Here is a 112,177-nt window from a genome sequence, read left to right on the forward strand (position 1 = left end):
TCGTGAAGTTCTTCGGCTGCCTGTTCTACCTGCTGACGCTCGGCCTGATCGGGCTCGTGGTGAACGCGCTGCTGTTCATGCTCACCGGGTGGCTGGCCGAGCAGTTCGACCTGCCGTTCCGCGTCGACGGCTTCTGGCCCGCGTTCTGGGGCGCGATCATCGTCGCCCTGACCGGCTGGGTGCTGAACGTGGTCTACGACAAGATCACCGACAACGACTAGGCACACCAACGAAAAGGCCCTCGGTCCACAACGGACCGAGGGCCTTTCTCGTGTGACGGTCAGACCTTCGACTTGTCCTCGTCCGGCAGCGGCGTGCCGGTGGGGACCTCGTCGGTCGGGGTGTCCTTCTTCTCGGTGCCGCGGCGCACCGACTCCAGCAGCATCTGCGCCACGTCCACGACCTCGACGTGCGCACCGGCCTGGCCGTCGGACTGCCGCGCGGTCACGCCGTCGGTCAGCATCACGCGGCAGAACGGGCAGCCCGTCGCGATCTTCGACGGCGCGGTGCCGAGCGCCTCGTCCACGCGGTCGAGGTTGATGCGCTTGCCGATCCGCTCCTCCATCCACATGCGCGCGCCACCGGCACCGCAGCACATGGACCGCTCCTCGTGGCGCGGCATCTCGCGCAGCTTCGCGCCCGACGCCCCGATGAGCTCACGCGGTGCCTCGTAGACCTTGTTGTGGCGGCCCAGGTAGCACGGGTCGTGGTAGGTGACGTCCTCGGTGACCGGCGCGACCGGCACCAGACGGCGTTCGCGCACCAGCTTGTTCAGCAGCTGCGTGTGGTGCACGACCTCGTACGTGCCGCCGACCGACGGGTACTCGTTGGCCAGCGTGTTGAAGCAGTGCGCGCAGGTCACGACGATCTTGCGCTGACCGGCGGGCCGGTCCTCGAACACCGAGTTGAGCACCTCGACGTTCTGCTGCGCGAGCATCTGGAACAGGAACTCGTTGCCGGCACGGCGGGCCGGGTCACCGGTGCAGGTCTCCTCCGGGCCGAGCACCGTGTACTTCACGTCCGCGGTGTGCAGCAGTTCGGCGACGGCGCGCGTGGTCTTCTTCGCGCGGTCCTCGAACGCACCGGCGCAGCCGACCCAGAACAGGTACTCGGCGTCGCCGAGTTCGCCGTCGAAGACCGGCACCTCGAACTCGAGACCCTCGGTCCACGCCAGGCGGTCCTTGGCGTTCTGGCCCCACGGGTTGCCCTTGTTCTCCAGGTTCTTGAACATCCCGCCGAGCTCGGTCGGGAAGTTCGACTCGATCAGCACCTGGTAGCGGCGCATGTCGACGATGTGGTCGACGTGCTCGATGTCCACCGGGCACTGCTCGACGCACGCGCCGCAGGTCGTGCACGACCACAGCACCTCGGGGTCGATGACGCCGAGCTCGTCCGGGCCGCCGATCAGCGGGCGCTCGGCCTCGGCCATCGCCAGCACGTCGATGGACTCGAGGCGCTTCTTGTAGTCCTCGTACTTGTCCTCGGTCAGACCGACCTCGTCACCGGCCATGTCCTTCGAGCCGCCGGCCAGCAGGTACGGCGCCTTGGCGTACGCGTGGTCGCGCAGCTGCGTGATGACCAGCTTGGGGGACAACGGCTTGCCGGTGTTCCAGGCCGGGCACTGCGACTGGCAGCGTCCGCACTCGGTGCAGGTGGAGAAGTCGAGCCAGCCCTTCCAGCTGAAGTCCTCGACCTTGCCGACGCCGAACACGTCCTTGTCGGGGTCGGCCTCCTCGAGGTCCAGGACCTTGCCGCCGGACATCATCGGCTTCAGCGCACCCAGGGCGACGCCGCCGTCGTCCTCGCGCTTGAAGTAGATGTTGAAGAACGCCGAGAACCGGTGCCAGGCGACGCCCATCGTGAGGTTGCGCCCGACGACGACCAGCCAGATCATGCCGCTCAGCAGCTTGACCAGTGCCATCACCGACACCCAGATGGGCGCGGCGGGCAGGATCTGCGCGAGCGGCTGCGTCACGAACGACGTCCACAGCGGGGCGGACTCGAGGCCGCTCGACTGCTTGAACGCCTTGACCATGAGGATGCCGATGCCCTCGATGATCACGACCGCCTCGACGAAGTAGGCGGACTTGAAGTCGGAACCCTGGAAGCGGGAGACCCGGTCGGCGCGGCGCGGGTGGTTGCGCTGGCGGATGACCGCGAGGGCCACGCCACCGACGACGGTGCCGAGACCCAGCAGTTCGATCAGCAGCAGCCAGACCGACCACGTGCCGATGATCGGCCAGTGGAAGTGCGGGTCGAACACCTCGCCGTACGCCTCGAACAGCACCGCGGAGCCGATGAGGAAGCCCCACATCACCATCCAGTGCCACGGGGCGACCGAGCGGAACTTCGCCATTCTGGTGTGCGCGACGAACTCGACGATCATCGTCTTCATGCGCGGCACGAACGGCCCGAACCGGGTGCCGTCCGGCTGACCGAGTCGGATGATCTTGATCTGCTTCAGCACCCCGGCGACGAACACGCCCCAGGCGACGACGCTCACCGCCACGGCGACGAGTCCGAGAACCAGCTGGAGGGTCATGGCGGGAGTCTAGGCCAGGTTACTGCTGAGTAACCACTTGGACGTGGCCGGTGTCTCCTCACGTACCGGTCAAGTACCCATAAGTTGATCAAAAACTTATGGAACACTTGTTCAGGTAGTTGTTCTGGGCAGCCTGGAGGTCGCCGTGCTGTACCTGCTCCTCCTCGCGGCGATCGCGGCGGAGATCGTCGCCACCGTCTCGTTGAAGCTCTCCGAGGGCTTCAGCAGGCTGTGGCCGTCCGTGGTCGTCGTCATCGGTTACGCCATCGCCTTCACCGCACTTTCGCGCGCGTTGAAGTTGGGTATGCCCGTGGGCGTCGCCTACGCCGTATGGTCCGCAGTCGGCGTTGCCGCCGTGGCGATCATCGGCTGGAAGTTCCTCGGCGAAACCCTCAACCCCACGATGGTCGTCGGACTGGCGTTGATCATCGGAGGCGTGGTGACGCTCGAACTCGGGAGGACGCACTGACCGCCGTGGTGGAGGCGCAGAAGGTGGACGGACGCAAGGCGCGCGGCGAGAAGAAGCGGCGTGCCATCGTCGAGGCCACCCTGCGCGTGATCGAACGAGAGGGCGTCGCGGGCGTGACGCACCGCAGCGTCGCCCGCGAGGCCGGCGTGCCGACGACGGCACCCACCTACTACTTCGCGACGCTCGACGACCTGCTGATCGCCACGCTGCTGTGGTCGGCGGACGAGATCTGCGACGACATGCTCAAGATCGTCGCGTCCGGCGGCACCGCCGGGGAGATCGCGCGGAGCCTCGCCCAGGCCGTGAACGAGAACCGCGGCCGCACGCTCGCCGAGTACGAGCTCTACCTGCTCGCGGGCCGGCGTCCGGAGCTGAAGCCCGCCGCCCGCCGGTGGCTCGACCTGGCCGTGGAGCTCGCGCGCCCGGCCGACCCGGTCGCGTTCCGGGCGTTCCTCGCGGCGATCGACGGCCTGCTGATCCAGGGCCTGATCGCCGACGTTGCTCCGAACGAGGACGAGCTGGAGCCAATCGTGTCCTTCTTGATCCGCGGCCGCGACGATTCCACCGCCGTCCCGCGGGAAGAATAGGAACCATGACGTTCGCGCGAGAGGTGTCCGGCATCAGCCACGGGGTCAGCCTCGGGCTGCTCGCCGCGCTCTACGTCCGCGACTCGCTGGCGCTGTCGGTCGACGTCGAGCCGCACGTGCCGGGCCTGGAACCGTCCTTGCCGGTGCAGGTGCCGATCGGGACCGACCGCGCGGCCGTGACCGCCGAGTGGCCCGGCTGGTGGGCCGACGCGCTGGACGCGTGCACCCGCGGCGCCGAGTCCCCGGCCCCGGAGGACGCGCCCGCCCTGCTGACCCGTCCGGCCAGCCGTGCCGCCGTGCTGGCCCTGAAGCCCGGCATCGAGCAGCTGCACCGCGGGCAGAGCCCCGCCGCGTTGCCGATCGGGGACGTGCTGCGCGGGGTCGAGTCGCGCATCGGCCGCTGGGCGCACAGCGTGGAGCTGCACATCGCCGAGGTGCCGGTCGAGGGCTTCCTCTGGGAACGCATCGCACCCGCGCACGTGCTGGCGTCCAGCCGGTTCCTCAACGACCCGGCCCGCACCGCGCCCGCGTTGCGCGCCGTCCTCGAGGACCTGGCCTGACCGCCCGGTAGGGGTAGCCCCACCCCGCCTCCGGGGGCTTGCAGCCGTGTTCCTGAGCGCCGCCGCCTCTAGTTTTGTCGTCATGATGAGGACGGCGCTGGTGGCGTTGGTTGTGGGGGCGGTGCTCGCGGTCGCGACCGGCTGCGGTGGCATCCGCATCGTGAAGTACGAGTTCTCCGACGACACCGTCGTCGCGGAGGAGGTCACCGAGGTCCGGGTGGAGAACGGGTCCGGCGACGTGTCGATCCGGTACCAGAGCGGGCTGAGCGAGACCAAGGTCCACCGCAGGGTCCTGCACAGGAAGAACCAGAAGCCCGAGGGGGCGACGCACCGCGTCGAGGGCGGCAGCACGCTGGTGCTCGCCGAGTGCGGCAGCGGCTGCGACGTCGACTACGACGTGCTGGTCCCGGACGACAAGATCGTCGTCAAGGGCAAGGCGGGCTCCGGCGACACCACCGTGGAGGGCCTGGCCTCGGTCGACCTCGTGGTCTCCTCGGGAGGGCTGACCGTCCGGGACATCAAGGGAGACGTCAAGGCCAAGGTGAACTCGGGCGAGCTGAGGGCCACCAGGGTCGGCGGCAGCCTCGTCGCGGACGCCGACTCCGGCGAGATCATGCTCGACACGATCAAGGGGAAGATGATGGTCGTCGCCCATTCCGGCGACATCGTCGGCACCGGGCTCGACAACGAGATCACGGCGGTCGCGGACTCCGGCAACGTGTCGCTGACGCTGGCCTCGGAGCAGTCGGTGCGCGCCGACGTCTCGTCCGGCGACATCACGGTGCGGGTCCCGGGTGGTCCGTACAAGCTCCTCGGGCATTCCGAGAACGGCGACCGCACCATCGCCGTGCCGACCGATCCGGCGGGGAAGAGCGAGCTCAAGTTGACGACCGCGTCGGGGGACGTGCGGGTCACGGGCATCTGAGAGGCGGACTGTGTCGAGGGCCACTCCACAAGGGGTGGCCCTCGACGCGTTCTGAGGGAACAACCAGACTTTCCCAGCCGTTGTGCCAGTCAGAAAGCTTGAGTCGGGTAGGCTCAGGTTTGAGCGGGTGGCAAACTTGAGCCACCAACGCTCAACAAGTACTAGCGGAAGGAACTCCAATGGCGCGTGCAGTCGGCATCGACTTGGGGACGACCAACTCCGTCGTCGCTGTTCTCGAGGGCGGTGAGCCGACGGTCATCGCCAACTCGGAGGGCTCGAGGACGACCCCGTCCATCGTCGCGTTCGCCAAGAACGGCGAGGTCCTCGTGGGTCAGCCCGCGAAGAACCAGGCCGTCACCAACGTCGACCGCACCATCCGGTCGGTCAAGCGCCACGTCGGCACCACGTGGCAGACCGACGAGATCGACGGCAAGAAGTACACCTCGCAGGAGATCTCCGCGCGCGTGCTGATGAAGCTCAAGCGCGACGCCGAGGCGTACCTCGGTGAGGAGATCACCGACGCGGTCATCACCGTCCCCGCGTACTTCGAGGACGCGCAGCGCCAGGCCACCAAGGAGGCCGGCCAGATCGCGGGCCTCAACGTGCTCCGCATCGTCAACGAGCCGACCTCCGCCGCTCTGGCGTACGGCCTCGACAAGGGCGAGAAGGAGCAGACCATCCTGGTCTTCGACCTCGGTGGCGGCACGTTCGACGTCTCGCTGCTCGAGCTCGGCGACGGCGTGGTCGAGGTCCGCGCGACCTCCGGTGACAACCACCTCGGTGGCGACGACTGGGACCAGCGCGTCGTCGACTGGCTGGTCGAGCGCTTCAAGCAGGCCAACGGCATCGACCTGACCAAGGACAAGATGGCCCTGCAGCGGATCCGCGAGGCCGCTGAGAAGGCCAAGATCGAGCTGTCCAGCTCGTCGCAGGCGTCCATCAACCTGCCGTACATCACGGTGGACGCGGACAAGAACCCGCTGTTCCTCGACGAGACGCTGTCGCGCGCCGAGTTCCAGCGCATCACCAACGACCTGCTCGAGCGCACCCGCGCGCCGTTCAACAACGTGATCAAGGACGCCGGTGTCTCCGTCGGCGACATCGACCACGTCGTGCTCGTCGGTGGCTCGACCCGCATGCCCGCCGTCGCGGAGCTCGTCAAGGAGCTGACCGGCGGCCGCGAGCCCAACAAGGGCGTGAACCCGGACGAGGTCGTCGCCGTCGGCGCCGCCCTGCAGGCCGGTGTCCTCAAGGGCGAGGTCAAGGACGTCCTGCTGCTCGACGTCACCCCGCTGTCCCTCGGCATCGAGACCAAGGGCGGCATCATGACCAAGCTGATCGAGCGCAACACCACGATCCCGACGAAGCGTTCCGAGACCTTCACGACGGCCGACGACAACCAGCCGTCCGTGCAGATCCAGGTCTTCCAGGGCGAGCGCGAGATCGCGGCCCACAACAAGAAGCTCGGCATGTTCGAGCTGACCGGCCTGCCGCCCGCCCCCCGTGGCGTGCCGCAGATCGAGGTCACCTTCGACATCGACGCGAACGGCATCGTCCACGTGTCGGCGAAGGACCTCGGCACCGGCAAGGAGCAGTCGATGACGATCACCGGTGGCTCCGCGCTGCCGAAGGACGACATCGACCGCATGGTGAAGGACGCCGAGGCCCACGCGGAGGAGGACAAGCGCCGCCGCGAGGAGGCCGAGGTCCGCAACCAGGCCGAGACGCTCGTCTACCAGACGGAGAAGGTCGTCAAGGAGAACGACGACAAGCTCCCGGCCGAGATCAAGGACAAGGTCAACGCCGCGATCGCCGAGGCGAACGAGGCGCTCAAGGGCACCGACATCGCGGCCATCAAGTCCGCGGTGGAGAAGCTCGCCACCGAGTCGCAGGCCATCGGCCAGGCGATCTACGCCAACGCCCCCGGCGCCGCTGGTGCCGAGGCCCCCGGTGCGGACGCGCCGGGTGCCGCGGGTGCCGGCGCCGGTGCCAAGAAGGACGACGACGTCGTCGACGCCGAGATCGTGGACGAGGACGAGAAGAAGTGACCGAGCCGAGGCACGCCGCCCCCGACGAGGAGCAGCCTCAGGTCGTCGTGAACGACCGGCGCCGGATCGACCCCGAAACGGGCGAGGTCCGGCCGCCGGCCCACGCGGCCCCCGAGGAAGGCGCTGCTCCGGTTTCCGAAGAGCCCCTGGTCGCCGAGGTCGTGGACGAGGTGGCCGCCGAGCTGAAGACCCAGCTCGACGAGCGCACCGCCGACCTGCAGCGGCTCACCGCCGAGTACGCGAACTACCGCAAGCGGGTGGAACGCGACCGCGAAGCGGTGATCACCAACGCGAAGGCGTCCGTCGCCTCCGAGCTGCTGTCGGTGCTGGACGACATCGAGCGGGCCGCCGCGCACGGCGACCTCACCGGTGCGTTCAAGGCCGTGGCGGACAAGCTCGTGTCCACGTTGCAGAAGAGCGGCCTCGAGCCGTTCGCGCACGAGGGCGAGGCGTTCGACCCGTCGGTGCACGAGGCCGTGCAGCACAGCACGTCCCCGGACGTCGAGGGTCCGACGGTCACCGCGGTGCTGCGCCGCGGCTACACCTTCGGCGAGAAGCTGGTCCGCCCCGCGCTGGTCGCGGTGACCGATCACGAGCCCGGTGCCGCGCCGGCTCCGGCCGAAGAAGCGTAGGGAGGAGGAGACGTCCGGTGAGTGCTAGGGACTGGATCGAGAAGGACTTCTACCGCGAGCTGGGCGTCTCCTCCGACGCGTCGGCCGACGAGATCAAGAAGTCGTACCGCAAGCTCGCCCGCGAGCTGCACCCGGACGCGAACCCCGGTGACGCCAAAGCCGAAGCCCGCTTCAAGGCGGTCTCCGAGGCCTACGGCGTGCTGTCGGACGCGGCCAAGCGCAAGCAGTACGACGAGGCCCGCCGCCTGTTCGCGGGCGGTGGCGGCTTCCCCGGCTCCGGTGGCTTCGGCTCCGGCGGGTTCGACGTCAACGACCTGTTCGGCCGGGCCGCGCAGAACGCCGGTGGCGGCGGCCTGGGTGACCTGCTCGGCGGCCTGTTCAACCGGCGCGGAGGTGGCGCGGCCGCCGGTGCGGGCACCCGCCCGCGCCGCGGCGAGGACGTCGAGACCGACGTCCGCATCGACTTCACCGAGGCGGTGAAGGGTGCGACGGTGCCGTTGCGCCTGTCGTCCCCCGCCGCCTGCACGACGTGCAACGGTTCCGGCGCCAAGCCGGGCACCACACCGCACACCTGCGCCACGTGTTCGGGCTCCGGCCTGGTCACGCGCTCGCAGGGCGCGTTCGCGTTCAGCGAGCCGTGCCGCGACTGCCGCGGCACGGGCCGGATCATCGACGACCCGTGCCCCGAATGCGGCGGCGACGGCGTCAGCACCCGGACGCGCACGCTGACCGTGCGCATCCCGTCGGGCGTGGACGACGGACAGCGCATCCGCCTTGCGGGACAAGGCGAACCGGGCCGCAACGGCGGTCCGTCCGGCGACCTGTTCGTGCGCGTGCACGTCAACCCGCACAGCGTCTTCGGCCGTCAGGGCAACGACCTGACGCTCAAGGCGGCGATGACGTTCGACGAGCTCGCGCTCGGAACGACGTTGACCGTGCCGACGCTGGACGGCAAGGTGACCTTGAAGGTGCCGGCGGGTACCGCCTCCGGGCGAGTGCTGCGGGCGCGGGGCAAGGGGATCGCGAAGCGGGACGGAACCGCCGGCGACCTCCTGATCACCCTGGAGGTCGCGGTGCCGAACAACCTGTCGTCCGAGGCCCGCAAGGCCCTGGAGGCGTACGCCGAAGTGACGCGGGACCACGACCCCCGCGGTGAGCTGAACGCACTTCTTGAAGGGCGGTGAGTTCGGTGGGTTTTCCGTTCCCTCCCGGGACCGATGAGGACACGCCGTTCTTCGTGATCTCGGTGGCAGCGCAGCTGTCCGGCCTGCACGCCCAGACCCTCCGGTCCTACGACCGGATGGGCCTGGTCTCCCCGGGCCGGACCTCCGGCGGCGGCCGCCGCTACTCGATGCGCGACATCGTGCTGCTGCGCGAAGTCCAGCGCCTCTCGCAGGACGAGGGCGTGAACCTCGCCGGCATCAAGCGCATCATCGATCTCGAGAACCAGGTCGACGCGTTGCGGTCACGGGTCGTAGAACTCCAGCAGGAACTCGCCCAGGCGTTGGCAGCGGCCGATTCCACCGCCGCCGCCGTGCACGCCTCCTACCGCCGCGACCTGGTGCCGATCCGGCAGGAGACCGCCCTGGTCGTCTGGAAGCCGAAGCCCCGCAAGTGATCGACCGTCTCCACGAGGTCTTCGCGATGCCGCGTCCGCGCGTGGTCGAGTTCTGCGACCACTGCGTGGACGCGGCATCAATCGCACCGTTCACCACGCTTCCGTTGCGGGAGCTGACTTCCGGACAGATCGAGAAGTTCTGGCTCAAGTCGGGAACGATCGGCGACGAGCACTTCGTGCGGTACCTGCTCCCGCGCGTGCTGGAGCTGATCGCGCTGGGCGAGCTCGACGCGGACTTCTACTGGCTGCGCCTCACGTCCGAGGTCTACGCGAAGGCCGATCCGCGCGAGCGGGCGGCCATCCACGACTACTTCCTCGGTACTCCTGTCGCTCTGGCAGGCCTGGTGCTCGAAGGCCCGGACACCGGCCCGCTGGCCGAGTGGCTGCGCTCACCGGAAACCCTTGCGGTGCTGGAAACCGCCGCGCTGACAGGACCGGACCCGAGCGGGGCCCTGTCCGAGGCCCACCTCAGGCTCGAAGCTCAGCTCTCCTCGAAGTAGAACCCGCTCTCCAGGTCCTCCAGCAGACCGGGCTCCTTCGGCTCCCACCCCAGCAACGCCTTCGTGCGCTCAGCGGACGTCGGTGCGTCGCGCGACACCATGAACGCCAACGGACCGAAGTGCTCCTGCGCGCGTTCGGCCGGGATGCTCTCGACCGGCACGCCCAGCTTCCGCCCGATCACCTCGGCGATCTCGCGCATCGTGATCGCCTCCTCGGCGACCGCGTGCAGCACCGACCCCGCCGGCGCATTCTCCGCCGCCAGCCGGTAGAGCCGGGCCGCGTCCCGCGTGTGGCCCGCGGACCAGCGGTTGGTGCCGTCGCCCGGGTAGCCGGAAATACCGGTGGCGCGGGCGGTCCTGACCAGGATCGGGATGAAGCCGGCCACGTCGAGTTCACTGTGGACGGTCGGCGGCAGCACGACGACCGAGCCGCGGACGCCGGTCGCGTCGACGATCGCGTTGCGGGCGGCGCCGCGCGGGCCCTCGCTGGACGGACGCTCCTCCTCGGTGGCCGTGCGGCCGAGGCCTGAGTACGCGAGCGTGCCGCCGGTGCCGACGAGCGCCTTGCCGGTGCCGGACAGTTCGTCGAGGAACGCGTGCACCACGGCGAGGTCGGCGTCCGAGGCGCCCTGGTAGTCGCCCGCGTACATCTCCTCGTGCTTGAACGCCAGGTGGATCACGGCGTCCGCCTCGGCCGCGCCCTTGCGCAGTCCGTCGAGGTCGTCCAGATCGCCGCGCCGCACGGCGGCTCCCCGGGCTTCGAGCTTGGCCGCCGAGGCGTCCGAGCGGGCCAGGCCGACGACCTGGTGGCCCGCGTCCAGCAGTTCGGGGACCAGGGCCGAGCCGACGTGACCGCTGGCACCCGTGACGAAGACCTTCATGACGACATCCTCCGGAAGTGATGGGACTTGGTCTCATCAACCGTAGCAGAGTGATGGGACCAAGTCGCATCACTTAGGATGTGGCCCATGGGTCGATGGGAGCCGGACGCACGGGAGCGGTTGGTGCGCGCCGCACTCGACCTGTTCAGCGAGCAGGGGTACGAGAACACCGCGGTCGCGCAGATCGCCGAGCGCGCGGGCCTCACGAAGAGCACGTTCTTCCGGCACTTCCGCGACAAGCGCGAGGTGTTGTTCGGCGGCCAGGACGTGCTGGCGGAGTTGATGACCGGCGCGATCGCCGGCGCGCCGGAGGACGCCACGCCGCTCGACGCCGTCGAGGCCGCGCTGGTGGCGACCGCGGAGACGTTCACCGAGGAACGGCGCGCACACGGGCCGCAGCGGCTGGCGGTGATCGCGGGCAACGACGAACTGCGCGAGCGGTCCGCGTTGAAGATGGTCGGGTTCGCCGTCGCCATGACGGACGCGCTGAAGCGGCGCGGGGTGCCGGAGCTGGAGGCCGCGGTGGCCGCCGAACTCGGCGTGCTGGCGTTCAACCACGGCTACGAGCGCTGGCTGCCGACCGGCGGGGACTTCGCGGAAGTCGCCCGCCGGACGTTCAGCGAGGTGCGGGAAGCCGTCGGGAAGCTAGTGTCCTGCGTCGGAAATCCGCCAGGTAAGTCTAGTGTGGGGTGATGGCGCGGATTGGACGTCCTCCTGCTGAGGTGACGTTGACCGAGCAGGAGCGGGAGACGCTGCAGCGGTGGGCGCGGCGGGCGAAGTCGTCGCAGGTGCTGGCGCAGCGGTGCCGGATCGTGCTGGCGTGCGCAGAGGGTGTGCCGGGCAAGCAGATCGCCGAGGACCTGCGGGTGCACGAGGCGACGGTGACCAAGTGGCGCAGGCGGTTTCTGCGGGATCGGCTGGACGGCCTGGTCGATGAGCAACGGCCGGGCCGGCCGCCGTCGATCACGGTCGATCAGGTCGAGGAGGTGATCGTGGCGACGCTGGAGGAGACCCCGCGTAACGCCACGCACTGGTCTCGGACGTCGATGGCGGAGCGGACCGGGTTGAGCAAGTCGACCATCGGCCGGATCTGGCGCGATTTCGGTCTCAAGCCCCATCGGGCGGAGACGTTCAAGCTCTCCACTGATCCGCTGTTCGTGGAGAAGGTCGTGGATGTTGTTGGCCTGTATCACAATCCGCCCGAGCGGGCGGTCGTGCTCTGCGTGGACGAGAAGTCTCAGATCCAGGCGCTGGACCGGTCTCAGCCTGTGCTGCCGATGATGCCGGGCATGCCCGAGCGACGCACGCATGACTACGTCCGCAACGGCATCACCAGCCTGTTCGCTGCGTTCAACGTCGCCGACGGCACGGTGATCGGCGAGTTGCACCGCCAGCACCGGGCCGCGGAGTTCCGCAAGTTCCTGATCACGATCGACAAGACCGTGCCGGCCGGGTTGGACGTGCATCTGGTCTGTGACAACTACGGCACGCACAAGACCCCGTCGATCAAGGCCTGGCTGGCCCGCCATCCGCGGTTCCACATGCACTTCACCCCGACCGGATCCAGCTGGATCAACCAGGTTGAACGCTGGTTCGGATTCCTCACCGACCAGCAGATCACCCGCGGCACACACCGCAGCGTCCAGGCGCTGGAGAAGGACATCCGCACCTGGATCGCCGACTGGAACACCCACCCACGGCCGTTCATCTGGACCAAGACCGCCGAAGAGATCCTCGAATCACTCACCCGATTTTGCAGGCGGATTTCCGGCGCAGGACACTAGTGGTGTGACTCGGAACGTTGGCGAGGTAATCGGCATTCAGCAGGGCGCCTCGCGGCACCGCCCGCGACGCACCCGTCTGACCGCGAATTCCCCCGGCAACGTTCCGAGCCACACCACTAGAGCGCGGCGAGTAGCTCGCCGACCTCCGCGGCGATGCGGTCGAGCGCCTGCTCGTCGTCGTGCGCGGCGATCGCGCGGTCCATCCAGTCCGCGATCAGCGGCATCTGCTCGGGCCGCAGGCCGCGTGTCGTGATCCCCGGCGTGCCGAGCCGGATGCCGGACGGGTCGAACGGCTTGCGGGTGTCGAACGGGACCGCGTTGTAGTTCAGCTCGATGCCCGCGCGGTCCAGCGCCTGCGCGGCCGGCTTGCCCGCGATCAGCTTGGACGTCAGGTCGATCAGCACCAGGTGGTTGTCGGTGCCGCCGGAGACCAGGTCGAACCCGCGCTCCAGCAACGCCTCCGCGAGCGCCTGGGCGTTCCGGACGATCAGCTGCGCGTACTCGCGGAACGCCGGTTGCGCGGCCTCCCGCAGAGCGACGGCGATGGCGGCCGTGGTGTGGTTGTGCGGACCGCCCTGCAGGCCGGGGAAGACCGCGCGGTCGATCGCCTTCGCGTGCGCGGCGTCGGTGAGGATCATCGCGCCGCGCGGGCCGCGCAACGTCTTGTGCGTGGTCGTGGTGATCACCGGCGCGTGCCCGACCGGCGACGGGTGCGCACCGCCCGCGACCAGGCCCGCGATGTGCGCGATGTCGGCGACCAGCAGCGCACCCACTTCCCGGGCGATCTCGGCGAACGCCGCGAAGTCGATCGTGCGCGGGATCGCCGTGCCACCGCAGAAGATCACCTTCGGGCGTTCGACCTGCGCCAGCGTGCGGACCTCGTCCATGTCGACGCGACCGGTGTCCTTGCGGACCTCGTACTGGACGCTGCGGAACCACTTCCCCGTGGCCGAAACGCTCCAGCCGTGCGTGAGGTGACCGCCCATCGGCAGGGACATGCCCATCACGGTGTCGCCGGGGTTCAGGAACGCGAGGTAGACGGCGAGGTTCGCGGGCGAGCCGGAGTACGGCTGCACGTTCGCGTGGTCGACGCCGAAGAGGGCCTTCGCCCGTTCCTGCGCCAGCAGTTCGACCTGGTCGATGACCTGCTGGCCCTCGTAGTACCGCTTGCCGGGGTAGCCCTCGGAGTACTTGTTCGTCAGGACCGAGCCTGTTGCCTCAAGCACGGCCTGCGACACGTCGTTCTCCGACGCGATCATGCGCAGCTTGCTGGCCTGACGTCGTTCCTCGGCCTGGATCAGGGCGGCGATCTCTGGATCGGCTTCGCGCAGCACGGCATCACTCCGTGCCGGGCACCCAGGCGTTCGGTGCGCTCGGCCGTCGCTTCCCGGTGGTCAGTTCCACCCTCGGCACGCCAGTCGCTTGTCGACGTGCCGAGCTTAGTCCAGCGTGAACGGGTCGTACTTGATCCGGTCGAGCGGAGTTCCGGCGACCAGCATGCGGGACACCGTGGACCTGATCATGGCCGGGCTGCCGCAGACCAGGACGTCCCGGTCCTCCCACGCGCCGTAGCGGGTGACCACGTCGGCGAGGCTGCCCTGCTCGACCCCCCGGACACCGGGGTCCGACTCCAGCACCGGCACGACCGTGAGCCACGGGTTCGTGGTCGCGATGCGCTGCAGGTTGTCGAGGTCGTACAGGTCCTCGCGGGTGCGGCCGCCGTAGAACAGGTGCACGCGCGGGTTCTCGCCGTACTGCGCCATCTCGTCGATGATCGCGTGCATCGGCGCGATACCCGTGCCACCGGCGACCATGAGGATGTCCGTGCCGGCCGTGCGGTCGACCGACAGACGTCCCATGGGCGGCCCGATGCGCCACGTGTCACCGGCCTGCGTGTGGCCGACCACCGAGCGGGACACCCAGCCGCCGTCGACGGACCGGATGTGGAACTCGATGACGCCGTCCTCGCGCGGTGCGTTCGCCGGCGAGTAGTACCGCCACAAGCGCTTGCGCTGCGGCGTCTCCACGCTGACGTACTGACCGGCCTTGTAGCTCACCGGGTGGTCCGGCTGCAGGCGCACGACCGCGAGGTCCCACGAGACGCGCTGGTGCTCCAGCACCGTCGCGTGCCAGTAGGCGGGCCCGTTGTCGGCGTCCGCGGCCTCCTGCATGGCCCTGGCCATGAGGGTGTAGGCCTCGGCCCACGCCATCTCGACCTTGGGCGTCCAGGCGGCGCCGGAGAACTTCTTCACCGCGGACAGCAGCGCCGTCCCGACCGCCTCGTAGTGGACGTTGATGACACCGAACTTGCGGTGGTCACGCCCCAGCTGACGCAGGAAGGGGATGAGGTCGTCCGGGCGGTCGACCATCTGCACGACGTGCACGAGGGCACGCAGCAGACGGCTGCGTTGCACCTCCATGTTCGCGGGGAACATCTCGCGTGTGGCAGGCGAGAGCGAGAAGAGCATCCCGTAGAAGAACTTCGCCACTTCTTCGGAATGCGGCTCCACCACCGCGAAGCTCTCCCGGATCATGCGCACCATCGCGGTGACGCCAGGCGGGGGTTCCCGGTGGGGCGGGGTAGGGATGGGGCTCAGCACAGCGTTCGCAGTCATGGTCCGCGCGCAGTCTCCACGTTCTCATTGGGTGTTTCTGAGTAGCGCCGGCTGGGGCGCTGTCGTTACTCGTCAAGCATCCGTCCCCCGACAGGGTGGACAGTAACCCCTGATCGGGCCTCCTGACTCCTTGATGCCACCTTCGAGCGAAGCATGGTTACTCTAGGTGAGTAGTTGTTACCGCAACAGTGTGAATGTGAGGGTCCGTCTGTACCGGGTTGCGTGCTTGCGTGCTTGGGTTGGGCGCGTGTCCCTGCCAGAGTTGACTGAAACCACCTCACCCGACCGTGTCGACCTTCCCGGCTCACGAGGTGAGCACTTCCTCCAATGTGCCCTGGAGACGACGGATCGCGCTACGCGCTTCTACTCGGACCAGGTGCTGGACCACCTCAACCCGCTGATGGAGTCGTTCGTCGCCCGGATGGAGATGGCGTTCATCTCGACCGCCGATGCGGACGGGGAGTGCGACTCCTCGCTGCGGGCGGGGCCGGCGGGGTTCCTGCACGTGGTCGACTCGCGGACGGTCGTGTACCCCGAGTACCGGGGGAACGGGGTCATGGCCTCGCTGGGGAACATCATGGAGAACCCGCACGTCGGGATGCTGATGGTCGACTTCACCGAGGACCTGATCGGCCTGCACGTGAACGGCAGGGCGAGGATCGCGCCCTTCGAGGAGTTCGCCGAGCTGGCCGGGGAGAACCGGAAGATCGAGCGGTGGGTGGTGGTGTCCGTGCAGGAGGCCTACATCCACTGCCGCAAGCACATCCCCCGGATGGTGCCGGTGGACCGGATCCGGGACTGGGGGACGGACGACGTCCGTCGCAAGGGAGGCGACTTCTTCGAGGTCAAGGCCGGCCGGAAGGACGCGGCCGAGTCCTGACGCGGTGACCGCTCGCCCAGGGCCCGCCTTCGACGTCGAGGGCGGGCCCTGAGCGTCCGCCGACCTCCGCTCGAGCGGCCGGCGCGACCCTGGGTGTGACCCATCAGCCACCCGAATTCGTTGTCCTGGCTAACTATCTCCAGATATAGTTGTATGACATCAACTAACTACTGGAGGTGTGCCGGTTTGAGTCGGCCCTCGTCGCATCGGGAGATCCTCGAAGCGCTGTCCGGAATCTGGGTGGCGTTGCTCGTCGCGATCCTCAGCTCCACCATCGTCTCGAACGCCCTCCCGACGATCCTGGCCGAGCTCAAAGGCACGCAGACCCAGTACACGTGGGTCATCACCTCGATGCTCCTCGCGTCCACCGCCAGCACGCCCCTGTGGGGCAAGCTCGCGGACCTCTTCGACAAGAAGCGGCTGTTGCAGTCCGCGATCGTGCTGTTCGTGATCGGCTCGGTGTTGTCCGGGTTCAGCCAGAACATGGAGCAGTTGATCGGGTTCCGGGTCGTGCAGGGGCTCGGGATGGGTGGTGTGCAGGCGCTGGGGCAGGTCGTCGTCGGCGCGCTGCTCAGCCCTCGTGAGCGGGGCCGGTACAGCGGGTACACCGGCATGGTGATCTCGGCCGGGACGGTCGGCGGGCCGTTGGTCGGCGGGTTCCTCGTCGACTGGCCCGGCTGGCGGTGGTGCTTCTTCGTCTGCGTGCCGTTGGCGCTGGTGGCGCTGGCCGTGCTGCACAAGACGCTGCACCTGCCGGTGCGCAAGCAGCACGTGAAGATCGACTATCTCGGTGCCACGCTGATCACGGGTGGCGTGAGCCTGGTGCTCATGTGGGTGTCGTTCGCGGGCAAGGACTTCGCCTGGATCAGCCGCGAGAGCGCGCTGTTCGTCGGTGGCGCGCTGATCGCGATCATCGGCGCCTACTTCGTCGAACGCAGGGCGTCCGCGCCGGTCATCCCGTTGCACCTGTTCAAGAACCGGACCGTGGTGCTGGCGATGCTCGGCGGTGTCGCGGTGGGGACCGCGATGTTCGGGGCCTCGGTGTTCATGGGGCAGTACTTCCAGATCGCGCGTGGGTTCTCGCCCACCAAGGCCGGGTTGCTGACGGTGCCGCTGGTGCTCGGGTTGAGCATCTCGTCGACGGTCAGCGGGCAGTTGATCGCCAAGAGCGGGCGGTGGAAGAGCTTCCTGGTCTGGGGTGCGTTCTCGCTGGTCGCGGGGCTGGCGTTGCTCGGGACGATCGACCACCGGACGAACCTGGTGCTGATGGGGGCCTACCTCGCGCTGGTGGGGGTCGGCGTCGGGCTGACCATGCAGAACCTGGTGCTGGCCGTGCAGAACGGCGTGGGGATGGCCGACCTCGGTGCGGCCAGTTCCACGGCCACGTTCCTGCGGTCGCTGGGCGGGACGGCCGGCGTCTCGGTGCTCGGGGCCGTGCTGGCCGCCCAGGTGAGCACCAAGACGCTCGACCGCGGGTCGCTCTCCCCGGTCGTGCGCGACTCCTACGGGGACGCCATGGGCGAGTTGTTCCTCATCGCCGCTGGTCTGGCCGTGTTCACGGTCATCGCGGTGTTGCTGATCAAGGAGCAGCCGCTGCGCGACTCGGTGGAGGATGTCACCCCATCGGGTTCTGGTGCACAGACGGTCGCCACTGAACTTGATTCACCTGTGGATACTGAACAGCGGATTGTGGATAACTCCACACCTGCTGTGGACAAGCTGTTGGTGCTTTCGAGTGACGCTGGTCAGGACGTCGCGGCTCGTTCGGCTGCGCTGCGTTCCACGCAGAACTCGTTGCCCTCGGGATCGCGCATCGTGACCCAGCCGGTGCCGTCCGGCCTGCGCTGATCGTCGAAGACCGTCGCGCCGATGCCGACGAGGCGTTCCACCTCCTCGTCGCGGGTGCCGCTCACCGGCTGCAGATCGATGTGCAGCCGGTTCTTGAGCTCTTTGCCCTCCGGGACGTTGATGAACAGGTAGCGGATGCCGCTCGGCAGGTGGATCAGGCACTCCGGGTCGCCGGGGTTGTCCTCCGGGTCGAGCGGCAGGCCCAGCACCTGGCCCCACCACGAGGCGATCTCGTAGGAGTCGCGGGCGTCGACGGTGATGTTGTGGATGATGGACGTCATGGGCTGATCTTCGCCTAGTCGGCGTGTGATCTGGGCCGATTTAAAGGTTGAGCGGAACAGACTCAACTTTTCTGACGTTGTGCGGGATGATGGTCCATGCTGGAGGCTGACCACGAGGTGGAGGAATGGACGCTTTCAACCCGACGACCAAGACGCAGCAGGCCGTGTCCGCGGCGGTGCAGGCCGCCACGCTGAACGGGAACCCCGACGTGGGTTCCGTGCACCTGCTCAGCGCACTGCTGGCGCAGACGGACGGGTTGACCGCGCCGTTGCTGTCGGCCGTGGGCGCCGACCCCGGGCAGGTGCGCAAGGAGCTGGAGCAGCTCTCCCGCGGACTGCCGAGCGCTTCCGGTTCCACCGTGTCCGCCCCGCAGTTCTCGCGCGACGCCGTGCGGGTGATCAACCGGGCGCAGGAGCTCGCCACCGAGATGGGCGACGAGTACGTGTCCACCGAGCACCTGCTCGTCGGGCTCGCCCAGTACGGCGGGCTGGTGGCCGACCTGCTGCGGCGCAACGGCGCCACGCCCGACGCGCTGACCGAGGCGTTCACGAAGGTGCGCGGTTCGGCGCGGGTGACGTCGGCCGACCCCGAGGGCACTTACAAGGCGCTGGAGAAGTTCGGCGTCGACCTGACCGAACGTGCGCGCAAGGGCGAGCTCGACCCGGTGATCGGCCGTGACGCCGAGATCCGCCGCGTCGTGCAGGTCCTGTCCCGGCGCACCAAGAACAACCCCGTGCTGATCGGCGAGCCCGGTGTCGGCAAGACGGCGATCGTCGAGGGCCTGGCGCAGCGCGTCGTGGCCGGCGACGTGCCGGAGTCGTTGCGCGGCAAGCGGGTCGTGTCCCTGGACCTCGGCTCGATGGTCGCGGGCGCCAAGTACCGCGGTGAGTTCGAGGAGCGGCTCAAGGCCGTGCTGAAGGAGATCACCGACTCGGCCGGGCAGGTCATCACGTTCATCGACGAGCTGCACACGATCGTCGGTGCGGGCGCGACCGGTGAGTCGGCGATGGACGCCGGCAACATGATCAAGCCGATGCTGGCCCGCGGCGAACTCCGGATGGTCGGTGCCACGACCCTCGACGAGTACCGCGAGCACATCGAGAAGGACGCCGCCCTGGAACGCCGCTTCCAGCAGGTGCTGGTCGGCGAACCCTCGGTGGAGGACACGGTCGGCATCCTGCGCGGCCTCAAGGAGCGCTACGAGGTGCACCACGGCGTGCGCATCACCGACGCCGCACTCGTCGCCGCCTCAACGCTGTCCGACCGCTACATCACCGCGCGCTTCCTGCCGGACAAGGCCATCGACCTGGTGGACGAGGCCGCGTCCCGGCTGCGCATGGAGATCGACTCGCGGCCCGTCGAGATCGACACCGTCGAACGTGCCGTGCGGCGCCTCGAGATCGAGGAGATGGCGCTGTCGAAGGAGTCCGACGCGGCGTCGGTCGAACGCCTGCACGCGTTGCGCGCCGAACTGGCCGAGAAGCGCGAGGAACTCTCCGCGCTGACCGCCCGCTGGCAGAACGAGAAGGGCTCCATCGACCGCGTGCGCGCGTTGAAGGAGCAGCTCGAGTCGTTGCGCGGTGAGTCGGAACGGGCCGAGCGCGACGGTGACCTCGGCCGTGCCGCGGAACTCCGCTACGGCCGGATCCCCCAGCTGGAGAAGGAACTCGCGGTCGCGGCGGAGTCCACACAGGACGCTGCCATGCTCAAGGAGGAGGTCGGCCCGGACGACGTCGCGGACGTGGTGTCGGCGTGGACCGGCATCCCCGCGGGCAGGCTGCTGGAGGGCGAGACCGCCAAGCTGCTGCGGATGGAGGACGAACTCGGCCGCCGCGTCGTCGGCCAGGCCGAGGCCGTGCGCGTCGTGTCGGACGCGGTGCGCAGGACGCGCGCCGGAGTCGCCGACCCGGACCGCCCGACGGGGTCGTTCCTGTTCCTCGGCCCCACCGGTGTCGGCAAGACGGAGCTCGCGAAGGCGCTGGCGGCGTTCCTGTTCGACGACGAGCGGGCGATGATCCGCATCGACATGAGCGAGTACTCCGAGAAGCACTCGGTGGCCCGCCTGGTCGGCGCGCCTCCCGGCTACGTCGGCTACGACCAGGGCGGCCAGCTCACCGAGTCGGTCCGCCGCCGCCCGTACTCGGTCGTGCTGCTGGACGAGGTCGAGAAGGCGCACCCGGACGTGTTCGACGTGCTGCTGCAGGTGCTCGACGACGGCCGCCTCACCGACGGCCAGGGCCGCACGGTCGACTTCCGCAACACGATCCTCGTGCTCACCTCGAACCTGGGTTCGCAGACCATCGTGAACCCGACGCTCACCGAGGTGGAGCGCAAGGACGCCGTGATGGCGGTGGTGCAACGCCACTTCAAGCCGGAGTTCCTGAACCGGCTGGACGACGTCGTGGTCTTCCACGCGCTCGCCACCGAGGAACTGACGTCCATCGTGGACATCCAGATCGCCCGCCTCGCCGACCGCCTGGCCGCGCGCAGGCTGACGCTCGACGTCACGACGGCCGCGCGCGACTGGCTGGCGCTCAACGGCTTCGACGCGATCTACGGGGCGCGGCCGTTGCGGCGGCTGGTGCAGTCGGCGATCGGTGACCAGCTGGCCAAGGAACTGCTGGCCGGCGAGGTGCGGGACGGCGACACGGTGCGGGTCGACGTGGTGGACGACCAGAGCGGCCTGATCGTGGGCCGCACCGCCTGAACCACGGGAGAAGCACGCGGGACGGGGATCCGGACGGGTCCCCGTCCCGTTTCGTCTTCAGCGGCTCTCGACCGTCAACCCCGGGTTCCCGGTGAGCTGCGCCGGGCAGATCGCACTCGGCTTCGAGCCCCCGGGCCGCTGCGGAACCCCGGCCAGCCGACCGCGGCGAGCCGGGCCGCCGTCGGGCTGCTGAACCGGGGAAAGGCACGCCGAGGTCACGACGCGCGGAAGTGATCTTCGTTCCTCGCCTCCGACCCACTACGCTGGCCTCGTGGGCATACCGGCGTGGGTCTGGTTCACCGTCGCCGCGGTGGCGGGTGTGGCGGGGTTCGCCCTGCTCGCGACCGACCGGGCGCAACGAACCGCGCGTAATCGTGAACGGCGCCGTTGGGCTGCCCTGCGTGGCTGGCAGTTCGAGGAGACAGACCACGTGCTGCCGACCCGGTGGGAAGCCGGGGCCATCGCGTACTACGGCACGGGCCTCGCCCGCGACGTCGTGGCGGGCTCCACCTTCACCGCCGACGGCCGCAGGCAGGTCTACGTGCTCGACCACGAGACCGGCGGCAAGGTCAACTCCGTGCTGGTCGGCGTGCGCTGCCGGCGGGCGTTGTCGGTGGTGATCGAACTCTGGCTGTCGACCGTGCCGTTCCAGCGCGACGACGACAAGAAGCCGATGCCCGACATGCTCGGGCCGGTCGGGTCGCGGTACGCGTTCGTCACGGACGTGCCCGCCGCCCGCAAGATCATCACGCCGGACCTGATCGACGCCGCCGAGGAGATCGGGGGCGACGTCACCGTCGTCTGGATGGAGAACGACTGGGTGCTGGCCGCCGCGCCGCCCAACTCGTCGCCCGCGCGCCTGGAACGGCTGCTGCGCGACGTCGGTGAGCTCGCGGACGTCATCGACCCGTTCGACCCGGACCCGTCCGAGCGCGAGGAGCCGGTGGCCGAGGACGACGAGGGCGGCGAGGTCTACCGGCCGTCGTTCGGACGCAAGCAGAACTGACGGTGGGTGACCGGCAGGCGTATGTAGCGCCTGTCGTACCGCCCCGGCCAGCGGCATTCCAGACCGCGACTAAAGTGCTGTGATTCACGTCACATAGCGCTCCGTGTAAAACATCGGCGCCTGATTCAGATACTCCGTTCAGTTGAACCGTCGTGTCCCCGAACCCCCCGAAGGGAAGCACGATGTACGGAGGAAAGATTGTCCCGCCCGTGGCCGTGGCCGGTACGGCGTCCGTCGTGACGCTGGCCAACACGGGTGCCTCGGTCGGATGGATGCTGTTCGGCGGGGTCGCGCTGGTCGTTTCCGGCCTCGCACTGCGCCTGTTCGTGCTGCGCCGCCCGGCGAAGCACGAAGCGTGATCATCGGCGGCCTTCGACCCCGGCGCCCGACCGACTACCGTGCGGACGTATGCCAACCGCACTGGTGACCGGATCGACCGTCGGGATCGGGGCCGCCTTCGCCCGCAGGCTCGCGGCCGAGGGGTACGACCTCGTGCTGGTCGCGCGCACCGCGCCCGCACTCGAGGAACTCGCGAAGCAGCTGCACGACAGGCACGGCGTGCACGTCGACGTGCTGCCGGCCGACCTCAGCGACCACGACGACCGGCTCAAGGTCGAGCAACGGCTCGCCGAGCAGGCCGTCGACCTGCTGGTGAACAACGCGGGCTTCGCGAACAGCGGCGAGCTCTTCGCCACGGACGTCGAGAAGCTGCAGAGCCAGCTCGACGTCAACGTCACCACCGTGCTGCGCCTGTGCCGGGCCGCGATCCCGGCCATGATCGCGCGCGGCAGGGGCGACGTCATCAACGTGTCGAGCGTCGCGAGCTTCCTGCCCGGCCGCGGCACGAGCTACAGCGCCGACAAGGCGTGGGTGACGGCGTTCTCCGAAGGCACGGCTCTCGCCGCCGCGGGCACCGGTGTGCGGATCATGGCGCTCGCCCCCGGTTTCGTGCGGACCGAGTTCCACAAGCGCGCGCGGATCGACATGACCAAGACGCCGAACTGGCTCTACGTGCCCGTCGAGAAGCTGGTGCACGAGGCCCTGCGCGACCTGCGCCGCGGCAAGGCGCTGTCGGTTCCCGGCCTGCAGTACAAGGCGATCGTCACCATCGCCACGCGGCTGCCGCGGGGGCTCGTGCGCAGGATGGCCTCGCGGTTCGCCGGCGGCCGCGGTCGCACCTGACCGGAACCGTTCGGCCGAACGGCGCGTCGGAGGGCACGTGAGCGAACAGTTCCACGTCGAACCGAACGAGTTGCGGGGCTACAGCGAACTGCTGGACCGCAACGCCGGGCACTTCCTGACCATCAAGGACCACGCGATCTCCAAGGGCGGTGACACCAGCGGCTTCACCGGCCTGCTGACGTTGCTGCACCCCGTCGTGACCGGTGTCGCGAGCCTGTACGGGGAGACGTTGGACTTCGCGAACAAGATGATGACCAAGGACGCCGACGCGCTGCGCAAGACGGCCGACTCCTACGAGAAGGTCGACCTCCACGGCGTGCAGCTGATGAAGCAGGCGGGTGGGGGCCGATGACCACGGCGTACGCGGACGTCCAGGACCCGGCGGTCGCGCTCAACGCGGCCGCCGAGAACCGCCCGGGCAGGCAGACCACCAAGGAGCTCATCGAAGCCGCCGGGTGGAAGCTGCAGGGCGTCAACTGGATCTACGAGAAGGTCACCGGCGAGAACCTGATCGAGTCGCTGATCAGCCCGCTGGTCGGTGACTTCGAGAAGATCGACGCCAACGCCAACGCGTGGGACCAGGTCGCGAAGGCGCTGGACTCCGTGCGGCACAACGTCGGTGACGGTGTCGGTCAGCTCAACCCGCACTGGAACGGTGGCGCCGCGCAGGCGTTCGAACGCCGCATGGACACCATGTGGGTCATCGCGATCGAGGCGGACTCCCAGGTCGCCCGGATCATCGGCAACAAGTTCCAGTCGATGGCCTCGGCCTGCCGGTCGGCCACGAAGGTCGCGCTGTTCCTGCTCGACAAGCTCTGCACCATGCTGCTCGAAGCGGCCATGACCGCGGTGATCCCGGTCGTCGGCTGGGGCCGCGCGGTGTGGATGGTCTACGACGCGATCCAGATCGTCGACGCCATCCGCAAGATCATCCAGTCGATCATGACGCTGATCGAGGGCGTCAAGGGCATGGTCGACGGCATCGTCGCGATGGGCACGGCGCTGATGAAGCTCAAGGACGTCCGGGACGTCAACGACGCGCTCGACGTCGTCGACGGCGTGCAGGACGGCAAGCAGAAGTTCGACAACGGCGTGGCGGCGGCGAAGTCCGGCGCGATCGGGGTCGGCCTCGGCGCCTACAGCCTCGGCAAGGCGGGCTCGGCCGCGTCCGGCAGGTACAGCACGCCGAGCACGGGCAGCGGCGGCGGAGCCGGTGGTGGCGCACCCGCACCCGCCCCGGCGCCGAGCGGTGGTGGTCAGCAGTGACGTTCCCCTACGACCAGGCACGCCTGCAGGCGCTCTTCGCCGAGGTCGACTCCAGGGTCGACGACCTCGGCAAGGTCGCGACGGCCGCCTCCCAGGTGCAACGCCGTTCGCGCGGACTGTCCGAACAGGACCTCGCCGAGATCGAGCGGTTCGCGAAGTCGCCGAAGGCACCGCAGGAGCTCAAGGACCTGCAACGGCGGGTCGACGCCGGCGAGATGTCGTGGGCCGACGTCGCCGCCGGACGGGCCATCCACGATCCCGGCGTGCAGCAGGCACTCGCCGTCGGCGTCCCCGACCTCCAGCGCGCCTACCAGGCGCTCGAAGAAGGTCAGGACCCCGAGGACGTCATCGCCTCCGGCACACCCGCCCCGCCGCCTCCCCGCGACGACGACGAGGACGACGGTCCGAGCCACTTCCGCAAGGACGCCTGGTAGGTCAGACGGGCCAGTCCACGCCGCCGCTGCTGGTGTGGCTGGTCCCGGTACCCCGCACGACGTCGAAGGCGACCGCGCACGCGGTCGCCAGCGACCGCACCGGTTCGGTCACCGCGGGGTTGATCCGCACGACGTCCCGGCGCACCCGCGAGCCGTTCCGCTTGGCCCGTGCGCCGGTCTGGATCCGCGCGACGTCACCGAAGAAGCAGAGCTGCTGCCCGGTCGCGTCGTGCAGTGACTGCTGCCACGCGCCGTGCGTCTTGATGGTCCCGATGAGCTGGCCCTGCGGCGTGGTCACGCGCACGTGCGGACGGCGGCCGAAGCCCTTCTCGATGCCCATGATCGGCTGGCCGTTCGGCGCGACCACGTCGAGGTCGAACGTCGTCCAGCCGGAGAACCCGGTGTGCCGCAACGGTCGCTGGACGCCGGGGCCGCTGCGCTCGCGCACCACCATGACCGGCACGTCCCGTTCGTCGAACACCTCGACCCGGTAGTGCGGCCGGGCCAGCAGGCTCAGGAACGTCCACGGCTGTTCCACGTACAGGGTGCTCACGGTGATGCAGCGTACGAGGCGTCGCCCGCTCATATGTGCGAAGCTGACGACCCGTGCGAACTGAAGTGGTCTTGGACGCGAACGCGAAGTCGGAACTCGCTCGTCTGGTGAGCGAATTGGCCGTGGTGCACGGCAAGGTGACCCTCTCCAGCGGCAAGGAAGCCGACTACTACGTCGACCTGCGGCGGGCGACGCTGCACCACGCGGCGGCTCCCCTGATCGGCAAGCTGCTGCGGCAGCTCACATCGGACTGGGACTTCGTCGCGGTCGGCGGTCTGACCCTCGGCGCGGATCCCGTCGCCTACGCGATGATGCACTCCGCCTCGGCGGACGGTGACGTGCTCGACGCGTTCGTCGTGCGCAAGGCGAACAAGGCCCACGGCATGCAGCGGCAGATCGAGGGCATCGACGTGCGCGGCCAGCGGGTGCTCGCGGTCGAGGACACCTCCACCACGGGCGGTTCGGTGCTCACGGCCGTCACGGCGTTGCGCGAGCACGGGGCCGAGGTCATCGGCGTCGCCACGGTCGTCGACCGCGGCACGGGCGCCAAGGAGGCCATCGAGGCCGAGGGTCTGCAATACCGCTACCTGCTCGACCTGAACGACCTCGGTCTCGCCTGAGGTTTTGTCGAGAGCGGTTCGAGCCATCCCGTCCTAGTCTGGAACAGGGACGGGGTGGTGCGAATGGCCAGATCTCTTGCCGAAGCGGTCATGCTCCTGCACTTCGCGGTGCTGGCGTTCCTGCTCGTGGGCGGATACCTCGCCTGGCGGTGGCGCTGGGTGATCTACCCGCACCTGGCCCTGGGCGCGTGGGCGGTCCTGAGCATCCTCACGCCGACGGTCTGTCCCCTCACGACCTGGGAGAACGACCTCAGGGCGATGGCGGGCCTGCCCGTGCTGGAAACCGGGTTCATCGACCACTACATCGACGGCGTCTGGTACCCGGAGAGCGCGTCGACGCTGGTCCAGCTGGTGCTGGGGTCGATCGTGATCGTCTCCTGGATCGGCTTCTATGCTGGTCACCGTGCTGCTCGAAGGCTTTCACGCTGTTAAGCACGCGCTGCGCTTCGGCGGGCACGTGGACCCGTTGATCACGACGGACCTCGCCGCCGCGGTCGCCCTCGCCGAGACGCACGCCCCCGACCTGCGCGAGCGGTTCGCCGCCGCCACCGAGGTCGACCAGAGCCACTTCAAGCTGCGGGTGGGCCGCACGCACCCGACGGGCGTGGCCGGGTTCGCCGAACGGCCCGAGCTGGCGTTCGACCGCCAGGCCCCGGTCGTGCTGCTGGACAACCCCCGCAACCTCGGCAACTTCGGCGCGGCCATCCGGGTGGCGGCCGGGCTCGACGCGGGTGGCGTGATCTCCACCGGTGACGTCGACCCGTGGCACCCGAACGTCCTGCGCGGCTCGGCGGGGCTGCACTTCGCGCTGCCGGTGGCGAAGGTCACGAGCCTCGACTTCGCGGGCGAGCTGATCGCGTTCGACGCGGACGGTGACCTGCTGAAAGGCCCGATCCCGGACGACGCCGTGCTGGCGTTCGGCTCGGAACGCCACGGCATCTCCGACGAGGTGCGCGCACGGGCGTCCCGGATCGTCCGGCTGCCCATGCGCGAGAAGGTCAGCAGTTACAACCTGACAACTTCTGTGGCGATGGGCCTGTACCACTGGGCGATTCACCGAGCTTCTTGATCGGTCAAGCGCGCACCATGATCGGGTGGCGATCGCGAAACTGCTGGCAGCGCGTGCGGGTGTCGCGGAGCGCGCGGTGTACTCCAGGCACCTGCGCAGGGTCTGGGGTGTGCCGGGCACGCTCCTCGGGGCGCGGGCGTGGCCCCCGCTCTTCCGGGACAAGATCCACACCAGCTTCAACTACTGGTGGCAGGCGCACCTGCTGGACTGCATGATCGACGGTTACCTGCGTTCGCCCAACGAGCTGCGCAAGACCGCGATCACCAAGGTCGTGCGCGGCATCCGGGTCCGCAACATCCTGGGCTGGACCAACGACTTCTACGACGACGTCGCGTGGCTGGGCCTGGCCCTGCAACGCGCCGAGCGCGAGGTCGGCATCGCGAAGCCCAAGGCGGTGAACGCGATCGCCGAGCAGCTGCGCGACGGCTGGACCGACCACGCCGGCGGCGGCATCTGGTGGAAGCGCGACGACGACTTCAAGAACGTCCCCGCGAACGGCCCGGCGGCGATCTTCCTGGCCCGCCAGAACGAACGCACCGACCTCGCCCGCGCCCGGTCCACTGTGGACTGGATCGAGGAGCACCTGGTCGACCCCGGCAACGGCCTCGCGTGGGACGGCCTGCACGTCCACCCCGACGGCGAGATCCGCGAGTACGAGAAGAACATCTTCACGTACTGCCAAGGAGTTCTCATCGGCGCGTGCGTCGAGCTGGCCCAGCACGGCCAAGCCGAGAAGTGGCTCGACAAGGCCGCGCGCACGATCACGGCCGTGCACGACGACCTCGCCACCAACGGCGTGATCCGCGGTCAGGGCGGCGGCGACGGAGGCCTGTTCGCGGGCATCCTCACCCGCTACCTCGCCCAGGCCGCGCTGATCATCCCGGACCTCGACCCCGACCGGCACGAGACCGCCGACCTGGCCCGCGAACTCGTGGTGCAGTCGGCGGAAGCCGCGTGGACCAACCGCGTGATGGCGGTCAGCGGTCCGCTGTTCGGCCCGGAGTGGACTGTTCCGGCCGATGAGGTGGAGGGCCGCGACCTGTCCGTCCAGCTCGGCGGCTGGATGTGCCTGGAAGCGGCCGCCCTGCTCGAACGGCGCGGGCTGGACGTCGCTACGGCTTGATCCAGCTCAGCAACGCCTTGGCGTCCTCGCGGAACTGCTCGGGTGAGTCGTCCAGCACGAACTCCAGCAGCGCGTTGCGCTCGACGCCGTCCTTCGCGAGCTCCGAGAGCACCGGCTTCCACAGGTCGCGGCGCTCGGCGAGCGGGAACCGTTCGGTGAAGCCACCGGGACCCCACGAGAAGACGTGCGCCGTCACGGGTTCGAGCGTCCGCACCTCGTGCACGGCCGAGAACACGTCCTGACCGCCGCGCGGCTGCCAGTACGACACCACGCCGTCGACCTCGTCCAGCAGCTGCACCGTCGAGTCGAGCGTGTCCGTCAGCGTGTTCCGGTGGTACTCCAGCGCGATCTTGGTGCCCATCGCCTCGGCGTGTTCGACGGCGTGGTGCAGCGCGTCGACCACCGGCCCGCGGTCGGGTGTCTCCTCGGAGCCGGACGTGCCCGCCCAGACCCGCACGAACGGCGCGTCCAGCTCGGCCGCGGTCTCGAGGACCGGCGCCAGGTCGGCGCGGTCGGAGACCCCGGCGCGGTAGTACGACCCGTACGCCGCCACCTTCAGGCCGGTGTCGAGGGCCTTGCGCGCCGCCGCGAAGTCACCGGGCGGCACGTGCACGTCGCCGCCCCACTCCACGGCCTGCAGGCCGCACTCCGTCGCGAGCTCACCGATCTCGGAGACCGTGAGCTGCCGGAACGTCACCGAGACGAGGCCGGGGATCAACATCCGCACGACTGCCGGTGCATGAGGGAGGGCGCGAGCCGGATGGTCTCCGGTGGCCTCTCGGGGTCGGCGATGCGGGAGAGCAGCAGTTTCACCGCGGTCCGTCCGATCTCCTCGACCGGCTGGGCCAGTGTGGTGAGCGGCGGTTCGATCAAGGTGGCCCACTCGACCTCGTCGTAGGCCACCACGGCCAGGTCCGTGCCGAGCTTGAGACCGCGGGCGCGCATCTCGTGCAGCATGCCGACCGTGACGAGGTGGTCGGCGGCGACGACGGCGGTGGCCGGGTCGTCCTGGTCGAGCAGCGGCGCGAGCCAGCCGCTCTGCGAGACCAGGGCCTCGTCCCACTTGAGGCCGGCGCGGCCGAGGCCGAGGCGGTAGCCCAGGATGCGTTCCTCGGTCGTCGCCACGCCCGCCTTGCCGCAGACGATGCCGATCCGCCGGTGCCCGAGTTCCGCGAGGTGCCTGACCAGGCCGGAGGTGGCCTGGACGTTCTCCGGCCCGACCTGGTCGATGTCCTTGGCGACGGTCAGCCGGTCCACCAGCACGGTCGGGATGCTGAGTCTCTTGAGTTCCGGCAGCACGAGACTCCCGCCGCCGGCCGAGGGTGTGAGCAGCAGCCCGTCGACTCTGCGCGAGCGCAGCATTCGGACCGCGGCCTGCTCGGACTCGGGGGTGTCCCGCGTGTCGATCAGCACGAGCGAGTAGCCGTTGCGAGTCGCTTCCGACTCGATGGCGGCGATCAGCTCGGCGAAGTACGGGTGGGAGACCAGTGACACGGCGAGGCCCAGCGACTTCGTGCCGCCCATGACCAGCGAACGCGCGATGGCGTCCCCCGTGTACCCGGTCTCGTCGATCGCCTTCTGGACGCGCTCACGCGTGTCCCCGGCGACCGGCCGCGTCTCGTTGATCACGTGTGACACCGTGGTGATGGAGACCCCCGCGAGAGCCGCGACATCCCGCATGGTGACCATGACCTGGGACCATACCCGTTTGGAGGAAGCCCAGATGGCAGCCGTGCTGTGTGTCGGGCTCACAACTCTCGACGTGACCCAACGGGTGGACGAGTTCCCGGATCCCGGGCAGAAGATCCGCTCGCTCGGCGTGGCGCTGACCCCCGGTGGTCCGGCGGCCAACGCGGCACGGGCCGTCGCGGCGCTCGGAGGACGGGCGTCGCTGCTCACCGCGTTGGGCGCCGACGCACTGGGTGAATTCGTCCAGGCCGCCTTGGAGCCCGTCCAAGTCACCGCGGTCGAGGGAACGACGCCGGTGAGCATGGTCGTCGTCCGGGACTCCGACGGCGAACGCACGGTCGTGTCCCGGAACGCATCGGTGCAGGTGGTCGCGCCCGATCTGGCCGAACTGCTGGCCGCGGCGGACGTGGTGCTGGTGGACGGGCACCACGACGGGCTGGTGATCCCCGTCGCTCGTCAGGCGAAAGCTCTCGGATTGCCTGTGGTGCTCGACGCCGGGAGCTGGAAACCTGTCCTGGATCACCTGTTGCCGCTGGTGGACGTGGCCGCCTGCTCTTCCGGGTTCGAGCGGTCCGAGGCCGAGGTGCACTCCTTCGGGGTGCCGCTGGTCATTCGCACGCAGGGTGCGAAGCCGGTCACCTGGTCGCGGAACGGCTCGCGCGGAGAGCTGCCCGTGCCCGTGGTGGAGGTGAAGGACACGAACGGTGCCGGAGACGTCTGGCACGGCGCGTACGCCTTGGCGCTCGCGTCGGGGGCGGACCCGGTGGAGGCCATCGGCTTCGCGTCGGAGGCGGCCGCCGTTCGCGTCGGTGCGGTCGGGGACTGGGTTGAGAGGCTGGCGCGGTGGCAGGACAGCAGGTCAGGTTCGACGAGCTGCTAGAACGGGCTCGGGCGCTCGCGGACATGGGTGAGCGCAAGATTCTCGGCATCGGCGGCGCACCCGGTTCCGGCAAGACGACACTCGCGCGGCGGCTCGTCGAGGCCCTCGACGGCCAGGCCGCGCTGGTCGAGATGGACGGCTTCCACCTCGCGCAGAGCGTGCTCGAACGGCTGCGGCTGGTCGAACGCAAGGGCGCGCCCGACACGTTCGACATCCCCGGCTACGTGGACCTGCTCGGCCGGATCAAGGCGTGCGGGCCGGACCTGATCTACGCGCCGGAGTTCCGCCGCGAGATCGAGGAACCGGTCGCCTGCGCCGTGCCGGTGCACCCGGACGTCCCGCTCGTCGTCACCGAGGGCAACTACCTGCTGCTCAACTACGACAAGTGGAAGCGCGTCCGGATCATCCTGGACGAGGCGTGGTTCCTGTTCATCGACGAGGACGTGCGCGTGCAGCGCCTGATCGACCGGCACCTGCGGTACGGGCGGACCCTGTCGGAGGCGGAGGAGAGGGTGCTGCACGGCACCGACCACGTCAACGCGTTGATGGTGAACTCGTCGAAGGGATCAGCGGACCTGCTGATCACCGAGGTGCTCTAGGAACAGGTCAGGCCGGAGCAGCCGAGGGCGTCGTTGCTCGAGGAGTTCCCGCCGCCGTCGGTCACGGCACCCTCGGGCGCCCACATTCCGTACTGGCCGTTGTTCTCGCTGGTGTTCCTGCGCACGGTGATGTCGAGTGGAATCGGGACGTCGATTCGCAGGCCGTCGCGCCGGTTGTCGGCGAACGTGTTGCGCTCGATCAGCAACGGGCCGTTGAGCGTCGTCTGGGCGCGCACGGCCAGGCCTGCCTGCTGCATCTTCTCGAACCTGTTCCCGCGGATGATGCCGCTGACCGGCCGGTGGACGCCGAGCCAGTTGCCGGTGCTGAACGTGTTGTTCAGCAGTTCGACCCGGCCGCTCGCGATCACCTCGGCGCCTTTGAGGTCGCTGCCCCGGATGGTCAGCCGTTCGAGCCCGCCGATGGTGAGGGAGTGCAGCGTGGTGTTCACGACGTCGGCCTTGATGGCCCCGACGAAGTTGATGCCGTGCCAGCCGCCGCCTCGCAGGACCAGGTGGTCGGAGTAGATCTGGTTCAGGCTGGACGTGCTGTCGACCAGTTCGCAGCGCGTCCCGCAGAACAACCGCCACATGGTGATCCTGCTGCGCACGAACGTCACCGTCGAGCCGGTCCAGTCGCCACCCGAGGCCGAGCTCGGCTGCCCCATGGTCAGGTCGACGAACCGGGTGCCGGTCGCGTTGACCGCCTCGACGTTGCTGGGGATGGTGCCGTTCCGGACCGTCGTGCCGTCGACGTCGACCATCCTGATGGCGGGGGTGCCACTCAGGGTGTGTCCGTTCAGGTTTATTTTCAACCCATTCGCACCGACGATGAGCGCGGGCGCGTTTCCGCAGCTCCAATCGCCCGTCAGCGTGAAGTTCTGCGTGATGACCTGACCGCATTGCGGCATCGGTTGTGCCTGCGCCGGTGTTACTGGGCCGAACAGGGCAATTAATGCGATGAATGCGCCGATGAATCGCATGAAAGGCCTCCCCGCCTTTTCTCGTGGAAAGGACAGGTAAGCACTGTTCGAACGATTTGTCGCTAGTTCGTTCCGACTTCGGCCGTTTCGTCGATCGGCTTGGCCATCTCCTGGCGGTAACGCCAGATCCCCCAGCCGGTGCCGCCCAGGAAGAACGCGATGCTGACGATGATGGCGGCCGTTTCGAGCCACGGCACCGACTCGATGATGCCCGCGCCGTAGTAGCCGGCCAGCACCAGCGTCGGCACCCACGCGACGGCGCCGAAGGTCGTGGCCACGGTGAACTTGCGGAGATCCATCCGCGCGGCGCCCGCGATCATCGGGGCGAGCGTGCGGATCCACGGGATCCAGCGGGCGAGCACCACCGCCCAGAACCCGCGGCGGTCGAGGAAGTCGCCGGCGCGTTTCAGGTTGTGCCGGTTCAGCACCTTGCCGCCCTTGCGGGCGAGCACGCGCGTACCGGTGCCGCGGCCGATGTAGTACCCGACGAGGTTGCCGACGACGGCGATGACCAGTGCGGCGAGGGACAGCAGCCACGCGGACAGCTCGCTGTTGTGCGTCGCCAGCACCACGCCCGCCGCGAACAGCAGCGAGTCACCGGGCAGGAACAGCCCGAAGATGAATGCGCACTCGACGAAGATGAAACTGAGCACGATGACCCAGACGGCCACCGGACCAGCGGACTCCAGCGAGGCGAAAGCGTGCGCCACGGTGAACCAGCCTACGTCGTGCCGTGCGGGTGGCATGGCGACATCGGTCTGACGGGTTGTCCAAATCTGGGTTGAGCACACCGGATCACCACGTGAACTCCCCTCCGCCGAGATCGCCGTCGAGTGGAACGGCCGGTTCGGGCTAGCGTGGCTCCATGGAGACCTTGCTCGCGGAACTCCGCGCCGCCGTGGGTGATTCCGGCGTGTTGACCGACACCGACGTCACCGCGAGCTACCGGCGCGACATGATGCCGCTGGCCCCGCACGGCAGTCCGCTGGCGGTGGTGTTCCCCCAGAACACGGGGCAGGTCCAGGCGGTCGTGCGGGCCTGCGCCGCCCACGGGGTCCCGATCGTGCCTCGTGGTGCCGGCAGCGGCCTCTCCGGTGCCGCGAACGCGATCGAGGGCTGCGTCGTCCTCGTCCTGACCAAGATGAACGCGATCGTCGAGGTCGACCCCGACAACCGCCTCGCCGTCGTCGAGCCGGGCGTGGTCAACCTCGACCTGCGCGGCCGCGTCGAGAAGGACGGCCTGTTCTACCCGCCGGACCCGAGCAGCTACGACTGGTGCACGATCGGCGGCAACCTCTCCACCAACGCCGGTGGCCTGTGCTGCGTGAAGTACGGCGTGACCACCGACTCGGTGCTCGGCCTCGAGGTCGTGCTGGCCGACGGGGAAGTGCTGCGAACCGGCCGCCGCACCGTCAAGGGTGTCGCGGGCTACGACCTCACCAAGCTCTTCATCGGCTCCGAGGGCACGCTCGGCGTGATCACCCAGGCCACCCTGGCCCTGCGCCCGTTGCCGCAGGCCCCGGCCACGCTCGTGGCCGCGTTCAGCACCACGGCCGCCGCGGGCAGGGCCGTCAGCAAGATCGTCCGCGAGGGCCTGGTGCCGTCGTTGATGGAGATCATGGACCGCACGTCGATCGAGGCGGCCGAGACGTACCTGAAGACCGAGCTCGGCGCCGGACCCGGCTGCGCGGCGTTGCTGATCTGCCAGTCCGACGCGGGCGGCGAGCAGGCGCGGCACGAGCTGGCCCAGATCGAGGAGATCTGTCTGGAGGCCGACCTCGTCTACGCGACCGAGGACGTCAACGAGGGCCGCGACCTGCTGACCGCCCGCCGCGCCGTGCTGACCGCGCTGGAGATCTACGGCTCGTGGCTGACCGACGACGTGTGCGTGCCGCGCACCCGCATCGCCGAGCTGATCCAGGGCTGCGAGGACATCTCCGCCGAGGTCGGCCTCAAGATCGCCGTCGTCGGTCACGCCGGTGACGGCAACATGCACCCGACGATCGTCTACGACCCGGCCGATCCCGATCAGTTCGCGCGGGCGCAGAAGGCGTTCGACGACATCCTGGCCGTCGGTCTTTCCCTGGGTGGCACGGTCACCGGGGAGCACGGAATCGGCAAGATCAAGCGCGAGTGGCTCGCGAAGGAGATCGGGCCGGTCGGGTTGCGGGTCCACCGCGAGATCAAGCGCGCGCTGGACCCCGGCAACCTGTTCAACCCGGGCTCGATGTTCTAGTGGTGTGGCTCGGAACGTTGCCGGGGGAATTCGCGTTCAGACGGGTGCATCGTGGTGCCGCCCCCACGTCCTCGTACTGGTGGTACGGGGGCGTGGGGGCGGTGACGGGAGGCGCCCTGCTGGGCGTGGATTACCTCGCCAACGTTCCGAGACGCGCCACTAGCAGCAGGTCCGTGCCGCCGGCGGGAACGGTTCGGCGGCGGCCTTCTCGACTTCCGCGAGCATCTTCCGCCGTTCCTGCGGCCCGAGGACTCTCCCTCGGGTCAGGACGGTGTGGATGCGTGTGGTGTTGCGGATGTCCGCGAGCGGGTCGGCGTCGAGCACGACGAGGCTGGCTTCGGCGCCGGGCCTGATCTTCGTGTTCCTGGTGGCGGCGTCGAGGACGGCCTTGGGCGAGAGGCCCGCCTCGGTCAGGAGCTCCAGTTCGTCGTGCACGGAGAAGCCCGGGAACGCGTACGGGTTGCCCGCGTCCGTGCCGACCAGGACCTCCACGCCGTGGTCGTGCATCTCGGCGGTCTGGTCCATGCGGCGCTTGAGGAAGTCGGCCTGCTGCCGGATCTCCTCGTCCGTCGTGGGCGCCCAGTTCTTCAGGCTGTCGCGCCAGAAGTCCCGGTAGGAGGCCGGCAGGTACTTCGTGTTGGGGCTGTTCGCGAACCGGTCCGCCGGGCTGGAGAGCACGCGCATCGTGACCATCGTCGGGCAGAGCGCGGAGTTGTTGCGGCGCAGGCGGTGCGCGAGCCTCGCGGCCTTGCTCCGGCTGTGCGACAGGGCCGCCTGCCGTTCGAACTCCAGCACCTGCCTGAACCAGGCGAACGGGGCGGCCGGGTCGAGCGGCAGGGTCGCGATCGCTTGGCGCAGCTGGGTTTCGTTGCTGCTGGTGGCGAGCGGGAGGCCGTACATGTGCTCGAACGTGCGCTGCCCGAGGTCGCTCGCGTCACCCATCGCGACGTGGGCCGAGCAGTGCCCGGCGAAGGTGATGCGCTGTCTCGCGCACTCGTCGGCGATGGCGGCGAGCGTCGGCCGGTCCAGGTACGAGTAGACCTTCACGAAGTCCGCGCCGGTGGCGTTCCGGACGGCCTGGCGGCCTTCTTCGGGCGTGCTGACGATCGTCGCGCCGGGCAACGTGGAGTGCGGCCCGTCGATGATCGCGCTGGCCACCACGAGCCTCGGGCCCAGCACCTCGCCGCGTTCGATGCGGTCGCGCAGGTCGTGGAGCTGCGGGAAGCCCCACATCTCCCGGATGCCCGTGACGCCGTTGACCAGGCACAACGGCAGGGTGATCCGGTCCAGGTACGCGCCGTGCACGTGCATGTCCCACAGCCCGGGGATGACGAACTTGCCGTGCAGGTCGAGCGTCGTGGTGTTCGGCGGCAGGTTTGTGGGGTTCGTCGCGAGAACCCTGTCGTCCGCCAGCACGATGGTGGTGTTCGGGCGGACGCCGGACGAGTCGATCACCGTCACCCCGCGCACGGCGGTGACGTTCGTCGTGGCCCCGGCCCGGCCCGGCAGCGCCACCGCCGCGCCGAGCCCGGCCAGCCATCCCAGCACTTCACGTCGTGTGGTCATGCCGTTCAACCAACACCTTGACGTAACGGGAGACTCAAATCCTTTCGAGCACTTCCCTGGTCTCGGACGCCCACAACGGGCTGGCGCTGAGCTCGACGAGGTCAGGAACCAGCCGTCGTCTCAGCTCCGGCTCCAACGTGTCCCCGACGTACTTCAGGGCGGCCGCCACCTGCCACGCGTCCGGACTCCGCAAAGCCTGGCGCAGCAACGCGATCCGGTCCTCCTGCCGCTGCACTAGCGGGACATGGCTTTCAACAACGAGTGCTGCGCGTCGTCATGCCCCAACGCCCACATGAACGTGCCGAGCAGGCCGCGTGCTTTCGCGTAGTCCGCACGGAGCTTGATGGACCGCGGGTTCTCGAACGACACGAACTTCTTCTCCGCCGCGTTGTACAACCACGGCGACTGCGCCACGGGGTGCCAGTACTCCTTCCACCCCGGTGCGTTCCTGAGGTTCCGGACCTCGTCGTACCCGTCCACCCAGAACGCGCTGTCGTACGGCTGGTAGAGGCCGTGCTGCCGGCCCTCTGCCTTGACGTTGAAGCCGCGGCCGTAGAAGGGCACGCCCAGCACCATCTTGTTGCTGGGGACGCCGTGGCGCTCGTAGTAGTTGATGGCGCCCACGACGTTGTTCCACCTGCGGTCCTCGCGCGGCATCGGGTCGTTGGCGACCTCTCTGAAGCCGGCGTTGAAGGTGGCCACGGGCGAGAAGCCGGTGCCCAGGTCGTAGGTCATGACGTTGATGAAATCCATGACCTCGGCCAGTTCCCGGAGTTCGAAGCTCTTCGCCGGGTCGTAGGGGCCGTCGGTCTGCAGACGGCCTGCCGGGAGGGCTGCGGTGACCAGCTTCTTGTTGCCCAGGGCCGTGCGGAAGTCCTTGGTCAGCAAGGTCATGTTGCGCTTGTCCGCCGGGCGGTCGGTGATCTCCGTCGGGCCGCCGTAGACCGGGAACTCCCAGTCGATGTCGATGCCGTCGAAGGTGCCGTCGGTGAAGAACAGCTCCTTGCAGGAGTTGATCAGGGTGTGGCGGGTGGCTTGGGTGAGAGCCGCGTCCGAGAAGCCGCCTGCGCCCCAGCCTCCCAGGGAGATCAGGGCTTTGAGGCTCGGCTTGCGTTGCTTCAGGGCTCTGATGTCGGCGAAGTCCTTTTGGGCGGTGGTCGCCGGCATCGTGCACTTGCCGTTCTCGATGGTGGAGAAGGCGTAGAAGAGGTGGGTGATGGGGGTGTCGGTGGGGATCTGGGAGATGGGCTTGGAGCCGCTGAACCAGTTGCCGTAGTAGGCGCCGACGATCTTGGTGCGGTGTGTGTTGGGCGCTGCTTCGGTTGGTGCCGTTGTGGCTGTTGAGACGGCCAGGGCGGTCAGGGTGACCGCCAAGCTTGTGCGGAACAGCGACATCTTTGCGGTCCCCTCCCCGGTGGTCCAGACCACTTCGAACCTAGGGGCGGTGTCCGGTTCGCCGCAAGGTCGCGGGTGGAAACCGGTCCGATCGGCCCCGTCTTGACTGCGTCCCCGGGATTCCGTCACCTTGCGAGGGTGGTCCGGTTGGGGCGGGACGAAAGAGAGTTGGGGTGCGGTGCCGGCTGTCTGGTTAAGCGCGCGCCTGGCTTGAGTGGGTGGTCGGCTTGCGTTGACGACTGCGGTCGGCAGTGCAGGTTCGCGGCCCCAGCCTCCTCGCCCGCTCCCTCCCCTCTTCCCTTCCCCCGCAACGCAAAAGGCCCACCTGCTCCGAGAGCGGGTGGGCCTTCTTGGCTTGCGGTGTGCGGTCAGCGCTCCACGCGCGGGATGACCTGCGTCGCGTCGTCGTGGTGCACCTGCGCCTGCATCACCTGGGTGATGTCGTCGGCCTCGGCCTCCACCAGCGTCTTCTTCTCCTTGCGTGCCTTGATGACCTCGATGATGATCGGCACGATCGACAGGAAGACGATCGCCAGCAGGGTGATCTCGAGGTTGTTCTTGATGACCGAGACCTGGCCGAGGAAGTAGCCGAGGATCGTCAGGCCTGCCGCCCAGGCGACGCCGCCGATGGCCGAGTACGTGAAGTACTTCTTCGGGTCCATCTTGCCCACGCCCGCCATCGCGGTGATGAAGGTGCGGACGATGGGGACGAAGCGGGCCAGGACGATGGCGCGGGCGCCGTACTTGTCGAAGAACTCCTGCGTCTTGTCGACGTACTCCTTCTTGAAGATCTTCGACTCCGGCTTGCTGAAGAGCGCCGGGCCTGCCTTCTGGCCGATGTAGTAGCCGACGACGTTGCCCACGAAGGCGCAGATCGTCAGCAGTACGCAGACCAGCCACAGCGGGGTGTCGATGGTGCCGGCGGCGACGAAGAGGCCCGCTGTGAACAGCAGGGAGTCGCCCGGCAGGAAGAAGCCGACGAGGAGCCCGCACTCCGCGAAGATGATGAGGCACAACCCGATGAGCATGTACGGGCCGAGCCCGTTCAGCAGCACGGTGGGGTCCAGCCAGTCAGGGCCCAATGCAATCGTCACGCGCCCAACGGTACAGGTCAGCCGAGCGTGATCACCGCCGCCACCGTGCCCGCGGCCAGGCCGAGGAGCAGTGCGAGGCCCAGCACCCACCACGCTGACATGGGTGCCGGGGGCTCGTCGTCAAAACGGACAGGTACGGCAAATCCGGCATTTGTGCTGGTGGCCTGGGCTCTCAGAGCGTCGGTCACCAGTCGTTCCGGATCGTCTGCCATGCACCTAGTCCTTCACCCACTCGCCCTTGACCATCACGTCCCGGGGCTTCAATTCTGCATCCAGGACTACCAGGTCCGCGGCCAGGCCGGCGGCGAGCCTGCCCGTGTCGAGGCCGAGGAGTTCGGCGCCGCGGGTCGAAGTGGCGTGTGCGGCCTCGACGAGAGAGAGGCCGCACGAGTTGACGGCGTTGCGGAACGCCACGTCCATCGTGAGGGTGCTGCCGGCGAGGGCGGCGCCTCCTGCCAACGTTGGAACGCCGTCGACGACTCGGACTTCGAGGCCGCCCACGTCGTACACGCCGTCGCCCACGCCTGCCGCGGCGATGGCGTCGGTGATGAGGATCGTGCGGTTCAGGCCCGCGTGCCGGGCCGCCAGGCGGACGGCCGTGGGGTGCAGGTGCACCAGGTCGCAGATCAGTTCGACGGTCACGCGTTCGTCGTCGAGCAGCGCGCCGATCGGGCCCGGCTCGCGGTGGTGCAGCGGGCGCATGCCGTTGAAGAGGTGCGTCGCGACGGACGCGCCGGCGTCGACGGCCGGTCGGACCTGCGCCTCCGTCGCGTCGGTGTGGCCGATGGCCGCGATGACGTTCGAGTCCACGAGCTGGCGGACGGCCTGGACGGCGCCTTCCAGTTCGGGCGCGATGGTGATCATGCGGACGGTGCCCTTGCCCGCGTCCAGGAGCTTGGTGACGGCGGTGTGCTCCGGCGGGCAGAGGATCGCCGGGTCGTGCGCGCCGCAGCGGGCCGCCGAGAGGAACGGGCCCTCCAGGTGCACGCCCGCGACGACGCCCTCCTGGACCAGTTCGGCGAGTGCCGAGACCTGGTCGGCGAGTTCCGGGACCGGGCGGGAGACCAGCGACGCGAGCAACGTCGTGGTGCCGTGCCTGCGGTGGGCCGCGGCCGCCTTGCGGATCTTCACCGGGTCGCTGCTGGTGAACGCGTCGCCGCCACCGCCGTGACAGTGGATGTCCACGAAGCCGGGCACGATCGTGCCGCCCGCGACGTCCATCGTCTGTCCGTCCGGTGCGGTGCCCTCGCCCACGGCGGCGATGCGGCCGCCCGAGATGCTCACCCACCCGTTCTCGAGCACCCCCTCCGGCGTGACGACCCGACCACCGGTCAGGGTCACGTCGACTGGTCCACCCCACGTGCTCATCACGCCTCCAGCGTGTCGATGGCCAGCAGCGCCGCGCCGAGGAAGCCCGCCTCGTCGCCGAGCGCCGCGAGCCGAAGCTCCGGTCGGCGCTGGAAGGCGATCAGCCCGTCCAGCCTTTCCCTCAGGGGCTCCACCAGCAGGTCTCCTGCGAGTGCGAGCCCACCGCCGAGCACGACGGCCTCCGGACCGAGCAGCGTCGCCAGCACCAGGATCCCCCTGGCGAGCGCGTCCACGGCCTCGTGCCACACGGCGACGGCGTCCTGCTCCCCGTCACGGACCCTGCGCGCGACTTCAGCGGCGCCGTTGACGGGGGTGCCGGTACGTGCGGCGTACCGGCGGGCGATCGCCGCGGAGGACGCCACTGTCTCCACGCAGCCGATCTGGCCACAGGCGCAGGGCACGCCGTGGCCGACGTTCACATGGCCGATCTCGCCCGCGTAGCCCTCGCCGGCGAAGATCTTCCCGTCCAGCAGCAACGCCCCGGCGATGCCCGTGCCGATGGGCATGATCACCGCGTTGCGCAGGTCCCTGGCGGCACCCATGCGGCACTCGGCCAGGCCCGCGGCCCGCACGTCGTGACCGAACGCGGTGGGCACGCCCAGCCGTTCGGACAGGACGGTGGCGAACGGGAACCCGCTCCACGGGAGGTTGGCCGTGTACACGCCGACGCCCCTGGCCTCGTCCACGATGCCCGGCGCCACGACTCCCACGGCGTCGATCTCGTGCTCGGAGGCGTTGCTGAGCTCCTCGACGAGCTCGGCGATGACGTCGAGCAGGGGCTCCAGCTCACCGGGAGTCGCCCGGCGGGCGTGCTTCACCGCCGCCACCGCGTCCGAGGTGCCGGTGACGAGCGCCGCCTTGGTTTCGGTGCCACCGATGTCGACGGCGACCACGTGTCTGCGTGCCACGGGGACTGATCCTGCGGCATGGGGGGCCTATTGGTCTATACCAAGTACCGATTTGGGCGCGTGGTCTTACGAGCTGAAACCGCCCGCAACGGGCAAAACGGCCTCAACTGGGGAAACGGTCAAGTTGCCTTACTGTCGGCTCAGCCCGCCATGATCTTCTGCAGGGCGTCGAGCGCACGGGACGCCGTCGACTTCACGGTGCCCTTCGAGATGCCGGTGGCCTCGGCGATCTCGGCCTCGGACAGGTCGCCGTAGTAGCGCAGCACGAGCACCTCGCGCTGGCGCGGCGGGAGCTGCTGCAACGCCTTGACCACGGCCTGGTGCTCCGCCGTCAGCATCGCGAGCGACTCGGCCGAGCGCGCGTTCGCGACGTGCGGGGGCGTGTAGTCGCGGGCCGTCTTGCGGCGGCGCAACACGCTGCGGGAACCGTTGACCACGGCCGTGCGGAGGTACCCGACCGCGGCCTGGGAGTCGCGCAGACCCTTCCAGTTGCGGTGCAGGCCGGTGAAAGCCTCCTGGACCACGTCCTCGGCGGTCGACGGCTCGTCGACGAGCAGCAGCGCGAGCCTGACCAGGCGCATGCGGTGCTGCTTGTACAGGTCTTCGAGCGTGAGGGGCCCTGTGGGAGGTCCTGCGACGCCGTCCTTGATTCGCAGGTTGGTCAGGGTGTCCTGCACGGTGCGCGGGGTTTCTTCGCCAACCACAAGGTAGGACGGTACCGGTCAGCTTCACTACGGTGGTGGCATGGCCCGCTTTGCTGTCGAATTGGTGTTCGCCCCGGATCGCGACAACCTGCTCGCGACCCGCCCCTCGCACCGCGAGTACATCGCCTCTCTCGTCGAGAAGGGCGTGGTCCTGGCCGGTGGCCCGTTCGCGGACGACGCCGGCGCGATGATCGTTTACGAGATCGCCGACGAGGCGGCGCTCAAGGAGGTCATCGCGGCCGACCCGTACACGGCGGCGTCCGTCGTCGCGGAGTGGAAGATCCGCGAGTGGAACGTCGTCACCGGCCTCTGGCTCACCGACTAGCAGCCTGCCCGCCGGGCCCGACCAGGCCTGATGTGTCGCTCGCGGCCATCTGCCGGTCGGCGTCCGCGATCTCCGCGACCGCCTGGCGGTCCACGACCACCGGTGTGAACGCGCGGAAGTACTTGAGAGCGCCGACCCAGCCGGGGACGTGGACCGCCTTCGACCGCTTCTCGATGCCCCTGACCACGGCCCTGCCGACGTTGCGGACGGGGTACTTCTTGCTGGCGAGCCCCGGCATGCCCTGGCGCAGCTTGCCGAACACCGGGTGCTCGTCGGCGCTGTTGACCATGTCCGTGGAGATCCACGAGAAGTACGCGGTGCCGACGCCGACGCCCAGGTGCCTGACCTCGGCGCGCAGGCTGTCCGCAAACGCTTCGCAGCCCGCCTTGGCGGCCGAGTAGGCCGCGTTGCCGGGGATGTGGACGATCGCCGCGAGCGACGACACGACCAGGCAGTAGCCGCGGCTCTCGATCAGGTGCGGCAACGCCGTGCGGACCGTCCGCCACACGCCGAGCAGGTTGACCTCGATGACCCGTTCGAACGCCTTGGGGTCCATCGAGCGCACGAACCCGGTGGCCGCGATGCCCGCGTTCGCCACCACCACGTCGATGCCGCCGAAGTGGGCCGCGACCTCGTTCATCACGCGGTCGAGCACGTCCCAGTCCGTGACGTCGGCTTCCCACGCCTTGCCGCCGGTCTGCCTCGCCACCTCTTCGAGCTGGGCTTTCTCCAGCCCGACGAGCGCGAGACGAGCCCCGCGCGCGGCCAGTTGCCTCGCCACCTCGGCGCCGATGCCCCTGGCCGCGCCGGTGATCAGTACCACCTTGCCCGTGACGTCCATGCCCGCCACGGTAACCCAACCTACTCCCAGTAAGCTACTGGCAAGTTAAATTGCACTCAGGCGGTCCACCTCGGCCTGGGTGAGCTCCAGCGTGAGCACCGGCGTGAGGTCGCTGAGCTGCTCCAACGTCCGTGCGGACGCGATCGGCGCGGCGATGGTCGGCTGCTGTGCGAGCCACGCCAGGGCGACCGCGGCGACGGTCGTCGAGTGCGTCTCGGCCAGCTCGTCGAGCACCTCCAGCACCTGCAGGCCGTGCTCGTCGAGGTACTGCGACGCGGCGCCGGCCCGAGCGCTCTCGACCTCGACGCCCGGCCGGTACTTGCCGGTCAGGAAGCCGCGCGCCAGGCCCCAGTACGGCAGCGTCGCGAGCCCGTGCCCGGCCACGACCTGCTGCAGGTCACCTTCGAACTTCGAGCGGCTGACCAGGTTGTACTCGGGCTGCAACGCCACGAACTTCGCGTAGCCCTCGCGCTCCTGGATCTGCAACGCCCGCGCGAGGCGTTCGGCGGAGAAGTTGGACGCGGCCACGTGGCGGACCTTGCCGTCGCGGACGAGCTGGTCGTACGCGGCGAGCGTCTCCTCCAGCGGCGTGTTCAGGTCGTCGCGGTGGTTGTAGTAGAGGTCGATGTGGTCGACGCCGAGCCGCTTCAACGAGCGTTCGGCGCTGGTCAGCACGGTCTCGCGCTTCTGGTTGTCGAACCCGGCGAGCATGCCGACCTTCGTGGCGACCACGACGTCGTCGCGGTTGCCGCGGGAGGCCAGCCACCGGCCGATGATCGTCTCCGACTCACCACCGGAGTTGCCCTCGCCCCAGGCCGAGTACACGTCGGCGGTGTCGACGAAGTTCCCGCCCGCCGCGACGAAGGCGTCGAGCACGGCGAACGACTGGTCCTCGTCGGCGGTCCAGCCGAAGACGTTGCCACCCAAACAGAGGCGTGAGACTTCCAGGTCTGTGGTGCTCAAGATCGGCATACTGCGCAAGGTAGTCCGCCACGACGAATGGGGTTCGAATGCTGGGAACGTTCGGTGTCTGGGGCTCGCACTACGAGTGGGCGGGCAAGATCGACCGGATCGCGGAGCTGGAGGCCCTCGGTTTCGGCGCGTTCTGGATCGGCGCGTCGCCCGACATCGCCCTCGTCGAGCAGGCGCTGGACGCCACGACCTCGATGACCGTCGCCACCGGCATCACCAACGTCTGGCAGACCGAACCGGAGGCGATCGCCGCCGAGTTCCACCGCCTCGCGAGCGACAGGTTCCTGCTCGGCGTCGGCGTCGGCCACCGCCAGCTCGACCAGGCCTACGAGAAGCCGTACGGCAAGCTCGTCTCGTACCTGGACCGGCTCGACGTGCCCGCCGACCGGCTGGTGCTCGCCGCGCTCGGCCCGAAGGTGCTGAAGCTCGCGGCCGACCGGACCGCGGGCGCCCACCCGTACCTGGTGCCGGTCGAGCACACGGCCGAAGCCCGCGAGGCGCTGGGCGACAAGCTCCTCGCGCCCGAGGTGACCGTGGTCGTGGAGGAGGACCCGGAAGCCGCGCGGGCCATCGCCCGTGAGCAGCTGGCGCTCTACTTCACGCTCACGAACTACGTGGAGAACTGGCGGCGCTACGGGTTCTCCGAGGAGGACGTGCAGGGGTCCGACCGGCTCATCGACGCGTTGGTCGCGCACGGCACGCCGGACCAGGTCGCCGCGAAGCTGCAGGCGCACGTCGACGCGGGTGCCGACCACGTGGCCGTCCAGTCGCTGAACGGCCACTACGCGGACATCGCCGGAGCCCTGGGGCTCAAGCGCTGATCTCGACGCCCTTCCAGAACGCCACGTGGCCCTTGATCTCCTTCGCCGCGTCCTTCGGCTCGGCGTAGTACCAGGCCGCGTTGGTGTTCTCGGCGCCGTCCACCACCAGCGAGTAGTAGTTGGCGTTGCCCTTCCACGGGCAGTGCGAGGTGTGGTCCGTCGGCTTGAGCACGGCCGGGTCGACGGACTCCAGCGGGAAGTAGTGGTTGCCTTCGACGACGACGGTGTCGTCGCTCGAAGCGATGATCTTGCCGTTCCACTGCGCGGTTGCCATGCCTTCCACTATGCCCCTACTCACGGGTAGTGCAGACCGGCTGGTCAGCTGGTACTTGATCGATCCCTCTGTGAGGGCGGCCACTGTTACGGCCCCGTGACAGCGGCTCGTAGGATGCGGGCTGACACCCGTTCAGGGCGCCTGAGGAGGACCACCGATGCCCATCGCAACTCCCGAGGTCTACGCGGAGATGCTGGACCGGGCCAAGGCGAACGAGTTCGCCTACCCCGCCATCAACGTCACGTCGTCGGAGACGCTCAACGCGGCTCTGCGCGGCTTCGCCGAGGCTGAGAGCGACGGCATCATCCAGGTCTCGACCGGCGGTGCCGAGTTCGCCTCGGGCACCAAGGTCAAGGACATGGTGACCGGTGCCGTCGCGCTGGCCGAGTACGCGCACGTCGTCGCCGCGAAGTACCCGGTGAACATCGCGCTGCACACCGACCACTGCCCGAAGGACAAGCTCGACGGGTACGTGCGTCCGCTGATCGCCATCAGCCAGGAGCGCGTCGACAAGGGCGGCAACCCGCTCTTCCAGTCGCACATGTGGGACGGCTCCGCCGTGCCGCTGGAGGAGAACCTCCAGATCGCCTCGGAGCTGCTCGACCTCTCCGCCAAGGCCAAGCTGGTCCTCGAGATCGAGGTCGGCGTCGTCGGTGGCGAGGAGGACGGCGTCGACAACGAGATCAACGACAAGCTCTACACGACGCCCGAGGACTACCTGAAGACCGTCGAGGCCCTCGGCGCCGGCGAGAAGGGTCGCTACCTGCTCGCCGCGACCTTCGGCAACGTGCACGGCGTCTACAAGCCGGGCAACGTGAAGCTGCGTCCCGAGATCCTCAAGCAGGGCCAGGACGTCGTGGCGGAGAAGCTCGGCCTCCCGGCCGGCTCGAAGCCGTTCGACCTGGTCTTCCACGGCGGCTCCGGCTCGCTGCTCGAGGAGATCCACGAGGCCGTGTCGTACGGCGTCATCAAGATGAACATCGACACGGACACGCAGTACGCGTTCACCCGTCCGATCGCCGCGCACATGTTCGCGAACTACGACGGTGTGCTGAAGATCGACGGCGAGGTCGGCAACAAGAAGACCTACGACCCGCGCAGCTACCTCAAGGCCGCCGAGACGGCCATGGGCGCCCGCATCGCGCAGGCGTGCGAGCACCTCAAGTCGTCGGGCCGCATGATCGCGGGCTGATCTTCTTCGGCTTGGCTTGGTGAAAGGCCCCCGGCTTCGTGCCGGGGGCCTTTTCGTGTCAGCGGAACGCTTCGACGTGGCGTGCGGTCCAGTCGGCGAACGTGCGCGGAGCGCGGCCGAGGACCCTCTCGACGTCCGGGCTCACCGCCACCTCGTCCGCGGTGGGCGCCCCCAGGATGTCCAGGGTGTCGTCGGCCAGTTCGCCCGGCATCAGCTGTTCCAGGCCCGCCTTCGCCTCGGCGCGGGTGAGCTCGTGGAACCGCACGGGCTCGCCCAGCGCGTCCGCGATCACCTCCGCCTGCTGTCGCGGTGTGATCACCTCCGGCCCGGTGAGCTCCAGGACGCCGTTGCGGTCGCTGAGCAGGGCGGTGGCCGCGACCTCGGCGATGTCCGAAGGGTCGATGATCGGTAGGCCGACGTCCCCGAACGGCGCCGCGACGGTCCGGTGCGTGCGCACGGATTCGGCCCACCACAGCGCGTTGGACGCGAACCCGCCCGGCCGCAGGACCGCCCAGTCGAGGCCGGACTCGCGCAGCACGTCCTCGAGCCCGCGCAGTTCGATCCGCGTCGTGCCGAACGGCCTGGTCCGCACGCCCAGCGACGACAGCAGCACCACCCGGCGCACGCCGTGCGCGGCGGCCCGTTCGACCAGAGCCGCGGGGCCGGCGCCGACGGCGTGCGCGTCGCCGGACAGCAACAGGAACAACGCCTTTGCGCCCTCGAGGTCGAGGCTCTCCGGATCGGCGAGGTCCGCCACCCGGTGCCGCACCCCGGCCGGCACCTCCGCCGCGTGCCGCGACACGGCCACCACCTGCTCGCCCGCCTCGGCCAGTGCCTTCGTGAGGGGTCGTCCGATGTTCCCGGTCGCCCCGGTCACCACGATCATGTCCAGCTCCTTCGTCGTCTGTGGTGGCGACGTTAGGAACCGGGCTTACCTTTCGTAAGGACTTACCTGGAGGTAAGCTCCGGACGTGGAGGTCGGAAAACAGTTCACGCCGGCCGGTCCGACGGGGCGGTATGAGGTGTTTCACACCACCTGCCCCGCGCGCGAGATGGTCGACCACGTCACCAGCCGCTGGGGCATCTGGGTGCTGATCTCGTTGCAGACCAACGACCTCAGGTTCTTCGAACTGCGCGAGAGCATCGTCGGCATCAGCGAGAAGATGCTGTCCCAGACGTTGCGCGGGCTCGTCGCCGACGGCCTGGTCTGGCGCAGGGTGGAGCCGACGACCCCGCCCCAGGTCACCTACGGGTTGACCGAGTTCGGGCGGGACGTCGGCGAGCCGCTGGCCGACCTGTTCGGCCGGATCACGACGAGGCTGTCAGCCCAGCTCGAGGCGTGAGAGCCGCCGGCCTGCGGATCAGCAGGTCCCCGGCCGTCCACAGCACCGCCAGCAGCACGGCCGTGACCGCCGCCGACGAGAACGAGATCGGCGGCCCCCACAGGTACTCCTGCTGGAACCAGATCCCGACGTACCCGACCGTGGTGACGGCGGCGGACCCGAGCACCGCCTTCGCGGGCGTCGGCATCTCGAGCGCGTGCGCCGCGTCGATCACGAGCCCGACGAGGACGAGGAACAGGGGCACCGCCGACTTCGGGAAGTCGATCCCGGCGAGCAGCGGCCAGATCAGGCACCGGTACGCGACGTACCCGGCCGCGACCGCCGTGGCGGCCCAGCGCCGATCGATCGTCCGGCGCGCGACCACCAGCACGAGCGCGGCCGCGACGAGCCCCCACACCGGGTAGACCCAGTCCGCGATGGGCAGCGCGAAGTGCACCACCGCCTCGCGCCCCACCGGAACCCCGAGCTGGTCGGCGGCGAACTGCAGCAGGATCGGCTCCGCCTCGGCCCTGCCGCTGTCGTAGGCCTGCAACGCGCGCACGCCGTACTCCTGGTGCTGGTTGGGGAACCAGACGTTCTCCAGGAAGAAGAACCACAGCGCGGCCAGCCCGAGGACGTGCGCGCGGCCCTGCGGATAGTGCTTCATCCACCCGCGGATCGCCCCGGCGAGCATCACCGCGGTGCCGAGGTACAGCAGCGCGTGCGACCCGCTCCAGCTCGTGATGTCGAGCCCGTTGATCCGGTGGTTGATGACGTCGATCGGCAGCGCGATGAGGAAGATCCCCGACCCCACCTGCATCAACCGGATCGTCAGCCGGTCCCCGCCGTACCCGGTGAACGTGTGGAACAGCGTGAGCCCCACCACGATGACCGTGCCGACCGTGTTGATCAGGTGCGGCGGCGCGAGGTCGTCGCGCAACCACTTGAAGTGCCAGCTGACGTCCCACGACGACCCGATCAGCTTGAGCAGCAGACCGACCAGCCACCACCGGTACAGCAGACGCGTGAGCTCGGCGGGTGTCTCCCTGCCCAGGACCCCACGTGCCCAGTACTTCGCCCTGAAGTCCCTCGCCCCCTGGATCATCCGCACATCATGAGCGCAGCTCAGGTGTTCAGACAGGGCGAATGCCCCTGGTTTTACCCTGATGTTTCCAATTCGTGTGCACGATGGAGTGAACGAGGTTGAAGTTCTGTGCTCCGGCTCGGCAAGGTGCACGGCCATGAGCTCATCTGACATCGACGACCGTTACAAGGCGACCACGAAGCAGCGGATCATCGCCGGCGTGCTCGTCGCCGCGCTGATGCTGGCGGTCGTGGCCGCCGTCGTGCAGATGTTCGGCTAGCCCGGACGTTCGTCCAGCCCGGTTCGCCGCATGCGGCACGATGGGTCGCATGGTTGAGAACCTCCTCGGGCCCGAGCCGACCCGCCTTCCCGACCGTCCGGAGGCGCAGGCCGCCGCAGACGGTGGCACCGACCCCGCCAAGATCGTTCGCGCGTACCCGGACTTCTCCGAGGCCTGGGCGTTGCTGGCCGAGCGCGCCCTGCACGCCGGTGACCCCGTCGCCGCCTACGCGTACGCCCGCACCGGCTACCACCGCGGCCTCGACCAGTTGCGCCGCTCCGGCTGGAAGGGCTTCGGCCCGGTGCCGTGGGACCACCGGCCGAACCAGGGCTTCCTGCGGGCGCTCGCCGCGCTGGCGCTGGCGGCCAGGGAGATCGGGGAGGACGAGGAGTGGGACCGCTGCTCGAAGTTCCTCGCCGACAGCGACCCGAAGGCACCGGCGGCGCTGGGTCTCGCCTGACGTGAACCGCGGGAGGGTCGCCACGACGACCCTCCCGCGGCAGTTGTGACCTTGGCCCCGCCGGTTGTGACCGCTCGCCGTTGCCTCAAGACTGGCGGCGGCACAGTCGAGCGGAACGCAGGGGTGACGTGGTGGGCGCGGTCAGGGAAGCGGTCGGCCGGGGGTTCGGCCGGTGGCGTGCGGCCGCGTTGCCGATCGTCCAGTGCGGACTGTCGGCGGGCATCGCCTGGCTGGTGGCGACGATGGTCATCGGGCACGCGCACCCGTTCTTCGCTCCGATCGCCGCCGTCGTGTGCCTCGGTGTGTCGTTGGGACAACGGCTCCGTCGCGTCGGTGAGCTGGTCGTCGGTGTCTCGGTCGGTGTCGGCGTGGGGGACGCGCTGATCGGCTGGATCGGCAGTGGTCCGTGGCAGATCGCGCTGGTGGTGGTGCTCGCGATGTCCGCGGCCGTGCTGCTGGACGGCGGCACGGTGATCGCCCTGCAGGCGGGCAGCAGCGCGGTGCTGGTGGCGACGCTCCTGCCGCCCAGCGCCGGCGGCGGGTTCGACCGCATGATCGACGCGTTGACCGGCGGGCTGGTCGGCCTGGCGGTGGCGGCGTTGATCCCGGCGAACCCGGTGACGGTGGCGCAACGGCAGCTCAAGACGTTGACGGCCACGCTCAGCGGCGCGCTCAGGAACATCGCCCAGGCGCTCGAGGAGAAGGACGCCGTGAAGGCGGCGGGCGTGCTGGCCGAGCTCCGGACCAGCCAGAGCACCATCGACGACTACAAGTCCGCGCTGCAGACCGGCAGTGAGATCGCGAAGATCGCGCCCATCCGGTGGCGGTCCAAGGACGAGCTGAGCCGGTACCAGACGGCGGCCGGGCCGGTGGACTACGCGATCCGGAACACCAGGGTGCTGGCGCGCCGGACGATGGCCGCGCTCAAGGCCGACGAACGGATTCCGGACGGCGTGCCCGAGGTGCTCGTCGAGTACGCGAAGGCCGTCGACTGCCTGAAGGGCGAGCTGGAGAAGGGCAAGGAGCCCAGGGCGACGCGGGAGGCCGTGCGGGACGCCGCGCGGAACCTCACCGCGCGGCGCCTCGGCGGGGACGGGTTCTCGTCCAAGGTCGTGCTGGCCCAGATCCGCAGTGTCGCGGTGGACCTGTTGCAGGCGACCGGGTTGAGCAGGAGCGAGGCGATGGAGGCGTTGCCGCCCCTCATCCCTCCGGCCGGTGCAGGAGACCGTGCAGAAGGGAATGCACCTGCTCGTGATCACGAGGGTCGGCCAGAACGCACGAACCGCCCGTGATCGCGTACCACTCCTCCGCGCCCTCGTAGCGGACCAGCGCGCGGAGCTTTCCGTCCTCGGAGAGTTCCGTGCACAGTTCGAGGTCTCCGGTGACGACGCCGACCTCGTCGGTCATCACGCCACCGGGGCCCGCTACGAAAAGCGTGGAGTGGGACGCCATCAGCACCTTCCGAGCATGCCCGTCAGTTCGGTCTTCTCCGCCGAGTTCACGCTGAGGTTCCAGCGGTACTTGGTGTGTACCCACATCTTGGCGTAGGTGCACCAGTAGGACGTCAGCGGAGGCTTCCAGGTCGCGGGCGTCTGGTCGCCCTTGGCCTGGTTGACGTTGTCGGTGACGGCGATCAGCTGTGGGCCTGACATGTCGTTCGCGAACGCCTGGCGCTGGGCGGTGGTCCACGACGACGCGCCCGAACGCCAGGCGGCGGCCAGCGGGACGATGTGGTCGATGTCCACGTCGGAGGCCGCTGACCAGGTCGCACCGTCGTACGGCGAGAACCAGCGGCCCGAGGTGGCGGCGCACGACGAGTCCGTCACGACGTTCGTGCCGTCGCGCTTCAACACGGCCTCGCGCGTGTTGCAAGAACCCGACTGGGTGATCCAGTGCGGGAACTTGTCGCGTGAATAGCCGGTCATCGCACCATCGGTGCGGACGGTGAGCCCGGCTAATTCCGACTTCGCCGTGGCGGCGCTGGGGATGTTCGGTGGTGTCGCCAGTGCAGGGGTAACAAAACCAAAGGTCAGTGCCAGTGCGGCAACGGAAACACCAATGATTCGGTTAACTTTTGACATCGTCCCGACCTTCCTTGTTGGAAAGTGATCGGGACCTACCCTCAGTCACATTATGAAATTGCGCAATGCCTTCGAGTGACCCTCAAGTGAATGAACGGCGGATTGCTAGAGCCCTCGCACGAGCCTCAAGTCCTCGGTGTGGCGGTACCAGGTCCACTTGTCCATCGGTCGCGGGTGCTTCACGCCGTCCTGGACCACCGTCGTGGGCAGGCAGCCGAGCTGGAACGCCCGGGGCTTGCTCACCCGCACCTTCGACCCGAACAACCGCTTGTTGACGATCCGGATCTCCAGGCCGAGGCCGCCGTCCGGGTCGGGCGTGCACTCCACCCGGGACGCCTGCCCGCGCAGCACGTTGTCCGCGTCGCTGTAACCAACGCCACGCACCGGCGACAACACGCCGAGACCCACCAGCACGCCGCCGACGTCGTCACGGACGAGCGGAACGGGATCGACGTCACCGTTCAGGGCGACGTCCAACGCCCGCGCCGGGTCGGTCGAAAGCCCCCAGAGCGCGGCGACGGACGAATCGGCGACCGGCACGTACCCGAGCGCCACCGAGCCGAGCTTCTCCTTGCGCAGCAACCGCAACGCGACGGCGGCGAGGTCCGCGTCCGTGCCCGCGACGACGAGCCGCGGGGCGTCCAGGTGGTGATCCACGTGGTCCTTGCCGGGGCGGGCCGGGACGGCCACCACGTCGTCACGTTGAGCGATCATTGGCAACTGCGTGTTTCCGCAGGCCAACACGATTCCGCGCACGGTCATCTCCTGGTCTACCCTCACTTACCGGCATTCGCTCGAACCAGTCCAAGTGCTTGGAGTTTCACATGCCGGCCGTCGTGCTGATCGGTGCCCAGTGGGGCGATGAGGGCAAGGGCAAGGCCACCGACATCCTCGGTGAGCGTGTCCAGTGGATCGTTCGCTACCAGGGCGGCAACAACGCGGGTCACACCGTCGTCCTCCCGGACGGTCAGAAGTTCGCCCTGCACCTCATCCCGTCCGGCATCCTCACGCCCGGCGTGAAGAACGTGATCGGCAACGGTGTCGTGGTCGACCCCGGCGTGCTGCTCACGGAGCTCGCGGGCCTGGAGGAGAAGGGCGTCGACACCAGCGGTCTGCTGATCTCGTCGGACGCGCACTTGATCATGCCGTACCACGTGGCCATCGACAAGGTGACCGAGCGCTACCTGGGCAAGGCGAAGATCGGCACGACCGGCCGCGGCATCGGCCCGGCCTACCAGGACAAGCTCGCCCGCGTCGGCGTCCGCGTGCAGGACCTGCTGGACGAGAAGATCCTGCGGCAGAAGGTCGAGGCCGCCCTGGACTTCAAGAACCAGGTGCTGGTCAAGGTCTACAACCGCAAGGCGCTCGACCCCGAGCAGGTCGTCGACCAGGTGCTGGAGCACGGGCAGCACTTCGTGCACCGCATCGCCGACACCCGCCTGCTGCTGAACCAGGCGCTCGATCGCGACGAGATCGTCGTGCTGGAGGGCTCGCAGGGCACCCTGCTCGACGTCGACCACGGCACCTACCCGTTCGTCACGTCGTCGAACCCGACCTCGGGTGGCGCGACCGTCGGCTCCGGTGTCGGCCCGACCCGCATCAGCACCGTGATCGGCATCCTGAAGGCGTACACGACCCGCGTCGGCTCCGGTCCGTTCCCGACCGAGCTCAACGACGACCAGGGCGAGTACCTGCGCAAGCAGGGCGGCGAGTTCGGTGTGACGACCGGCCGCAGCCGCCGCACCGGCTGGTTCGACGCCGTGATCGCCCGCTACGCGAGCCGCGTCAACGGCATCACCGACTACTTCCTCACCAAGCTCGACGTGCTGTCCGGCCTCGAGAAGGTGCCGGTCTGCGTCGCGTACGAAGTGGACGGTCGCCGCGTCGACGAGATGCCGATGACGCAGACCGACGTGCACCACGCCGTCCCGGTCTACGAGGAGCTGCCCGGCTGGTTCGAGGACATCTCGCACTGCCGCACGTTCGACGAGCTGCCCGCGAACGCCAAGGCGTACGTCGAGTACCTCGAGAGCATCATCGGCGCGCGCGTCTCGGCGATCGGCGTCGGCCCCGGCCGCGACCAGACGATCGTCCGCCACGACGTGCTCAGCTGAGAGCCCGCTTCTGCGCCTCGGTCAGCCCGGTCTGCACCTTGCCGAGCTGACCGAGGCCGCTGCTGAACGCGGTCCAGGTCGAGCCGTCGTCGGTCCTGCCGTCCCGGTACACCGCGACGCACGACCTGGCGGCGGTCTCCAGATCCGCCAGCGCGGTGCGCCACTGCTCCGCGATCACGGCGGACGGCGGTTCCGGGAACTCCTCGCGCAGCGCGGGGATCAGGTTCTCGCAGCCCCTCAGGATGGCGGCCGGGTCGCTGGCCCTGACGCCGACGAACACCTGGTCGTTGGCGCGCACCACCGTCATCATGCGGTCCCAGCCGCCGCCGTAGATCCACGTGTTCACCGCGTCGTCGGTGTTCAGCTCGGTGCTCGTGGGTGCCGGCGGCTGCATCGAGGCCGACGCGGACGTCGCGCCGGGCTGCCACGCCACCATTGCGACGCCCAGAACGGCCGCTGCGACCGCGAACCACGGCCGGGAGGGGTGACGGGGCCGGGAGACGTGCGCGAACCCGCCCAGGAGCGCTGCGAGGGTGCCCAGGACGGGCAGGACCTGGAGCGGGCGCGACGCCAGCACGCTGTCGACCTCGGTGCCGTCCAGGTGGGTCAGCCAGATCGCCGCCGTCGCCACGAGACCCGTCAGCCAGGTGGCGAGCAGGGCGCCGACGCGGTCGAGGTGCCGTGCCGCCGTCAGCACCAGCAGGACTTCGACGCCGACCACCGCCACGATCTGCCACGCGGTGGCGACCAATGGCGGATCGATGTTCCCCAGCAGCACGACCGCGACCGCGGCGAGCACCCCGCCGGCGGCTCCGGCGATGACGGCCTCGCGCGGGAACTCACGGCGCAGGACCAGTGGCACCAGCCACACCAGGGCGAGAGCAACGACCGTGAGCACCCGGTTGAAGTTGAGCAGGAACGGGAGCGAGACGGCCTGGAGCGCGACCGCGTCCACAGTGGATGACGCGTAACCGGCCAGCAGATCGAACACGGGCACGATGTTGTTGCGCCACACCGCCTCCACCGCCCGTACCTCGGGGAACCAGCTCAGCAGCGAGTAGACCACCAGCGGGATCGACAGGCCGAGCAACCACGCCTGCCCGCGGTTGCGCACGAGCGTGGCGCAGTGCCCGGCCCAGACGGTCACGAGCACCGCGGTGCCGGTCAGAGCGGCCGAGGCGAGCACGCCCTGGACCGAGAACTCGTTGCGGCTGTAGGCGTCCAGCTGGTCGCCGAGCACGAGTCCGGTGCCGATCGCGAGCCCTGGTACCAGGAACGTGCCGCGGCGCACTTCGCCCGCCGCACCGCGCCAGGCGACCAGGCCGATCAACGCGGCCGCCGGGACCACCCAGACGATCCTCATGACCAGGAACGACTCGTTGCCCTCGTGGTACCAGCCCAGGTTGCGCAGGCCCGTGGTCGAGTGCCACCAGGCGATCTGCACGGCGAGCGCACAGGTCAGCACCTCCCAGAAACCCGGCCGCAGCAACGAGTCCGGGTCGCGCATGGCCGTCGACCGCGCGGCAGGCGCCGGGTGGTGACCGAACCAGCGGCGGTACCAGCTCCTCGCGGGCAGCAGCCGGTACGGGTCCTGGTCGCCCGTCCAGCGCACCACCAGCACGTCCGCGTACTTCTCCCTGGCGCGCAGCACCGCGACCCTGGCGAGGAACACCAGCAGCACCATCACCGCCAGCCGCGAGCCGAGGCTCAACGTGAAGTAGCCCGGGGTCAGGACGACGGGCACCTTCCACGGGGTGCGGGACAACAGCCAAGGGTTGATCAGGGTGAGCACGTACGGCGACAACACCACGACGACGAACGCCCGCCAGACCGCGAGCGTCGCGTACGTGACCGTGACGTCCGCCCGGACGTGGGCGAGCTCGTGCAGCACGATCGCCCTGAACGTCTCGGGCTTGTCGCGGTGGACGCTGAGCATTCCCGCGTTCAGCGAGACGTACTTGCGCCGGTGGTTGCCGAACGCCGTTCCGCCCTCGCGCAGCGCGGTCGGTTCGAGGAGGAAGACCGGCGCCTTGGCGAGACCCGCCTCTGCCACCAGTGCGGCAAGGGTTTCGTGGAGCTCCTCGGGGGCGGGCACGAGTCCGCGCCGGAAGATCCGCCACCTCGGGCGCAGGAAGTAGATCAGCAGAGCGACAGCGGCGAGCAGCGCCAGCCCGCCCAGGATCCAGAACCCCCGCGGTACCAGGAACGGCGCCATGCACGCCCGATAAGCGGCCCACTTGGACTCATCGGGATCCACCGCGTACGTGGTGGTCAGGTAGAGGCCGGACCGCACCTGGCACCGGGCCTCGTCGAACGAGGTGGTCACCGGCCACGTCGCCGCGTAGTGCCCGAAGATCTGCAACGTCGTCGCGACCGCCAGCAGCACCAGCGACGCGAACCTCAGCGTGGTGCCCGAAGGCACCCTCGGTCTGTCCCCCTCCGAAACCATGCCTGCATGTTGATCGTCAAGGACCGCACTTGTCACTCGGCCGTTGGCGGGAAAATGTCCGTGCGGGGATCATCTCGTGTTGCGATGTATTTTCACGATTTGGGCGTCGTTGACTCGTCTCGTGGGCTCGCCTGTACTTCGGCCCATGACCTTGTCCATTGCAGGAGTGGCCGCGCGGCCGAAATCCGCGCCGCCTGTTCAGGCGCGGAAGTTCAAGCTGCCACTGCGGTGGATCAGCCCGGTGGCGCTGGTTCTGCTGTGGCAACTGGCCAGCTCAACGGGTGTGCTGTCACCCGACAAACTCGCTTCTCCGGTCACCGTCGCGCAGTCCGCCGGTGAGCTGATCGCAGACGGCCAATTGGGCGAAGCGTTCGCGGTGTCCATCACGCGCGTTCTATTCGGGTTTCTCATCGGCGGTGTGATCGGCGTGGTTCTCGGGCTCGCTTCCGGCCTTTCCCGCTGGGGTGAGACATTGCTCGACCCGCCGGTGCAGATGCTGCGGACGTTGCCGCACCTCGGGCTGATCCCGTTGTTCATCCTGTGGTTCGGCATCGGCGAGGAGCCCAAGCTCGCGCTGGTCGCGGCCGGTGTCGCGTTCCCGCTCTACCTCAACCTGCACGCGGGCATCCGGCAGACCGATCCCGGCCTGGTCGAGGCCGCGCGGGTGCTCGGCTACAGCCGCGTCGAACGGGTCGTGCACGTCGTGCTGCCCTCCGCCGTGCCGCAAACCCTGGTGGGACTGCGGATCGCGCTCGGCACGGCCTGGCTGTCGCTGATCGTCGGCGAGCAGATCAACGCCGACGCGGGCCTCGGCTTCCTGATCAACAACGCCCGTGAGTTCCTCCGCACCGACGTCGTGGTCGTCGGCCTCGTGGTCTACGCGCTGCTCGGCCTGACGACCGACGCCCTGGTGCGGCTGCTGGAGAGGAGGGTCCTGCGATGGCAAAAGCGGTGAGCGTGCGCGGCCTGCACAAGGCTTTCGGCGCACGGACGGTGCTCGACGGCATCGACCTGGAGGTCGAGCCCGGCGAGTTCGTGGCGTTGCTCGGCCGCAGCGGCTGCGGCAAGTCGACGCTGCTGCGGATCCTCGCGGGCCTCGACCGGGACGTCGAGGGCACGGCCCAGGTCCCCGGCACGGTGTCGATCGCGTTCCAGCAGCCCCGGTTGCTGCCGTGGCGCAAGGTCTGGAAGAACATCTCGCTCGGCCTGCACAGGCCGGACGGCCGGGCGGTCGCCCTGAAGGCGCTGGAAGAGGTGCGGCTCACCGATCACGCCGACGCGTGGCCGCTCACGTTGTCCGGCGGTGAGGCGCAACGGGTCTCGCTCGCCCGCGCACTGGTCCGCGAGCCGGACGTGCTGCTGCTGGACGAACCGTTCGGCGCGCTCGACGCGTTGACCAGGCTCGCCATGCACCACCTGGTGGAAGACCTGTGGGCGCGGCACAAGCCCGCCGTCCTGCTCGTCACGCACGACGTCGACGAGGCGTTGCTGCTGGCCGACCGGATCCTCGTGCTCGACGAGGGCCGGATCGTCGCCACGCACCACGTCGACCAGCCCCGCCCGCGCCGCCGGGCCTCCGTTGTGGAGCAACGCGTCCGCGTGCTCGCCGACCTGGGAGTCGAAGTTGAAGAAGCCGCATAACAGGAGCTGGCTCGGCCTGCTGGCCGCGATCCTCTTCACGACCGGGTGCTCGACGGCCACGCAGTCGCAGGACACCCCGCCCGGTGACGTCGTGCTCAAGGTCGGCGACCAGAAGGGCGGCGCGAAGGCGGTGCTCACCGCCGCCGGGCTCCTGAACGACTTCCCGTACAAGATCGAGTGGGCGACGTTCACCTCCGGCCCGCCCCTGCTGGAGGCCGCGTCCGCGGGGGCGATCGACCTCGGCGGGGTCGGTAACACACCGCCGATCTTCGCCGCCGCAGCGAACGCCAGGATCGCCGCGGTCGGTGCCTCCAAGGGACAGGTCGAGGCCGACGCGATCCTCGTGCCGGAGAACTCGCCACTGCGGGCGGTCACCGACCTGAAGGGCAAGAACATCGCGGTGGCCAAGGGGAGTTCGGCGCACGGCCAGGTCCTGCTGACGTTGCGTGAGGCCGGCCTCACGACCAAGGACGTCACGCTGAACTTCCTCCAGCCGGCCGACGCTTACGGCGCGTTCACCCAGGGCAAGGTCGACGCCTGGGCCGTCTGGGACCCGTACACCGCGCAGGCGCAGCAGGAGGCCAAGGCCCGCGTGCTGACCACCGGCGAGGGCAAGTCCAACGGTTACGGCTTCCAGGTCGCGGGCCGCAAGGCGTTGGACGACAAGGGGAAGAACCCGGCGATCAAGGAGTACCTGATCCGGTACTACAAGGCGCAGAAGTGGGCCGACACGCACCGCGAGGAGTGGGCGAAGGCGTGGGCGGCGGAGACGGGACTCAAGTACGAGGTCGCGCTCGCCGCGGTGAACCGCAACGGCGACCAGAACGTGAAGATCGACGACACCCTGCTGAAGTCGCAGCAGGAGCTCGCGGACGCGTTCACCGAGGACAAGACGTTGCCCGGCAAGGTCGACTTCGCGAAGTTCGTCGACACGCGGTTCCAGGGAGATCTCTCATGAGCATCACGCTGCACTGGTTCCTGCCGACCTCCGGTGACGGCCGCACGGTCGTGGAGCACTTCCACGCCAACCGCGCGCCCGCGGCCGGAGCCCGCCGTGAGCCGGACATCGACTACCTGGCGCAGATCGCGCGCACGGCCGAGCAGGTCGGGTTCACCGGCGTGCTCACGCCGACCGGCACGTGGTGCGAGGACGCCTGGCTGACCACGGCTGCGTTGATCGCGCAGACGAAGACGCTGAAGTTCCTGGTGGCGTTCCGGCCCGGCGTGCTCTCGCCGACGCTGGCCGCCCAGATGGCCTCGACCTACCAGCGGATCTCCCGCGGGCGGTTGTTGCTCAACGTCGTGACCGGTGGCGATTCCGTTGAGCAGCAACGGTTCGGCGACTGGCTCGACAAGGACCAGAGGTACGCGCGCACCGACGAGTTCCTCCAGGTCGTGCGCGGCATCTGGACCGGCAAGCCGTTCACCTTCCACGGCGACCACTACCAGGTGCGGGACGCGGCCGTGCTGGCCGCGCCGGACCCGGTGCCGCCGATCTACTTCGGCGGGTCGTCGGACGCCGCGCTGCCGGTGGCGGCCGCGCGCGCCGACGTCTACCTGACCTGGGGCGAACCCCCGGCGGACGTGGCGGAGAAGATCGCGCGGGTGCGGGCGTTGACGGACCGGCCGATCCGGTTCGGCATCCGGCTGCACACGATCAGCCGGGACACCTCCGAGGAGGCGTGGGCGGCGGCCGCGAAGCTGCTGGACGCCCTGGACCCGGCGGCGGTGGCGCAGGCGCAGGCCCAGCTCGGCGCGTCGGAATCCGTCGGCCAGCAACGGATGCTGGCGTTGCACGGCGGTGACCTCAGCCGGGGCGTGCGCGGCCTGGAGATCCACCCGAACCTGTGGGCGGGCGTCGGCCTCGTCCGCGGTGGCGCGGGAACGGCGCTGGTCGGGTCTCACGAGGAGGTCGCGGACCTGATCGAGGAGTACCACTCCGTCGGCATCGAGGAGTTCGTGCTGTCCGGCTACCCGCACCTCGAAGAGGCGTACTGGTTCGGTGAGGGCGTGCGGCCCCTGCTCGAGCAACGCGGGTTGCTCTCCGGGGACCGCACGCTCGCACTCGCTAGCGCTTGACCTTGGCCTCGACGGCCGTGTCGGGGTTGTCCGCGAACACGCCGTCGATGCCCTGCCTGAAGAACAGGTCGTACTCCTCGAAGGCCCGGCCGTACGCGGCCGGGTCGGTCGAGGACCGGAAGTCCGCCGGCAGGAACGAGTTCTCGTTGCGGAACGTCCAGGAGTGCACGGTCAGGCCGACCCCGTGGGCGTCCTTCACGACGGTGGTCGGCGCCTTCAGGAACCCGTTGGCATCCCGCGGGATGATGATGTCCTTGGTGAGGCCGACACCGTCCGCGTACGACCGCACCTCGCGCAGCCCGGCCGGGGTGACCAGGTCGGCGTAGGTGCGCTTGTCCCCGGCGACCACGAAGTCGTAGGGCTGGCCCGAGCCGTTGACGAGCTGGACGATCGGCACCCGCAGCGAGCGGTTGAGCTCCTTGAGGTTCGCGACCTCGAACGACTGCACGAAGACCTTGGCGCTGCCGCGGTTCAGCCCGTTGCGGTTCAGCGTGTCGACGAGCTTCGGCTCCAGCGCGAGACCGATCGACTTGAAGTACGTCGGGTGCTTGGTCTCGGGGTAGATGCCGATCTCGCGGTGCAGTTCGCGGGACAGGCGCCGGGAGAGGTCGATGACCTCCTGCAGCGTCGGGATCTCGAACCGGCCGTCGTAGAGGGTGTTGCGCGGGCGGATCGCGGGGATGCGTTCCTTGGCGCGCAACGTCTTCAGCTCGGCCAGCGTGAAGTCCTCGGTGAACCAGCCGGTGACCGCGACACCGTCGATCGTCTTGGTCTTCCTGCGGTCCGCGAACTGCGTCTTCTCGGCGACGTTCGTGGTGCCGCCGATCTCGTTCTCGTGCCGGGCGACCAGCTTGCCGTCCCTGGTGGACACCAGGTCGGGCTCGATGAAGTCGGCGCCCATGCGCGCGGCGAGTTCGTACGCGGCGAGCGTGTGCTCCGGCCGGTACGCCGACGCGCCGCGGTGCCCGATGACGATCGGGCCCTTGTCGTCGTGTGCCGAGGCGGAAGGCAGCGACGCCACCACCGCACCGGCGAACACGAGCACTACGGCGGCAAGACCTCTCCGGTACATCGATCGACCTCCCATTTCGTGGTGAGAGCGCACCCAAGCATCGCAACACGAAATGCAGGTGAACGGTTACTCACGGGAGAGTGCGGCTTCCTCCAGGTCCAGTTCCCGCATCACCCGGAACAGCACCTCGTCGTCGATCTCACCGGCGTCGCGGGCCTTGACGAACTCGTCACGTTCGGCGCTCAGCATCACCCGCCGCAGCCTGCGGTACGCGGCCGCCGGGTTCTCCTCCTCCTGGCGCCCCAGGCGTTCCCACGCGGCGTTGCCCCGGTGCTCGGCGAGCGCGCGCAACTGGTCGCGCACGTGGTCGGGAACGTCCTCGACCTCCTCGTCCAGCCGCGTCACCGCCGCCTGCGCCGCCCGGTGCTGCACCTGCGCCTCCGCCAGCGCGTCCTGGCGCGCGTCGTCGCCCGCGAAGCCGATCTTGTTGATCAGCCACGGCAACGTCATGCCCTGCAGCAGCAGCGTCGCGACCGTGACCACGAAGGCGCAGAACAGGATGATGCTCCTGCCCGGCACGTCCTGCGGGATCGCGGCGGCCGCGGCGAGCGTCACCACGCCGCGCATGCCGGTCCAGGCGATCACCGTCACCTGGCCGAGGTGCGGTTCGCGTTCTTTCTCCTGGATGCGTTTCGACAGGTACCAGGGGATGTACGTGGCCGGGTACATCCACACGAACCGCGCGAGGATCGCGGCGAGCAGCACGGCACCGGCTCCGAGCAGCAGCGCGGCGTCCAGGTCGACGTCGGCGATGATCGCCGACACCTGGAGCCCGATGAGCGCGAAGACGAACGCCTCCAGCAGCACGTCCAGCGCCTTCCAGAGGGCCGCGTCCTGCAACCGCGTCGAGTACCGGCCGCGCGGTGAGTGGTGCCCGACGTACAGGCCCGCCACGACGACCGCGAGCACGCCGGAGACGTGCGCGACCTCTTCCGCGAGCAGGTAGGCGCCGAACGGCACGAGCAGTCCCAGCGCGCTCTCCAGGACGCCCTCGCAGAGCCGCTTGCGCAGGAACCTGACCACCACGCCCACGAGCAGACCGACCGCGATGCCACCAGCGGTGACCAGCAGGAACAGCCCGACGCCCTGCCAGGGGGCCATCGCGGCACCCGCCGCGGCCGCCACCGCGACCTTGAACGCCGTGAGCGCGGTGGCGTCGTTGATCAGGCTCTCGCCGACCAGCAACGTCATCGCCCGCCGTTGCAGGCCGAGCTTGCGTCCGATCGCGACGGCCGCGACGGCGTCCGGCGGTGCCACGACCGCGCCCAGCACGAGCGCGGCGGCGAACGGCAGGTCCGGGAACACCAGCTTGGCCACGACGCCGACGACCACGGTCGTGAACAGCACGAGCCCGACCGCGAGCAGGCCGATCGGCCGCAGGTTCGCCCGGATGTTGAGGTAGGAGCTGTCCAGCGCGGCGCTGTAGAGCAGCGGCGGCAGCACCACCAGCAGGATCAGGTGCGGGTCGAGCTCGAACTCGGGCACGCCCGGTATGAACGAGACCACGAGACCGACGGCGACCAGCACCAGCGGTGCCGACCAGTTGAGCCGGCGCGCGATCGCCGTGACGATCAACGCCCCGAGGAGCAGCAGCAGAAGTTCAGGCCCGTGCATGCTGCTCATTCTGCGTGTTCCGGCAGGCCGCGCAGTCTTTGCAGTCCCTTTGGATTGATCCTCTGGGGCTGTGATCGGCCCCACAGTACGGTCGGTCCGTGGCCAACCCGGACCTCGCCCGCATCGTCGCGGAGCACGACGAGGAGATGCCGTCGCGATCGCTCTCCCCCCGGTGGGAGCGAGCGCTGTGGATCGCCGGCCTGCTGATCGCACTGCTGGTGCTCAAGCAGGTCTTCTTCCCGTTCGCCAAGGGCAGCCAGTACTACCTGATCATCTTCCTGGCGGTGACGCTGCCGCTGGTGTTCCTCGCCTACGGCCGCGGGCACACGCCGCCGTGGTGGGACTGGGTGCTGGCTTTCGTGTCGTTCGTGGTGGGCGCCTACCCGCTGTTCGGCGGCTACGACGAGTTCCTGAACCGGCAGGGCCAGCTCACGACGCTGGACGTGCTGGCGGGGTCGCTGCTGCTGGTCCTGATCCTGGAGGCGTGCCGGCGCACGACCGGCTGGGTGCTCCCGGTGGTGTGCCTGGCGTTCATCGCCTACGCCTACTACGGTGGGTTCCTGCCGCCTTCGTGGTCGATCTCGCACTCCGGCGTCGACTTCCCGCAGATCATCAACGGCTTCTTCAACGACTCCAGCGGGTTCTACGGCACGCCGCTGGACGTGGCCGCGACCTACATCGTGCTGTTCACGATCTACGGCTCGGTGCTGAACGCCTCCGGTGCCGGGAAGTTCTTCGTGGACATCAGCTTCGCGGCGTTCCGCAAGTCGCGGACGGCTCCCGGACGCACCGCCGCCACGGCCGGATTCCTGCTGGGCACGGTCTCGGGTTCCGGTACGGCCACCACCGTCTCGCTGGGTGCCGTGACGTGGCCGATGCTGCAGAAGGCCGGTTACCCCAAGGAGAACGCGGGCGGGCTGCTCGCGGCGTCCGGCATCGGCGCGATCCTGTCGCCGCCCACGCTGGGCGCGGCGGCGTTCATCATCGCCGAGTACCTCGAGGTCTCGTACCTGTCGGTGCTGGGCTGGGCGATCATCCCGACCCTGCTGTACTACCTGGGCATCGCGCTGGCCGTCGAGGCCGACGCGCGGCGCTTCGGTGCCCGTCCGGTCGACGTGGACGCGCCGCGGTTCTGGGACGTGCTGAAGCTCGGCTGGTACCACTTCCTGTCGCTCGGGATCATCATCGTGTTCCTGGCGATGGACATCCCCGTCTACAAGGCCGTCGTGTACGCGACCGGGGTGGCCGCGCTGTTCGCGTTGATCAACCACCGGCGCGAGTGGCCGCGGCTGATCGCGGACGCGCTGTCGGTGGGCGTGCGGTCGGCGTTCCCGGTGATCGCGGTGTGCGCGGCGGCCGGTGTGGTGACGTCGACCATCACCAAGACCGGGCTGGGGCAAGCGCTTGCGGGGTCGTTGGTGGACCTCGCGTCCGTGATCAGCTCGGAACCCGTCGTGGTGCTGATGCTGACGGCCGTGCTCGCGGCCGTGGCGGTGTCGGTGCTCGGGCTGGCCGTACCGGTGACGGCGTCGTTCATCATCTCGTGGGTCGTGATCGGGCCGGCGTTGATCACGCTGGGCGTCGAGCCGGCCGAGACGGCGATGTTCATCTTCTACTACGCGGTGTTGTCCGAGGTGACACCGCCGACTGCCCTCGCGGCCGTCGCCGCCGCCGCGCTGACCGGCGGCGACGTGATGAAGACCATGTGGCAGACGTGGAAGTACACGCTGCCCGCGTTCCTCGTGCCGCTGGCGTTCGTGCTCACCGACGCCGGTTCGGCGCTGTTGCTGCGCGGGCCGTTGCTCGACTCGGTGTGGGCGTTCGGAGCGTCCGCGCTGGGGGTCGCGGCCCTGGCCGTGCTGACCGGCGGCTGGCTGTTCGGTCCCGCGCGCTGGCCGGAACGCGTGCTGTGCGCGCCGGCCGCCTTGTTCCTGCTGTACCTGCAACCGCTGACGATCGCCGTCGGGGCCGCGTTCCTCGTGGCGGCCGTGGTGGTCCACCTGGTGACCCGTGGGAGGGTTCGTGATGCTGCGTAAGTACGCGATCGGCGCGATCGCTTTGGCGCTCGTGGTTTCCGGGTGTGGCGGCAAACGCACGCCCACCACGCCGGACGCCTCCTCGGGCGGCGCGTCGTGCGAGGCGTCGGACGGGCGGATCACGATCGCGACCGGCAACTCCGGTGGCGTGTACTTCGTGGTCGGCGGCGGCCTGGCGAAGCTGATCTCCGACAACTCGAAGCTGAAGGCGTCGGCGGCCGAGACCGGTGCGTCCGTGCAGAACATCCAGCAACTCGTGTCCGGCACGTACGACATCGCCTTCTCGCTGGCGGACACCGCCGCGGACGCCGTCAACGGCACCGGGGCGTTCAACGGGCAGAAGCAGAAGGTCGCGGCCCTGTCGCGGATCTACCCGAACTACACGCAGGTCGTGGTGCGGGCGGACTCCGGCATCAACTCGATCGCGGACATGAAGGGCAAGCGGATCTCGACCGGCTCGCCCAAGTCCGGCACGGAGGTCATCGCGGGCCGCCTGCTGAAGTCGGCCGGTCTCAACATCGATTCCGACGTGCAGGCGCAGCGGCTCGACCTGACGAAGACCGCGGACGGCATGAAGGACGGCAGCATCGACGGTCTCATCTGGTCCGGCGGCCTGCCCACGCCGCAGATCACGGACATCACCACGTCCATGAAGGACCGGGTGAAGTTCATCGACATCACGCCGTTGCTGCCGGAGATGAAGAAGCTCTCCCCGGTCTACGACACGGCGCCGATCCCCGCGGCGACCTACGGGCTGGCCGAGGTTCCCACGATCGTGGTGCCGAACCTGCTCCTCGTGCGGGAGGACTTCGCGGCCAACAACGCCTGCGCCGTCACCAAGTTGATCTTCGACAAGAAGGCTGACCTGGAGAAGGTGCACCCGGCCGTGAAGGACATCGTCAAGGACAAGGCCTCGGCCTCCGAGCCCGTCCCGCTGCACCCTGGGGCGAAGCAGGCGCTGGGCTGAACTACGCTGGGTCATCGTGCGCGTCCTGGTCATCGGGTCTGGAGCCCGTGAGCATGCCCTTGTCCTCGCGTTGTCGCGCGACCCGCAACTGACTGCTTTGGCGTGCGCGCCGGGCAACGCAGGCATAGCCGGTCACGCCGAGATCTACGGCGTGGAGGTGTCCGACGCCGCGGCCGTGGCCGGCCTGGCGAAGGAGTGGAAGGCCGACCTCGTCGTCATCGGCCCCGAACAGCCACTGGTGGTCGGGGCCGCGGACGCGGTCCGCGCCCTCGGCATCCCGTGCTTCGGCCCGTCGAAGGCCGCCGCCTGCATCGAGGGGTCCAAGGCGTTCGCCAAGGACGTCATGAACGCGGCGGGCGTGCCCACGGCGCACAGCGAGGTCGTGGACAACCCGGCCCGCCTGGACGCCGCCCTCGGGCGCTTCGGACCGACCTGGGTCGTCAAGGACGACGGACTCGCCGCCGGCAAGGGCGTGGTCGTCACGTCCGACCTGGCCGCGGCCCGCGCGCACGCGATGACGTTGCTCGACGGCGGCCACCCGGTGCTGCTCGAGTCGTTCCTCGACGGCCCCGAGGTGTCGCTGTTCTGCGTCACCGACGGCGTGTCGGTGGTGCCGCTGATCCCGGCGCAGGACTTCAAGCGCGTGGGCGACGGCGACGCAGGCCCGAACACCGGCGGCATGGGTGCCTACGCGCCCCTGCCGTGGGCCCCTGAGGGCCTGGTGTCCGAGATCGTGACGCGGTGCGTGCAGCCCGTGGTCGACGAGCTGCGCGCCCGCGACACCCCGTTCGTCGGTCTGCTGTACGCCGGTCTGGCGCTGACGTCGTCCGGCGTGCAGGTGATCGAGTTCAACTGCCGCTTCGGCGACCCGGAGACCCAGTCGGTCCTCGCCCTGCTGAAGTCGCCGATCTCCGCTCTGTTCCTGGCCGCTGCCAACGGGTCGCTCGGTTCGTTGCCGGCTCTGGAATGGGAGAACGGCTACGCCGTGACGGTCGTGGTCGCGGCCGAGGGCTACCCGAACCGCCCGCGCACCGGCGACGTGATCACCGGCGCCGAGTCCGAGGGCGTCCTGCACGCGGGCACCCGCCGCCGCGAGGACGGCGCCGTGGTCTCCAACGGAGGCCGCGTCCTGTCCGTCGTGGGCACCGGCAAGTCGCTGGCGAAGGCCCGCGAGCGCGCCTACAAGCGCGTCGCGGACATCCACCTCACCGGCTCGCACCACCGTTCGGACATCGCCCTGAAGGCAGTGGAAGGAAAGATCACCCTGCCGTGAGCCTCCTGGGTTGCGTGCTCGGTGGAGCCGCGGGAGACGGCCTCGGTGCGCCGATCGAGTTCACGTCGATCGACAACATCCGCCGCTCCCACGGCCCCGCCGGCGTGGTCGACCTCCCTTCGCTGGAGATCACCGACGACACCCAGATGGTGCTGTTCACCCTCGAAGGCCTGCTGCTGGCCCGTCAGCACGGCATCGACCCCCGTCTGACCGTGCGGGCGGCCTACGCGCGCTGGCTGCACACGCAGGGCGGCCCGCCGGTCGCTGATGACGGCTGGCTGATGGCGGACCGGCGCCTGCACTCCCGCCGCGCCCCGGGCCACACCTGCATCACGGCCTTGAAGCACAACGAGAAGAACAACTCCAAGGGCTGCGGCGGCGTCATGCGCGCCGCCCCGGTCGCCGTCTGGTCCTCAGACGTCCGCGAGGTCTTCTCGCTGGCCGTCGACACCGCCCGGATGACCCACCACCACCCCAGCGGCTACCTGTCAGCCGGCACGCTGGCCGTGATCGTCCAGGCGCTCCTGGCCGGCGCGGACCTGCCGTCCGCGGTAGGCGTGGCGCGCGCCGAACTGGTCCGCTGGGACGGCCACGAGGAGCAGTCCTCGTTGCTGGACAAGGTGATGACGCTCGGCCCGCTGACCCCGGAGGAGATCGAGTCCTCCCTGGGTGGCGGCTGGGTGGGCGAAGAGGCCCTGGCCATCGGCCTGCACGCCGCCCTCGTCGGTACCGACTTCGCCTCCGCCGTGCGCATCGCCGTCAACCACTCGGGCGACAGCGACTCGACGGGTTCGATCTGCGGCAACATCCTCGGAGCCCGCGACGGCGTGGACGCGATCCCGGCGCCCTGGCTGTCCGTCCTGGAACTGCGCGACGTGATGGAACGCCTGGTGCTCAGCTGGTGACGGGAATCCACAACTCGGCTTTGGCCTGGTCCCCGTCGATCTGCGTGCGCAACATCTGCGGCCCCTCCGCGCTCTCGTAACTGTTGGACGGGAACCACTGCGTGTAGATGTCCCGCCACATGTACTGAATGGTCTCCGGATAGGGCCCCTCAGCGGTGAAGACCGCCCACGTGCCTTTCGCGACTTCGAGGGTCTCCATGTCCTCGGGCGCTGCCTGGCTCGTCACCACACCCTGGAAGTAGTCGAGCATCGAGCCCTCCTCGACACCTTCCTGGTTGAACGTGAGCGCCAGCATCCCCGCCGGTTCCCCGTCGCTGAGCGCCTTCATCCGTTCCAGCGTCGGCATCCCGATGCCCTTGACGAACTCCACGATCGCCGGGTTCATCCCCACGTGCACCAACGGCACCCGCGTCCCCCGCCCGACAACCCGGAACGCGTCCTTCTCGACAACCCGGTACTCCATGCTCGTGCTCCCCTCGATGGTCAACCTGAACGTGAGGATCTGCTGCGACCGCAACGCCTTCTTGTCCTGACGAGCCTCCTGGGGCCCAACCCCGTGCATGGCCCTGAAGGCCCGCGCAAAAGCCTCGTTGGACCCGTAACCCCACCTGACGGCGATGTCCAACAACGACCCCTGTCCACTGAGGACCTCGCTGGCCGCCTTGGTGAGCTTCCGCCGCCGCACGTACTCGCTGATCGGAATCCCGGCCAGCGCACTGAACATGCGCCGGAAGTGGTACTCGCTGGTGCCCGCGATCCGCGCGAGCACCCGGACGTCGACCTCGCCTTCGAGGTCGTCCTCGATGCGGGCCATGGCCTCGTTGAGTCGCTCCAACACGTGGTCAACGCTATGGGCTCAGGTCGCCGCACACCCGACAACCTGTGCCCTATCCGATCGCCTTCCGCACCTCGTCCGCGAGGCGGAGTTCGGGTCGCAGTCGGGTTCGTTGATCGGGGGCATCGTGGCGTACCGGCGGATGGGCAGGTCCGTCTTGAGGCCGTTCCCGCGACCGCGGCGGTGCGACTCGGGCGTCGACCGCCTGGCACACCGTGATGGCTTCCTTCACCCTTCACCCTTCACCACGGCCTACGGCGCAGGCTCGAGCGTGCAAGCATCGATCAAGGCCACATCCGCGATGATCAATCAAACCCGCCGTTTCTCAGGGCGCCTGAAATAGCGGCACGGTATGCGGCGGGAACGGATGAGGCTGCTGATGCCAATGGTGCGGCCGACAGGGCTGTTGCGGGCCGTTCACGTGTTCCCCCAGGCAGTCGAGCGCGTTCGTCCTCTCCCGGCTGCCGAACGTGCCGGAATCGGCGCGGTGCGCCACCAGGAACGACACTGAGCGTGAGGTGGAACCGACGGCGGGTGGTCTTCGTCCAACCACAGGTACGTCTTACGCAGGCGTTGGTAACCTGCGAAGCGGGACCGAACCGTTACCGACCGTACGGGGGTATGACGTCGTGACACAGGAGAACGCGGGGGCGGGTGCCGTTCTCGGTGCCGCTTCGGCAGTGACGGGCGGCATGGCGGGTGTGGCGTTCGGCGCCCTGAAGGCCGCCGACGCGGTCATGGACCGCGTCACGCAGGGCTTCGGGGGTGGCGGGGGGACCCAGAAGTTCCACGTCGAGAAGGACACCGTCCTCCAAGCGGGCAAAGTCGTCCACGAACAGTGGATACTCCTCAGCAAGGCGTACGACCGCTGCGCCGGCAAATTGCGCATCGTCACGACTGACGGAAAGGTGACGTCCGACGTCGTCACCGCTTGGAACGATCGGCTGGTGTTCAACCCCGATTCCTATGCCAAGCGAATCCGGGCCTACATGACCGTTCTTGAGAGCCTTTCCGACCAGTTGAAGGCGTCGGCCGAGCAGTACGGGCTCAGCGAGGACGACATCAAGGCGACGTTCAAGCCGAAAGCGTGAAGATGCAGATTTCCAAGCTCGCTGCCGTCGCGGTTTTCGTGGCGGCTCTGTCGGCCTGCAGCACCGGCGGGGAAAAGGGAAACCCCACTCCCGCGCCGCAGACCGGCAGTTCCACCGGCAACGACTCGGGGGGCAAGTTGCCCGAGCGTCCGGGCAGCCTCCCGGTGAGTTCGGTCGACCCCTGCAAGCTGCTGACCGCCGATCAGATGAAACAGATCGACACGCTCGACAGCAGGCCGGAGAACCTGAAGCTCGTGGAAGGCGCTGATTCGCCCGTCTGCCACTACTCCAACGCCGGTCGGTTCACCTACACCATCGGCGCCGTGGCGCACAAAGGCGTCGATTACTGGCTTTCGGGTGGTGGAAACGTTACGACTACCGCCACCAAGGTCGGTGACTACGGTGCGGTGAAGATCGAGCTCACTGGTGGTAGCGGATTCGACTGCTCTTACGCGGTCGACGTCGCTGATGGTCAGCAGCTGATGGTCAGTTACATCCCCAAGACGACTGACGAAAACGATCAGGCGGTGCTGTGCGGCAAAGCTGAGAAGGCCGCTGGTCTGGCGCTCGCGACGCTCAAGACATTGAAGTGAGGGGGAGCCATGTCGGGATATCGGCAGCTCACTGACTGGAACTTCGACGGTTGGTCCAACGAGGATCTCGCGAACGAGGTCCAGAAGCTCTCGGGCACCACGGCGGCCACCCAGTTCGGCGAAGCCTCCGCCGCGCTGCGCGACCTCGCGAACACCCTGGAGTCAGTCGACCAGACGATCCGGGACCAGCTCAAGGTCCTCAAGATCGACTGGGGTGGCGCCACCGCAGAGAAGAGCCACACCAAGACGGACGTGGTCGCCGCGGGGTTGGACGACAGCAGCCAGGCGTCCAACGAGAGCTCCAAGGCGATGACGCAGCAGGGCGAGAGCACCAGCCAGGCCCGCTACAGCACGCCTCCGTCCCAAGACCTGCGCGGTGACACGGAGCAGAACTTCGGCGACAAGGTCGGCGGTTTCTTCGGCATCGAGACCGACCACGCCAAGGAGGTCGCGGCCACCAACGCGGCCCGCCAGCAGGCCATCGACAGCCTCAACGGCTACGTGAACGGCAGCCAGAACTCGCTCAACGGGTTCCGCGCGCCGAACACCCCGCCGGACATCGTCGTCGCCAGCGGCGCCGTCTCCACCTCGGTCGGCCCCGCCGTCACCCCCGGCACCGGCGCCACACCCGGCATCACCGGCGGCCCCGGCTACACGGGCAGCCCCGGTGGCACGCCCGGCTTCACCGGCACGCCGGGCACCTCGATCCCGAACATCCCCGGCAACTCCACCGGCGTCATGCCCGGCACAGGCCCCGGCACCCCCATCGCGGCGGGCCCTGGCCTGCCCAAGCCGATCGGCACCCCGCCCATCGGTCTCGCCGCCGCTGCCACCGGCGCGGCCGCACTCGCCGGTGGAGCGACGGGGGCGCGCGGCGCCCAGGTCGTCGGCGGTGGACGTGGTCCGAGCCAGGCGCCCAAGACGCCCATCGCGCCCACCGGTCCGAAGGGGGCGCCCAGCACCATCGGCGCGGGTGCCAAGGGTGGGCCCGGCGGTGGAGGTGCCGGTGGCGCGGGCGGTACCGGTGTCGCGGGCAAGGGGCCCGGTGGCGCGATGACCCCTGGCGGTGCCAGTGGTGTCGGGCCCGAGGCGAACCGTGCCGGTGCTGCTGCGGCCGGCAAGGGTGGCGTCGGTGGCAAGGGCGCCGGATCGCTCATGTCGCCCGCTGCCAGCGCGGCCAAGGGTGAGGGCGAGGAGGATGGCGAGCACGTGCGCAAGTACGGCGTCGACTCCGACGAGATGTTCGGTGATGACCGCATGGTGGTTCAGTCCGTCATCGGCGAAGACCCGAAGGACAAGTAGATCCCTTTGAGCTCACCAGGTTCTGTGGTTCTGTCCACAGTGGAGTTCGCCGTGGTCTGGGAGGCGCAACGCCTCCCGGCCGCGCACGTCGCGCTGGACACGCGGATCCCCTCCATCACCCACACCGAGAAGGCCGAGGTGGTGAAGCGGGCCTGGGAGTCACTCGAGGCGCGCGGCCTCGCCCGCAACGGGCGGGTCGTGCCGGAGCTCGCGGACGGGTTCGCCCTGCTGGCCAACCACCAGGTGGCCATCGACCTGTGGATCTGGGCCGACCGGCAGATCAGCGGACTCGCCGCGGCGATCGGCGACGAGGCGATCCTCGCCGTGCAGGACCGCGACGAGATGTGGTTGATCGAGGCACGCGGCACGGCACTCGCCGAGGCCGCGGTGTCGGTCGCCGGTGAGATGCCCGCCGGGTTCGGGCGGTCGATCAGCATGCCGTACGACGAGCTGGTCTCCGCTGCCAAGAACGTCGGGCTGGACGCACAACGCATGATCACCTCGTTGGAGCGGCAGGGAATGCGGCTCGGCGACGCTCAGGAGCTCGCCGGCATGCTCGACGGCATCTCGACGCGCGGGCAGTTCGGCGTGCAGCGCAACGGACACCGCGCCGCACGCGTCGTTTCGTTCCACGACACGCACAACGGGCGGTACCTGCGCCAGCTCAAGCCGAGCAGCGACGGCCGTCAGTGGTGCACGATCACGCCCGTCGACAACCACCGGCTCGCCGGGTCGATCTGGGAACTCCTGCAAGAAGTCTGATCACGGAACCCCCGTTGATGCCCGCCCGTCGAACTCGACGGGCGGGCATCGTCGTTCGAAAGAGCGAATCGCCGCACCGCCCGGCGCAATTCGTTCTAAGGTCAGCGAGCAGACGTTGAGGGGGTAGGCGCGCGTGGCTGCGACGAAGTTCAACACGGAAGCCATGGAACAGTGCCGAACGACCGTGAGCAGTCAGGCCGGGCAATTCGGCGCGATCGGTGACGGCTTTTCCGGCCAGTACGGCAATCCGGACATTTTCGGGAAACTCGGCTCTTCCGGTGCGATCTCGGGCGCGGTGTCCGCATTGGACCAAGCGGGCGCCCAGGAGTTCGAAGCGGCCGAGAAGGTGCTGCGCAAGGTGGAAAGCGCACTCGACGCGATCCAGACCAACGTGGACGACGTCGAGGAAGTCAACAAGAACTCCATGAGGGCGGTGTAGCCGTGAGTGCGATGGACGAAGTCGCGGCGCTGCCTGGCGGCGCGGAACTGGCCGCGCTCGCCGACAAGGTCGAGACCGCCCAGCCCCAGGCCGTCCGCGACATCGCGACCCGCTGGAAGCAGGCCGCCGGCAAGTGCGGCGACCAGACAGGCGTCCTGCAACGCTCCGTCGCGCAGCTCGACGGGGGCTGGGAAGGCAAGTCCGCCGACGGCTTCGTCGCCTACATGGGCAACGTCACCAAGTGCGGCACCTCGATGGCCGAAGCGCTCACCAACGCCGCGACCGACCTGGAGGCGGCCGCGAGCGCACTGGAAACCGCCAAGACGTCGATGAGCCGCATCTGCGAGAACCTCCTGAGCCGAGCCCGCCAGACCCGTCGGCAACTCCGCGGCCAGCCCCAGGAGGACGTCGACAGCGTCATCCGCAGCTACGTCGCCGAGGCCCTCAGCGACGCCAACCCGGTCATCTCCCAGGCGGAAACCGCCGTCAACGCCGCAGCCGGCACCCTGAAGGGCCGCCCCGCAGCCCTGACCCCGAAGTTCTCGACCCTGGCGGACCCGAACACCCAGTCGTTCGTCCCGGCCCCCGGCAAGCCCGTCGACTGGGCCCCGACCGCCCCGCCCGACGACTCGACCAAGGCGTCCTCCACCGCCACCTCGACCCCGCCGGCGCCCGCGCCTTCGGGCAACGGCGGCGGTGGAGGTGGTGGCGCTTCCGGTGGTGGTGGAGGCGGCGGTGGTGGAGGCGGCGAGGGCGGTGGCATGGGCGGCCTCGGCGCCAGCGGCGGCCCGCCCTCGGGCAGCCCGCCTCCGGGCAACGTGGAGGAGTGGATCCGCGAGGCCATCAAAATCCTCCAGGCCAATGGCATCCCGGTCACCGAAGAGAACATCGACGAGATCTGGAAGATCATCGAGAAGGAGTCGAGCGGCAACCCGCACGCCATCAACCTCTGGGATTCCAACGCCCAGGCGGGCACACCTTCCAAGGGCCTGATGCAGTGCATCGACTCGACCTTCAACGCCCACAAGCTGCCCGGCCACGACGACATCTGGAATCCGGTCGACAACATCATCGCCGGCGTCCGCTACACCTTCTCGCGCTACGGAGGCTTCGAAGGCCACCCAGGCCTGAAGGCAATGGCCCAGGGCGGCGGCTACCAAGGGTATTAACGCCCACGATCGGGTGAGCTTTGTCCTGAACCCGGCCCTTCTCCGTCAGATATGTCGTGACGGAAAAGGGCCGGGTTTTGGTTGTCCACACCCACATGGGTAGTGAATGTCCCAAAACACTGTTCTCGTTCCTCCCGCTATACGGAAGCGCGGGGGGCGGACCGGAGGGTGCCGGGCGGACGGAGGGGCGACGGGCGGACGGAGAGGGCAACGGCAGGGGACCGGGTGAGAGCGACGGCAGGGGCCGGGTGAGGCTGGTGAGGGAGGCGCTGGCGGTCGGCAGGCCGGCAGGTGGTGGGTGGCAAGGGGTAGGACGGTTCGCGTGGGCTGGGCCTGCGTGGTGGGTGGGGAGTTAGCCTGGCGGCATGCTGACCGTGGCTGCCCGCGCCGACGTCCCGCCCTTCCACGTCATGGACGTGCTGTCCGCCGCCGCCCAGCGGCAGCGCACGCACGGGGACGTGATCTCGTTGGCCGCCGGACAGCCGTCGAGTCCTGCGCCGCGGCCCGTGCGGGACGCTGCGGCGCGTGCCCTCGAGCAGCACTCGCTCGGGTACACCGAGCAGCTGGGGATTCTCGAGCTGCGGCAGGCGATTGCCGGGCATTACCGCCGGCAGTACGGGCTTGAGGTGGCCGCGGACGACGTGGTGGTGACCACCGGGTCGTCGGGGGCGTTCACGTTGGCGTTTCTGGCCGCCTTCGACGCCGGGGACCGGGTGGCGTTGGCGCGGCCCGGGTATCCGGCTTACCGGAACATCCTCAAGGCGTTGGGGTGTGAGGTCGTCGAGCTGCCCTGTGGGCCGGAGACCCGGTTCCAGCCCACGGTGGAGATGCTCGATCCCGGGCTCAAGGGCGTGATCGTCGCCAGCCCTGCCAATCCCACCGGGACGGTCGCCGACGTCGAGCCGATCGCGAAGTGGTGTGCCGGCAACGGGGTTCAGCTGATCAGTGACGAGATCTACCACGGGATCAGCTACGGGGAGCCGTTGCGGTGTGCCTGGGAGACGAGTCGGGACGCGATCGTCGTCAACTCGTTCTCGAAGGCCTTTGCGATGACCGGGTGGCGGCTGGGGTGGATGTTGTTGCCGGAGAGGCTGCGGAGGGCCGTGGATTGCCTGACGGGCAACTTCACGTTGTGTCCGCCGGCGTTGGCGCAGTACGCGGCGGTTGAGGCGTTTCACGCCGATTCGTACGCGGAGACGGCCGGCCACCTCCAGCGGTACAAGGTCAACCGGGATCTGCTGCTCGAGGGCCTGACGGACCTGGGGATCGGGAAGTTGGCGCCCGCTGACGGGGCCTTCTACGTGTACGCGGACGTGCGGCACCTGACGGACGACTCGATGGGGTTCTGCCGGAAGTTGTTGGCGGACACCGGGGTCGCGATCGTGCCCGGCATCGACTTCGACCCCGTGGACGGGCACCAGTTCGTGCGGATGTCGTTCGCCGGCGCCACGCAGGACGTCGAGGAGGCTCTTCGGCGGTTGAAGGCCTGGCTCTGAAGCAAGACGCGTGCAACAAAAACGCGGGGCCGGACGTTCACGGAACGGAGCAGGGAGGTTCCTATGTGGGCGATCATCGGGTGGCTGGTGGCGATCTGGATCGTGCTGGCCGTGGTGGGGGCTGTCGTGAAAGGCCTTTTCTGGCTCGCTGTGATTGGAGGACTACTCCTCGCAGGCACCGCGGCTTACGGTGCGATCAAATCCAGGCGATGACCCTGGATAAATGACGGCGCACCGCTCACCATGGGGCGGTGTTGCTGGCGAACGAGGCCCGCCTCGAGCGGTGGGAACGAAAGGTCGAGTGGCCGTTGACGGCACTCGCCGTGGTCTTTCTCGCCGCCTACGCGTGGCAGGTTCTGGACGACCACGGGGCCATGCACTTCACCCTCGAAGTGGTGTTGTGGCTGGTCTGGGCGGTGTTCGCGGCCGACTTCGCGACCAGGATGATGTTGGCGCAGAACAAGTTGAAATTCCTCAGGACGCACCTTTTCGATCTTGCCGCGGTCATCCTGCCGATGGTTCGGCAGCTGAGAGTGCTCAGGCTGATCACGGTCATCACGTTGCTGAACAAGAAGTTCCAGGACAAGATCCGGCAGCGGGTGAGCATTTACGTCGCGGGCGTGACGGCAATAGTCGCGTTTTGTGCGAGCCTCGCCGTGCTGGACGCGGAAAGGCACGCGGAAAACGCCAGCATCACCACGTTCGGCGACGCGCTGTGGTGGACGCTGACCACCATGTCGACGGTCGGGTACGGCGACCGCTACCCCGTCACGGGTGAGGGGCGGCTGGTCGCGGGGCTGCTCATGGTCGGCGGGATCGCGTTGCTCGGTGTCATCACCGGAACGATCGCGAGCTGGCTCGTCGAGAAGCTGCGCGGCGTCGAGAACGCCGAGCTCGAAGCGGCCGAGGAGCTCAGGAACCTACGCGCGGAGATCGCCGAACTCCGCAAGGAGCTCAATGCGCGCAGCAGCGGCTGAGGTCCACAACCGCGCGTCCCAACCGGCCGCCAGTGCACCATCTACATTGGACTGCCGGTCGTCGAAGAAGATGACGTCCTTCGAGCCGATCAGCGACGACGTGTGCTCCCAGATCGCCGCGTCCGGCTTGGCCAGCAGCAGATCACCGGAGAACACCAGGTGCCGGAAGTGCCCGGCCCACGAGGATTCCGAGGCCAGCCGTGCGAACGTCACGGGCGCGTTCGACAGCAACGCCAGGGGAACACCCAGGGCAGCCAGGTCCTCGATCAACGCGACGGTCTCGGGCACCGGATCGTCCAGCCACCCGCCGTTGTCGAGCGCGGTCATCTCCCGCACCTCGTCCGCCGAGAACGACCGCCCCAGCACCGACCCGATCAACGCCCAGTAGTCGGCGTCCGAGGAACCGCGGTCGTAGGCGTCCCGGTTCCAGTAGGCGGCCTCGAACGCGTCCAGCGACACCCCGAGCCGGGCCGCCATCGCGGGCAGGGCGGGGTTGCGGCGGCTGATGACCTCGCCGAAGTCGAACACGATCCAGCGCATCAGACGCTCTCCCGCACCCGGCGCAGCACCTCGGCGATGTCGGACGAGTCCACGTCGCCGTGCGTCACGAACCGGACCTTGCCCGACATCGGACTGGCGAGCACCCCGGCCTCGCGCAACGACAGCAACGTCTTGTCCAGTTCGGGAACGGACGCCAGCACGATGTTCGTCGCGGGCTCCTCCACGTCCCACCCGAGCGAACGAAGCCCGGCAGCCAGATCGGCGGCACAAGCGTGATCAGCGGCCAACGACGAGATCCGGTCCAGGGCGACGAGCCCGGCCGCGGCCAGCACACCGCCCTGCCGCACCCCGCCGCCCAGCATCTTCCGCACCCGCCGAGCCTCGACGACGAAGGCGGACGACCCGGCCACCACGGACCCGACCGGCGCCCCGAGCCCCTTCGACAGGCACACCTGCACGGTGTCGACACCAGAGACCAAAGAAGAAGGCGGCACACCGAGCGCCACGGCCGCGTTCCACAACCGGGCCCCGTCCAGGTGCACGGCCAGCCCGCGGGACCGAGCAGCGGCGACCAACTCGCCGTGAGCGGAAGCCGAGGTGACCGTGCCGCCGGCAGCGTTGTGCGTGTTCTCCAAGCACAACAACGTCGTCCGCAGCCCGTAGTAAGGCGACTCGCCACCAGCGGCCGCGACGACGGCGGCAGGCGTCACGTCGACCAGCGCGTGCGGCATCCCGCCGGCCAGCCAGGCCGCGGTCCCCAGTTCGGCGTCCAGCACGTGCGCCCCGAGCGGCGCGAGGAACCGGTCCCCCCGCGACAGGTGCAGGTACAAAGCGATGAGGTTGCCCATCGAACCGGAGGGAACCCACAGAGCGGCCTCGACGCCGAGGAGCGCGGCCACCCGCTCCTCCAGGGCGGCCATCGTCGGGTCGTGGTCGAGGACGTCGTCGCCGACCTCGGCCGCCGCCATGGCCCGGCGCATCGCGTCGTCGGGCTGGGTGACGGTGTCCGAGCGCAGGTCAATGGGCTTCACAACCCCGATCACATCACATCAGGTGAACGACCGAGGGGGTGATGTAGCTCTCGCCGGAGGTTCGTGCAACCGTTGGTGGCCCAGGTTCCGTCCAGTCAGTGCAACTCGATGAACGAGCGGAGAGCAGTCCGCGTGGATCAGCGCGACGAGCAGGAGTTCGCGGAGTACTTCGTGGCTCGCCGTGAGGCTGTGCGCCGAACGGCATACCTGCTGTGCGGCGACTGGCACCGCGCTGACGACTTCGCGCAGACGGCGTTCGTGGCACTGCACAGGAGGTGGCGGAAGATCCGGGACAAGCAGGCTCTGGACGCTTACGTCCGCCGCAGCGTCGTGCGCGCGGTGATCGACGAGTCCCGCCGGCCGTGGCGGCGCGAGAAGTTCACCGACGACATGCCCGAGTCACCGACGACGGACACCGAGATCGGCGAGACGGTCGCGACGCGCGAGGCGTTGATGAAGGGCCTGCGCAGAGTCCCGCCGAGGCAACGGGCGGTGCTCGTGCTGAGGTTCCTGGAGGGCCTCGACGTCACGGCCACGGCCGAGGCGCTGAAGTGCTCGGAGGGAACTGTGAAGAGTCAGACCGCGCGCGGGCTGGCCGCTCTCAGGGAAGCTCTGGGAGACACCATCGACGACCTGCGACCGGCGTCGTGACCAGCGAGAGGAGGACGTAGATGGACGAGCAGAAGCTCGCGGACCTGTTCCGCGACGCCGCACACGACGCGCCACCGGCGTCCTTCGACGTCGGTGACATCCGCACGGGCTCGCGCAGGGCCACGCAGCGCAGGCGCAACTCGATCGCCGCCGGCACCGCCTTCGTCGTGGTGCTCGGCTTCGGTGGCGTCTTCGCCGTGAACAGCGGGACGAGCCAGGACACGAGCGCCATGAACAGCGCCGGTTCTGGGCAAGACCGGAACGAGGCGGCAGAATCGCCGATGTCGCCGCAGAAGGCGAACCCGCCCACGAACTTCGCCGGCAAGGAAACGTCCACGCAGGGGGACGGGTCCACGCTGGGAAGCACCGGCCTCGGTGCCGGTGACAGCACAGTGCAGGGCTGTGCAGGTGTGAACCGAGAGCTCGCCGACGCCCTCGCCGTCGAGCTTTCGGTTCCACCGGACACCGCGCAGACGCCCACGTTGAGCTGCTCCCCCGACAGCCGCTCGGCCGCGTTCAAAATCGACGGCCTCACCGTCACCGCGATCGTCACGCCGCAGCAGTTCGAGGCACCGCAGGGCACGGAGAAGCGCGAGACCGCGAAGGGCCAGGACCTCTACGTGTACACGGAGGGCGAAGGGCAGCTGAAAGTGCAGGTCCGCAGGGTTGCGGACGCACTGGCGCCCAAGTTCTGACCGAACGCCCAGTACCCTGGCTCGACTATGACGGCAGCAACTCCCAAGGGCGAGCGCAGGCGGCAGGCGCTCGTGGAGGCCGCGTCCGGCCTGTTCGCGGAGGGCGGTTTCGACGCGATCAGGCACCGCGCGGTCGCCGAACGCGCTGGTCTGCCGCTCGCGTCGACCACGTACTACTTCGACTCCCTCGACGAGCTGATCACCGCGGCCGTCGAGCACCACGGCCGCAGCGAGCTCGCGAGCTTCCGCGAGCGGCTCTCGTCGATCTCCGAGCAGATGACCGACGACGTGCTCGTCGAGTTCATGCTCGACCTGCTCGTCGGCGAGGACGCGACCGACGTCGAGGCCGTGCTGCTGCGCTACGAACGCCTGGTCGCGACCGGCCGCCGCCCGTACCTGCGGCCGTTGATGCGGGTGCTGTCGACCGAACTGCGCGGGCTCATCGCGGACGTGTTCACGCGCTCGGGCCGGGACGTCGGCCCGGAACGGATCGAGGAGCTGATTGCGCTGGTCGACGGCTCGGTGGTCAACTCGTTCATCGAGCTCAAGTCCGATCCGCGCGGCGTCGCGGGCAGGATGCTCCGTTCGGCCCTTTCGCGTCACGGGTGATGCAACCCCACGTTCCTCCGCTGCGTTCCCCTGGTTGAGGACGCGAGAGGGGATCGCATGCGCAAGGCCGATGAACAGGGCTTTCGTGAATTCGCGGCAGCCAATGCCGCGTCTTTGCGACGTACTGCGTACCTCTTTTGTGGCGACTGGCACACAGCGGAAGACCTGATGCAGTCGAGCCTCATGAAGATGTACCTCGCCTGGAAGCGGATCAAGGACCTCGACAACCTGATCGCCTACGCCCGCAAGGTGCTGCTGCGCACCTGGCTGGACGAGAAGCGCAGGCCGTGGCGCAGAGCCGAGCAGCGCGACGGAGAGCTGCCCGACGCCGCCGACGCCACCGTGGACCCGGACACGACCAGTGCGAAGTTGTGGGCGCGTGAGTTGGTGCACACCGCGTTGCTCCAGGTCCCGCCGCGCCAACGGGCGGTGCTCGTGCTGAGGTACTTCGAGGACCTGTCGGTCGCCGAGGTGGCGGTGGCCATGGGGTGCACCGAGGGCACGGTCAAGAGCCAGACAGCGCGCGGTCTCGCCACGCTGCGCACCATCGTGGAGAAGCTCGACAGCAGTTCGGGGAGGGTCGCGTCGTGAGTGAGCAGGAGATCCGCGAGGGAATGCTGCTGGCCGTCTGGGACGAGCCGCCGCTCGACTTCGACCCCGACACCCTGATCAGGCGGGTGGAGCAGAAAAAAAGTCGACGACGAGCCCTGGTCGCTGTGGGCGTGGCTACGGCGATGATCGCCGTCGTGTCGCTTTCGCTGCCCGGCCTGCTGCCGCGCGAGGACAACGCCCAACTCGCCACCGAGTCGCCGTCCAGCGCGTCGGCCGCGCCGACCGAGTCGCCGGAGCGGCGGGCCCAGCGCCTCGGCGACGGCCTGGTCGCCGGGCTCCGGGCCCGGATGCCGAGCACCAAGGACTCCTACGCGTCGTTCGGCCCCGGCCGCAGCGGGATGTCCCTGCCGTATGAGACGAAACCCCCGCGGTGGAAGGAAGGCGACACCGAGTTCTCCGGCTTCGTCTACTTCTCCGACGAGATCGGGCCGACCGCGCTGAGGGTGTCGGTGCGCAAGGAGAGCTTCTCCAGCGAGCTCTTCTGCTCCGGCGCGGACACGTGCCAGCAGCTGTGGAAGAACAACGGGTCGTTCGTGTACGGGGCCGAGTTCCGCTACAACGACCCGCAGGTCCAGCAGGTGGGAGTGCTGCGCTCGTTCGACAGCGGGCTCGTCGTGGAGATCACGGCCTACGCGCACAACCCCTCGAACGGCAACGGGCAGCGGCAGACCGTGCCGGTGGGCGTGGCTGTGCTCACACAGCTGGTCACGGACCCCGGCGTCGTCTGGGAGACGGGCTGAGGTGCACTAACCTCAGTGACGTGACGAAGCCCCGCATCGCCAACGTCCTCGCAGGTCGGTACGCCTCCACGTCGCTCGCGACGCTGTGGTCCGCCGAGCACAAGATCGTGCTGGAGCGCCAGCTCTGGCTCGCCGTGCTCAAGGCGCAGGCGGCCGCGGGCATCGAGGTCCCGGCCACGGCGGTCGCGGACTACGAGCGCGTGCTGGAGCAGGTCGACCTCGAGTCGATCGCGGCGCGCGAGCGGGTCACCCGGCACGACGTGAAGGCGCGCATCGAGGAGTTCAACGCGCTCGCGGGCCACGAGCAGGTCCACAAGGGGATGACCTCGCGCGACCTGACCGAGAACGTCGAGCAGCTGCAGGTGCTGCGGTCGCTCGAGCTGATCCGCTCCAAGGTCGCCGCCGTGCTCGGCCGCCTCGCGCGCCTCGCCGCCGAGCACGCCGACCTGGTGATGGCCGGCCGTTCGCACAACGTCGCCGCGCAGGCCACGACGCTCGGCAAGCGGTTCGCGACGGGCGCCGACGAGCTGCTGGTCGCGTTCTCCCGCCTCGACGAACTGATCGCGCGCTACCCGTTGCGCGGCATCAAGGGCCCGGTCGGCACCGCCCAGGACATGCTCGACCTGCTCGGCACGCCGGAGAAGCTCGCGGAGCTGGAGCGCACGGTCGCGGGCCACCTCGGCTTCGAGCGCGTGCTCACGTCCGTCGGCCAGGTCTACCCGCGCTCGCTCGACTTCGACGTCGTCTCGACGCTGGTGCAGCTCGCCGCCGCGCCGTCGTCGGTCGCGAAGACCATCCGGCTGATGGCGGGCCACGAGCTCGTCACCGAGGGCTTCAAGCCCGGCCAGGTCGGCTCCAGCGCCATGCCGCACAAGATGAACACCCGCTCGTGCGAGCGCGTGAACGGCTTCGCGGTGATCCTGCGCGGCTACCTGTCGATGGTCGGCGAGCTCGCGGGCGACCAGTGGAACGAGGGCGACGTGTCGTGCTCGGTCGTCCGCCGGGTCGCGCTGCCCGACGCGTTCTTCGCGTTCGACGGCCTGCTGGAGACGTTCCTGACCGTGCTCGACGAGTTCGGTGCGTACCCGGCCGTCGTCGCCCGTGAACTGGACCGCTACCTGCCGTTCCTCGGCACGACGAAGGTGCTGATGGCGGCCGTGCGCGCGGGCGTCGGCCGGGAGACCGCGCACGAGGCCATCAAGGAGAACGCGGTGGCCGTCGCGCTGGCGATGCGCGAGCAGGGCCTCGCGGAGAACGACCTGCTGGACCGCCTCGGCGCCGACGACCGCCTGCCGCTCGACAAGGCCGCCCTGGAGGCGTTGCTGGCCGACCGCCTGTCGTTCACCGGCGTGGCGTCGGCGCAGGTCGCGGCCATCGTCGAGCAGGTCGCGGCGGTCGTCGACAAGTACCCGGCCTACGAGCCGGAACCGATCCTGTGATCGTTTCCTCGCTGGTCGTCCACCCGGTCAAGGGATGTGGCGGGTACCCCGTCACGTCCCGCGCCGTGGAGCCCACCGGGCTGCGCGGCGACCGGATGATGATGCTGGTCGACGAGGACGGCGTGTTCCTGTCGCAGCGCAAGGTGCCGGAGATGGCGGCGATCCGTCCCCGGCTGACGGACGACGCGCTGCTGCACGGCGGATCGGTGTTCCCGATCATCACCGACGGGCCGCGTGTGCCGGTCGTCGTGCACACCTGGCACGGGTTCGGCGTGGACCAGGGCGACGAGGCCGCGGAGTCGTTCTCCCAGGCACTGAAGCGATCCGTGCGGCTCGTGCGCACGCCACCGGACATCCACCGCGAGACCACGGGTGAGACCACCGGCGTCGTCGGGTACGCGGACGGCAACGCGCTGCTGGTGCTCTCGCTGTCCTCATTGGACGGGTTGAACGAGCGCATCCTGGAACGCGGCGGCGAACCGGTGCCGATGGACCGCTTCCGCCCCAACGTGGTCGTGTCCGGCTGGCCGGAACCGCACACGGAGGACCGGGTGCGGCGCGCCGCGATCGGGGACGTGGAACTGGCCTACGCCAAGGACTGCGTGCGGTGCGCGGTGCCGATGGTGGACCAGGGAACAGGGCTGAAGTCCGGGCCGGAGCCGATTCGCACGCTGGCGACCTACCGGCGCGACCCCGACGGCGGGGTCACGTTCGGGATGAAGGCGCAGGTGGTGCGCACCGGCACCATCTCGGTGGGCGACAAGGTCGACGTGCTGGAGTGGCGCGCCTAGGCCGTCTGCCCGCTAGGCCTTCTGCCAGCGCAACCGGTCGCCGCGCTGAGGATCTTTGCGGCACACCAGGTTCTCGCCGAGCAGGCCGATGCCCTTGGCGCCCTCGGGGTCGCAGCGCGCGCCCTCGTTGACCAGCAACCCCTGCTGCGGGGGCGGCTCCGAGGTCGTCGTCTGCTGCACGGGCGCGGGGGGCTGGACCGGCGGCGGCTTCTGCGAGGTCTTGGGCGTGGTCGTCGTCGGGGAGGGTGATGACGACGATGTCTTGACCGTGATGTCGGCGACGTCGGGGGTCGGCACGATGCTCACGGCCTGGGGCACGCTGGAGTTCAGCGAGCCACCAGGAGCAGGAGACGAAATGGGGCTGGAGTCGAAGCTCCACCCGGCCACACCCAGCACGATCAGCAGAGCAGCACTGGCCAAAGCTGGGATCCACAAGGCCTTTCTTGTGAGCACGGGTGCACCTTAAGCTTCTTTTCCTCCGATCTGTAGTGGTGAGGGCCTGTTCGTGCTTCCTGGAACCTGGCCCGTAGGCTCAGGTCGTGCCCACGCTCGCTGACTACCAGCACGTCGCCCGCGGCAAGGTCCGCGATCTGTACGACGTGGACGACGAGCTGCTGCTGTTCGTCGCGTCCGACCGCATCTCCGCGTACGACCACATCCTCAGCACGGAGATCCCCGACAAGGGGCGCGTGCTGACCGCGATGAGCGTGTTCTGGTTCGAGCGGCTCGCCCCGAACCACCTGGTGGCGTTCGACGACCCGCGCATCCCCGCCGAGGTCCGCGGCCGGGCGCTGCTGGTGCGCAAGCTGCGGATGGTCGACGTCGAGTGCGTGGCGCGCGGGTACCTGACGGGCTCCGGCATGGCCGACTACACGGCGACCGGCGCGGTGTGCGGGATCGAGCTGCCGGCCGGGCTGGTCGAGGCGTCCGAGCTGGACCCCCCGATCTTCACGCCCGCCTCCAAGGCCGAGATCGGCGCGCACGACGAGAACGTGTCGTTCGACGTCATCGCCGCGAAGCACGGTGTCGAGCTCGCGTCGAAGCTGCGTGACCGCACGATCGAGCTGTACAGCGAGGCGCGCGCGTACGCGTTGACGCGGGGCCTGATCCTGGCCGACACGAAGTTCGAGTTCGGCCTGGACGCCTCGGGTGAGCTGATCCTCGCGGACGAGGTCTTCACGCCGGACTCGTCGCGCTACTGGCCGGCCGAGGGCTACGAGCCCGGCCGCGTGCAGCCGTCGTTCGACAAGCAGTTCGTGCGCGACTGGCTGACGTCCGCCGAGTCGGGCTGGGACCGCAAGTCGGACGTGCCGCCGCCCCCGCTGCCCGCGGACGTCGTCGAAGCGACCCGTGCGCGCTACATCGAGGCCTACGAGCGCCTCACCGGCCGGTCCTTCGCAGACTGGCTCGCCTGAGTTCTCGCCGGTTTCACGCGGATGTCACCACGGCGTGGCGCACTCATCAGGTGCACTCACAGCTCGTGGTCTCCCTGTCCGGCATCGGTCCGCAGACACTCGACCGATGCGCTGATCTCGCCGCGGCCCTGACGCCGCGGCGCGTGCCGTTGTCGCTGCTCGTGGTCCCCCGCGAGCTCGACAGGGCGCAGGAATGGGTGCGGCAGCGGGCCGCACTGGGTGATGCGGTCGTGCTGCACGGCCTCGGCCAACGGCGGTTGCCCGCCTACGAGGCCGGGCTGCTGCTGACGGGGGCCCGCCTGCAGTTGGACGCCCTCGGGCTCGTCGCCGACACGTTCGCGCCCCGGCGGTGCGTGGCGTCGCCCGGGACGTTGCTCGCGCTGGCCAAGCACAGGTTCTCCCGCTGCGCCGACGCCCACGCCGTGCGCGAGGTGGGCAGCGGGCTCGCGACGCTGGGCCGCCTGCACGCGCTGACCGAACGCAGCAGCTTCGGCGAGCTGAGGTCGTTGGCGCTGGTGTACGCGACGGCCCGGTCCGCGCGCCGCGGTGGGCTGACCCGGGTCACCGTCGACGCCCGTGACCTGCACCGGCCGGGCGCGCGCCAGGCCGTGCTCGACGCCGTGGACATCGCTCTCGCCCACGACGCCGTGCCGACGACCTACGTCAGACTTCCGTCACCTCGCCAGGCGTCAGCGGCCTGACCTCGGTGCCCTCCGGCTTGAGGTTCGTGATCATGCCGTAGACGAACTCGGGCATGGCCAGCAGCTTCTCGTGGATCGGCACGGCCACCCGTGGCTTGACGGCGCGCAGGAAGTCCACGGTCTCGGCGAGGCGCATCCACGGCGCCATCGTCGGCAGGCCGAGCACGTCGACGTCCTCGTCGGGCACGAACAGCGCGTCGCCGGGGTGGTAGAACGCGCCGTCGTTGATCACGTAACCCGCGTTCGCGATGACCGGGACGTCCTCGTGGATCACCGCGTGCGTGCCGTTGACGACCTTGACGCTGATGTCGCCGACCTTGAAGGTGTCACCCGGCCGGGCGACGGTCGTGTTCTCGACCTTGGGTGCGCTGCCCTCGTCGACGATGAGCTGCGCCCGCGGGTTGGCCTCGAGCAGCGCGGGCAGCCGGTTCTCGTCGAGGTGGTCGAGGTGCTGGTGCGTGACCAGCACGGCGTCCAGGTCGGTGACGTCCTCGAACCCCGCGGAGAACGCGCCGGGATCGATCAGCACGCGGGTGGTTCCCGAGTCGAGAAGCACGCAGGAATGACCGAAATGGACAACTTGCATCGAATCCTCCATTACCGACGTTCGGCGGGCTGACACGGCCAGGTGACGTCGGAAGTATCAAAAGGCATGAGGAAAACCCTGCAACTCCTCACGGCACTGGCACTCGCCCTGCCGATGACGTCCATCGTCCCTGCTACCACCACCTCTACTCCTGCTCAGGCCTCTTCGCCGCAGACGCAGGAAATCGGAACTGAGGAAAACGTCTCAGTCCGCGTGGGTGGCGCGAATCGTTCGACGGTGATCGAACGACCGGGCTCCGGCTACGTGAAGCTGCATTTCACGGACCTGCGGATCCTGCCAGGTGACGTGCTCACGGTGTCGAACCCCGACGGCACCGAGAAGTACACGTACACGAGAGATCTCAAGGCCTCGCTCACGGCCACGGTCGACGCGTCCGGCTTCTGGGCCATGTCGATCACCGGGGACCGTGCTCTCGTCTCGGTGACGAACCCGCTGTCGCGCGTCCGGATCGACAAGCTGACGCGCGGCTACACCGAGGCCGAGATGTCGTCCCAGCCGTCCGTGCAGAGCATCTGCGGCACGAACGACTACAAGGACGCCGTCTGCTACCAGTCCAGCAACCCGACCGAGTGGGGCAAGACCGCGTCCGTGGCGAAGCTGCTGCGCAACGGCAGTTCGCTGTGCACGGCGTGGCGCGTCGGCCCCAACAACCGCATGCTCACCAACGAACACTGCTTCACGAGCACCAGCGGCATCGAGGTGTGGTTCAACTACCAGTGCCCGACCTGCGGCGGCACGAACTCGGCCACCGTCACCAAGGTGCTGGCGGCGTCGGTGCTGAAGTACAGCGCCGCGCTCGACTACACCCTCTTCACCGTGAACAACTTCGCGGCCATCAGCTCGTTCGGCTACCTCGAACTGGACGCGCGCGTCCCGGCCGTGGGCGAAGAGATGTACATCGTCGGCCACCCGGCCGGGAAGCTGAAGAAGCTGTCGTTGCGTGACAACAACAACGGCGGCGGCTACTGCGTCGTGCGTGCCGTACGCGTCAACGGCAGCTCGTCGCAGTCCGACATCAGCTACATGTGCGACACCGAAGGCGGCTCGTCCGGCTCACCCGTGCTGTCGAGGCGCACGCACAAGGTGATCGGGCTGCACCACTTCGGCGGCTGCCCGAACCAGGGCGTGCGCATCGACCTCGTCGCCGCGCAGGTCAACTCACTGCTGTAAGGATCTCCTGCTCTTCCTCGGCCGTCAGCCCGGCCTTCCGGGCCCGGTCCAGCCCGAGGCCGCGCTCGTACTCCAGCGAGTCGAGCGCGGTCTCGGCCAGCGGCCTGGTGCGCAACCCGTTGGCGAGCGCGTTGCTCACGTCCCGGCCGACCATCTTCGCCCACTCCTGCGGCAACCACAGGGGCAGCGACCGCGGCCCGGCCCACGGGTTGACCTGCAACTCCTTCAGCACGCTCTCCTTGACCGGCACGAACTGCGTCCCGGGCGGCGCCGTGGCCCCGGCGATCTCCCCGATGGCCATCTGGAACGGCATGACCGGCCCGGTCGAGTCGTACGTCCCGGTGACCCGCTCCTCGGCCGCGAACACGATCCACTGAGCCAGGTCCCGCGCGTCGATGTGCTGAAAACCCAGGTCGGGACTGTCCGGCACGACGACCTTGCCGCCGCGCGCCATCCGCGCGGGCCAGTACCCGAACCGGTCGCTCGGGTCGCCCGGCCCGGTGATGAGCCCCGCCCGCACGATGAACTCGCGGCCGGCCATCGCCTCCCGCACCGCGTTCTCGCTGGCCACCTTGATGCCGCCGTACCGCTCGGACGTGAACTCCTCGTTCGGGTCGTCCTCCAGCGCAGGGAGGAGTTCGTCGCTGCCCGTCCCGTGATCGGCGTAGACGGAGATGCTCGACACGAACGTCCAGTGCGGCGTCGTCCCGCCGAACGCGGCGATCGCGTCCCTGACCCAGTTCACCGAGTACTTGGACACGTCGACGACGGCGTCGAACTGCTCGCCGGCCAACCGGTCGAACGCGCCGGGCCGGTCCCGGTCGACCTGGACCAGCGTGGCGCCCTCCGGCACGCCGCCGGAGGCGCCGCGGGCAGCGCAGAACACTTCGTGGCCGCGGCGGACGGCCTCCGCCGTGATGGCCTTGCTGAGGAACACGGTTCCGCCGAGCACGAGGATCTTCATGATCCCCAGCATCCGTCCGATCGGGCGGGGCTGCCACTGGTCTCGCTTTCGGCGAAATAGCTCGTTGGAATAGGTCCAACGTGCAGTCGTTCGGTCCCGATCGGTTGGAGTTCTTGAACTGGTGTTCGGGGGTGTCGCGGGCGTGCCGATGGACGTTCCGTGAGTCTGCACGCCTTCGTCGACGAGTCGCGGCGAAACAACACGTACCTGCTGGCTGCTGTCCTCGTCGATCCCGGTGACCTGACGCGCACGCGCAAGGCGCTGCGCAGGTTGCTGTTCCCCGGTCAGCGAGAGCTCCACTTCAAGAAGGAGAAGACCGATCGACGCAAGCTGATCGTGTCCAGGCTGGTGTCCATCGGAGCCACCGTGCACGTCTACACCGGCAACTGTTCCGCCGGAGAGGAGGTCGCTCGCCAGGAGTGCCTCATCGCCCTCGTCAACGACCTGGTCGACCTGGACACGAGGAGGCTCGTGCTCGACAGCCGCGAGGAGCGCAACCTCCACGACGCCCAGACGATCCGTGCGACGCTGGGCAAGCGCCCGAGTCACTCGAAGATCATCTACGAGCACCTCGAGAGCACTCACGACGAATTGCTGTGGATCCCGGACATCGTGGCCTGGTGTCACGGTGCGGGCGGTGACTGGGCTCGGCGCGTGCGCTCGCTCGTCGTGAAGGAGACCGCCGTCGACAAGTGGTCCAGATAGCGCAAAGCACAGCGGCCGACCGTCCGGACGGGCACTGTGCTCACTTCCTCGGCCTACGGGGCCTTGGCAAGACCGACTCTACCAAAAGGCCTCGCCGCGGCAAGCTCGTTCACCCGAAGGTGGAGCGGTGACGATGTGCCCCCGAACACGTGTCGGGAGGACGAACTCCCAGGTCAGGTAGGCTCCCGAGGTACCGCCAGCCCCTCTCCGAACACCCAGGAGCAGTCTGTCGTGGCCCGAGTCGTCGTCGACGTCATGCCGAAGCCCGAAATCCTCGACCCCCAAGGCCAGGCGGTGGCGAACGCGCTGCCTCGTCTCGGCTTCGACGGTGTCACCGCCGTCCGCCAGGGCAAGCACTTCGAGCTGGAGGTCGCCGACGACGTCGACGACGCCACGCTCGCCAAGATCGCCGAGACCTTCCTCGCCAACCCCGTGATCGAGGACTGGACCGTGCGCAGGGTCGAGGCATGAGGGTCGGTGTCATCACCTTCCCCGGCACGCTCGACGACGTGGACGCCCAGCGGGCGGTGAGGTACGCCGACGGGGAGGCCGTTCCCCTCTGGCACGCGGACCGCGATCTGCAGAACGTCGACGCCGTGATCGTGCCCGGCGGGTTCTCCTACGGCGACTACCTGAGGGCCGGGGCCATCGCGCGGTTCGCGCCCGTCATGCAGGAAGTGGTCGAGGCGGCGCACAAGGGGATGCCGGTCCTGGGCATCTGCAACGGTTTCCAGGTCCTCGCCGAGGCTCACCTGCTGCCCGGCGCGCTGACCCGCAACCACGAGCTGCACTTCGTGTGCCGCGACCAGTGGCTCCGGGTCGAGAACAACACGACGGCCTGGACCACCAGGTACGACCGCGACGCCGAGATCCTCGTGCCGCTGAAGTCCGGCGAGGGCAGCTACCAGGCCGACGCCGACACGCTCAAGCAGCTCGAGGACGAGAACAGGATCGTCTTCCGGTACGTGGGCGAGAACCCCAACGGCAGCCTGAACGACATCGCGGGCATCTCGAACGCCAGGGGCAACGTCGTCGGCCTCATGCCGCACCCCGAGCACGCCATCGACGCGCTGACGGGACCGACGGACGACGGCCTGGGCATGTTCCTGTCCCTGCTGGACCTGGTGGTGAACGCGTGATCGACACCGTCAAGAACGCCGAGGCGACGCCCGACCAGGAGCAGCCCTACAAGGAGCTGGGCCTCAAGGACGACGAGTACGCACGCATCAAGGAAATCCTCCAGCGCAGGCCCACCGACGCCGAGCTGGCCATGTACTCGGTCATGTGGAGCGAGCACTGCTCGTACAAGTCCTCCAAGGTGCACCTGAAGTACTTCGGTGAGACCACCACGGACGAGATGCGGAGCAAGATGCTGGCGGGCATCGGCGAGAACGCCGGCGTGGTCGACGTCGGCGACGGCTGGGCCGTCACGTTCAAGGTCGAGAGCCACAACCACCCGTCGTACGTCGAGCCCTACCAGGGCGCCGCGACGGGCGTGGGCGGCATCGTCCGGGACATCCTCGCGATGGGCGCGCGGCCGTTGGCGGTCATGGACCCGCTGCGGTTCGGCAAGCCCGACGCGGAGGACACCAGGCGCGTGCTGCCCGGCATCGTCGCGGGCGTCGGCGGCTACGGGAACTGCCTCGGCCTGCCCAACATCGGCGGCGAGGTCGTGTTCGACGAGTCGTACCAGGGAAACCCGCTGGTCAACGCCCTGTGCGTCGGCGCGATGCGGAAGAAGGACCTGCACCTCGCGCACGCCAGCGGCACCGGCAACAAGGTCATCCTCTACGGCGCGCGCACGGGCCTCGACGGCATCGGCGGCGTCAGCGTCCTCGCCAGCGAGACGTTCGACGACACGGCCGGCAAGCGCAAGAAGCTGCCGTCCGTCCAGGTCGGCGACCCGTTCACGGAGAAGGTGCTGATCGAGTGCTCCCTGGAGCTCTTCGAGCAGGGCCTCGTCGTCGGCATCCAGGACCTCGGCGGCGCCGGGTTGTCCTGCGCCACGAGCGAACTGGCGAGCGCGGGCGACGGCGGCATGCACGTGTACCTGGACCGGGTGCCGCTGCGGGCCGCGAACATGACCCCCGCCGAGATCCTCAGCAGCGAGTCGCAGGAACGCATGTGCGCGGTCGTCGAGCCGGGCAACGTCGAGGCGTTCCTGCGGGTCTGCGCCAAGTGGGACGTCATCGCCACCGAGATCGGCGAGGTCACCGAGGGCGACCGCCTGGTCATCACCTACCACGACGAGGTCGTCGTGGACGTGCCTCCGCGCACGGTCGCGCACGAGGGCCCGGTCTACCACCGACCCATCGAGCGCCCCGCTGACCAGGACGAGCTCCAGGCGAACACGCCGGACGGCCTGCCCAGGCCGGAGAACCTGCTGGAACTGATCAAGATCATGGCGGCCAGCCCCAACCTGGCCTCCAAGAAGTGGGTCACGCAGCAGTACGACCGGTACGTCCGCGGTGGCACGGTCCTCGCGCAGCCGAGCGACAGCGGCATGATCCGCATCGACGAGGAGACCGGCCGCGGCGTCGCGCTCTCCACGGACTGCAACGGCCGCTACACCAAGCTCGACCCGTACGAGGGCGCGAAGCTGGCGCTGGCCGAGGCCTACCGCAACGTCGCCACCACGGGCGCCACGCCCGTCGCCGTCACCAACTGCCTCAACTTCGGCTCGCCGGAGGACCCGGCGGTCATGTGGCAGTTCGAGCAGGCCGTGAAGGGCCTCGCGGACGGCTGCGCGGAGCTCGGCATCCCGGTGACCGGCGGCAACGTCAGCTTCTACAACCAGACCGGCTCCACGGCGATCCTGCCGACGCCGGTCGTGGGCGTGCTCGGCGTCATCGACGACGTGCGCCGCCGCATCCCCACCGGGATCGGCGCCGAGGCCGGCGAGACGTTGCTGCTGCTCGGCGAGACCAAGGCGGAGTTCGGCGGCTCGGAGTGGGCGCACCACGTCCACGGTCACCTGGGCGGACTGCCGCCGAAGGTCGACCTCCAGCGCGAGAAGCTGCTCGCGCAGGTGCTCGTCGCGGGCTCGCGGGACGGCATGGTCAGCGCCGCCCACGACCTGGCCGAGGGCGGGCTCGCCCAGGCGCTGGTCGAGACGTGCCTGATCGGCGAGGTCGGCGCGCGGGTGTTCCTGCAGGGCGACCTGTTCACCGAGCTGTTCAGCGAGTCCGCCGGGCGCGTGCTGGTCGCCGTGCCGCGCACGGAGGAGCAGCGCTTCGTCGACATGTGCACGGCGCGCCGCCTGCCGTGGCGCAAGGTCGGTGTCGTCGACCCGGAGTCGAAGGCCCTGGAGATCCAGAGCCTCGGCGAACTCCCGCTCGACGAGCTGCGCGAGGCGTGGGAGGGCACCCTCCCGGCCCTGTTCGATTAGGAATTGCTGAAGGGGCCCCGCGACACGTGGGGCCCCGATCAGCTCGAAGCGATCCGTTGCAGCTGCTCGAACCTGCCGTTGAACAGGTTCTGGTCGCCGGGGAAGAGCCCGGCCGCCTGCCACTGCCAGATCGTGTGGAAGTCGAAGCCCACCGGCAACGGCCCGAGCTTCGAGTTGTAGTGCGCGACCCACAACGGGTTGTTGTCGCCGAACTTGTACGAGCCCCCGACGCACTTGTTCCACCAGCTCGTGGACGTGTAGATCGTCGGATGACGCTTCGTGCGCGCGTAGACCGTGTCGCTGAACGCGCGCACCCACGCGGTCATGGCGGCCTGGCTCATGTTGTAGCAGGTGTCGCCGTACGGGTTGTACTCCATGTCCAGCGCGGGCGGCAGCGTTCGCCCGTCGGGTGACCACCCGCCGCCGTTGTTGACGAAGAAGTTCGCCTGCTCCGCGCCACCGGCCCGGTCCGGCAGCGCGAAGTGGTACGCGCCGCGGATCATGCCGATGTTGAAGGAGCCGTTGTACTGCTGGGTGAACTTGGGGTTCCGGTAGTGGGTGCCCTCGGTCGCCTTGACGTAGGCGAACCGCGCGCCTTTGTCCCAAGAGGACTTCCAGTCGACGTCACCCTGGTGGCTGCTGACGTCCATGCCGGGCACCTTGCCCTCGGTGGGCGGGGATTCCGACGCCGAACGAAGGTCGCCCGTGCCTTCGTGCTTGAGGATCTGGGAGCCCGCTGTGTGGTCCGCGGAGCCCTCGGGCAAGGGCGCCGCGGACGCGGGTGCCGGCGTCATGCCGGCGACGATCGCCACGATGCTGATCAAGGTCCGCATGGACTAGATCGTGCGACCATTTGTCGCAATTTGCTACCGGGGTCACCCGTCCAGGCGGGACAGTTCCTCGGCGGTCAACTCCAGGTGGGTGGCCGCGGCCGAATCCTGGATGCTCGCCGGGCGAGATGCACCCGGAATGGGGACTACCACTTCCGACTTCGCGAGCATCCACGCGAGACAGACCTGGTGAGCGCTGACGCCGTGGGCGTCACCGACCTCCTTGAACGGTCCGCTCAGCGAACCCGCCTTGCCGATCCCGCCGAACGGGCTCCACGGCAGGAAGGCGATGCCGAGCTTCGCGCACAGCTCCAACTCGGGTTCGCTCGATCGGAACAACGGTGAGAACTGGTTCTGCACCGCCGCGAGCCGCCCGCCGAGGATGTCGTTGGCGAGCACGATCTCGTCCGGGTTGAAGTTCGAGACACCGGCGTAGCGGATCTTGCCGCTGTCCAGGATCTCCTTCAGCGCCCCGACCGACTCGGCGATCGGCGTCTTCGGGTCCGGCCGGTGGAACTGGTACAGGAAGATCTGGTCCACGCCGAGCCGCCGCAACGACCCGTCGACGGCCTTGCGCAGGTACTCGGGCCGCCCGTCGAGCGCCCAGCCGCCACCGGCGACCCGCGTGTGACCGCCCTTGGTGGCCACGAACACCTCTTCGGAACGGCCGCGCAGCCCCTCGGCGATGAGCTCCTCGTTGTGCCCGAAGTCCGAGTCGTCGAGCGAGTAGGCGTCGGCGGTGTCGATGAACGTCACGCCCGCGTCCAGCGCGGCGTGGATCGTCTCGATCGCCTGCGAGCGCTCCGGCCTCCCCTCGACGGAGATGGGCATGCCGCCCAGGCCGATGGCGCTGACTTCCACTTCTCCGATGCGACGCTTCTGCATGCCCTCCACTCTGGACCCTGGCGATTAAGCTGTCCAACGCAGAGAAGTGATCTCATTGAGCACTCAGGATGATGAATCGTGGAACTCAGGCAGCTCGAACACTTCCTCGCGGTCGCCGAAGAAAACCACTTCACCAGGGCCGCCCGCCGGATGCACATCGCCCAGTCGGGACTCTCGGCGTCGATCCGGGCGTTGGAGGTCGAACTCGGTGCGCCGCTGTTCCTGCGCACCACCCGCCAGGTCGAGCTGACCCAGGCCGGCCGCGCGCTGCTGCCGGAGGCGCGCAGGGCGCTGGCCAGCATCTCCTCGGCGAAGGACGCCGTCGCCGCCGTGCAGGGGCTGCTGCGCGGCACGTTGTCGGTCGGCAGCCTCCAGTGCCTGCACGTCGTGCACCTGCCGGCCGTCCTCGCGCGCTTCCACGAACTACACCCGGGAGTGGAGATCAGGATGCGCCAGTCCGGCAACGCCGACCTCGTCGAGGAGGTCCGCGCGGGCAGGCTCGACCTCGCGTTCGTCACCCGCCAGCCGAAGATCGCGGACGACCTGCGGGTGTCCACCCTGGCCGCTGAACCCCTGGTGCTCGCGTGCGCGCCGGGAAGCCCGTTCGCGGGCAGGGATTCGGTCGCGCTGGAAGAACTGGCCGGTCAGCCCTTCGTGGACTTCAACCCCGACTGGGGCACGCGCGACCAGGTCGACCGCACGCTCGCCGCGGCCGGGATCGACCGGCACGTCGCCGTCGAGGTCAACGACGTGCACTCGTTGCTCGACTTCGTAATCTTCGGGCTGGGGGTCGCCCTAGTCCCGCAGTCCTTCGCCCTCAAGACCGACCGCGCGCACTTCATCGGCCTTCGCGGGGACGTGCGCGCCGTCGAGACCGTCATCGTCACCACCCACGCGGTCGGCGCGGCGGCGAGCGTTCTCCTCGAGATGACGCTGGAGGCCAAGTCGGGCCGCCTCCTCAGCGCCGGTTAGCCGCCACCCGGTCGCGGAGTCCCGGAACTCGGTTCCCTCCAGCACCTTCAGCGAGCCGCACTGGCCGGCGGGTGGTTTCGGCGACGGGTGGAAGAACCGGCCCACCTCGGAGTCGCCGAGGTCACCGCTCAACTGGACCTCGCGGGCGAAGGTGACCTCCTGGAACGAGATCCCGCCGGGGAACCTGCCGTTCTCCAACTGCAACCGGCCGTGGAACGTGCCGCCGGAGAACAGCGTGACGCTCTGGACGTGGACGTTGCGCAGGTTCGTGATTCCGTAGAACTGCGCCCGCCGCGCCACGAGCCGGTTGACGTGCCTGCCGTCCAACGAGAAGTACTCCAGGACGGCGCCGGTCAGGTCGAGGTCGTAGTGCAGGTGCTTGCGCTTCTTGCCCCACGACAGGGTGTCCTTGATCAGGCGTTGCGCGGTCAGACGGACCTGGTGTTCCAGCCGCTTGTCCTCGTCCACGTCGCCGAAGTCCTGGTCCGGGTCCTCGGGGTTGCGCTCGTGCGGCGGGTAGTCGAACGGTCTGCGGAGGTAGGCGCACAGCACGTCGAGCACGGTCTGCCGGTACCGGGGCGTGGACCTCGCGAGCCACGCCAGCGCGTGCATCGCGCCCACCCGCACCTGGTCCGCCTCGTTGCCGAGCAGTTCGACGGATCGCGCGAACCGTTCGTCGGCGACCTTCTCGCTCTCGAGGAAGTGCTTGCGGTCGTTGAGGTACAACGCGTAGAGCGCGACGATGGCGCCACCCGCGACGCCGGCGGTCTTCACGATCTCCACGGCCGGCGCCTTGAACAAGTGCAGCAGCACCGCTGTAGCCGCGGTCACCACGGCCGCGGAGAGAACCGCGAACAGCCACTTCACGTCAGTTCCTCCACGCCTCGGGAAGATCGGCTTCCACCGCGAACGTACAGCCGTCGGCCTTCACCTCTGCCCACTCGGAGTTCGCGAACTTGGTCTCCCCGAGGAACTTCGTCTCGGTGAAGATGGCGAGACCGCCCGCCTTGAACCGGCTGAACCAGCCGCGTCCGACGACCTCGGTGTGGTGCATGTGGAACCGGCCGGTCATGGTCGCCTCGGTCACGTAGAAGTGGCCGTGCACCTTCATGTGGTGGAACGAGTTGGAGTCCTCGAAGTGCGCGACCCTCATGTAGAGGTCGCCGACCTGCCGGTACGACAGGTCCATGAACTCCAGGTGCGCCTTGGTGAGGTTGAGGTCGTAGATCGGCGGGTTCTTCTCCTCCAGCCGCGGCAGCAGGTCCTCGATCAGCCGCTGCGAGGTGAGCCGGACCTCCAGCTCGATCTCCTCGGGGTCGCCCGCCGCCTTGCGGTACGGCTGCCGCAGGTACGCGCAGAGGATGTCGAGGACGGTCTGCGTGTAGTCGACCCGCGACTTCGCGAGGCCCGCCAGCGCGTGCATCGCGCCCACCCGCACCTGGGCCGTCTCGTGGCCGAGCAGTTCGACGGCGCGCGCGAACCGTTCGTCGGCCACGCGTGACCGGTCGTGGTCGATGCGCTGGCTCTCGAGTTCCTGCCGCGCCTCCTCGACCTTGCGGCGCCGGTCGTTCAGCCAGAGCGCGTACAACGCGACGATCGCACCGCCCGCGAGGCCGCCCGTCTTGATCGCCTCGTGCTTCGGCGCGCCGGGGTCGACGAGCAGCAGCGCGCCGCCGACCAGCAGAAACGCGCCGATGGACGCGAGAATGGTCGACAGCAGCAAACTTTTCCTCACGAGGTCCGCATTCTGCCAAGGGGCGGGTGCATGATGGGCTGGAACGGTTCGAACTCGGGTGGGGTGAGCGAGTGGAGCGGCCGAACTGGGCGCCGGGGGACATCGACCTGGAACGTCCGAGCGTCGCGCGCGTGTACGACTACTGGCTCGGGGGTGCCCACAACTTCGCCGCCGACCGCGCGGTCGCCCAGAAGACCCTCGAGACCATGCCCGAGCTGCGCGGGGTGGTGCTGAACCACCGCGCGTTCCTGCGCCGGGCCGTGCGCTACCTGCTCGCGCAGGGCGTGCGGCAGTTCCTCGACCTCGGCTCCGGCATCCCGACCGTGGGCAACGTGCACGAGATCGCGCAGGCCACCGACCCCGGCGCCAAGGTCGTCTACGTCGACATCGATCCGGTCGCGGTCGCGCACAGCAGGTCGCTGCTCGGCGGCAACGACCACGTGAGCGTGCTGCAGGCGGACGTGCGGGACTGGACGGGCGTGCTGGCCTCGGACGAGGTCGACAAGCAGCTCGACTTCGACGAGCCCGTCGGCGTGCTGATGATCGCCCTGTTGCACTTCGTGTCGGACGAGGACGACCCGTGGGGCATGATCGGCGGCTATCGCGACAGGCTCGCGCCGGGCGGTTTCCTCGCCGTCTCCCAGGCGGGCTACGAGGCCGACGAGGAGCCGGACGCCTCGAAGGAGGCCCGCCGGATCTACGACCGCAGCGTCACCCCGATGACCTTGCGCGACCGTGCCGGGGTCACCAGCCTGTTCAAGGGGTTCGAGCTGGTCGAGCCCGGCGTGGTGCGGGTGCCGGCCTGGCAGCCCGAGTCACCGGCCGACGTCGGGGAGTCGGGACAGCGTTTTCCGGGGTACGCGGCGGTAGGCCGGAAGGCGTAGAGATGACTGCGGACGGCGACCGGCCGTATGCTGCGCGTTCGTGGCGTTAGGGCCGAGAAGATGACCGATCGGGTTGACCAGCGGGTGCGTGAGGATCGCTCAGGACTGAGCCCGGCCGTACTGGCCGGGGCGGGTTCGTTCGCGCGCAGCTGGGCCACGGCCGTGATCGGGTCGAGTTACGTGCCGATGACCAGGGCCGAGGTCGCGCAGCACCTCCAGGACCTCACCGAGATGCTGGTCGAGGCCCTGTTCGCGAGCCCGTTCCGCACCGCGCCGGGCTACGAGATCGGCTCCCGGCTGGTCGACGCGCACTTCACCGGCACCGACACCCTCGGCCGCACGGTGCAGCTGCTCGGCGACGACCTGCTGGTCGAGCTGGGCTTCCCCGGCGACGACCGGCTGCAGTCCCGGCTCGCCGCCCTGCAGGGCGCGCTGGCCGCCGGGTACGCCCGCGCGTTGCGGGAACGGACGCTGGCCGAGCAGGAGGCCATCAGGGCCGCCGTGCTGGACGCCCGCGACCAGGCCGAGTCGATGCTGCGCGCGTCCGAGGCCCGGTTCCGCGCCATGTTCACCGAGGCCGCGATCGGCATCGGCATCGCGGACATCGACGGCCGGATCCTGGACGTCAACCAGGCGTTGCAGGACATGCTCGGCTTCAGCGTCGACGAGATGCGCCAGTACAACGTGCGCGACCTCATGCACCCCGAGGACGCGGGTAGCGTGTGGCGGCTCTACGACCAGCTGATCGCGGGCGAGTGCGACCACTACCGCGCCGAGAAGCGGTTCCACCGGGCCGACGGCGAGCAGGTGTGGACGCACCTGACGTTGTCGCTGGTCCGCGACGACCACGGCGAGCCGCAGTACCAGGTCGCGATGATCGAGGACGTCACCGACCGGCACCTGCTGCAGAACCGCCTGCGCTACCAGGCGTTGCACGACCCGCTGACCGGCCTGCCCAACCGCGCGCTGTTCCTCGAACGCCTCGGCCGCGTGTTCAACAACCGCGCCAAGCACGTGCGGGCCGGCCTCTGCTACCTCGACCTGGACGGCTTCAAGGTCATCAACGACTCGCTGGGCCACGACATAGGGGACCAGCTGCTGGTCGAGGTCGGCCGCCGGCTCGACCACTCGGTGTCCGGCGAGGGCAAGCTGGTCGCACGCATGGGCGGCGACGAGTTCGTGATCCTCGTCGAGGGCTCGTCCGGCGAGCAGGACATCGTCGACGTGGCCGACCGCGTGCTGACCGAACTCGAGGCGCCGATCCGCATCGCGGGCCACGAGCTGTCCGTGTCGGCGTCGATCGGCATCGTCGAACGGCAGCTCTCCGGCACGACGTCCGCGGACCTCATGCGCGACGCCGACATCACGCTGTACTGGGCCAAGGCCGACGGCAAGGCGCGCTGGGCGTTGTACGACCCGGAGCGCAACGCCAAGGAGGTCGCCCGCTTCACGCTGTCGGCCACGATGCCGCGCGCGTTGGAACGAGGCGAGTTCTACGTCGAGTACCAGCCGTTGGTGCGCCTCGAGGACTCGACGGTGACGGGCGTCGAGGCGTTGGTGCGCTGGCAGCACCCGGAGTTCGGGCGGCTCGCGCCGGACCGGTTCATCGAACTGGCCGAGGAGACCGGCCTGATCGTCCCCTTGGGACGGTGGGTGCTGCGCAGGGCGTGCGAGGAGGCGCGGCGCTGGCTGGAGGAGTTCGGTGACGCGGCGCCGTTCGTGTCGGTGAACCTCGCCGTGCGCCAGTCCCGCGACCCCGAGCTGGTCCGCGACGTCAAGCAGATCCTGGACGAGTGCGGCCTGCCGCCGCACCACCTCCAGCTGGAGCTGACCGAGTCGGCGATCATGGGCACCGCCGACGAGCCGCTGGAAGCGCTGCGGGCGTTGTGCGACATGGGTGTGCGCATCGCGATCGACGACTTCGGCACCGGCTACTCGAACCTCGCGTACCTGAAGCACCTGCCCGTGCACGAGCTGAAGATCGCCGGCTCGTTCATGGAGGGGCTGCGGGCCGAGAACGAGGAAGACCCGGTGGACGCGCAGATCGTGGCGACGCTGGTGCAGCTCGCGCACGCCCTGTCGCTGGGCGTCACGGCCGAGGGCGTGGAGACCCCGGCGCAGGCCGCGCGGTTGCTGAGGCTCGGTTGCGACACCGGGCAGGGGTGGTTCTTCGCCCGGCCCGGGCCGCCCGAGAACATCGACAGCCTGCTGCGCGGAGACCTCTAGCCGGCCGGGCCGCGTGGTGATCTCCGATGCGGGGAACCCCACGCGGCATGAAGCCCCTGGCCCTGGTCGCGCTGCTGCTCGTCATGTCGGCCCCGATCGCCCGCGCCTCCGTCGAGGTGGTTCCGTTGCCCGCGGACAAACAGGCGTTCGGCACGGCCAGGTCGGCGGCGAGCCCCGTCTGGTTCACCCTGGGCCACCAGGGGCTTTCCGAGATCTTCCACCCCGACCTGAGCACCCCGGCGACCCGCGAGACCCGGCTGCTGGTGGACGGGAAACCGGGTAGGGCCTACACCGAGCCGGCCGACGGCAGGTCGCTGACGTTCCGCCAACGGGTGCGCGGCGACGGCTGGCAGGCCGAGATCACCTACGTCACCGATCCGCAGCGCGCGGCCGTGCTCGCGGACGTCGACCTGAAGGCACAACGCCCGGTCCGGCTGACGATCGACCACGTGCCGATGAAGCCAGGCAGCTCGGTGGCCAGCACTTTGCCCGGCGAACCGGTCCGGCGCGCCCGCGGCACGGTCGCGGTCGGCTTCGGCGAGGGCGTCGCCGAAGCGGCGTTGAAGAGGGGTTTCCGGGACGCGGCGAGGGAGTACGCGCAGGGCTGGCACACGTACCTCGACGGGCTTCGCAGGCCGAAGTCCGCCGACCGGCGCCTCTACGACATGTCCGTGATGGTGCTCGCCGCGACCGAGGACAAGACCCACCCCGGAGCGTCGATCGCGTCGCCGAGCTTCCCGTGGGCCTTCGGGACCGACCGCGAGCTGGCGCCCGAGCTCGGCCCGTACGCGCTGGTCTGGCCGCGCGACCTCTACCACGTCTCCACGGCGATGATCGCGGCCGGCGATCGCGGGTTCGCCGAACGCTCGTTGGACTTCATGCTCCAGAAACAACAACAGCCGGACGGCCACCTGCCGCAGAACACGCGGGTCGACGGCACGCCGGTGTGGCTCAAGGTCCAGCTCGACCAGGTCGCGGCACCGCTGCTGCTGGCCTGGCACCTCGGCCGGACTGATCAGTCCACAGTGGACGAGTTGCGGCTCTCGGCCGACTACCTGCTGAACTACCCGAACGCGCCGTTCAGCGAACAGGAGCGCTGGGAGAACCAGGACGGCTACTCGCCCGCCACCATCGCGTCCACGATCGCCGGCCTCGTGTGCTTCGCGGACCTGGTGCAGCGCAACGGGCAGAACGCCGACAAGTACCTGCAAGCCGCCGACGAGTGGCAGCGGAGGGTCGAGGGCTGGACGGCGACGAAGACCGGCCCGTACGACCCGAAGCCGTACTACCTGCGCCTCACCAAGGACGGCAACCCGGACGCGGCGACCGAGTACGACCTCGGGGACAACAACCCCACCGACATCGACCAGCGCGCGGTCGTCGACCCGAGCTTCCTGGAACTGGTGCGACTCGGGGTGAAGCGCGCCGACGACCCGGTCATCCGCAACACCGTGCGAGTCGTGGACCAGCAGTTGAAGGAACAGGGCTACTGGCACCGGTTCACGCAGGACGGCTACGGCGAGACGGCGGACGGCAGGCCGTGGGGCATCAACTGGCCCACGCCCACCCGCACGTACGGCAGGTTGTGGCCGTTGCTGACCGGCGAACGCGGCGAGTACGAGCTGCTCGCCGGCCAGAAAGCCACTGCTGCGCAACGCCTGCGGGAGATCGCCGCCACCGCGAACAGCGGGCTGATGCTGCCCGAACAGGTGTGGAACGGCCGCGGCACCCAGGCGGCCACCCCGCTCGCCTGGACGCACGCGCAGTACGTGCGGCTGGCGTGGTCGCTCGACGCGGGCCGTCCCGTGGAACGACCCGACGTCGTAGCGACCCGGTACAACTCCTAAGGCTTCGCCACGTTGTGCCCGCTGACCTCGACCACCGGCTGCGCGCCGCCGAGGTCAGCGGTCCGGTACTCCGCCCGGATCGTCTGCGTCTCGCCGGGGAACAGCGTGATGTAGTTGTCGGACCAGTCGGCGGGCAGCACCTCGGGCCCGCCCTGCCCCTTGCGCAGCGACGCCCGCAGGAAGAACGCCACCGACGTGCCGGTGTTCCTCACGGTGACGCTGGTGGCCTGCTTGCCGTCGGTACCCGGCGTGGTCGTCGTGGAGACCGACACCTGACCGGCCTTCAGGGAGCTCAACGACTTCAGGTCCGTGTACTGGGCCTGCGGCGTGTACCACCAGTCGCCGGCGTTGTAGTTCAGCGTGTCCGCCTTGGTGGACAGCCAGTAGACGTTGCGGTCGACCACGGCACCGCTGGAGTCCTTGAGCAGCAACCGGACGAAGTACGCCGTCGACAGGCCCGACGGCTGCGGCAGGTTCCCGACCCGCACGGACCCGTTGGCCTTGGCCGGGACGGACCGCGTCTCGTTCGCCTTCTGCGTGCCGTCGGAGTTGAAGACGGTGACCTGCAACTGCAGGCCCTGCTTGGCTTCCAGGCCCATGTTCACCACGGCGAGAGACTTGTCGTCGTAGGAGTACTGGGCGTGCAGCGCCTTGTTCGCCGTCTTGGCACCGAAGTACGACCCGGCCGTGGCGAGGTTGTAGTTGTAGAGGTGCCAGAAGAGCTTGGGCCACGGGTCGTTCTGCATCCAGTAGATGACGCCCTGCGCCTGGTTCGCGCCGGTGTCGGAGAAGTCGCGGCCGAACGCCTCGAACTGCGCGCGGTTCGTCTCGTACTGCTGCAGCTGGGCCTTGCGCACGAAGTCCTCGACGTTCGACGGCTTGCCGTAGCGGTTGTCGAGCGCGGTTCCCCAGAAGCCGATCTTGCTGAAGTTGCCGGACGGCGACAGGTGGTACTGCTGCGCGTTGTAGTCCGTCAGCCTGTTGATCTCGTTCTGGCTCAGGAACTTCTTGAGCTCGTCCATCTCCGGGATCGCGAGGCCGGGACCAATTTCTGAGGCGAAGCCCGCGCTGCCGCCCTTCTGGTTGTTGTACCAGTAGACCGGCGGCTCCCACCAGTACGGGCCGTCCATCTTCATGCCCGAGTCACCGAGCTGCGGGGAGCTGCGGCGCGCGGCCGCCGTGACGACCGGGGTCTGCCAGTCGGCGCGCTTCAGGGCGTCCAGGTAGATCTTCTCGACGGCGGCGACGGGCGCCTCGTCCGAGCCGATCAGGAACGTGAACACGCTGGGGTGGTTGCGGATCCGCTTGGCCTCGCCCTCGGCGGACGCGCCCGCGACGCGCTTGTCCTCCTCGGTGAACCCGCCGGTGTTCTGCCACTTCGAGCAGCACTCCCAGCCGGTCATGAGCAGGATGCCCATGCGGTCGGCCAGGTCGTAGATCTCGTCGTTCTCGGGCTTGCCTTCGAGGCGGATCGTGTTGAGCCCCATGGACTTCGTCAGCTGCATCTCGTCGGCGATCTTCCGCGCGTTCGTGCGCAGGAAGAGGTCCGACGCCCAGCCGCCGCCGCGGATCAGGATCGGCTTGCCGTTGATCTGGTACTGGAGGTTGCCGGAGATCATCTTCGAGGTGACCTCGCGGATGCCGAACGTCGTCCGCTGCTGGTCCGACGCGGCACCGGACACCGTCGCGGCGGCGGTCGCCTCGTACAGCGGCTGCGCGCCCATCTGGTACGGCCACCAGATCTGCGGGTTGGTGACGTTCAACGTGAACGTGACGGTCCTGGTCTCGTTCGCGGCCAGGCTGACGTTCTGGCTGTAGTTCTGGCCCGCGGCGCTGCCGGAGACGGTCGTGGTGACCGCGCTGCCGGTGTTGTTGCGCGCGTCGACCTTCACGGTGACGGTCGCGGTGTTCAGGTTCGGCAACGGCAGGTCGGACAGCACGTGCAGTCCCCGCAACGAGACCGCGCCGCTCTGCGCGAGGTCGACGTCGCGGAACAGGCCCTGGTTGCGGTCGGGCGGGAGCTGCGCCCAGTCGATGAAGTGGATCACCAGGTCCCTGGCCGGGTCGGACGGCGACGCCTTGATCGCGATCGCGTTGTCGCCCTTGCGCAGCAGGCTGGTCACGTTGAACTCGTGGGTCGGGTACGCGCCGATGACGGTGTCGGTGCCGGCGACCTTCGTGCCGTTCAGCCACACCTCGCCGCGCGCGATCACGCCGCCGTTGAGCTTGAGGAACGTGTTGACGCCCGGCTGCGGGTCGGCCTGGAAGACCTTGCGGTACCACCACGGCACCTTGAAGTCGTCGGCGTTCGCCTTCTTCAGGTTCTCCGAGTAGTTGACGTCGCCGTACCTGTTGTTGGCGATGAGGCCGGCCATCACGGTCGACCGCGCGGGCACCGTCAGCCAGCCGGCGTCGGAGTAACCGGGGCCGGAGATCACGGTGCCGCTCTGGGTGGCGGTGGCGCTCGTCTGCATGCGCCAGTCCGGGATCGTGGAGGTCTGTCCTGGGGCGGCGGCCACCGTGAGCGCCGCCCCCGTGCCGGGCACGGGGCCCGCGTTGGCTGAGGTGCCTGGCACGAGCAAGGCCAGACCCACCGCCGCCACGACCAGGGTCGGTAGTGGTCGGTTGCGCAGCATGTCGCTCCTCGACGCATCGGGGCGGCGGCGCTTCGGGGTATCGTAAAGAAGGTTTCCTTTTGGTGGGGCCACCGGCAATGCGCCTTACGGGTGACGCGGGACACGCCATTAGCCACCCTCCGTGCCCGGTGATCCGATAGCTTGGCCGCCATGCGTCGACTTGCCGTCCCGTTCCTGCTGGCAGCGGTCCTGACCGGGTGTTCTTCGACAGAGCCGGGGAAGCCCTCCGCGGGGGACTCGGGCACCGCGACGCCGCCGACCGGAACTTCAGCCGGGACGGCGCCGGTGAACAGGCCGAAGGCAGTCGACCTGAAGGCGATCGACCCGTGCGCTCTCATCACCCCGGAAACGAAGGCGGCCCTGGGTTTGAACGTCGTCAAAGCCGGGGACCCCCTCGCCGATTACGGGGAGGGGAGCAGGCGTTGCAACCAGACCTATGTGGACCACCTGTACATCGCGAACATCCACACGCTGCTCAACGGCGGGGTGGACCGGCTCAAGCGGACGACGGGTGAGGCCAAGCTCACCCCGGCGAAGGTCGCGGGATATCCCGCCTACCTGACCCAGCGGGATTCGCCGGGGACCGCCGGCGCGTGCGAGATCTACATCGATGCGAACGACGGTCAGTTGTTGCTGGTCAACGGGGTTGCGGGGCTCGGAGAGGACAAGGCCACGCTGGACGGCGCGTGCGAACGGGCCAAGGCGCTGGCAGAGGCCGCCGGCGCTGTTCTCGCGACGAAATGACAGTTGAGTAGAACTACGCGCCTTATACCGGGAACCGGTCACTCGCGTAATGCATCAGAGCTACAGTCGTCCCAAAAGCACACATGGCCCGTTCCCTGAGGGCCGTACTGAGGAGGGTGTGCCGTGTTTCTCGCGGATGGTGGTGGAGGCGCCTCGTCGCCGCCGGAGTTCGGTCAGCGCAAGCTGAAGGTGGACCCGTCAGCCATTCCCCAGGCGAGGAAGGCTTTTGAGCAGGCGCTCGCGGAGTTCGAGGCGAAGGTCACGCCCGCGGTGGACGACCTGCCCACCAGGCCGTGGGCCGGAGACCCGATCTCCAGCGAGACCTCGAAGGCGTTCAACGAGCAGACCTCCGAGAAGGCGCTCGCCGCACTGAAGATCTACAAGCAGCAGCTCACCGGCGTCATCGACCAGCTGAAGATGATCGAGGAGCAGTACCGCCAGGTCGAGGGCGACAACGCGGCCATGTGGGGCAAGCACCTGCGGGACCAGGACTGAGAGGGGGGACTGACCGATGACTGACCACCGCTTCCAGGGGTACGGACACCCCGAGCTGTACAAGATGATCAACTCCGGTCCCGGCGTCTCCGCCTCCATCCCGGTCGAGGCCGGCTGGAAGAAGATCGCCGCGACGCTCGCGCAGATCGACGCGGACCTGCACGAGGGCTTGAAGAAGATGGGCGCGGACTGGGAGTCCGACGCCGCCGACGCCGCCATGGGCGCGTTGTCGCCGCTGGCCGAGTGGGCCGGGTTCGCCGAGACCGGCGCGACCACCATGGAGTCCTCCGCGCGCCTGCAGGGCGAGTACATCGCCGAAGCGCGCAAGAAGATGCCCGAGGTCGTCCCCGTCACGACCGAGAAGCCCGGCATGCTCGACATGGCCGTCGGCGCGCTGACCGGTCCCGTCGGCATGGCGCACGTCGTGGGCCAGCAGATCGACCACGAACGGCAGGAGGCCGCGGCCGACAACGCCGCCGCCCAGGCCGTCAAGGTCATGGAGAACTACCAGTCGGACAGCCGCTGGAACTCCTCGACGCTCGGCGACTTCCCGACGCCGCCGACCGTCGTCATCGACACGCCTCCGCCCGGCGACACGGGCACCGGCAGCACGCGCGTCGGCTACACGCAGACGAGCAGCGGCGCGCCGACCGGCACCACGACCTCGCCGGCGTGGACGTCGGGTCCGACGAACACCGGCCCGCAGCAGCAGGTCTCGACCGGCTGGACGCCTCCGCCGACCGACACCACGCACACCTCGTGGACGCAGCCGCCGACGCACACGCCGACGCCGCCTCCCACCTACACCCCGCCGCCCACGAACACCCCGCACCCGACGCCGACCCCCACCCCGGTTCCGCCGGGTGGCCCGGTGTTCACCCGTCCCGGCACCACCGGTCCCGGTGGCCCCGGTTCGGGCAGCCTGCGCGGTGGCCAGCTGGGCACCGGCGGTGCGGGCAAGGCCTTCGGGCCGATGTCCGGTTCGCTCGGCGCGTCCGGCCAGCAGGGCGCGATGAAGCCCGGTGGCATGCCCGGCGGCCTGTCCGGTGCCGGCGGCCACGGTCCTGACGCGGTGCGCGGCGGAGCCCTGGGCTCCGGTGCCGGTGGTGGTGCCGGAGCGGGCAAGGCCGGTGCCGCGGGTGCCGGTGGCGCAGGCGGCGCCCACGGCCAGAAGGGCGAGGGCGAGGACGACATCGAGCACAAGGCGGCCGACTACCTGGTCGAGACCGACGACGTGTTCGGCGACGAGCGCATGGTCGCTCCGCCGGTCATCGGCGGCGCGGCGGAGTGAGTCTGTTCGGCGCTCCGGCGGAGAGGGAGCCGATCGCTCTCTCCGCCGAGGAGTTCGACGTGGTGTGGGAGCGGCTGAACGCCGGTCCCATGCCGCTCGTGCTGAAGGTCCCCACGCCCGGCAAGACGCGGGACGAGCGCATCCAGCTCGAGAACCGCGTCTTCCAGCAGCTGGACCAGCGGCGCCTGGGCAACTCCCGCGCACTCTCCTCCGACCTGGAGGGGTTGCTGCGCATGTTCGTGAAGCCCGAGCGGGAGGCGGACGGCCGCCTCTGGCTCGGCAGGAGCTTGCGCGTCCTCGCCGTCGCGAACGGTGACCGGGGCGCGCTGGCGACGTTGCAGGACGACCGGCTGACGTTCCAGCCGTGGGCGGGCTCCGGGCTCGCCTCTGCCGTGCTGTCGGTGCTGCCGCAGCACCCCGCGGGCACCGGGCTCTCGGTCACGTTGCCGAGTGCGGACATCGAGAAGGCGATCGCGAACACCGACGGCTCGCCGAAGTCGATGGAGGCCGCGTTCCGGGGCATCGGGCTGCGCGAGGACGACGCGAAGGCGCTGGTGAAGATGTTCACCGGGCTCGTGCACACCGGGAACTTCGGCGCCGCCGCCCGCGACAAGTACGGCAAGCGCTGGCGGCCCGAGCGCGTGGTCGCGTTCTTCGACACCGAAGAGGGCCGCTACCTGCAACAACGCCGTGCGACGAGCGGCCAGCCGCCGTGGAGCACGTTCACGCCGACCGACGGGCGCCGGATGATGCACCAGGTCGACGAGCTGATCGCCGAAGCGGTGCGTTCCGCCGGGCTCTGATGTCTGGTTTGATCTGATCACCGCCGCCGTGGCCAAGACCCCTTGGAGACGGCGAAATGAGCATCGACAGAAGGCTGTTCCTGCTGGCTACAGGGGCTGCACTGGTCGGGACGTCAACGATGACGGGGACTGCTTCCGCGCAGTCCTCCGCCTCGCTGTGGCAAGAGTTCGTTGCCAATCCCTTCAACCACCCGCAGATCCCGAACATCGCCTACGCCGGCTACCGCACGGGTGAGAAGCCCGCCCGCCGTCCCGTGCTGGCGAACGTGCTGTTCTTCGGAGCACGCAAGGACGGCTCCGCCGACGCGTCCGCCGCGATCAACAAGGCTGTCGAGTTCGTCGGCCGGTTGGGCGGGGGCACCGTGTACGTGCCGCCCGGCCGGTACCGGATCGACGACATCATCCGCATCGGCCACGACAACGTCGTGTTGCGCGGCGCCGGCAGTTCTCGCACCACCTTCTACGCGACGCGGTCGCTGGAGGAGATCGTCGGCATCAACCGCAGCCGGTACGGCTCGGAGAACTCGGCCTGGAGCTGGTCCGGCGGCCTGGTCTGGGTCTGCCACCGGGACCGCTACCTGCCGCTGGTCGACGCGATCAAGGCGCGGAAATGGCCTTTCGAGGGCTGGACGGGCAACGAGCTGGAGCAGGGAACGCTGCTGACCGACGTCGTCGGCTCGGCGGCGCGCGGGTCGTTCGTGCTCACCGTCGCGAATGGACGGTCGCTGCGCGCGGGTCAGCGGGTGTTGTTGCGGCTGGACGATTCCGAGTACTCGCTGCCGAAGCACATGTGCGGTGACGTGCCCGGGACGGCGAGCTACCGGTGGGACGACAAGGACAAGCTCCTGTCCTACTTCCCGTTCCTGTGGCCGGTGCGGGTGGAGTGGGTGCGGGGCAACAGGGTCAAGCTCGCCCAGCCGTTGCCGCTGGAGATCCGCCCGGAGTGGAAGGCGCGGCTCACCACGATGGCCCCCGTGATCACGGGGGCGGGCGTCGAGGGCATCAAGATCGAGATGTTCAAGGTGCCGACGCCGAAGCACCTGCTGGACAAGGGGTACAACGGCGTCGCGTTCCAGTGCGCGTGGGACTGCTGGGCCGACGACGTGCACGTGCAGGACGTCGACAACGGGTTCCTGCTGGTGTCCTCCAAGGGGATCTCGCTGCTGAACACGCGCGTGTCCGGCCGTGGTCACCACCACGCGTACGCCGTGCGCGAGCAGTCGCACGACAACCTGACCGACGGGTTCGTGATCGAGGCGCCGTCCGAACCGTCACAGGCGGGCGCGGGCAACCACGGCCTGAACGTCGAAGGCCTGTCGTGCGGCAACGTCTGGACCCGCGGCCGGATGGACCACGACGTCTTCGACACGCACCGCGGCCTGCCGTTCGCCAACGTCCGCACCGAGATCACCATCAACAACGTCGGCGCGCACGGCGGCAGCGCGAACGCGGGACCGTTGTACGGCGCCCGCTTCACGCACTGGAACGTCACCGTCACCAACCAGCGGGCCGGCAACGTCCGGATCGACCAGGTGGCGCCGTGCAGCGCGACCGTGGCGATCTCCGAGGTCCGCGACTTCGGCCAGATCGACAAGCCGGACTTCGCCGGCGAGCTGAACTCGCGCCTGGAGTTGTACGGCACGACCTCCGTGACGCCGCGCAACCTCTATGACGCACAACGAAAGCTGCGCCGGAGCTAGCTCATCGCGACGGGCAGCGACCACGTCCGGTCGTTGAGGTCGGTGGGGAGCACGACGTTCTCCACCGACCGCCCGATGCGCCGGTGCCAGCCGTTGTCGTACTCCAGCCGGTACGACGTCTGCACGCCAGGCAGCTGTACGGGCGTTGTGTCGCACAGCAGCAGGTGTTGCCCGTAGGTGCGGCCTTCCCGGCTGAGCGTCTGGAGTGCGTCGAGGAGTTCTGGTCGTGCGGCGGCCGCTTCGCCGGCCCTGTCCAGGCAGACCAGCAGCTCTGGCATCGAGCCGTGGGCCGCCCGGAAGTCCCAGGTGCTGCGGGACCTGGACTCCGCCAGCGTGCTGACCCGCGTCTCGTGGTCCGCCAGCAGGTCGACGAGGCCGTGCCGGACGTGCGGAGCGCCGTCGAGGCCCGCGAACAACTCGCCGCCGAGGAAGACGACCTGCAGGTCCTCCGGTGAGTGCCGGGCCATCAGACCGAGCACCAGCGCTCGCACGCCCTCCGCCCGTTCGCCGTCCGGCGCGATGATCTCGCCGTGCGGGCCCATGCCGTCCTGCAGGTGGGCGGACTTGAGGTCGATCTCGATCTTCTGCCCGAACTCGTCCACGCCCACCGCGACCCGGTACTGCAACTTCATCGGGCGTGGCCGCCACACGTGCTTGTTCGGCATGTCGTGCAACGAGAAGAAGTCCGGCGCGGGCTCTTCCGCGAGCATCAGCGGAATCAGGGTGCTGACCGCTTCTTCGAGGTTCGCGGGCGCCTCGCAGTCGTCGACCAGCACGTCCGTCAGGTCGCTCGGCCGGTCGAACAGCAGCTGCACGCCGGACTTGCCCACCTCCGCGGCGATGGCGGTGAACGCGCTGAGGTCGTCGAACCCGGTGACGCAGACCAGCAGTTGCGGCAGCACCTGGTCGAAGCCGCGGTGGTCGAACACCGTCCAGGTGTTGCCGACGACCTCCAACCGCCGTTCCACCTCGGCCGTCAGCGTTGCGAGCACGGCGGTGAGATCGGCGTTCCGGTGGTGCGCGACGACGTGCGGTGCCTGGTCGAGGCCGTCGAACACGCCGCTGTCGTGCGCGTCGACGAAGACCGCCTGGAAGAGCTTGGGCGAGTGCGTGCACATCAACCCCAGCAGCAGGCTCCGGAACGCGTCTGCCCGCGTGACGCTCAGATGTGACCCGGTCCGCCACTTGCCGTCGGCGAAGTGCGTCAGCTCCACGACCACCGGCGTCCCGGCCGCGTCGACGCCGACCGGGACCTTCCACCAGCGCCCCTTCCACGCCAGGGCCTTGGTGAACCGCGTCCTCCCGTGCAGCGCGAGGAAGTCGAGGACCTCGACCCGCAGCGGCACCCGGTCGGGCAGCTCGTCCACCGACCGGGCGGTGATGACCACCCGGACGTTCCACGAGGCCGCCGCGATCCACCGGACGGCCTCGGCCAGCCCGGGATCCGTTGCGCTGCAGTGCTTCCAGTCGTCGACCAGCAACGTCGCACCCGGCTCCGCGCCGCGTTCGAACCAGGCCAGCAGGTTCTGCCGCCGCCGTTCGTCAGCGGGGTCGAAGCTCACCGCGACACCGGGCAGCTCACCGCGTCCGATGCGGTAGACGCCCTGCACGCCCGCGATCCGGCGCGCGACCAGGTGAGCAGGGCCGATGAGCGCGAGATGGGTCATGGGCGAGCGATCCGGGCGTGCAGCCGGTGCGGCACCGACAGCCCGAAGCCCGGCCGGTCAGGCACTTTCCCCGCCTCATCAACGTCCACAATGGATCCACCGGGGTCGTCCAGCCGGAACTCGATCCCGAACGCCAGGTTCTCCCGGATGAACGGCGGCACCTGCTCCCAGGTGTAGGCCGTGACGATGATGTGGCGTTGCAGGTCGAGCGGCTCGCCGGGGCCGTCGAGCAGCTGGAAGCGCCCGAGGTCGTCGCCCAGCACGGCGGCCAGCGTGCGCAACGTCGTGGTCTTGCCCGTGCCCGGCTTCCCGACGATCGCGCCGTGCCGCAGTTCCGCGGTGAACCCGTGGAACAGCACGTCCCGGCGTTGCTCCAGGGGCACGTCGAGCAGCCCGATCCCGCCCGGCGGCAGCACGTCGAGGGTGAGGTCCTGCGGCAACGGCGGCGGGACCGGGACGTGCGCCGGCGGGCTGGTGCCCGCGAGCGACCCCGGCAGGACGTCCGCCCACTCCTCCAGGTCGTGCGGCGGGATCGCGGACGGCCACGCGGGCGGGTGCGACACCGGGAAGGTGTCGCCGGAGAACAGCACGTGCACGCCGAGCGCCCGGCCGGCGGTGAGCTGTTCCAGCACGTCCTGGTAGCCGGGGAACCGTTCCAGCAGCACCTCGGCGCTGTCGATGCAGACCAGCAGGGCGGGCAGCGGTTCCCCGGTGTGCTCGCGGCGCCGGGCGACCTCGCCCGCCAGGCCGTCCCGGAACCGTTCGAAGAGCGCGGCGTCGTCCTCGCCGGTGAGCGCGAAAGCCACGTGCGGCGCCGCGTCCAACCCGTCGAACACGCCGATGTTCTTCAGGTCGAACAGGGCGAGGTTCAGGTGCACCGACGAATGCGTCGCCATGAGCCCGAGCAACGCGGCCAGCAGCAGCTGTTCCCGTTGCGCCGCAGGGCCGACGCACGACCCGCACGTGGTGATGTCGAGGTACACCGGCCAGCCGCGCGCGTCCGACCCGATCGCCGCCAACAGGTCGTCCCGCTGGTGGATCCCGGTGAGGTCGGCCTCGATACCGTGCAGCGCGAGGAAGTCCGTGGCCTCGCCGTGCAGCTGCCGGCGCAACTGGTCAGGCAGCGCACCCCACTTCCGCGCCGTGACGACGACCTGCACACCTCTCGGCGGCCCGAACGCCGCGATCCACTCGATCGTCGTCGCGAGCTCGGGGTCGAGGTCCGCGCACAACTCCCAGTCGTCCACCAGCAACACGGCCCCCGACGGCGCCCCGCGCTCGAACCAGTCCAGCAGGCTCCGGCACCCCGGCTGGTCGGCCGGGTCGAACGACGCGGACACCGGCAACGGGTCGGCACCGCGCCCGATCCGGTAGACCGCCATGTCCGGCGCGGCCGCGAGGGCCGTCGTCAACGTCTCCCTGGTGGC

116 protein-coding genes and 1 riboswitch (2 of these 117 cut by a window edge) are annotated in these 112,177 nt (G+C 69.1%); of the genes, 76 read left to right on the top strand and 40 right to left on the bottom strand.

The window, feature by feature from the left end; genetic code table 11:
• Positions 1-221, top strand: partial view of a phage holin family protein gene (locus QSK25_RS10375; protein WP_285637047.1) — the 3' portion only. The gene continues 160 nt to the left of window position 1, outside the view; 221 of the gene's 381 nt are visible here — the last part of the coding sequence; its start codon lies off the left edge, out of view; it ends in the stop codon at positions 219-221.
• Positions 222-280: 59 nt separating this feature from the next.
• Here QSK25_RS10375 and QSK25_RS10380 read toward each other — a convergent pair whose 3' ends face one another.
• On the bottom strand, positions 281-2,542 hold the full coding sequence (locus QSK25_RS10380) for a (Fe-S)-binding protein (RefSeq protein WP_285637048.1): 2,262 nt from the start codon (positions 2,540-2,542) through the stop codon (positions 281-283).
• 145 nt (positions 2,543-2,687) lie between these two features.
• On the opposite strand from QSK25_RS10380, the gene QSK25_RS10385 reads away from it, so the two are divergent.
• The 9 genes from QSK25_RS10385 to QSK25_RS10425 all read left to right on the top strand — a co-directional run bounded on the left by QSK25_RS10385 (position 2,688) and on the right by QSK25_RS10425 (position 9,881).
• Entirely contained in the window at positions 2,688-3,011 is a 324-nt protein-coding gene (locus QSK25_RS10385) for a DMT family transporter (RefSeq protein WP_285637049.1), read from the top strand.
• A 23-nt stretch (positions 3,012-3,034) separates the two neighbouring features.
• Positions 3,035-3,598, top strand: a complete 564-nt coding sequence (locus tag QSK25_RS10390) for a TetR/AcrR family transcriptional regulator (protein ID WP_502881819.1) — start codon at positions 3,035-3,037, stop codon at positions 3,596-3,598.
• 5 nt (positions 3,599-3,603) lie between these two features.
• Positions 3,604-4,158, top strand: coding sequence for a hypothetical protein (locus tag QSK25_RS10395; RefSeq protein ID WP_285637052.1), 555 nt, complete (start codon positions 3,604-3,606; stop codon positions 4,156-4,158).
• Positions 4,159-4,240: 82 nt separating this feature from the next.
• The gene (locus QSK25_RS10400; RefSeq protein WP_285637054.1) at positions 4,241-5,083 is read left to right on the top strand and encodes a DUF4097 family beta strand repeat-containing protein; all 843 of its coding nucleotides are present in this window, start codon (positions 4,241-4,243) and stop codon (positions 5,081-5,083) included.
• 179 nt (positions 5,084-5,262) lie between these two features.
• Entirely contained in the window at positions 5,263-7,131 is a 1,869-nt protein-coding gene (gene dnaK / locus QSK25_RS10405; RefSeq protein ID WP_285637056.1) for a molecular chaperone DnaK, read from the top strand.
• Positions 7,128-7,763 carry a nucleotide exchange factor GrpE gene (grpE, locus tag QSK25_RS10410; protein ID WP_285637058.1) on the top strand — a complete coding sequence of 212 codons (636 nt, stop codon included), beginning with the start codon at positions 7,128-7,130 and terminating at the stop codon, positions 7,761-7,763. Before dnaK ends, grpE begins: the two co-directional genes overlap by 4 nt.
• Positions 7,764-7,780: 17 nt before the next feature.
• Positions 7,781-8,947, top strand: a complete 1,167-nt coding sequence (dnaJ, locus tag QSK25_RS10415) for a molecular chaperone DnaJ (RefSeq protein WP_285637059.1) — start codon at positions 7,781-7,783, stop codon at positions 8,945-8,947.
• A 5-nt stretch (positions 8,948-8,952) separates the two neighbouring features.
• On the top strand, positions 8,953-9,381 hold the full coding sequence (locus QSK25_RS10420; RefSeq protein ID WP_285637061.1) for a heat shock protein transcriptional repressor HspR: 429 nt from the start codon (positions 8,953-8,955) through the stop codon (positions 9,379-9,381).
• Positions 9,378-9,881, top strand: coding sequence for a hypothetical protein (locus QSK25_RS10425; protein ID WP_285637063.1), 504 nt, complete (start codon positions 9,378-9,380; stop codon positions 9,879-9,881). Before QSK25_RS10420 ends, QSK25_RS10425 begins: the two co-directional genes overlap by 4 nt.
• On the opposite strand, the gene QSK25_RS10430 is transcribed toward QSK25_RS10425, so the two are convergent.
• Positions 9,863-10,762 (bottom strand): SDR family oxidoreductase, encoded by a 900-nt coding sequence (locus QSK25_RS10430; protein WP_285637065.1) that lies wholly within the window; start codon positions 10,760-10,762, stop codon positions 9,863-9,865. The two genes, QSK25_RS10425 and QSK25_RS10430, sit on opposite strands and share 19 nt — an antisense overlap.
• 87 nt (positions 10,763-10,849) lie before the next feature.
• On the opposite strand from QSK25_RS10430, the gene QSK25_RS10435 reads away from it, so the two are divergent.
• Both QSK25_RS10435 and QSK25_RS10440 read left to right on the top strand, forming a co-directional pair.
• Positions 10,850-11,455: a TetR/AcrR family transcriptional regulator gene (locus tag QSK25_RS10435; RefSeq protein WP_285637067.1), complete on the top strand. Its 606-nt coding sequence runs from the start codon at positions 10,850-10,852 to the stop codon at positions 11,453-11,455.
• On the top strand, positions 11,455-12,546 hold the full coding sequence (locus QSK25_RS10440; protein ID WP_285637069.1) for an IS630 family transposase: 1,092 nt from the start codon (positions 11,455-11,457) through the stop codon (positions 12,544-12,546). The genes QSK25_RS10435 and QSK25_RS10440 overlap by 1 nt, the downstream gene beginning before the upstream one ends.
• 116 nt (positions 12,547-12,662) lie before the next feature.
• Here the strand turns inward: QSK25_RS10440 and glyA are convergent, their stop codons facing one another.
• Both glyA and QSK25_RS10450 read right to left on the bottom strand, forming a co-directional pair.
• On the bottom strand, positions 12,663-13,880 hold the full coding sequence (gene glyA, locus QSK25_RS10445; protein ID WP_285637072.1) for a serine hydroxymethyltransferase: 1,218 nt from the start codon (positions 13,878-13,880) through the stop codon (positions 12,663-12,665).
• Positions 13,881-13,893: 13 nt separating this feature from the next.
• Positions 13,894-13,978, bottom strand: a riboswitch (ZMP/ZTP riboswitch).
• Positions 13,979-13,985: 7 nt separating this feature from the next.
• Positions 13,986-15,089, bottom strand: coding sequence for an FAD-binding oxidoreductase (locus tag QSK25_RS10450; protein WP_285637074.1), 1,104 nt, complete (start codon positions 15,087-15,089; stop codon positions 13,986-13,988).
• Between the two features lie 334 nt (positions 15,090-15,423).
• Here QSK25_RS10450 and QSK25_RS10455 point away from each other — a divergent pair, with 334 nt between their 5' ends.
• Together QSK25_RS10455 and QSK25_RS10460 are read left to right on the top strand one after the other, a co-directional pair.
• The gene (locus QSK25_RS10455) at positions 15,424-16,041 is read left to right on the top strand and encodes a pyridoxamine 5'-phosphate oxidase family protein (protein WP_352235728.1); all 618 of its coding nucleotides are present in this window, start codon (positions 15,424-15,426) and stop codon (positions 16,039-16,041) included.
• Positions 16,042-16,227: 186 nt separating this feature from the next.
• Positions 16,228-17,889 (top strand): MDR family MFS transporter, encoded by a 1,662-nt coding sequence (locus QSK25_RS10460; protein ID WP_285637079.1) that lies wholly within the window; start codon positions 16,228-16,230, stop codon positions 17,887-17,889.
• On the opposite strand, the gene QSK25_RS10465 is transcribed toward QSK25_RS10460, so the two are convergent.
• On the bottom strand, positions 17,787-18,170 hold the full coding sequence (locus QSK25_RS10465) for a VOC family protein (protein WP_285637082.1): 384 nt from the start codon (positions 18,168-18,170) through the stop codon (positions 17,787-17,789). The two genes, QSK25_RS10460 and QSK25_RS10465, sit on opposite strands and share 103 nt — an antisense overlap.
• A 125-nt stretch (positions 18,171-18,295) precedes the next feature.
• On the opposite strand from QSK25_RS10465, the gene clpB reads away from it, so the two are divergent.
• The 7 genes from clpB to QSK25_RS10500 all read left to right on the top strand — a co-directional run bounded on the left by clpB (position 18,296) and on the right by QSK25_RS10500 (position 24,766).
• On the top strand, positions 18,296-20,878 hold the full coding sequence (gene clpB / locus QSK25_RS10470; RefSeq protein ID WP_285637086.1) for an ATP-dependent chaperone ClpB: 2,583 nt from the start codon (positions 18,296-18,298) through the stop codon (positions 20,876-20,878).
• Positions 20,879-21,149: 271 nt separating this feature from the next.
• Positions 21,150-21,884 (top strand): TtfA family protein, encoded by a 735-nt coding sequence (locus QSK25_RS10475; protein ID WP_285637088.1) that lies wholly within the window; start codon positions 21,150-21,152, stop codon positions 21,882-21,884.
• Between the two features lie 209 nt (positions 21,885-22,093).
• Positions 22,094-22,243 carry an LPXTG cell wall anchor domain-containing protein gene (locus QSK25_RS10480; protein ID WP_285637092.1) on the top strand — a complete coding sequence of 50 codons (150 nt, stop codon included), beginning with the start codon at positions 22,094-22,096 and terminating at the stop codon, positions 22,241-22,243.
• A gap of 49 nt (positions 22,244-22,292) precedes the next feature.
• The gene (locus QSK25_RS10485) at positions 22,293-23,066 is read left to right on the top strand and encodes an SDR family NAD(P)-dependent oxidoreductase (RefSeq protein ID WP_285637093.1); all 774 of its coding nucleotides are present in this window, start codon (positions 22,293-22,295) and stop codon (positions 23,064-23,066) included.
• A 37-nt stretch (positions 23,067-23,103) separates the two neighbouring features.
• Positions 23,104-23,418 carry a hypothetical protein gene (locus tag QSK25_RS10490; RefSeq protein WP_285637095.1) on the top strand — a complete coding sequence of 105 codons (315 nt, stop codon included), beginning with the start codon at positions 23,104-23,106 and terminating at the stop codon, positions 23,416-23,418.
• Positions 23,415-24,332: a WXG100 family type VII secretion target gene (locus QSK25_RS10495; protein WP_285637098.1), complete on the top strand. Its 918-nt coding sequence runs from the start codon at positions 23,415-23,417 to the stop codon at positions 24,330-24,332. The genes QSK25_RS10490 and QSK25_RS10495 overlap by 4 nt, the downstream gene beginning before the upstream one ends.
• Positions 24,329-24,766 carry a hypothetical protein gene (locus QSK25_RS10500; RefSeq protein ID WP_285637101.1) on the top strand — a complete coding sequence of 146 codons (438 nt, stop codon included), beginning with the start codon at positions 24,329-24,331 and terminating at the stop codon, positions 24,764-24,766. The genes QSK25_RS10495 and QSK25_RS10500 overlap by 4 nt, the downstream gene beginning before the upstream one ends.
• A 1-nt stretch (position 24,767) precedes the next feature.
• On the opposite strand, the gene QSK25_RS10505 is transcribed toward QSK25_RS10500, so the two are convergent.
• On the bottom strand, positions 24,768-25,319 hold the full coding sequence (locus QSK25_RS10505) for a hypothetical protein (RefSeq protein ID WP_285637103.1): 552 nt from the start codon (positions 25,317-25,319) through the stop codon (positions 24,768-24,770).
• Between the two features lie 65 nt (positions 25,320-25,384).
• Between QSK25_RS10505 and pyrE the strand changes: the two genes are divergently transcribed.
• The 4 genes from pyrE (at position 25,385) to QSK25_RS10525 (ending at position 28,131) form a co-directional block, all read left to right on the top strand.
• Entirely contained in the window at positions 25,385-25,939 is a 555-nt protein-coding gene (gene pyrE / locus QSK25_RS10510) for an orotate phosphoribosyltransferase (protein ID WP_285637614.1), read from the top strand.
• Positions 25,940-26,002: 63 nt separating this feature from the next.
• Complete coding sequence (locus QSK25_RS10515) at positions 26,003-26,371, top strand: DUF2784 domain-containing protein (RefSeq protein WP_285637107.1); 369 nt, start codon at positions 26,003-26,005, stop codon at positions 26,369-26,371.
• Positions 26,343-27,008 carry a TrmH family RNA methyltransferase gene (locus tag QSK25_RS10520; RefSeq protein WP_285637110.1) on the top strand — a complete coding sequence of 222 codons (666 nt, stop codon included), beginning with the start codon at positions 26,343-26,345 and terminating at the stop codon, positions 27,006-27,008. The genes QSK25_RS10515 and QSK25_RS10520 overlap by 29 nt, the downstream gene beginning before the upstream one ends.
• 25 nt (positions 27,009-27,033) lie before the next feature.
• Entirely contained in the window at positions 27,034-28,131 is a 1,098-nt protein-coding gene (locus QSK25_RS10525) for a glycoside hydrolase family 76 protein (protein WP_285637113.1), read from the top strand.
• Here the strand turns inward: QSK25_RS10525 and QSK25_RS10530 are convergent.
• Positions 28,121-28,852 carry a sugar phosphate isomerase/epimerase family protein gene (locus tag QSK25_RS10530; RefSeq protein WP_285637616.1) on the bottom strand — a complete coding sequence of 244 codons (732 nt, stop codon included), beginning with the start codon at positions 28,850-28,852 and terminating at the stop codon, positions 28,121-28,123. The genes QSK25_RS10525 and QSK25_RS10530 overlap by 11 nt on opposite strands.
• Entirely contained in the window at positions 28,846-29,820 is a 975-nt protein-coding gene (locus QSK25_RS10535; RefSeq protein ID WP_285637116.1) for a LacI family DNA-binding transcriptional regulator, read from the bottom strand. Before QSK25_RS10535 ends, QSK25_RS10530 begins: the two co-directional genes overlap by 7 nt.
• Before the next feature lie 34 nt (positions 29,821-29,854).
• On the opposite strand from QSK25_RS10535, the gene QSK25_RS10540 reads away from it, so the two are divergent.
• Entirely contained in the window at positions 29,855-30,700 is an 846-nt protein-coding gene (locus QSK25_RS10540; protein ID WP_285637118.1) for a PfkB family carbohydrate kinase, read from the top strand.
• A gap of 23 nt (positions 30,701-30,723) precedes the next feature.
• Positions 30,724-31,299: a nucleoside/nucleotide kinase family protein gene (locus QSK25_RS10545; protein WP_285637618.1), complete on the top strand. Its 576-nt coding sequence runs from the start codon at positions 30,724-30,726 to the stop codon at positions 31,297-31,299.
• Here the strand turns inward: QSK25_RS10545 and QSK25_RS10550 are convergent.
• Both QSK25_RS10550 and QSK25_RS10555 read right to left on the bottom strand, forming a co-directional pair.
• Positions 31,296-32,279: a right-handed parallel beta-helix repeat-containing protein gene (locus QSK25_RS10550; protein ID WP_285637120.1), complete on the bottom strand. Its 984-nt coding sequence runs from the start codon at positions 32,277-32,279 to the stop codon at positions 31,296-31,298. The two genes, QSK25_RS10545 and QSK25_RS10550, sit on opposite strands and share 4 nt — an antisense overlap.
• A gap of 62 nt (positions 32,280-32,341) precedes the next feature.
• The gene (locus QSK25_RS10555; RefSeq protein WP_502881820.1) at positions 32,342-33,025 is read right to left on the bottom strand and encodes a DedA family protein; all 684 of its coding nucleotides are present in this window, start codon (positions 33,023-33,025) and stop codon (positions 32,342-32,344) included.
• Positions 33,026-33,144: 119 nt separating this feature from the next.
• On the opposite strand from QSK25_RS10555, the gene QSK25_RS10560 reads away from it, so the two are divergent.
• Complete coding sequence (locus QSK25_RS10560; RefSeq protein WP_285637126.1) at positions 33,145-34,515, top strand: FAD-binding oxidoreductase; 1,371 nt, start codon at positions 33,145-33,147, stop codon at positions 34,513-34,515.
• A gap of 159 nt (positions 34,516-34,674) precedes the next feature.
• Here the strand turns inward: QSK25_RS10560 and QSK25_RS10565 are convergent, their stop codons facing one another.
• The 8 genes from QSK25_RS10565 to QSK25_RS10600 form a co-directional block, all read right to left on the bottom strand.
• Positions 34,675-36,081 carry an amidohydrolase family protein gene (locus QSK25_RS10565; RefSeq protein WP_285637129.1) on the bottom strand — a complete coding sequence of 469 codons (1,407 nt, stop codon included), beginning with the start codon at positions 36,079-36,081 and terminating at the stop codon, positions 34,675-34,677.
• A 34-nt stretch (positions 36,082-36,115) separates the two neighbouring features.
• A complete protein-coding gene (locus QSK25_RS10570; RefSeq protein ID WP_285637132.1) occupies positions 36,116-36,316 on the bottom strand; it encodes a hypothetical protein in 201 nt (66 codons plus the stop codon).
• On the bottom strand, positions 36,316-37,455 hold the full coding sequence (locus tag QSK25_RS10575) for a glycoside hydrolase family 18 protein (RefSeq protein WP_285637135.1): 1,140 nt from the start codon (positions 37,453-37,455) through the stop codon (positions 36,316-36,318). Before QSK25_RS10575 ends, QSK25_RS10570 begins: the two co-directional genes overlap by 1 nt.
• Positions 37,456-37,844: 389 nt before the next feature.
• The gene (locus tag QSK25_RS10580) at positions 37,845-38,564 is read right to left on the bottom strand and encodes a DedA family protein (RefSeq protein ID WP_285637620.1); all 720 of its coding nucleotides are present in this window, start codon (positions 38,562-38,564) and stop codon (positions 37,845-37,847) included.
• Between the two features lie 23 nt (positions 38,565-38,587).
• Entirely contained in the window at positions 38,588-38,782 is a 195-nt protein-coding gene (locus QSK25_RS10585) for a hypothetical protein (RefSeq protein WP_285637138.1), read from the bottom strand.
• A 4-nt stretch (positions 38,783-38,786) separates the two neighbouring features.
• Positions 38,787-39,938 carry an N-acetylglucosamine-6-phosphate deacetylase gene (gene nagA, locus QSK25_RS10590; protein ID WP_285637148.1) on the bottom strand — a complete coding sequence of 384 codons (1,152 nt, stop codon included), beginning with the start codon at positions 39,936-39,938 and terminating at the stop codon, positions 38,787-38,789.
• Positions 39,938-40,846 carry an ROK family protein gene (locus QSK25_RS10595; RefSeq protein ID WP_285637151.1) on the bottom strand — a complete coding sequence of 303 codons (909 nt, stop codon included), beginning with the start codon at positions 40,844-40,846 and terminating at the stop codon, positions 39,938-39,940. The genes nagA and QSK25_RS10595 overlap by 1 nt, the downstream gene beginning before the upstream one ends.
• A 140-nt stretch (positions 40,847-40,986) precedes the next feature.
• Positions 40,987-41,550: a SigE family RNA polymerase sigma factor gene (locus tag QSK25_RS10600; RefSeq protein ID WP_030477748.1), complete on the bottom strand. Its 564-nt coding sequence runs from the start codon at positions 41,548-41,550 to the stop codon at positions 40,987-40,989.
• Between the two features lie 40 nt (positions 41,551-41,590).
• On the opposite strand from QSK25_RS10600, the gene QSK25_RS10605 reads away from it, so the two are divergent.
• Entirely contained in the window at positions 41,591-41,875 is a 285-nt protein-coding gene (locus QSK25_RS10605; RefSeq protein WP_285637158.1) for a YciI family protein, read from the top strand.
• Here QSK25_RS10605 and QSK25_RS10610 read toward each other — a convergent pair.
• Both QSK25_RS10610 and QSK25_RS10615 read right to left on the bottom strand, forming a co-directional pair.
• Entirely contained in the window at positions 41,865-42,716 is an 852-nt protein-coding gene (locus QSK25_RS10610; RefSeq protein ID WP_285637161.1) for an SDR family oxidoreductase, read from the bottom strand. The genes QSK25_RS10605 and QSK25_RS10610 overlap by 11 nt on opposite strands.
• Positions 42,717-42,761: 45 nt before the next feature.
• Entirely contained in the window at positions 42,762-43,688 is a 927-nt protein-coding gene (locus QSK25_RS10615) for an aldo/keto reductase (RefSeq protein WP_285637164.1), read from the bottom strand.
• 38 nt (positions 43,689-43,726) lie between these two features.
• On the opposite strand from QSK25_RS10615, the gene QSK25_RS10620 reads away from it, so the two are divergent.
• Positions 43,727-44,509, top strand: a complete 783-nt coding sequence (locus QSK25_RS10620) for a TIGR03620 family F420-dependent LLM class oxidoreductase (RefSeq protein WP_285637167.1) — start codon at positions 43,727-43,729, stop codon at positions 44,507-44,509.
• Here the strand turns inward: QSK25_RS10620 and QSK25_RS10625 are convergent.
• Positions 44,499-44,783 carry a DUF427 domain-containing protein gene (locus QSK25_RS10625; RefSeq protein ID WP_285637170.1) on the bottom strand — a complete coding sequence of 95 codons (285 nt, stop codon included), beginning with the start codon at positions 44,781-44,783 and terminating at the stop codon, positions 44,499-44,501. The genes QSK25_RS10620 and QSK25_RS10625 overlap by 11 nt on opposite strands.
• A gap of 157 nt (positions 44,784-44,940) precedes the next feature.
• Between QSK25_RS10625 and fbaA the strand changes: the two genes are divergently transcribed.
• Positions 44,941-45,975, top strand: a complete 1,035-nt coding sequence (gene fbaA / locus QSK25_RS10630) for a class II fructose-bisphosphate aldolase (protein WP_285637173.1) — start codon at positions 44,941-44,943, stop codon at positions 45,973-45,975.
• Between the two features lie 58 nt (positions 45,976-46,033).
• Here the strand turns inward: fbaA and QSK25_RS10635 are convergent, their stop codons facing one another.
• The gene (locus QSK25_RS10635; protein ID WP_285637176.1) at positions 46,034-46,861 is read right to left on the bottom strand and encodes an SDR family oxidoreductase; all 828 of its coding nucleotides are present in this window, start codon (positions 46,859-46,861) and stop codon (positions 46,034-46,036) included.
• 85 nt (positions 46,862-46,946) lie between these two features.
• Between QSK25_RS10635 and QSK25_RS10640 the strand changes: the two genes are divergently transcribed.
• Positions 46,947-47,318, top strand: coding sequence for a winged helix-turn-helix transcriptional regulator (locus tag QSK25_RS10640; protein WP_285637179.1), 372 nt, complete (start codon positions 46,947-46,949; stop codon positions 47,316-47,318).
• Here QSK25_RS10640 and QSK25_RS10645 read toward each other — a convergent pair.
• A complete protein-coding gene (locus QSK25_RS10645; RefSeq protein WP_285637182.1) occupies positions 47,284-48,402 on the bottom strand; it encodes a hypothetical protein in 1,119 nt (372 codons plus the stop codon). The genes QSK25_RS10640 and QSK25_RS10645 overlap by 35 nt on opposite strands.
• A gap of 136 nt (positions 48,403-48,538) precedes the next feature.
• Between QSK25_RS10645 and QSK25_RS10650 the strand changes: the two genes are divergently transcribed.
• The 3 genes from QSK25_RS10650 to QSK25_RS10660 all read left to right on the top strand — a co-directional run bounded on the left by QSK25_RS10650 (position 48,539) and on the right by QSK25_RS10660 (position 50,413).
• The gene (locus tag QSK25_RS10650) at positions 48,539-48,661 is read left to right on the top strand and encodes a hypothetical protein (RefSeq protein WP_285637185.1); all 123 of its coding nucleotides are present in this window, start codon (positions 48,539-48,541) and stop codon (positions 48,659-48,661) included.
• Between the two features lie 49 nt (positions 48,662-48,710).
• The gene (locus QSK25_RS10655; protein WP_285637189.1) at positions 48,711-49,121 is read left to right on the top strand and encodes a DUF3151 domain-containing protein; all 411 of its coding nucleotides are present in this window, start codon (positions 48,711-48,713) and stop codon (positions 49,119-49,121) included.
• 131 nt (positions 49,122-49,252) lie between these two features.
• Positions 49,253-50,413, top strand: a complete 1,161-nt coding sequence (locus QSK25_RS10660; RefSeq protein ID WP_285637192.1) for an FUSC family protein — start codon at positions 49,253-49,255, stop codon at positions 50,411-50,413.
• A gap of 159 nt (positions 50,414-50,572) precedes the next feature.
• On the opposite strand, the gene QSK25_RS10665 is transcribed toward QSK25_RS10660, so the two are convergent.
• Positions 50,573-51,202, bottom strand: a complete 630-nt coding sequence (locus QSK25_RS10665; RefSeq protein ID WP_285637195.1) for an HNH endonuclease family protein — start codon at positions 51,200-51,202, stop codon at positions 50,573-50,575.
• Between the two features lie 105 nt (positions 51,203-51,307).
• Positions 51,308-51,916 (bottom strand): hypothetical protein, encoded by a 609-nt coding sequence (locus QSK25_RS10670; protein WP_285637198.1) that lies wholly within the window; start codon positions 51,914-51,916, stop codon positions 51,308-51,310.
• A 110-nt stretch (positions 51,917-52,026) separates the two neighbouring features.
• Here QSK25_RS10670 and QSK25_RS10675 point away from each other — a divergent pair, with 110 nt between their 5' ends.
• Entirely contained in the window at positions 52,027-53,316 is a 1,290-nt protein-coding gene (locus QSK25_RS10675) for an adenylosuccinate synthase (protein ID WP_285637201.1), read from the top strand.
• Here the strand turns inward: QSK25_RS10675 and QSK25_RS10680 are convergent.
• Positions 53,309-55,765, bottom strand: a complete 2,457-nt coding sequence (locus tag QSK25_RS10680) for a M48 family metalloprotease (protein WP_285637204.1) — start codon at positions 55,763-55,765, stop codon at positions 53,309-53,311. The two genes, QSK25_RS10675 and QSK25_RS10680, sit on opposite strands and share 8 nt — an antisense overlap.
• A gap of 145 nt (positions 55,766-55,910) precedes the next feature.
• Between QSK25_RS10680 and QSK25_RS10685 the strand changes: the two genes are divergently transcribed.
• From QSK25_RS10685 to QSK25_RS10700, 4 genes are read left to right on the top strand one after another with little or no spacing between them, the layout of a single operon-like run.
• Positions 55,911-56,720, top strand: a complete 810-nt coding sequence (locus tag QSK25_RS10685) for an ABC transporter permease (protein WP_285637209.1) — start codon at positions 55,911-55,913, stop codon at positions 56,718-56,720.
• Complete coding sequence (locus QSK25_RS10690) at positions 56,705-57,406, top strand: ABC transporter ATP-binding protein (protein WP_285637212.1); 702 nt, start codon at positions 56,705-56,707, stop codon at positions 57,404-57,406. The genes QSK25_RS10685 and QSK25_RS10690 overlap by 16 nt, the downstream gene beginning before the upstream one ends.
• A complete protein-coding gene (locus QSK25_RS10695) occupies positions 57,390-58,364 on the top strand; it encodes an ABC transporter substrate-binding protein (RefSeq protein WP_285637215.1) in 975 nt (324 codons plus the stop codon). The genes QSK25_RS10690 and QSK25_RS10695 overlap by 17 nt, the downstream gene beginning before the upstream one ends.
• Positions 58,361-59,485, top strand: coding sequence for an LLM class flavin-dependent oxidoreductase (locus tag QSK25_RS10700; protein ID WP_285637218.1), 1,125 nt, complete (start codon positions 58,361-58,363; stop codon positions 59,483-59,485). The genes QSK25_RS10695 and QSK25_RS10700 overlap by 4 nt, the downstream gene beginning before the upstream one ends.
• On the opposite strand, the gene QSK25_RS10705 is transcribed toward QSK25_RS10700, so the two are convergent.
• Both QSK25_RS10705 and QSK25_RS10710 read right to left on the bottom strand, forming a co-directional pair.
• Positions 59,475-60,557: a glycerophosphodiester phosphodiesterase gene (locus QSK25_RS10705; protein ID WP_285637221.1), complete on the bottom strand. Its 1,083-nt coding sequence runs from the start codon at positions 60,555-60,557 to the stop codon at positions 59,475-59,477. The two genes, QSK25_RS10700 and QSK25_RS10705, sit on opposite strands and share 11 nt — an antisense overlap.
• A gap of 66 nt (positions 60,558-60,623) precedes the next feature.
• Positions 60,624-62,171, bottom strand: coding sequence for a Na+/H+ antiporter (locus tag QSK25_RS10710; protein WP_285637224.1), 1,548 nt, complete (start codon positions 62,169-62,171; stop codon positions 60,624-60,626).
• Between the two features lie 146 nt (positions 62,172-62,317).
• On the opposite strand from QSK25_RS10710, the gene QSK25_RS10715 reads away from it, so the two are divergent.
• From QSK25_RS10715 to QSK25_RS10730, 4 genes are read left to right on the top strand one after another with little or no spacing between them, the layout of a single operon-like run.
• Positions 62,318-64,207 carry a TRAP transporter permease gene (locus QSK25_RS10715; protein WP_285637623.1) on the top strand — a complete coding sequence of 630 codons (1,890 nt, stop codon included), beginning with the start codon at positions 62,318-62,320 and terminating at the stop codon, positions 64,205-64,207.
• Positions 64,197-65,174 carry a TAXI family TRAP transporter solute-binding subunit gene (locus QSK25_RS10720; RefSeq protein WP_285637625.1) on the top strand — a complete coding sequence of 326 codons (978 nt, stop codon included), beginning with the start codon at positions 64,197-64,199 and terminating at the stop codon, positions 65,172-65,174. The genes QSK25_RS10715 and QSK25_RS10720 overlap by 11 nt, the downstream gene beginning before the upstream one ends.
• 16 nt (positions 65,175-65,190) lie before the next feature.
• Positions 65,191-66,447 carry a phosphoribosylamine--glycine ligase gene (gene purD, locus QSK25_RS10725; RefSeq protein ID WP_285637227.1) on the top strand — a complete coding sequence of 419 codons (1,257 nt, stop codon included), beginning with the start codon at positions 65,191-65,193 and terminating at the stop codon, positions 66,445-66,447.
• Positions 66,444-67,352, top strand: a complete 909-nt coding sequence (locus QSK25_RS10730) for an ADP-ribosylglycohydrolase family protein (RefSeq protein ID WP_285637230.1) — start codon at positions 66,444-66,446, stop codon at positions 67,350-67,352. The genes purD and QSK25_RS10730 overlap by 4 nt, the downstream gene beginning before the upstream one ends.
• On the opposite strand, the gene QSK25_RS10735 is transcribed toward QSK25_RS10730, so the two are convergent.
• Entirely contained in the window at positions 67,342-68,190 is an 849-nt protein-coding gene (locus QSK25_RS10735; protein WP_285637233.1) for an AraC family transcriptional regulator, read from the bottom strand. The genes QSK25_RS10730 and QSK25_RS10735 overlap by 11 nt on opposite strands.
• A gap of 626 nt (positions 68,191-68,816) precedes the next feature.
• Between QSK25_RS10735 and QSK25_RS10740 the strand changes: the two genes are divergently transcribed.
• From QSK25_RS10740 to QSK25_RS10780, 9 genes are all read left to right on the top strand, one after another.
• Positions 68,817-69,278: a hypothetical protein gene (locus QSK25_RS10740; protein WP_285637236.1), complete on the top strand. Its 462-nt coding sequence runs from the start codon at positions 68,817-68,819 to the stop codon at positions 69,276-69,278.
• Between the two features lie 2 nt (positions 69,279-69,280).
• Positions 69,281-69,871 carry a DUF3558 domain-containing protein gene (locus QSK25_RS10745; RefSeq protein ID WP_285637627.1) on the top strand — a complete coding sequence of 197 codons (591 nt, stop codon included), beginning with the start codon at positions 69,281-69,283 and terminating at the stop codon, positions 69,869-69,871.
• Positions 69,872-69,880: 9 nt separating this feature from the next.
• On the top strand, positions 69,881-71,173 hold the full coding sequence (locus QSK25_RS10750; protein WP_285637239.1) for a hypothetical protein: 1,293 nt from the start codon (positions 69,881-69,883) through the stop codon (positions 71,171-71,173).
• Between the two features lie 24 nt (positions 71,174-71,197).
• Positions 71,198-71,935 carry an ESX secretion-associated protein EspG gene (locus tag QSK25_RS10755; RefSeq protein WP_285637242.1) on the top strand — a complete coding sequence of 246 codons (738 nt, stop codon included), beginning with the start codon at positions 71,198-71,200 and terminating at the stop codon, positions 71,933-71,935.
• A gap of 133 nt (positions 71,936-72,068) precedes the next feature.
• Positions 72,069-72,374 (top strand): hypothetical protein, encoded by a 306-nt coding sequence (locus QSK25_RS10760; protein ID WP_285637244.1) that lies wholly within the window; start codon positions 72,069-72,071, stop codon positions 72,372-72,374.
• A 2-nt stretch (positions 72,375-72,376) separates the two neighbouring features.
• A complete protein-coding gene (locus QSK25_RS10765; RefSeq protein ID WP_502881821.1) occupies positions 72,377-73,543 on the top strand; it encodes a transglycosylase SLT domain-containing protein in 1,167 nt (388 codons plus the stop codon).
• Between the two features lie 365 nt (positions 73,544-73,908).
• Positions 73,909-75,039: a pyridoxal phosphate-dependent aminotransferase gene (locus QSK25_RS10770; protein WP_285637249.1), complete on the top strand. Its 1,131-nt coding sequence runs from the start codon at positions 73,909-73,911 to the stop codon at positions 75,037-75,039.
• A 63-nt stretch (positions 75,040-75,102) separates the two neighbouring features.
• Positions 75,103-75,252 carry a hypothetical protein gene (locus QSK25_RS10775; RefSeq protein WP_030465871.1) on the top strand — a complete coding sequence of 50 codons (150 nt, stop codon included), beginning with the start codon at positions 75,103-75,105 and terminating at the stop codon, positions 75,250-75,252.
• Positions 75,253-75,290: 38 nt separating this feature from the next.
• Positions 75,291-76,016, top strand: a complete 726-nt coding sequence (locus QSK25_RS10780) for a potassium channel family protein (protein ID WP_285637257.1) — start codon at positions 75,291-75,293, stop codon at positions 76,014-76,016.
• On the opposite strand, the gene QSK25_RS10785 is transcribed toward QSK25_RS10780, so the two are convergent.
• The gene (locus QSK25_RS10785; RefSeq protein WP_285637260.1) at positions 75,960-76,556 is read right to left on the bottom strand and encodes an HAD-IA family hydrolase; all 597 of its coding nucleotides are present in this window, start codon (positions 76,554-76,556) and stop codon (positions 75,960-75,962) included. The two genes, QSK25_RS10780 and QSK25_RS10785, sit on opposite strands and share 57 nt — an antisense overlap.
• Positions 76,556-77,557, bottom strand: a complete 1,002-nt coding sequence (locus QSK25_RS10790) for a GntG family PLP-dependent aldolase (protein WP_285637629.1) — start codon at positions 77,555-77,557, stop codon at positions 76,556-76,558. The genes QSK25_RS10785 and QSK25_RS10790 overlap by 1 nt, the downstream gene beginning before the upstream one ends.
• 123 nt (positions 77,558-77,680) lie before the next feature.
• Here QSK25_RS10790 and QSK25_RS10795 point away from each other — a divergent pair, with 123 nt between their 5' ends.
• The 7 genes from QSK25_RS10795 to QSK25_RS10825 are packed head-to-tail and all read left to right on the top strand — an operon-like array spanning position 77,681 to position 83,085.
• Positions 77,681-78,199, top strand: a complete 519-nt coding sequence (locus tag QSK25_RS10795; protein ID WP_285637263.1) for a SigE family RNA polymerase sigma factor — start codon at positions 77,681-77,683, stop codon at positions 78,197-78,199.
• A 20-nt stretch (positions 78,200-78,219) separates the two neighbouring features.
• Positions 78,220-78,894, top strand: a complete 675-nt coding sequence (locus QSK25_RS10800; protein WP_285637266.1) for a hypothetical protein — start codon at positions 78,220-78,222, stop codon at positions 78,892-78,894.
• 27 nt (positions 78,895-78,921) lie between these two features.
• Entirely contained in the window at positions 78,922-79,503 is a 582-nt protein-coding gene (locus QSK25_RS10805) for a TetR/AcrR family transcriptional regulator (protein WP_285637270.1), read from the top strand.
• 57 nt (positions 79,504-79,560) lie between these two features.
• A complete protein-coding gene (locus tag QSK25_RS10810; RefSeq protein WP_266035830.1) occupies positions 79,561-80,094 on the top strand; it encodes a SigE family RNA polymerase sigma factor in 534 nt (177 codons plus the stop codon).
• On the top strand, positions 80,091-80,855 hold the full coding sequence (locus QSK25_RS10815) for a hypothetical protein (RefSeq protein WP_285637277.1): 765 nt from the start codon (positions 80,091-80,093) through the stop codon (positions 80,853-80,855). The genes QSK25_RS10810 and QSK25_RS10815 overlap by 4 nt, the downstream gene beginning before the upstream one ends.
• A 20-nt stretch (positions 80,856-80,875) precedes the next feature.
• Positions 80,876-82,294 (top strand): adenylosuccinate lyase, encoded by a 1,419-nt coding sequence (gene purB / locus QSK25_RS10820; RefSeq protein ID WP_285637279.1) that lies wholly within the window; start codon positions 80,876-80,878, stop codon positions 82,292-82,294.
• On the top strand, positions 82,291-83,085 hold the full coding sequence (locus QSK25_RS10825) for an MOSC domain-containing protein (protein ID WP_285637281.1): 795 nt from the start codon (positions 82,291-82,293) through the stop codon (positions 83,083-83,085). The genes purB and QSK25_RS10825 overlap by 4 nt, the downstream gene beginning before the upstream one ends.
• Positions 83,086-83,097: 12 nt before the next feature.
• On the opposite strand, the gene QSK25_RS10830 is transcribed toward QSK25_RS10825, so the two are convergent.
• The gene (locus QSK25_RS10830; protein WP_285637284.1) at positions 83,098-83,538 is read right to left on the bottom strand and encodes a hypothetical protein; all 441 of its coding nucleotides are present in this window, start codon (positions 83,536-83,538) and stop codon (positions 83,098-83,100) included.
• An 86-nt stretch (positions 83,539-83,624) separates the two neighbouring features.
• Here QSK25_RS10830 and QSK25_RS10835 point away from each other — a divergent pair, with 86 nt between their 5' ends.
• On the top strand, positions 83,625-84,500 hold the full coding sequence (locus tag QSK25_RS10835) for a phosphoribosylaminoimidazolesuccinocarboxamide synthase (protein WP_285637287.1): 876 nt from the start codon (positions 83,625-83,627) through the stop codon (positions 84,498-84,500).
• 50 nt (positions 84,501-84,550) lie between these two features.
• Positions 84,551-85,201, top strand: coding sequence for a polysaccharide deacetylase family protein (locus QSK25_RS10840; RefSeq protein WP_285637290.1), 651 nt, complete (start codon positions 84,551-84,553; stop codon positions 85,199-85,201).
• Here QSK25_RS10840 and QSK25_RS10845 read toward each other — a convergent pair.
• A complete protein-coding gene (locus tag QSK25_RS10845; protein WP_285637294.1) occupies positions 85,164-85,787 on the bottom strand; it encodes an MBL fold metallo-hydrolase in 624 nt (207 codons plus the stop codon). The two genes, QSK25_RS10840 and QSK25_RS10845, sit on opposite strands and share 38 nt — an antisense overlap.
• A 237-nt stretch (positions 85,788-86,024) precedes the next feature.
• Here QSK25_RS10845 and QSK25_RS10850 point away from each other — a divergent pair, with 237 nt between their 5' ends.
• A complete protein-coding gene (locus tag QSK25_RS10850) occupies positions 86,025-86,978 on the top strand; it encodes a trypsin-like peptidase domain-containing protein (protein WP_285637297.1) in 954 nt (317 codons plus the stop codon).
• Here QSK25_RS10850 and QSK25_RS10855 read toward each other — a convergent pair.
• Positions 86,962-87,942, bottom strand: a complete 981-nt coding sequence (locus tag QSK25_RS10855) for an NAD-dependent epimerase/dehydratase family protein (protein ID WP_285637299.1) — start codon at positions 87,940-87,942, stop codon at positions 86,962-86,964. The two genes, QSK25_RS10850 and QSK25_RS10855, sit on opposite strands and share 17 nt — an antisense overlap.
• Positions 87,943-88,101: 159 nt before the next feature.
• Between QSK25_RS10855 and QSK25_RS10860 the strand changes: the two genes are divergently transcribed.
• The 4 genes from QSK25_RS10860 (at position 88,102) to purL (ending at position 92,035) form a co-directional block, all read left to right on the top strand.
• Positions 88,102-88,647, top strand: coding sequence for a hypothetical protein (locus tag QSK25_RS10860; RefSeq protein ID WP_285637302.1), 546 nt, complete (start codon positions 88,102-88,104; stop codon positions 88,645-88,647).
• Positions 88,648-88,878: 231 nt separating this feature from the next.
• Complete coding sequence (purS, locus tag QSK25_RS10865) at positions 88,879-89,118, top strand: phosphoribosylformylglycinamidine synthase subunit PurS (RefSeq protein ID WP_030477798.1); 240 nt, start codon at positions 88,879-88,881, stop codon at positions 89,116-89,118.
• Positions 89,115-89,786: a phosphoribosylformylglycinamidine synthase subunit PurQ gene (gene purQ / locus QSK25_RS10870; protein WP_285637315.1), complete on the top strand. Its 672-nt coding sequence runs from the start codon at positions 89,115-89,117 to the stop codon at positions 89,784-89,786. Before purS ends, purQ begins: the two co-directional genes overlap by 4 nt.
• On the top strand, positions 89,783-92,035 hold the full coding sequence (purL, locus tag QSK25_RS10875) for a phosphoribosylformylglycinamidine synthase subunit PurL (RefSeq protein WP_285637318.1): 2,253 nt from the start codon (positions 89,783-89,785) through the stop codon (positions 92,033-92,035). The genes purQ and purL overlap by 4 nt, the downstream gene beginning before the upstream one ends.
• A gap of 38 nt (positions 92,036-92,073) precedes the next feature.
• Here purL and QSK25_RS10880 read toward each other — a convergent pair whose 3' ends face one another.
• Both QSK25_RS10880 and QSK25_RS10885 read right to left on the bottom strand, forming a co-directional pair.
• Entirely contained in the window at positions 92,074-92,868 is a 795-nt protein-coding gene (locus QSK25_RS10880; RefSeq protein ID WP_285637321.1) for a lysozyme, read from the bottom strand.
• Between the two features lie 42 nt (positions 92,869-92,910).
• Positions 92,911-93,750, bottom strand: coding sequence for an aldo/keto reductase (locus QSK25_RS10885; protein ID WP_285637325.1), 840 nt, complete (start codon positions 93,748-93,750; stop codon positions 92,911-92,913).
• Between the two features lie 78 nt (positions 93,751-93,828).
• Here QSK25_RS10885 and QSK25_RS10890 point away from each other — a divergent pair, with 78 nt between their 5' ends.
• Positions 93,829-94,722 (top strand): LysR family transcriptional regulator, encoded by an 894-nt coding sequence (locus QSK25_RS10890; protein ID WP_502881822.1) that lies wholly within the window; start codon positions 93,829-93,831, stop codon positions 94,720-94,722.
• Between the two features lie 868 nt (positions 94,723-95,590).
• Here QSK25_RS10890 and QSK25_RS10900 read toward each other — a convergent pair.
• Positions 95,591-96,457: a pentapeptide repeat-containing protein gene (locus tag QSK25_RS10900; protein ID WP_285637333.1), complete on the bottom strand. Its 867-nt coding sequence runs from the start codon at positions 96,455-96,457 to the stop codon at positions 95,591-95,593.
• Between the two features lie 71 nt (positions 96,458-96,528).
• Between QSK25_RS10900 and QSK25_RS10905 the strand changes: the two genes are divergently transcribed.
• From QSK25_RS10905 to QSK25_RS10915, 3 genes are read left to right on the top strand one after another with little or no spacing between them, the layout of a single operon-like run.
• Positions 96,529-97,341: an SAM-dependent methyltransferase gene (locus QSK25_RS10905; RefSeq protein WP_285637336.1), complete on the top strand. Its 813-nt coding sequence runs from the start codon at positions 96,529-96,531 to the stop codon at positions 97,339-97,341.
• 60 nt (positions 97,342-97,401) lie between these two features.
• Positions 97,402-99,567 carry a putative bifunctional diguanylate cyclase/phosphodiesterase gene (locus tag QSK25_RS10910; protein ID WP_285637340.1) on the top strand — a complete coding sequence of 722 codons (2,166 nt, stop codon included), beginning with the start codon at positions 97,402-97,404 and terminating at the stop codon, positions 99,565-99,567.
• Between the two features lie 26 nt (positions 99,568-99,593).
• Entirely contained in the window at positions 99,594-101,414 is a 1,821-nt protein-coding gene (locus QSK25_RS10915; RefSeq protein ID WP_285637343.1) for a glycoside hydrolase family 15 protein, read from the top strand.
• On the opposite strand, the gene QSK25_RS10920 is transcribed toward QSK25_RS10915, so the two are convergent.
• Positions 101,411-104,050, bottom strand: a complete 2,640-nt coding sequence (locus QSK25_RS10920) for a glycosyl hydrolase 2 galactose-binding domain-containing protein (RefSeq protein ID WP_285637346.1) — start codon at positions 104,048-104,050, stop codon at positions 101,411-101,413. The genes QSK25_RS10915 and QSK25_RS10920 overlap by 4 nt on opposite strands.
• Before the next feature lie 150 nt (positions 104,051-104,200).
• Between QSK25_RS10920 and QSK25_RS10925 the strand changes: the two genes are divergently transcribed.
• The 5 genes from QSK25_RS10925 to QSK25_RS10945 all read left to right on the top strand — a co-directional run bounded on the left by QSK25_RS10925 (position 104,201) and on the right by QSK25_RS10945 (position 109,083).
• Positions 104,201-104,794 carry a DUF3558 domain-containing protein gene (locus QSK25_RS10925; RefSeq protein WP_285637350.1) on the top strand — a complete coding sequence of 198 codons (594 nt, stop codon included), beginning with the start codon at positions 104,201-104,203 and terminating at the stop codon, positions 104,792-104,794.
• Positions 104,795-104,917: 123 nt separating this feature from the next.
• On the top strand, positions 104,918-105,289 hold the full coding sequence (locus tag QSK25_RS10930) for a transcriptional regulator (RefSeq protein ID WP_285637353.1): 372 nt from the start codon (positions 104,918-104,920) through the stop codon (positions 105,287-105,289).
• Between the two features lie 16 nt (positions 105,290-105,305).
• Positions 105,306-106,580 (top strand): PPE domain-containing protein, encoded by a 1,275-nt coding sequence (locus QSK25_RS10935; protein WP_285637356.1) that lies wholly within the window; start codon positions 105,306-105,308, stop codon positions 106,578-106,580.
• The gene (locus tag QSK25_RS10940) at positions 106,577-107,383 is read left to right on the top strand and encodes an ESX secretion-associated protein EspG (protein ID WP_285637360.1); all 807 of its coding nucleotides are present in this window, start codon (positions 106,577-106,579) and stop codon (positions 107,381-107,383) included. Before QSK25_RS10935 ends, QSK25_RS10940 begins: the two co-directional genes overlap by 4 nt.
• Before the next feature lie 119 nt (positions 107,384-107,502).
• On the top strand, positions 107,503-109,083 hold the full coding sequence (locus QSK25_RS10945; protein WP_285637363.1) for a glycosyl hydrolase family 28-related protein: 1,581 nt from the start codon (positions 107,503-107,505) through the stop codon (positions 109,081-109,083).
• Here the strand turns inward: QSK25_RS10945 and QSK25_RS10950 are convergent.
• Complete coding sequence (locus QSK25_RS10950) at positions 109,080-110,750, bottom strand: hypothetical protein (RefSeq protein WP_285637366.1); 1,671 nt, start codon at positions 110,748-110,750, stop codon at positions 109,080-109,082. The two genes, QSK25_RS10945 and QSK25_RS10950, sit on opposite strands and share 4 nt — an antisense overlap.
• On the bottom strand, positions 110,747-112,177 hold the 3' portion of the coding sequence (locus tag QSK25_RS10955) for a type VII secretion protein EccC (RefSeq protein WP_285637369.1). Its footprint extends 36 nt past the window's final position; 1,431 of the gene's 1,467 nt are visible here — the last part of the coding sequence; its start codon lies off the right edge, out of view — the gene reads right to left on this strand; the stop codon is at positions 110,747-110,749. Before QSK25_RS10955 ends, QSK25_RS10950 begins: the two co-directional genes overlap by 4 nt.

This window comes from Lentzea sp. NBRC 102530 (genome assembly GCF_030269365.1).
Classification (GTDB): domain Bacteria; phylum Actinomycetota; class Actinomycetes; order Mycobacteriales; family Pseudonocardiaceae; genus Lentzea.

Coding starts and splice junctions, on each gene's coding strand:
- QSK25_RS10440 (WP_285637069.1), top strand. CDS start 11,455: ATGGCGCGGATTGGACGTCCTCCTGCTGAGGTGACGTTGACCGAGCAG.
- QSK25_RS10465 (WP_285637082.1), bottom strand. CDS start 18,170: ATGACGTCCATCATCCACAACATCACCGTCGACGCCCGCGACTCCTAC.
- QSK25_RS10885 (WP_285637325.1), bottom strand. CDS start 93,750: ATGCAGAAGCGTCGCATCGGAGAAGTGGAAGTCAGCGCCATCGGCCTG.
- QSK25_RS10690 (WP_285637212.1), top strand. CDS start 56,705: ATGGCAAAAGCGGTGAGCGTGCGCGGCCTGCACAAGGCTTTCGGCGCA.
- QSK25_RS10540 (WP_285637118.1), top strand. CDS start 29,855: ATGGCAGCCGTGCTGTGTGTCGGGCTCACAACTCTCGACGTGACCCAA.
- QSK25_RS10615 (WP_285637164.1), bottom strand. CDS start 43,688: ATGCCGATCTTGAGCACCACAGACCTGGAAGTCTCACGCCTCTGTTTG.
- QSK25_RS10395 (WP_285637052.1), top strand. CDS start 3,604: ATGACGTTCGCGCGAGAGGTGTCCGGCATCAGCCACGGGGTCAGCCTC.
- QSK25_RS10655 (WP_285637189.1), top strand. CDS start 48,711: ATGGTTGAGAACCTCCTCGGGCCCGAGCCGACCCGCCTTCCCGACCGT.
- QSK25_RS10430 (WP_285637065.1), bottom strand. CDS start 10,762: ATGAAGGTCTTCGTCACGGGTGCCAGCGGTCACGTCGGCTCGGCCCTG.
- QSK25_RS10585 (WP_285637138.1), bottom strand. CDS start 38,782: ATGGCAGACGATCCGGAACGACTGGTGACCGACGCTCTGAGAGCCCAG.
- QSK25_RS10610 (WP_285637161.1), bottom strand. CDS start 42,716: ATGGACGTCACGGGCAAGGTGGTACTGATCACCGGCGCGGCCAGGGGC.
- QSK25_RS10775 (WP_030465871.1), top strand. CDS start 75,103: ATGTGGGCGATCATCGGGTGGCTGGTGGCGATCTGGATCGTGCTGGCC.
- QSK25_RS10560 (WP_285637126.1), top strand. CDS start 33,145: ATGGAGACCTTGCTCGCGGAACTCCGCGCCGCCGTGGGTGATTCCGGC.
- purQ (WP_285637315.1), top strand. CDS start 89,115: ATGAGGGTCGGTGTCATCACCTTCCCCGGCACGCTCGACGACGTGGAC.
- QSK25_RS10810 (WP_266035830.1), top strand. CDS start 79,561: ATGCGCAAGGCCGATGAACAGGGCTTTCGTGAATTCGCGGCAGCCAAT.
- QSK25_RS10495 (WP_285637098.1), top strand. CDS start 23,415: ATGACCACGGCGTACGCGGACGTCCAGGACCCGGCGGTCGCGCTCAAC.
- QSK25_RS10435 (WP_285637067.1), top strand. CDS start 10,850: ATGGGTCGATGGGAGCCGGACGCACGGGAGCGGTTGGTGCGCGCCGCA.
- QSK25_RS10565 (WP_285637129.1), bottom strand. CDS start 36,081: ATGACCACACGACGTGAAGTGCTGGGATGGCTGGCCGGGCTCGGCGCG.
- QSK25_RS10950 (WP_285637366.1), bottom strand. CDS start 110,750: ATGACCCATCTCGCGCTCATCGGCCCTGCTCACCTGGTCGCGCGCCGG.
- QSK25_RS10675 (WP_285637201.1), top strand. CDS start 52,027: ATGCCGGCCGTCGTGCTGATCGGTGCCCAGTGGGGCGATGAGGGCAAG.
- QSK25_RS10750 (WP_285637239.1), top strand. CDS start 69,881: ATGTCGGGATATCGGCAGCTCACTGACTGGAACTTCGACGGTTGGTCC.
- QSK25_RS10665 (WP_285637195.1), bottom strand. CDS start 51,202: ATGTCAAAAGTTAACCGAATCATTGGTGTTTCCGTTGCCGCACTGGCA.
- QSK25_RS10550 (WP_285637120.1), bottom strand. CDS start 32,279: ATGCGATTCATCGGCGCATTCATCGCATTAATTGCCCTGTTCGGCCCA.
- QSK25_RS10625 (WP_285637170.1), bottom strand. CDS start 44,783: ATGGCAACCGCGCAGTGGAACGGCAAGATCATCGCTTCGAGCGACGAC.
- QSK25_RS10910 (WP_285637340.1), top strand. CDS start 97,402: ATGACCGATCGGGTTGACCAGCGGGTGCGTGAGGATCGCTCAGGACTG.
- QSK25_RS10545 (WP_285637618.1), top strand. CDS start 30,724: ATGGGTGAGCGCAAGATTCTCGGCATCGGCGGCGCACCCGGTTCCGGC.
- QSK25_RS10450 (WP_285637074.1), bottom strand. CDS start 15,089: ATGGTGCGCATGATCCGGGAGAGCTTCGCGGTGGTGGAGCCGCATTCC.
- QSK25_RS10800 (WP_285637266.1), top strand. CDS start 78,220: ATGGACGAGCAGAAGCTCGCGGACCTGTTCCGCGACGCCGCACACGAC.
- QSK25_RS10745 (WP_285637627.1), top strand. CDS start 69,281: ATGCAGATTTCCAAGCTCGCTGCCGTCGCGGTTTTCGTGGCGGCTCTG.
- QSK25_RS10915 (WP_285637343.1), top strand. CDS start 99,594: ATGCGGGGAACCCCACGCGGCATGAAGCCCCTGGCCCTGGTCGCGCTG.
- QSK25_RS10880 (WP_285637321.1), bottom strand. CDS start 92,868: ATGCGGACCTTGATCAGCATCGTGGCGATCGTCGCCGGCATGACGCCG.
- QSK25_RS10620 (WP_285637167.1), top strand. CDS start 43,727: ATGCTGGGAACGTTCGGTGTCTGGGGCTCGCACTACGAGTGGGCGGGC.
- QSK25_RS10650 (WP_285637185.1), top strand. CDS start 48,539: ATGAGCTCATCTGACATCGACGACCGTTACAAGGCGACCACGAAGCAG.
- QSK25_RS10485 (WP_285637093.1), top strand. CDS start 22,293: ATGCCAACCGCACTGGTGACCGGATCGACCGTCGGGATCGGGGCCGCC.
- nagA (WP_285637148.1), bottom strand. CDS start 39,938: ATGAGCACGTGGGGTGGACCAGTCGACGTGACCCTGACCGGTGGTCGG.
- QSK25_RS10710 (WP_285637224.1), bottom strand. CDS start 62,171: ATGCACGGGCCTGAACTTCTGCTGCTGCTCCTCGGGGCGTTGATCGTC.
- QSK25_RS10380 (WP_285637048.1), bottom strand. CDS start 2,542: ATGACCCTCCAGCTGGTTCTCGGACTCGTCGCCGTGGCGGTGAGCGTC.
- dnaK (WP_285637056.1), top strand. CDS start 5,263: ATGGCGCGTGCAGTCGGCATCGACTTGGGGACGACCAACTCCGTCGTC.
- QSK25_RS10400 (WP_285637054.1), top strand. CDS start 4,241: ATGATGAGGACGGCGCTGGTGGCGTTGGTTGTGGGGGCGGTGCTCGCG.
- QSK25_RS10605 (WP_285637158.1), top strand. CDS start 41,591: ATGGCCCGCTTTGCTGTCGAATTGGTGTTCGCCCCGGATCGCGACAAC.
- QSK25_RS10670 (WP_285637198.1), bottom strand. CDS start 51,916: ATGATCGCTCAACGTGACGACGTGGTGGCCGTCCCGGCCCGCCCCGGC.
- QSK25_RS10680 (WP_285637204.1), bottom strand. CDS start 55,765: ATGGTTTCGGAGGGGGACAGACCGAGGGTGCCTTCGGGCACCACGCTG.
- QSK25_RS10645 (WP_285637182.1), bottom strand. CDS start 48,402: ATGATCCAGGGGGCGAGGGACTTCAGGGCGAAGTACTGGGCACGTGGG.
- QSK25_RS10705 (WP_285637221.1), bottom strand. CDS start 60,557: ATGTACCGGAGAGGTCTTGCCGCCGTAGTGCTCGTGTTCGCCGGTGCG.
- QSK25_RS10685 (WP_285637209.1), top strand. CDS start 55,911: ATGACCTTGTCCATTGCAGGAGTGGCCGCGCGGCCGAAATCCGCGCCG.
- QSK25_RS10920 (WP_285637346.1), bottom strand. CDS start 104,050: ATGCTGCGCAACCGACCACTACCGACCCTGGTCGTGGCGGCGGTGGGT.
- QSK25_RS10515 (WP_285637107.1), top strand. CDS start 26,003: ATGGCCAGATCTCTTGCCGAAGCGGTCATGCTCCTGCACTTCGCGGTG.
- QSK25_RS10925 (WP_285637350.1), top strand. CDS start 104,201: ATGCGTCGACTTGCCGTCCCGTTCCTGCTGGCAGCGGTCCTGACCGGG.
- QSK25_RS10805 (WP_285637270.1), top strand. CDS start 78,922: ATGACGGCAGCAACTCCCAAGGGCGAGCGCAGGCGGCAGGCGCTCGTG.
- QSK25_RS10935 (WP_285637356.1), top strand. CDS start 105,306: ATGACTGACCACCGCTTCCAGGGGTACGGACACCCCGAGCTGTACAAG.
- QSK25_RS10555 (WP_502881820.1), bottom strand. CDS start 33,025: ATGCCACCCGCACGGCACGACGTAGGCTGGTTCACCGTGGCGCACGCT.
- QSK25_RS10770 (WP_285637249.1), top strand. CDS start 73,909: ATGCTGACCGTGGCTGCCCGCGCCGACGTCCCGCCCTTCCACGTCATG.
- QSK25_RS10530 (WP_285637616.1), bottom strand. CDS start 28,852: ATGTTGATCCCCGGCCTCGTCTCGGTGACGTTCCGGCAGCTCACGGTC.
- clpB (WP_285637086.1), top strand. CDS start 18,296: ATGGACGCTTTCAACCCGACGACCAAGACGCAGCAGGCCGTGTCCGCG.
- QSK25_RS10720 (WP_285637625.1), top strand. CDS start 64,197: ATGCTGCGTAAGTACGCGATCGGCGCGATCGCTTTGGCGCTCGTGGTT.
- QSK25_RS10855 (WP_285637299.1), bottom strand. CDS start 87,942: ATGAAGATCCTCGTGCTCGGCGGAACCGTGTTCCTCAGCAAGGCCATC.
- QSK25_RS10635 (WP_285637176.1), bottom strand. CDS start 46,861: ATGATCGTGGTGACCGGGGCGACCGGGAACATCGGACGACCCCTCACG.
- QSK25_RS10700 (WP_285637218.1), top strand. CDS start 58,361: ATGAGCATCACGCTGCACTGGTTCCTGCCGACCTCCGGTGACGGCCGC.
- QSK25_RS10785 (WP_285637260.1), bottom strand. CDS start 76,556: ATGCGCTGGATCGTGTTCGACTTCGGCGAGGTCATCAGCCGCCGCAAC.
- QSK25_RS10845 (WP_285637294.1), bottom strand. CDS start 85,787: ATGCAAGTTGTCCATTTCGGTCATTCCTGCGTGCTTCTCGACTCGGGA.
- QSK25_RS10715 (WP_285637623.1), top strand. CDS start 62,318: ATGCCGTCGCGATCGCTCTCCCCCCGGTGGGAGCGAGCGCTGTGGATC.
- fbaA (WP_285637173.1), top strand. CDS start 44,941: ATGCCCATCGCAACTCCCGAGGTCTACGCGGAGATGCTGGACCGGGCC.
- QSK25_RS10535 (WP_285637116.1), bottom strand. CDS start 29,820: ATGGTCACCATGCGGGATGTCGCGGCTCTCGCGGGGGTCTCCATCACC.
- QSK25_RS10945 (WP_285637363.1), top strand. CDS start 107,503: ATGACGGGGACTGCTTCCGCGCAGTCCTCCGCCTCGCTGTGGCAAGAG.